Here is a 114,390-nt window from a genome sequence, read left to right as displayed (position 1 = left end):
TGTGCCCGCCGCTGCGGGCTTCGGAGAACGTGAAGAGATCATCGAAGAAGGGCAGAAGATCAGGAGGCACGTTGCCTTCGTCCAGCGTCCCCCTCCAGGCAACGTAGCCGGCATACCTCGCACCGATATCGGGCAGCATCTTGCGCCGGATTGCGGAGCCAGAACCGTCGGCGGCCACGAACAGATCGCTTTCCACCGTGGAGCCGTCACCAAGTGTTGCCGAGACCTTGGAGCCCGTCTGCGACACAGTTACGACCTCAGAGCCCGCCCGATAACATTCATCCGGAATGGTGGCCCGAAGTGCCGCGTGGATAGCTTCCCAGGAGGTGAATTCCTGCGGCATCTGCTGCAGAACGCCGTCTCCGCCCTCGGGATCGAGATAGCGCCGACCGCGGCAGGTCGTGAAGGGGAGAGGGCCTGCGCCGTTCTCGTTGAGCAGCTGAATTAGCTCGTTTTGAACGACGATCCCCGCTCCCCGGGCGATCATTGGACCCGGCATCCGTTCGTGAACGCTTACGGTCGCGCCGAGCTTGCGAAGTGTAATCGCATTGCAAAGTCCGGCCACCGATCCGCCAGCGATCGTAACCGTGAAGTTATGCTCGGCATGCCAACTCATTCGCTTCTCCTAAATCTCGCAGTTTCGACAGCCGACTGACGGGCTCGCGTGCAGGTCGGCTCCGCGACCCTCTAGACCATGGCCCGATCGCTCGGAGACGGTGACCCGCAAGAGAGCCTCCGACCACCGCGATGCGCATGCCTGGCAACCTCCAAATGGCCGTTCTCAAAATCCAGGAGCGCACGTCATCGATGCGATCCCTTCTCGCCGGTTTGAGGCAAAATCGTCGGTAACTGCAGGAGCAGGCCTGCCGCCGCTAGCAGTGCCCCGTAAGCGCAAACGCCGGGCCATGACAGGTGCGTGTAGGTCCAACTTGCGCCAAAGGATCCGAGCGATCCGCCGATGAACATTGCGGTCATGAATACGGTGTTCAGCCTGCTTCGCGCCTCCGGGCGGAGGGCGAAAATCAGGTGTTGATTTGAAACGAGGGCTGCATTCACTCCAACATCGAGCAGCACCACGCCCACGACCAGTCCCGCGACGCCGTTCCAGCCGACGAAAACCAGCCAGGACGACAGCGAGATGGCGGCCGCGACCGCAATCACGAGATGCGGTCCGCGCTTGTCCGCCACGCGACCCGCGATGGGCGCCGCGAACATTCCCGACGCACCGATGACGCCGAACAGGCCGGCAATCTCAGGACCTAACCGAAACGCCGGCTCCTGCAGATGGAGAGACAACACGGTCCAGAAAGCGATGAAGGAGGCGAACAGCATCGCCTGTGTTGCGGCGGCCAGTCGAAGCGCCGGCTCCTCGACGAGCAGGTGAACGAGCGAACGCAGCGCGACAGTGTATCCGATGCTTTGCGTCGCGCGGTGGCGCGGCAGAATCAAACGGACCAGCACGGCGGCGCCGAGTGCCAGGGGGACGCCGAGCCAAAACATCTCGCGCCATCCGAAGTGCGATCCGACGAAACCGGCGATCGTGCGGCTGAGCAGAATGCCGCCCAGGATTCCGCTCACAACCGTGCCGACCGCGGCGCCGCGTGTCCGGTCATCGGCGAGCGTCGCAGCGAACGGGACGATCTGCTGGGCCACGGTGGCCGCCACGCCCAGCATCAGCGATGCTGCGATCAACGCCAACGTGGTTGGCGCAACGGCAGCGAAAGCGAGCGCGGCCGCCAATACGAGGAATTGCACAGCGATGATGCGACGCCGTTCCACGAGATCGCCCAATGGGACCAATCCGAGGAGACCGACCGCGTAGCCGAATTGTGTCGCTGTAGGGATCAGGCCGATCGCCGACGAGTTCGGGTAGTCGGCTTCGATCAGGCCCAGCAGAGGCTGATTATAGTAGATATTTGCGACCGCGATACCTGCAAAAACCGCCATGGCAAATGTACGTGCGCGTGTGAGTCCCGTGCCTGATTGGTCCGTCGTGAGAGTCGACGTTGACATGGCTGCAATCCTCGTTCGCCGGCGTCGCCTCGGTTCGGCGCGTCCGGGACTTGACCTCTGACAGGGTCCGTAGTTAATTATCAAATGATAAATAGCAAGGGGTGATCAGAATGGCTCTCATGCGCAGCGGCGGACGTCGCGGCCGCGCTTCTTTCGAACTGCAACGGTCAGCTGTCTTGGCAGCACACCAATTAGTTAGTTGAGACTGAGACCCTACGCCCCAGCCCTGCGCGCGTATTGGACTTCCTGCGCGTGCTTTGGATGGTCTTCTGATTTCGACGCAGCGGGCAGCAATGCAACGCATTGCGGCAACGGCGCCATCGATCGCGCGATCGTTCAAGTGCCGCATGAAATTGAAAAGATGGCGCCTGCGGCCGCCTGATATGCCGTATTCATTCAGAAGGGGAAGGCGATGAAGCTCAGGTTCGTTCTGCTCGCATTGCTTGCCATCGGGGCGATCGGCGGGACCGCGGCACTTCTCTATGCCTGGGAAGCACCGATTCCTCCGGTCGATTCTCGATCAGCCAGAACTCCGGATCCTGCCGAGGCGCGCCGTGGCGCGAGCCTTGCGCTGCTCGGAGATTGCGCCACCTGCCACACCGCGCCGGGCGGAGTGCCATACGCGGGAGGGCTTGCGATGCCAACGCCCTTCGGAACCATCTATTCCACCAATATCACGCCTGACCCGGATACGGGGATCGGGCGATGGTCGGAGCAGGCGTTCGTTCGCGCCCTGCGAGCCGGCGTGGACCGTGAAGGCCGTCACCTTTACCCGGCGTTTCCATACGATCATTTCACGCACGTGTCGGATGATGATGCGAAGGCGTTGTATGCCTTCTTCATGTCGATTGATCCGGTCAGGGCGTCGGCGCCGCCGAACGAGCTTCCGTTTCCTCTCGATGTTCGCCTGACGCTGGCCGGCTGGAAATTGCTCTTTCTGCATCGGGCACGCTTCGTCGCCGATCCCTCGAAGGATCAGAAATGGAATAGGGGAAAATATCTGGTCGACGGGCTCGGGCACTGCGGCGCCTGTCATTCCCCTCGAAATCTGCTCGGGGCGGAAGAGACATCTGCCAGCTTCGAGGGAGGCGAAGCCGAGGGGTGGCGCGCCTATGCGCTCGGTCGAAGCTCGCAATCGCCCGTTCCATGGGACGAGGCGGCCCTGACGGAATATCTCGCGCGTGGTTCGCACCCTCAGCACGGAACGGCCCAGGGACCCATGGCGAACGTGGTCGACAATCTGTCCCTGGTCGATCCTGCCGACGTAAGCGCCATGGCCTATTATCTTGCGTCGCTCGGAAAGAGTGAAGGGCGGAGCGACGTGAAAGTGCCGGCTCCTTCGGGGCCCGGGCGACTGCCGCAGGCCGCCGGCGCGCAAGCGGCGACGCCAACGCTTCCGTCGGACCCGGGCGGCGCGATCTACGCCGCCATGTGCGCGTCGTGCCACGAAGGCGACAGACCCGTGCCCTTCGGCGGCTTGAGATTCGGCTTCTCCACCGCCGTTGCGGATGAGACGCCGGCCAACCTGGTCAATCTGGTGATGCGGGGGATACCGGCATCCAGCAGCGGCTCTGCGCGGCCCATCATGCCCGGCTTCGGCGAAGTCCTTGACGACCGGCAGATCTCGGATCTCGCCAACTATTTGCGGACCCAGGCTGCCGGAAAACAGCGGTGGAATGGAGTAGCCAAGGCGATCGCGGAAGCAAGAGGCAGTCGGTAAGTCGCGCTACCCGCAAAGAGCAGAAAGTTTGGTGAAGCATATGACAACCCTGACCGTTAACGGCGAGAGCCGGTCCATCAAGGCGAGCCCGGACACGCCGTTGCTTTACGTCCTGAGGGATGAACTTGGGCTCAACGCGGCAAAATACGGTTGTGGCCTCGGTCAATGCGGAGCTTGTACCGTCATCGTCGACGGTAAGGCGGTCTTCTCCTGTGTAACGCCCATCATGGTGTTGGAAGGACGAAAGATCACCACGCTCGAGGGGCTGGGGAGTGTGGATGCCCCAGGTCCGATGCAGCGCGCTTTCATCGCGGAACAAGCCGCTCAATGCGGCTACTGCATTCCCGGCATGATGATGCGCGCGCAAGCGCTGTTGGAACGCGATCCGCACGCCACCGACGCGACGATCAGGACCGAACTCCAGCCTCATCTCTGTCGATGTGGAACGCACATGCGGATCCTGCGTGCGATCAGCCGTGCTGCGGAGGAAATGAAGTCGAAGGCGGCCGACGCGAGGACCGAACGATGAAGCGTGTCTCAAGGCGGGGCGTACTGGCGGGCGCCGGCGCGCTGATCGTCGCCTTCCAATTCTCCAGGACGTACGCGCAAACCGAAACCGGAACGGGCGGAGGACCTTCGAAGCTCGGTCTTCCGGGAAGCCTCGACGACACGCCGGAAATCGATTCCTGGATCCGCGTTGACGCGTCGGGTGCCGTTACGATTCTCACTGGAAAGGCCGAGCTTGGCCAGGGCCTCAAGACCGCACTCCTCCAGGTCGCGGCCGAGGAGCTCAAGGTGCCGTTCGATCGGTCGTCGCTGGTTACGGCAGACACCGCGCGGACGCCGAATGAAGGCTATACGGCTGCAAGCCACTCGATGCAGGACTCCGGCACGGCAATTCGGCATGCGGCGGCGCAGGCGCGCGAGATACTCATCGGTGAGGCCGCCTGGAGGCTCGGCGTGCCAGCAGCATCGCTGCAGGCCCGCAACGGCGAGGTAGTCGGCCCCAACGGCGTGCGGCTGCGCTATGGCGAATTGGTTCGTGACCAACTGCTGTCAGTTCAGGCCAAGCCGACCTCGCGCTTGACCGCGCCGGCGGACTTCACCGTGATGACTCAACCGGTGCCGCGGATCGATATTCCGGCCAAGGTGACGGGTGGCACCGCCTACGTTCAGGATCTGCACCCCGAGGAGATGCTACATGGTCGTGTTGTCCGCCCTCCGAGCTACGAGGCCACGTTGCGAGACTGTGATATCGCTCGGGTCGAGCGGATAAGCGGGATCGTCAAGGTCGTGCGAGACGGGAACTTCCTCGGCGTGCTCGCAGATCGGGAGTGGACCGCTGTTCAAGGAATGCGGATTCTCGCGGCCACCACGACGTGGATCGAACGGCAAGTCCTGCCTGACAGCGCGGACTTGCCAGCCGCTTTGATGAAGCTGCCTTCGCACGACACGACGATTCACGATACGGGAACTCCGGGCCAGCCGGGAATCTCGGTCGAGGGCACCTTCAGCAGGCCTTATCTCACGCACGGTTCGATCGGGCCGTCCTGCGCGCTTGCCCTGTTTCAGGACGGCGAGCTCACGGTTTGGACTCATACCCAGGGCGTGTTCTTTCTCCGCGATGCGATCGCCGGGATGCTGCGGATGCCTGTTGAGAAAGTCCGGTGCATCCACGCAGAAGGCGCCGGCTGTTACGGCCACAACGGAGCCGATGACGCGGCGGCCGATGCAGCGATGCTCGCCATGGCAATGCCCGGTCGGCCGGTCAGGGTCCAGCTGATGCGTGAGCAAGAGAATGCGTGGGATCCGTTCGGACCCGGCATGGTGGTCAAGCTCCGGGCGGCGGTTGGAGCGGATGGGACGATTGCCGATTGGCATCATGAGGTCTGGAGTCAATCGCACATGATGCGACCCGGTCCTCCCGGCACGCTGACAGCTGCGCGACTGAAATCCGACCCTTTTCCGTCTCCACCGCCCGTTGCCCTCGCACAGCCTGAGGGCGGCGGCGATCGAAACGCGATCCCGCTTTATGCTCTGCCGAACGCCAGGGTGATCAGCCACTTCCTGCCGGACATGCCGTTGCGGGGTTCTTCGATGCGCTCATTGGGAGGCTATCTAAACGTCCTCTCGATCGAAAGCGTCATGGACGAACTGGCGATTCGCTCGAGCCAGGATCCGGTCAGCTTTCGGCTCCGGCACACCGAAGACCCTCGTGCTCGCGAAGTGATCGAAACGGCCGCGTCCCGTTTCGGCTGGGCTATGCGGGTGAAGTCCTCCGACGGCACTGGCTTCGGGTTCGGCTTTGCGCGCTACAAGAATCTCGAAGCCTGGTGCGCGGTGGCCGTCGAGATCGAGGTGCAGCGCCAAACCGGAGTTGTTCGGGTTGTTCGCGTTGTGGCGGCTGTGGACACGGGGCAGATCGTGAATCCGGATGGCATCCGCAATCAGATCGAAGGCGGCATTTTGCAGTCGCTAAGCTGGACGCTGTTCGAGCAAGTCACATTCGATCGTACCCGCGTCACATCCGTGGACTGGTCAGCGTATCCGATCATGCGGTTTGACAGCGTTCCGGGCTCGGTCGAAGTCCATCTGATAGATCGGCCTGGCGACGCCTTCTATGGCGTCGCTGAGGCCGCGCAGGCGCCGACTGGAGCCGCGGCTGCCAACGCGATCAGGGACGCAGTCGGTGTTCGGTTGCACGATCTTCCGTTCAGGTCGGCTCGCATCAGGAAAGCGATAGGGGCCTGATTGGAACGGAACATTCTCTCGATGTCGCTTGAGACGGCGGACTCCATTCATGCAGGCGTCGCGAAGGACGTCGATCCTGGCTCCCATACGCGCAGCATGTCGAATTGGGCTCGCCGACAGCCGATCTTCCATGCCTTGACCGCGGTCATCATTGTCGCGGTTGCATGGATTGTGGCTGTGCATTGGGAGCGATGGACCGGCGCATACCGCTATCAGCGGACAGATGATGCCTATATGGCCGGCGACGTAACGCCGCTTGCCACCAAGGTGTCCGGATATATCAAGAGCGTTGCGGTCAACGACTATCAGAAAGTGCGTCGCGGCGACCTCATCGTTGAGATTGATCCTTCGGACTATCAGGCCCAACTCGACCTCGCCGAGGCGAATCTGGCGGCGGCGCAAGCCGCGCAAGCCCAGATCGGATCTCGGCGCACAATTCAAATGACCCTGATTCAACAGGCCGAGGCCACGGTCCATGCGGGCCAGGCCGAGCTTGCCCGGGCATCGGCCGAAGACAAGCGTCAGCGTAATTTGTTGCAGACACAAATTGCCGGCACGGAGCAGCACGTCGAGCAAGCGGATGCAGACGCGCTCAAGGCAGAGGCGACTGTACTGCTGAACCTTGCCCAGCTCGCGCAGCAGAAGGCCGCGTTGGCGCAGCTCGATATCGAGGAGAAGCAGCTTGCCGCTCAGACGAGCGCTGCCGAGGCCCAGGTCGATCTTGCGCGCAACAATCTTGGTTACACCCGCATCACATCGCCCGCGGACGGAATGGTCGCGGCCAGGCAGGTGCGCCCCGGCCAGTTCGTCGGCGTGGGCAGTCAGGTCATTACCATGGTTCCGCTCAACAATCTGTGGGTCGTTGCCAACATGAAGGAGACGCAGATGACCAGGGTGCGTGCGGGGAACGCCTCACGCGTTACCGTCGATGCTTTCCCTTCTCTGGTGTTGACCGGGCGTGTGGAGAGCTGGTCGCCCGGTACGGGCTCGATCTTCGCGTTGCTGCCGCCCGACAACGCGACAGGCAACTTTACCAAGGTCGTGCAACGCGTTCCTGTCAAAATAACTCTCGATCCAAATCCGGCTCTTGGCGCGCTGGTTCGGCCCGGCATGTCTGTCGTCGCGACAATCGACACCGATCAGGAAACGGCAACGGCCGTTTCAAATAATCAAGCGCGGACACCGTGACAGCCGCTGCCTCATTGAGCGCCACCCCGGCGGCCGGCCGCGGCGATACCTTCAAGCCATATGTCGGGCTTTTCGGCGTGATGCTGGGCTCCATGGCATCCACCCTCAGCACCCGGGTTGCCGTGTTCGGACTTGCCGATCTTCGTGGTGCTCTTGGGGCCGGCTTCGACGAAGGCGCCTGGATCACGACGGCGATTGGAATCGGCCAGTTGATCGGCGGGATATCATGCCCCTATCTGGCAAGCGTGATCGGTCCACGTCGCATGCTTCTGGCCGGCATCGCGGTGTTCTTCACCGCGAGCCTGCTGGCGCCGTTCTCGCCGAACCTGCCGGCGTATCTCGTCGCGCAGGCTTTGGGGAGCCTTGGGGCCGGCACCTTCATTCCGCTGACGATCATCTTCATCATCCGTCACGTGCCCAGCCGTCTGAAGATCTATGGCCTTGCGATCTATGCGATGAATGCGGAGTTCTCGCAAAATGTCGCTGCGTCGCTGGAGGGCTTTTATACGGACCATTGGTCGTGGCAATGGATCAATTGGCAATACTGCCTGGTGTTGCCCATCATGTTCGCATGTATTCGCTACGGCACGCCCGAAGACGATCCAGCCGAAGGCGCGAAGTTTGAGAATCTGGATTGGCCTGCGCTCCTGTACGGCTGGCTTGGGTTTGGCCTGCTGTATGCCGGGATTGACCAGGGCAATCGGCTCGATTGGATGGGTAGCGGTCTTGTAGCCGGATTGCTCCTGGGAGGATGTCTTGGCGTGGCTGCGTTCGTGGCCCGCGAGCTTACGGCGCTTCGTCCGGCCATCGATATTCGAATTCTCGCTCGCGGCTACCTGTTGTTGTTCTTCATAATTCTGGCCGGCTTCCGTTTCATCATTCTATCGACGGGTTACATCATCCCTAGCTATCTGCAGCTCATTCAGAATTATCGCGGTCTTCAGATTGGAGCCGTTCTCATCTGGATCGCGCTGCCTCAGCTTTTGCTCGTCCTGCCGCTCGCGAGACTTCTCCAGCAACTCGATCCGCGGTGGACGCTGGGTCTGGGAGCCGCGCTGATCGGGATCGCGTGCCTCTTCGCTACCGGGTTGACGGATCAATGGGCAACCCACGACTTTCTGGCGTCACAGGCAATCCAGGGCGTAGGGCAATCATTGGCACTCACAAGTCTGGTCGTGCTGATCGCGCGATCGATCACGCCTACGGAAGCGGTTGCTATCGGCACGTTCATGCAGACGAGCCGAATGCTTGGCGGAGAGATCGGCTCCGGCTTCATGCAGACATTCGTACGCGTGCGCGAGCAGGTCCATTCCAACCTGCTTGGCTTGCATGTGCAGCCGCAAGATGACCTCACAGTCGATCGGTTGCTGGTCTATGGCCGCGCATTCGGTTCACGCGTATCGGATGCCTCGGACGGCGCTGCGCAGGCCGTGAAGCTGCTGGCCAATGCGGTCGCAAGACAGGCTTCCGTGCTTGGCTATATCGATGGATTCCTGGCTGCCGCCGCAGTGGCGGCGGTATGTTGGATCCTCGCCGCATTCGTTCCGCGAACGACCGGGAACTAGAGGCATTCGAGGTCCTTGTCAGAATTGCCGGCCGATGCTGCTCGTGCTCCGATCGGAGATGTCGCTGGCGCCGCCACACGCCATGTGTCCAATATTCGACGATGGAACACAAGAATTTGGCGGTGCCTTGATGAAGGCTGCGCAAGCGCGACGCCATTAGGGCGTCGACATTCGCGACCCCGTAGCGCTTCATCAAACGAGACCGACATGGACGTAACGCCGCTGCTGCTGTCACGAATACAGTTCGCATTCACGATCTCCGTGCATATCATCTTTCCCGCATTCACGATCGGCCTCGCTGCGTGGCTGACCTTTCTGGAGGCTTGCGGTCTGATCACCGGCCGCAAGATCTACCGCCGGCTCTCCGACTTCTGGCTGAAGATATTCGGCGTGGCGTTCGGCCTCGGTGTCGTCTCGGGCATCGTGATGGCCTTCCAATTCGGAACGAACTGGAGCGAACTCTCGCGCCGCACCGGACCTATCCAGGGTCCCTTGCTCGGCTACGAGAGCTTCACTGCTTTTGCACTCGAGGCGGCTTTCTTCGGCGTTTTGATGTTTGGCCGGGACCGCGTTCCGAGATGGCTCTACTTCGTTGCGTGTCTGATGGTCGCGCTGGGGACGAGCCTCTCGTCGTTCTGGATCATGGTCAACAACACCTGGATGCAGTGGCCGACCGGCTACGAGATCAGTCCGGGTGGCGTGTTTTCTCCCACTGACTGGTCGGCCATCATCTTCAACAAGGTGGTCTGGGTGAGGTTTCCCCACATGATGCTGGCCGCCTTTGTGACCTCGGCGTTCTGCGTCGCGGCGACCGGCGCTTGGTACATGCTGCAGGAACGGAGCGTGCAGGAGGGCAGGGCCATGCTTACGATGGCGTTACGGCTCGCGGCCATCCTGGTGCCGGCCCAGTTGTTCTTCGGTCATCTGACCGGCGACTATGTGCACGACAAGCAACCTGCGAAGTTCGCTGCGATCGAGGGCCGATGGAACGACCAGCAACCCGCGCGGGAGATCATCCTTGCCTGGCCGGACGAAAGCACCGAATCGAACCACTTCGAACTGGCAATCCCGTATCTGGGAAGCCTTATCGGTTCGATGAGCCTGACTTCCAAGGAGATCGGCCTCAAGAGTTTCGCCAGGGATGCCCGTCCTCCAGTACTGATCCCGTTCTTCGCCTTTCGCATCATGGTGGGCTGCGGCCTCCTCATGCTTGCGGTCGCATGGCTGGGGTCGTGGCTCAGCATCGGTGAGCGGATCGTAAAGGCAAGGCTGTTCCTGTGGGGCACCTTCCTTTCGTTTCCGCTCGGCTTCATTGCCACGCTCACCGGGTGGTTCACCGCCGAGGTCGGGCGACAGCCGTGGGCCGTTTACAATCAGTTGCGTACGTCCGAGGCGGCAACACCGTTTCTGACGAATTCGCAGGTGGCAACCAGCCTCATCATGTTCGCCGCGATTTACACGCTGATCTTCTGCTTCGGCACCTATTACATCTACCGGCAGCTCAAGGTCGGGCCCACACCGGCGCCCATGCTCGCTCCGGGCAGCACCAATCCGAAACGGCCGCTCTCTCTGGCGGGCGCCAGTCCGGGCGTGCTGCAGAGGTCGAGAGCGGGAGAGTGACGATGGTCGAGTTCTGGGCGGGCGCCCTGTCAATTTCCATTCTGCTCTACGTCCTGCTCGACGGGTTCGATCTGGGGATCGGCTTGCTGTTTCCGTTTGCGGCGGGGGAATCCGGCCGGCGGCAGATGTTGGCGGCGATCTCACCGGTATGGGACGGCAACGAAACCTGGCTGGTGATCGCGGGAGCGATTCTGTTCGGAGCGTTTCCGATCGTCTATGCCACTTTGCTGTCCGCGTTCTATCTGCCCTTGTTTCTCATGCTGGGCGGTTTGATCCTGCGCGGCGTCGCGTTCGAGTTTCGTTACAAGACCGTGCGATTTCGCTGGGTGTGGGATGCCGGATTTGTCGTCGGTTCTTATCTGGCGACATTCGTGCAGGGAACCACCGTGGGGGCACTCGTGAGAGGCCTTCCGATCGTGAACGGCGTCTACGTCGGGGGCTCCTTTGGCTGGGCATCGCCGTTTGCGTTCCTCTGTGGCCTGGGACTGTGCGTGGGATATGCGCTCATCGGAGCGTGCTGGATTGTCGCAAAGTGCGCCGGCGACGTCCGTATGTTCGCACAGAGATCGTTGCCCTCGCTCATGGTCGCGCTGGTCAGCTTCCTGATCGCCGCGTTCGTCTACGCGCTCGTCATCGAGCTTCCCGTGCTGCATCGCTGGATCGAGCGCCCTGTTCTGTTGGCGTTTCCGGTCATCGGTGCGGCGGCGTTCGGCATGCTCGCCGTTGCCTTGAGGAGAGGCCATGATGGCCTGCCGTTCATCTGTGGCGCGACGATATTCGCGGCCGCGTTCGCCACCCTGGCGGTCTCCTTTCTCCCGTATATCGTGCCTTTCTCGATTACGATCCGGGAGGCCGCGGCTCCCGATGCCTCGCTTCGGTTTCTCTTCTGGGGAGCGGGACTGTTTGTGCTCCCGATTACGCTGATCTACACAGGGGTCGTGTACTTCCTCTTTCGCGGCAAGGCCCGAGGCGGCGAGTATTCATGAGCGGGCTGCCGACCGGCAAGGTCGTCCATCTTTTCGTCCTGACGGCTCTAGGCCGTTGCCTTCGCAGGTAGAATGGAGCGAAGGCCACTGAGGAACGTCGCCACCTTTGCATCAATAATCGAATTGACGTCGGTTTCGAGAGGCATCGAGTAGATGAATTGACGCACGCCGAGATAGAAGATTGCCGCGTGAAGTCCCCAGACCATCTCGATCTCGAGCACGGTAATCGGGAGTTCCTCGGTCGAAGGGCGTCCGTATTCGATCCTGATCTCCTCGATGACCTTCTCGAACGCGCGCTCGCGCAACATTTTCAGATAGCGGGCGTTCAATCCGAGGTTCTTCAGTCCTGCGAACATAAACAGGCGGATCCACTCGTAGGTGAGAATGGCCTCGGCGTATTCGCGATAGAAATGGATCAGTCTTGCCTTCAAAGGGACCGAGCGATCGGTGATGATCTTCTCCCAGGATGGCTTCCAGCGGCCGACAAAAACATCCTGATAGACCCGCTCGATGAGGGCTTCCTTGCTTGGGAAGTAGCGATAGAGCAGGGGCTGGGTAATGTGCAGCCGCTTCGCGAGCTCGCGGGTCTGCCCCTCGAACCCGTACTCGGCGAAGAACGAGACGGCTTCTCGCGCAATAATGGCTTCCCGCTCGGACGGGTCCAGCCTCTGCTGTTCTCGGATCGGCGTTCGGAGACGCGGTCTGCTCGGCTGCTTCACACTTGATTCGTCGGTTTGGGTGCACGGGACTTCATACACCGATTTGCTGGCCCAGCCGACCGAGCGTGAGGTCATCACGTTTTGTTTATCATGTGATAAATAGCTGTTGACTCGTGTCAATGACGTCACGATAATTGATCAAACGATAAACAGCGGCACTCGCAACGCTGCGCCACCGACGACGGGAGGGAGGCTGGATATGAGTGAGCATCGCTGGACGCGGAAGGCACGGCCTAAAGCCCTCGTGGTTGGAGGGTCCATGGCCGGACTGTTCGCTGCACTGCTGCTGCGGCGGGAAGGCTGGGATGTCGATGTGTACGAACGTATCGGCGCCGAGCTGGCAGGCCGTGGCGCCGGGATCGTCACCCATCGCGAGTTGTTCGACGTGCTGGGCAGGGCCGGCATCGATACCGAAGCCGCCGCCGTCGGAGTGGTTGTCCCGGGGCGGCGCGTGCTGGACCGAAGCGGCCATATCGCGGGCGAGCTCGGGTTGCGCCAGGTTCTTACGTCGTGGGGGTACCTCTACGGACTTCTGAAGGCCGCGCTACCGGCGGAACATTATCATCACGGGAAGAACCTCGTGCGGATCACAGAGCGTGGCGATCGCGTGGTCGCGCGCTTCGCCGACGGTTTGGAGGTCTCGGCGGATCTGCTGATCGGCGCGGATGGCCTGTTTTCCTGCGTCAGGGCGCAGCTTGCCGCCGACGTCCGTCCTGCGTACGCCGGCTACGTCGCATGGCGGGGCCTCGTCAATGAGCGGGACCTGTCGCCTCGGACTCGCGCAGAATTATGCGATTGGTTCGCCTTCAGCCTGCCGCCCGGTGAGCAGATGCTCGGCTATCCCGTCGCCGGAGCCAGCGAGGAGATGAGCGTCGGCGACCGCCGCTTCAACTTTGTTTGGTACCGCCCCGCCGATGCTGATCTTGGGTTGGCGGATCTCCTGACAGACGTCGACGGGATCAGGCATGAATTGTCCATTCCGCCGACCAGGATTCGATCCGACGTGATCACCGCAATGCGGCGGGACGCGGAGAGATTGCTTGCGCCGCAATTTGCCGAGGTCGTTCGCCTGACCTCGCAGCCGTTCATACAGGCCATTCTGGATCTCGAGACGCCGCGTATGGCGCTCGGATCCCGAACGGTGATCCTCGGCGATGCAGCGTTTGTTGCCAGACCCCACGTCGGAATGGGAGTGACCAAGGCCGCGGCCGACGCGGCGGCTCTGGTCGATGCATTGCGAGCTCATCCAGCCGACCTGCCCGCGGCGTTCGCGCATTTCGAGTCCACCCGGCTTCCCTTCGGTGCCGCCGTGGTCCGTCGGGCCCGCCATCTCGGCGCGTACATGCAGGCGCAGATCGCCACTTCCGAGGAACGGGCAATGGCTGAGCTGCATCGCAGCCCCGAGGCAGTGATGGCGGAAACTGCCGTAGCGACGGGCATTGCCGCCTAATCAGATTTCAAAGAGGGAGGACTGCAAACCATGGACCTGCAAGCCATTCAGGATCATCCAACATTCAGACAGCTCGCGAGTGAGCGCACACGCCTCGGCGTCAGCATGTCGATCGTCATGGCCGCCGCGTATTTCGCCTACATCCTGACCATCGCGTTCTGGCCCCGGCTGCTGGGGCACCCGCTCTGGGACGGTACCGTGATTACCTGGGGCGTCTTGATCGGCGTCGGTCTGATCGCGCTCGGCTTCCTTCTTACGGCCGTCTATGTCCGGCGCGCCAACTCCCGTTTTGACAGCCTCAGCCAGCTTCTTCTGGAGGACCTCCGATGATGTCGTGCTCGGCTCGTGGAGTCCTGTTCGCAACCGCCTTTGCCCTGCTGTCCGATCCAGCGGCGGCCGACGCGCTGACGTCTGCAGTCGGCACGCGGCAATCGCTGAATGCGACGGCGATCGCCATGTTTCTCGGTTTCGTCGCGGTCAGTCTTGCCATCACATGGTGGGCGGCGAGACGGGGCACGAGCACAGCCAAGGACTTCTATGCCGCCGGTGGCGGCCTCAAGGGGGTCCAGAACGGACTCGCCATCGCCGGCGATTACACGTCGGCTGCGACATTCCTGGGTGTCACCGCGCTTGTCTACACTTCGGGTTACGACGGCATGATCTATGCGATCGGCTTTCTTGTCGGTTTCCCGATGATCCTGTTTCTGATTGCCGAGCCGCTGCGCAATCTCGGCCGCTACACCTTCGCCGACGTGGCGGCGTATCGGCTCTCCGAGGTCCCGGTCAGGGCGATCGCGGGCGTGAACACGCTCGTGATTGTGATCTTCTATCTGATCGCCCAGTTGGTGGGCGCCGGCAAGCTGATCCAGCTCCTGTTCGGGCTTCCCTACATCTACGCTGTCGGCATCGTCGGCATGCTGATGATGATCTATGTGACGGTCGGAGGCATGCTCGCGACGACCTGGGTGCAGATCATCAAAGCCATACTGCTGATGTCGGGCTCGGTCCTGATGTCGATCCTGATTCTCGGGCGCTTCGGCTTCAGCCTGGAGGTTCTCTTCCGGGAGGCGGTCACCTTGCACCCGAAGGCTGCTGCGATCATGGCACCCGGCGGACTTGTCAAGGATCCGGTGTCGGCGATCTCCCTCGGATTGGCCCTGATCTTCGGCACGGCCGGCTTGCCGCACATCCTCATGCGCTTTTTCACTGTCAGCGATGCCCGTCAGGCGCGCACGTCGGTGCTGGTTGCGACGGGGTTCATCTCCATCTTCTATAGCCTGTTGTTCGTGCTCGGCTTCGGTGCCATCGCGATCATTTCGGCCAATCCGCAGTTTCGGGATGCGTCGGGTGGGCTCATTGGGGGCGTCAACATGGTGGCTCTGCATCTGGCCGATGCCGTCGGCGGATCGCTGCTACTCGGGTTCATCTCAGCGGTGGCATTCGCGACGATCCTCGCTGTCGTGTCGGGGCTGACACTCGCGGGAGCTTCGGCGGCAAGCCACGATCTCTATGCCCGCGTGATCCGCAAGGGCCGTGCGAGCGAGCAGGAAGAAGTACTTGTCTCGAAGGCTGCCGCGGTCGCAATCAGCCTGCTTTCGATGGGCTTGAGCCTGGTGTTCGAAAACCAGAATATCGCGTTCATGGTCGGACTGGTCTTCGCGATCGCTGCGAGCGCGAACTTCCCGGTGATCCTTCTGTCGATCGTTTGGCCTGATCTCACGACACGAGGCGCCGTAAGCGGATCGCTCGCCGGCCTCGTGGCTTCGGTGGGACTGGTCGCCCTCGGCCCAGGCGTATGGACCGCGACGTTGAAGCTCGGGCCGGCGCCATTCCCCTACGACAATCCGGCGCTGGTCTCGGTTCCTCTTGCCTTCGCCGTATCGTGGGCGGTGTCGGTGCTGGACCGCAGTGCGGCGGCAACTTCTGTCCGCGCATCGTTCGGCGCGCAGCACGTTCGTGGCCAGACCGGGCTCGGCGTCAAGTAACGCAGCATGGATCACTCATCGCAAGGAGGCACTACAGTGAGCACTGGTGTGACCGAAGAGGTTAGGGCTGACTGGCCCGATGCTATTCGCAAAGAGCTCGAAGCCAATCAGTTCAATGGGCGCGTCGGCACGCGGCTCTTGTCCGAAACCGACCGCGTGCGTGTCTGGGAAATCCGGCTTGCTCCGGGCCAGCGCATCGGATTCCATCGTCATGTGCTAGACTACTTTTGGACCGCAGTGACGCCGGGGCGGGCGCAGTCGCACGCGGAGGACGGAACGATCGTCGAAGCCGTCTACTCGGCCGGCGAGACGCGTCACTTCGCTTATGGAAAGGGCGCATACAAAATCCACGATCTTGAAAACGTCGGCGACGCTGACTTGTGGTTCACCACGGTTGAGTTCCTCGACAGCGCCAATGCGCCCTTGGAACTTGGCTTGTGAACGCCTTGGCAAAGCCTCTTTCGAACGGGGCGACTTTCGATCGATGCATGAACTGCAGCCGGGTTTGACCTGGCTCCATAAGACTCAAAGCCATCACGATTCGAAGTCGTCGTTGGATTGCGCACAAATGCGGCTCCTGGCGGACTATCAAAGCTCCGCCAGGCCAGTTACGCTGCTCGCCAATTAAGAAAACAGGACTTCCGAAATAGTGGGTTTTGCGATGTAGCGCTCCCCCGCTACCAAGCGTGACCCACTATCCCCAAAAGTGGGTTTTGGGCTGTAGCGGTCTCCCGCTACCAATCCTGCGATTTTGCACGCCAAACTACGATTTCGTGCGATTTTGTACCCCTAGCGCTGGCGAGCGACCAGCGCGACCATTGCGCTCCCTGCCGTGAAGCAACGCTCGATGGTCGCCGATGCCAGACGATGGCCTGGCGCATCTCGCGCGCCTGCTCCATGTTAGAGCAGGACGCAAATAGTGATGGCGGGCGCTTGGAGTTCAGCATCACGATCGTGAATCGTGAGTTCGACTCCCACTCTCTCCGCCATTTGCCGTCGTTTCCACGCTATGGTTCGATGGCTTGGATCGCACCTTCCGCATCATGACGCGATCGTCGCAATGCGGCAGAATTGCCATTCGAAGATTGCGGAGCCGCTCGCGCTGACCCTGCGCAGGGGTCAAGCTCGGTGGCCCCGTCCATGTCGGCCATTGAGCATTGTCCCCGTCGAGGCACCCGCAGCGCATGAGATCCAACCATCCGCCGGCGGTGGTTTTAGCGCCCCACGATAGACCTTGATCCAGAGACTGGTCCGGCCTCGCCTGGTCTTATCGCGGCTAGATCGTCCGTCCGGGACAAAAATCTCTTCAGGAGAGGTGAGGCGTTGGCCTTGTGGTAACCGACCGCTAGATCGATGGTTGGTACCTCGCCCTTGAGAGGTCGGCTGATGACTGACCATGGCAGGAAGTTTCTTGCTGACGCCGGCAATAGCGCCACGCCCCGCGTGGAAGCGACGAGCGAAATCGCCATGGCTAGTTGTCGACCTCGAGCGACGGCGTGATTTCGATTTTGCATTGTTTGAAATATTCGGCGACGATGCCGCGAAGCACCCGCGGTACTCTGGAAATGCCGATATAGGTCTCGCCGACGAGATCATGGGGATCAATGGCCCTGCGCTGCGCCAACCGGTGATCGCTTGGCAGGATCGCGACAAGCGGCTCCTTCGCCACGACCTTGAACTCGAGGTCGGCTAGTTTTTCGACGCGAAGAAACCCAATGTCGAGCTTGCCGTGCACCAGCTCGTCCGCGAGCGTCGAGGAGTGCGCCTGAGGCCCCCAGCAGGAACGCTCCGGTGCAGGCCGACGCAACGCGACGCGCCTTCTTCGTACGCTGCCGCGCCCAATCAACCAGCACCGTGTCGGTGGCAGCCGCGTCGACCGCCAGGACCGCCGGGGACCATCAGGTGTCTGGAGGCGCTCCGGCGCGCAGCAGCGACCTGGTTGCAATCCCAAGTCCGGCGGAGGTCGTTACGCCCGGTCCGTCTTTCGCCACCACGCGCAGGACGTAAGCGGTGTTCCTCCGGATTGAGACGCGTGATCGTTGGCGCAGACGAACACCTGGAGCGGCCCCGTGACATCGAGCAAGTGCACCAAAGGATAGGTCAACGATTCGACGATTCGGGCCGAATTGCCTCGGACATGGGTTGGCTGGGAACGTGGGGAATTTGGCATTTCCGCCAGAGCGTGCCCGTTTAGGCTGGCTTGTCCATCCCGACTTGAAGGAGTTCTCCATGATCCGGCATGACATCCATTTGCAAATCGGTTCCCTGCTATTTGAGGGCCTCGACCAGATCGACCTGACGGGACCCTTCGAGGTGCTGTCGCGCATACCGAACTCGACGTATCGGCTCTACGGCAAGATCGCCGAGCCCATCCGCGACCTCAAGGGGTTGCGGCTGACGCCGGATGCAGCGTTGTCGGATGCACCGCCGCTCGACGTGCTTCATGTGCCCGGCGGATTCGGCCAGGAAGCCCTCATGGAGGACGCCGAGGTGCTGGCCTGGATCAGGCAGCAGGCGGCCACCGCACGTAGCGTTTTCTCAGTATGCACCGGCGCGTTGCTCTGCGGCGCGGCGGGGTTGCTCAAGGGACGGCGGGCGACGACGCATTGGGCGTCGTTTCACCTGCTGCCATACTTCGGTGCGATCCCCGTCAACGAGCGGGTGGTTGTGGACGGCAACTGGGTTTTCGCCGCCGGCGTCACGGCCGGCATCGACGGCGCCTTGCGGCTCGCCGCCGAGTTGCGCGGTGACGACGCCGCGCGGACCATCCAACTCGATATGGTGTACGCTCCGGAGCCGCCTTTCGACAGCGGCACGCCGGAATCGGCGCCTGCATCGATCCTTGCGCATGCGCGCCAATCGGTCTTTGGCATCACTGCACAACGCGAAGCGACTGCACGGCGCGTCGCCAGCCGCCTCGGCATCAAGGTTTCCGGGTCAGTGCAATGAGATCGCACAGCACTTGGCGGAAAGCGAGGGGAATTTGGCAAATTCGCCAAGGCATCCTTCCCTAGATGGATTGCAGGTGAAAGATCGTTTCCGCCCTTTGCGTTCACGGGCCAGCAGCGGTTCCAGACAGCCAAACGGCGCGGCTATCACGCCAAAACCCAATAGGAGAAACAGAATGCAAAGCTTTCCTGTTCTTGCGATCGACACGGCGCCTGAGAAATCCAAGCCTGCGCTGCAGGCACTCCAGGGCGAATTCGGCATGATCCCGAACGTTGCCGGCACCATGGCGACATCTCCTGTGCTCATCGACAGCCTGGTCGCTCTGTTCGGCAAGGTGCACGGCGGCAACTTTAGCGAGGCGCAGATCCAGGTGCTTCTCTTGACCAACGCGGTGACTAACGGCTGTGCCTGGGCGGTCGCGTTCCACACCGGTCTGGCGCTCAAGGAGGGGCTGGACAAAGCGGATGTGGAGGCCATTCGTGCACGTCGCGTTCCGAGGGAGGCTAAGTCCGCAGCGCTGTCGACATTCGCGAGAACCTTGATCGAGAAGCGCGGGCACGTTGACGATCGCGATGTCGATGCATTCGTGGCGACCGGCTTCCGCAAGGAGCACGCGTTGGAGGTCATCGCGGTCGTGGCGGCATCCATTGTCACAAACTATACGGCCAGCGTGACGAAGCCGCCGCTGGAAGAGCCCTTCAAGGCGCATTCGTGGAGCGCTTGATTATCGCGCGGCGTTCGTTGCGCGGTTTCTCGCGAGCCTCTCGCTGCGCGCATTGCGGCCCGCCGCCGTGTTACGGAGGTAACGTGATATCCAGTTCCTGCAATTCTTCCGTAGCAGGGCTCGCTTACGGTGCGGACGTTCGCTCTGCTTCGCCGCTGGCGTGCCGACCGACATCGCGTCTATTTGAGACGACAACAGTCGAATACTGAAGGAGACGTGTAGATGATCAAAGTCAGTATTTTTCTAACGCGTCGCCCTGACCTCACCCGAGAGCAGTTCACCCAGTATTGGCATGACAAGCACGCATCACTTGTCATGAGTCTGGATTCATTCACGTCGAGTATACGCCGCTACGCCCAGCAGCACTGCTTGAACGACGTGCCGGCAGGCTTTCCAATTCTGCCCTATGACGGGGTCGCCGAGGTCTGGTTCGATAACTTGTCATCAGCCATAACTGCGTTCGCCCATCAAGACTATGCCTCCGTTGTCGTAAGAGACGAAGAGAACTTTCTTGACCGAACGAAAACGGTGATGTTCCTGTCGTCCGAAGAGCGAATGGTCTAGCGAGACCGGTGCATCAGCGCTCGGCTACTCGCGGCTGACGATGATCAACGTCGAACCAGGCTGTGTACCACAGACTTGTTGGCGTGACACGACGATGCGATGTCCACTTTGCTCTCAAAGCGACCGAAGCCGTGCGACGACGCAGCATGGCGCAAGGCACGGGAGCGGACACGAACATCCCTAGTTTGCGTCGATGGCGGCTGCCGAGCCGAGTCTTACGACGGTAACTGCTTTGCCCGTTATTGAAACGACGCCGTAGCGAGACTCTGCAACCATCCTGGCGTACCAGGTGACGGCCAATACACGGCCAATACGAGGACCAACTCATGAGCGCAGCAACAGCAGCAACACCAGAACACATCATGCAAGTCGGCTTTGGCTTTTGGGCATCCAAGACACTCCTGAGTGCCGTCGAACTGGGTGTGTTCAGCACTCTGGCCAAAGCACCGGCCGACCTGCCGACGCTTCAAAGAAAACTTGCGCTGCATCAGCGGTCAGCCCGAGACTTTCTCGATGCGCTGGTGGCGCTCAAATTGCTGGAGCGCGACAACGGCATCTACAGCAACACCAAAGAGGCGGACCTCTTTCTCGATCGAGCCAAGCCATCCTATATCGGCGGTATCCTGGAGATGGCAAATGCCCGGCTCTATGGCTTCTGGGGATCGCTCACGGAGGCGCTGCGCACCGGCGAAGTGCAGAACGAGAGCAAGGGTGGAGAAGACCCTTTTGCAGCAATTTATGCCGATCCGAAAAAATTGCGAGGATTCGTGAGCGCGATGAGTGGAGTAAGCGCGGGGGCTGCCCAGGCCATCGCTGCCAATTTCCCATGGAGAGACTACAAGACCTTCATGGATCTTGGTTCAGCTCAGGGCATGGTACCCGCCACTCTTGCCCGCGCCCATCCTCACCTCACCGGTATCGGTTTCGACCTTCCTCCGGTCAAACCGGTCTTCGACGAATTTATCGCTCACCGTGAGGTGGAGGACCGGGTGCGTTTTCACGGTGGAAGTTTCTTCGAGGACCCTCTGCCGAAAGTTGATGTCATCGTCATGGGGCATATCCTCCATGATTGGGACCTCACGCAGAAGAAGATGCTTCTAGGCAGGGTATATGATGCTCTTCCAAAAGGCGGCGCAGTCGTTGTTTATGATGCCATCATCGATGATGATCGCCGCGAGAACGCTTTCGGTCTCATGATGAGCTTAAATATGCTGATCGAAACACCTGGCGGGTTCGACTATACAGGAGAGGATTGTCGGGCTTGGATGCGTGAAGCCGGGTTCTCAAAAACGTGGGTCGAACCGCTTGTCGGTCCGGATTCGATGGTGATCGGACTAAAATAGCTTGTGCAAGTGCGGTTTCGCGCAGGCACGCGGAAAACAGCCCTCTGAAGAAAGGGTCGCTCGGAATATATCCAGCGGCCCACCGGCCTCAAAGCGCGGCGGCAACAGAACGATCAGTACAAACGAATTTGCCATAGTTCAGGCACTATCGGTTTTCATTGGGGACCACTCCATGCAATGACACGCGACCAGGCCGGGTTTACCCCTCCGGCAGCGGGATGGCGGATGCGAAGACGCCATCTGGGTCGAAGCGGCGCTTGAGGACCGCGAGCCGGGCGGCGTTTCCGCCATAAGCCCCTGCCGCCTGTTCGCGGTCATTCGGTCCGAGCAGGTTGGCGTAGCCACCCGGCAGGGCGAACGGGGCCAGGCTCTGCCACAGATCTTGTGCCCAGCGCCGGTGCGCCGCGCTATCTCCGTCGGGCTTCCAACCCGCGACGATTTCAATCATCAAGTGCTCGTGGCGCAAGCCGAACGCGGCCCCAGCCGGCGCTATCCGCGTCGCAGCGCCGTGGAAATGGTGCCAAAAGATCGAGCAATGCGGTGACGGCGCCTGGGCCTTCGCCGCGATGATCGTGTCGGCTGCTTCCGCGGCGAGGGCAGGCAGCCAGCGCGTCCGAGTCTCCCAGTGGTAGCCGTCCAAGGCTTCCACCCACGCGTCGAACTGGGCGAGCAGGTCGGAATAGGTCGCGGGTCCGACCTGGGCGGATAGCGGCACGCCGAAAGCTCGCACGGCTTCCATGGCACGCTCGCCCTGGCGCCGCTCGCCGTTCCACAGCGGCACGACCATGATGACGGGTTCGCCGTCCGGGCCGGACATCACGCCGACGGCCATGCCGAGTTCGTCGGGCGCCGTGGCCGCGAATGCCGCATAGCGGCGCAGGACCGCGGTCGCCTCGTTCCAGTTGTAGATAATCGATCCCGCCAGCGTGTCGTGCGCCCGATGCAGGCGGACTCGGAGCGAAGTTACGACGCCGAAGTTGCCGCCGCCGCCGCGCAGTGCCCAGAACAGCTCGGGCTCCGCGTCCGGACCGGTTGTCACGCACCGCCCGTCTGCCAGCACGATTTCGGCGCCGAGCAGATTGTCTGCCGCGAGACCGCAGGTCCCACTGAGGGGGCCGTAGCCGCCCCCGAGCGTCAGGCCGGCCATGCCGACTGCGCCGCAATTGCCCATCGCCGCAACCAGACCGTGGGCACCAGCCGCGGCGGCCACGTCCTTGGCTGTTGCCCCACCGGCGACGGTTGCGATTCGTGATTGCGGATCCACGATGACTTGCCTCATCCTGCTCAGGTCAACGACGAGCCCTTCAGGGCATAAAGCGCGTCCCGCCCAGTCATGTCCGCCGCCGCGCACGGACAAGGGGAGCCCGTGTTGACGTGCGCTCCGCACAGCGGCCTGCACGTCCGCGGACGTCTCGCACACGGCAAACAGCGCTGGCTGATTCTCCACGGCTCCGTTCCATATCCGCCGCGTGCGGGAATAGGCATCGTCGCCACGCGACACGACTCTATCCTGCATCGTTGCACGCAGTTCACGCGTCGCGGCTGCCACCGAAGTGTGTATGTTCATTTGCACTCTCCCCTCATGATCTCGACAGATTGAGCCAGCTCCCTAACGTCGTAGCTCTGCGCACAACTGCGCGTACCACGCACATCAGATACGCAACTGTGCGAGGTGCTGCTCGGAGTCCTCACGGTGAGCGAGACCAGTTACGTGGGAATTTCGGGGACTGGATATTGCGTTACATCCGTAACGCCGCGGCAGGCTGCGACGCGGACCGGCAAGCTTGCGGCTCGTCGCCGGCATTTGATCGAGCGTTCTCTTTCGCGTCGCGTGACGGCGATTACTCGGCAGGGAGGCGGAAGAAGGAATCGCTCGATGAAAGGCAAGACTATCGTCGCCACAGGTGCGACCTCGGGTATTGGCGAAGCCGCAGTCCTCGCACTGGCCGGAGCGTCTTGCTAATCCATTAAGTGCCGTTTTGCGGCCAGGTGAGGTGGTTGAACGGGGTTGGCTCTCCGAGAGGCATGGTGGTCCGGTCGTAATATTCGGTGCACGCCGATATTTCGGCCCGATCGTTGACCTCCAGAACTGCGATGGCGCGAGCGCGAAACGATTTGTGTGTGGCCCTGATTTTGCTACCACCAAGGTCGCTACCGGAAAATTTGCCGTAACATATCGTTTGCACAGCGACGACTCGTCCGGAGACGTGCGTGTGCTCCGGCATCATGGAAAATTCGGGAACGGCCATTCGCCAAATTTTGTGATGTTCGCGGACGTTGTCCCGTCCCCGCCGAGTAACTCCGAAGGCTATGTCGGTGTAGCAACCGTCAGGCGCAAATAGTGAGCTGAAGGCGTCGGCGTCCAGCGAACTCCACGCAGCGCAGAACTTTTCCGCGACTTCGACAATGTTCATTGTGGCTCTGTCCCGGCGATCGAGGATTTCATTACGACGGAAGTGTCATGACGCGCTTCCTGTTCTATTTGTTCCGCACTCTCATGGCGCCGCATCTACGGCGCGACGGCGGCGCGAACGGCGAATGAGCCGCATTCAATGCCCGCGAGTTTCTCGCGGCATCAATTCCGCAGGGTGATTGGTATCCGCCGCGGCCCCCGCACGGTTCCTGCCGACCATTTGACGACCGCGCCAGGGCTCAGAATGAAATCGGGAAATTTGGCAAGCCACTCCTCGAGCGCGAGTTTCCATGCGCGCCAAGTTCGAGCCGACGCAGCGATGAATACCAAGACCAAACGCCGCATGCCGATTCTCAGTGCGATCAATGACGATCCGATCCGCATCGGGAAACATCGCCGGGTCGCGATTGGCCGCACCGAACGCCAGCATGACCATCTCCCCGTCTTTCAGGCGACAACCGCCGATCTCGGTCTCCTTGATGATTTCACGGCCAACCACAACGGGAGCATAGGCCCGCAGGAATTCCTCGATCGCGGTTGGAATCAGGTCAGGCCGTTCAGCCAGGCGCTTTCGGTCATTCTCATGCGTGGCGAGATGCCACAGGCTGGCGCCGATCATGCTCCAGGTCGTATCGATGCCGGCGAGAAGCAGCAAACGCAACGTGCCACAGATATGCTCCTCACTCAGCGGCTCTCCGTTGAGCCCGGTGTCGAGCAAGTAGCTGACGAGATCATCGCCCGGCGCCTTCCGACGTTTGGCGATTTCCTGCGCAAAGAATGCATCCAACTCGGCAAATACACGGCGGACAATTCCGGGATCCGTAGCCCCCAGTTCGAGCAAATCGCGTACCCATTTTCGGAATCTCGCGCCCTCGAGTTCTGAGATGCCGAGCATATAGGCTGTCAGGCGCGTCGGTATTTCTTGCGCATATTCCACGGCGGCGTCGCATTCGCCGTCAGAAGGAAGCCGTCCCAGGAGTTCACGGCAAATGGCTCGCACTCTCGGTTCGAGCTTCGCGACGGCCTGCGGGGCGAATGGCGGCAGAAGTATCCTCCGGTCATCTCGATGCGCGGGCGGATCGGAGGTGATCGGTGGCGATGGTGGCAGCTGCGGCTTACCCTCGCGGATCGCCACACGGCGAGAAGAAAAATGCTCGGTGTCATAGGCGACGGCGCGGATGTCCTGATAGCGCGACGGAAGATAGACGCCCTCGAAGCGATCCGTGTGCGCGACCGGGCATGTTTGGCGCAACTCGCGCCAGATCGAATGCGGATCCTCAACCCAGCGCGGGTCGAGGTGGTCGAAATCGGTTGCCCAGTCGGCAACAGGTGCGCGGTTACTCATGCCGATCACCTTTCCTCGATATCAATTGCGGATTCAGGACAGTTGGCCTGGGCCAGATAGGCCTTGTCGTGCAGGTGTGCCGAAACCAAGCCGTCGCCGAGGCCTCGCCAAGTTTGTCGAGTTCGAACAGTTCGGGCGCCAGGGCGGCGCAGCGCGCCGCCCCTGACAGCGCTGCCGGCGCACGCGCACTTTCAACTCGACGGTGGAAACAGGGAGGTTGCTGGGACTGCTCATTTTCAAACCTCCTCTCGGCGACATCGATCGCTTCGGAGGTTGATCCGGCCACGTTACGGCCTGATTTCAGCATCGGGAAAACGGACTACAGCCGAAACAAGCCGTCGACCTCAGAATCGCTCCACCGGCAGCGCAAAGGCATAACCGATGCCACGTTCGGTCCGGATCATGCGCGGTCCATCCGGACCGATCTCCAGCTTGCGCCGCAGCCGCAAGACCTGGACGTCGACGCTCCGATCGAAGATATCTTCATGAACTCGCGTGGCACGCAGCAGATGCTCGCGCGTAAGAGACCGCCCGGATGCTTCCAGAAGCACCAGCAGCAAGGCATACTCGCTCTTGCTCAGCGAGACCGGTGCGTCATTGGGGTCCACGAGCCTGCGGCGATAAGGCTCGAGCCGCCAGCCATTGAACCTGTAGCCACCTCTTTTTGCGTCGGGGATTTGCACGGTACGCGACACCTGCCGTCGTCGCAAAATGGCGCGGGTACGAGCAAGCAATTCCCTGGGACTAGGCCTTACGATGTAATCGTCGGCGCCAAGTTCGAGGTTGACGATCGGATCAATTTCATCGGCGCGGTGGCTGGTGATGATGATTGGAACATCCGATCTCGACCGGATTGATCGCAACCGATCCAGCCCGTCATTCAGCCCGCGTGGCTGGTCCATGATGATCAGGCTGGGAGGCGCGCCGGTGCATTTCAGCTCGTTCCAGCTGGAAACGCAGCTGGTACGGAAATTGTGGTCGGAAAAGTATCTGCTCACCTTTTGCCGCATCACCAGGTCATCATTAACGATGAGGATGTAACCGCTGCTCCCGATGTTCTGGTTCATGTCTTTTCCTATTGCTCGTGAGGCGTGTTCCCGATCTCATCAAATCGGCCGATCGACGGACCGGAATCCTCCGATCCGAGTAACGCGGAGGACGATGCGCGACCGTGAACTGGTTCACATTTCACGAAAGCGTTGATAGCCGTGAAGGCGCAATCGATCAGGTACCGCGCTTGTGGCATCGTTCCTTCGCCACGCGACGTAGGCTCGCGACATCAATGCTGGTCGGGCCGTGGAATGGCGGGCCTCGTCGCGGGCTGAGAAGCGATCGAGGCGATCGATCAGAGAGGCAAGAGCTCGCATCGACTGATCGGTTTTGCGGGCAAGCTGCGGTCAGGGGAAATTCACGCCGTATCGAGCGGCGATCGATCAACGGACCATCGATCCGAGCCGGTTCGTGATTAGCGCTTCGGCACCGCCTATCATCTCATCGATAATATCGGCAGTGCTCATCAGTCGCTTGGTCTGACCGACCGATTCGCCGGCCAGCAGGCTCATCTCTTCGAGATCGCCTGTGAACTCCGGCGTCGGCGGAAATCCGCAAAACCGGTTCATGGGAAACGCCTGTCCGTAGAGACGGGCCTGACCAATCACCGGAAGCTCCGAATCCGAAACGATTTTGTATGGCGGAGGATCGTCGCGCCGTTCCCATTCCCGCACGATGCGGTTGCGCACCCCGCGGGTCGAGGCATCAGGGAACTCCGGACCGAAGATCAAATGGCGGGCAGTTTCCTCGACGCCAGCGGCAACGACCCGGTCCTTGTACTGGGGATGGGCATAGGCCTCGAAGCTCGCGAGCAGGCGAGTCCCGACCCAGACCGCGTCGGCGCCGAGTGCCAGCGCAGCGGCAACCGCTCGACCATCGGCAATGCCACCCGCGGCCACGACGGGCACGGAAGGCACTGCATCGATGACAGCGGGGAGCAATGAGAATGTTGCTGCGGCAGCTCGGTTGTGTCCGCCGGCCTCGCTGCCTTGCACGACGAGCGCCTGGGCCTCGCGTTTCAGGGCAGCTTTGGCTTCCTCGACACTGCCAACTTGAAACCAGATGTGACTGCCGGCCGCCCGCAGACGTGACAACCACTCCTCGGGCGCATCGTCCCAGAAGAACACGACGACCGGAACCTTCTCGGCGACGCACACCTCGATGTGCTCGATCCCGCAAAACCGCGCAATGATATCGACCCCGAAGCACGCCGGGTTGACCGCCTTGATATCGCGGATCGCCGCTTGCAGCACGTCGGGGGGCATCGCGGCACTGCCCAACATTCCCATTCCGCCGGCCTGACACACCGCCCGTACCAGGGGCGCAGTCGCAATGAACGCCATGCCGGCGTTGATGAACGGAACCCTCAGCCCGTACTGCTCGGTGATGGGCGTTTTCAACATGAAGCCCTCCGTGCTGCTGCGCTCGCTTGGCCCGTTACCATTTGCCAACGTGCGCACCGCCGTCGACGTGCAACACCTCTCCCGTCACATGCGGTGCCTCGGTCAGATAGATCACGGCCTCCACGATCTCCTGCACGCTCGAAATGATCCCCATCGGGGATAGCGTCTTCAGAAAATCTTTCGGATAATTCCGGTTCAGCGGCGTATCGACCACGCCAGGTGCAACCGCATTCACACGGATGCCGTCCTTGGCATATTCGATGGCGAGGCTGCGTGTAATCGCATTGATGCCGCCCTTGGTCAGCCATGAGATCGAGGCATTTAGGCCAGCGATTGGATTGTCCGCCAGCGCGGCCGTGATGCTGACGATGCTCCCGCCCGATTCTTGCCGCAGCATCTGTTTGACCGCAAGCTGGGTGATGTAAATGAACCCGTCAACGTTGGTGGAAGCGAGCCGTTTGAGATCCTCGGCCGTGTAATCGGTAAAGGACCTGGTGAAGAATATTCCCGCATTGTTCACCAGTGCATCAATCGAGCCGAATGTGCTGATGGCTGTTTCGGTCACTCTTGCGGCAGCAGTGGCTTCCCCGATGTCGCCGTCCACCAAAGCCAGTTTCGGCGACGAAGGCAGGTCATTTGACTTGGTGACATTGCGCGAGGTGGCAACCACATTGTAATCTCGGTCCAGAAAGGCCCGCACGGCACCGGCACCTATGCCTTGCGAGCCGCCGGTTACGATCACGGTCTTTGCTGTGTTGGCCATATCCCGGTTCCGTCGTTAGCGACACTGTTGTGTCTGGCACATTATTGGCCTGCGGAGACATTCGCGCTCGTCTCTCGCTCCATGACGTCCAAGATAGTGGACCTGCCGGCAGCAGGCTTTGCCCCGCGTGCCGTCGTTTTGTCATTTGTTGCTGGTGATGCCAGCCCGACGCTTCTTCAGCGTGAAGAGTTGGGAAGTCGCAACTTGCGGGTTCGGAGCAACAAGAGAAGTCACCAGGCCTCTGGGCCGGTGGTCGTTGTCGTCATCGCGGCCCGAGCGTCTGACGATAATGACCGGGTGTCTGGCCCGTCACCTGCCTGAATGCGCGTGTGAAATTGGCTTGGCAGGAAAAGCTGAGACTCAGTGCAATATCCACCAGCGACCGATCGCTCTGGATCAACAAAGCTTTCGCGCGCTCAAGGCGCTTGGCGCTGACGTAGCGATGAGGAGAGTGCCCAACGGCTTGCTTGAAGGACCGCGCAAAATGATGCCTGCTCAGGCACGCAATCGACGCCATCCGATCAATGGTGAGGTCGCTCTCCAGGTTTGCTTCTATGTAATCCAGCACGCGGAACAGTCTGCGTCGATCGAGCCCCTCCCGACGCATAAGAGGTTGAGCAACTGATGCGCTGATATGCCTCTGAACCAATCTTGCCGCCAGACTGCCAGCCAGAGCGTCAACCAGTAGATTGCCGGCGGAGGTCTGAACCTTCAGTTCCGACGCAATGGCATATGCGATCTCGGCCAGCAGCGGATCTTCGAAAGCGCTTTCGTAGCTAAGTGCGCTGATCGTTGCCTGATCGAGGGTGGAGCCCAGGCTGCTTGGGGAGAACTGGCTGACTGAAAGATAAATATGCAAAATTCCAGATTGTTCTTCGGCGATCTCGACCGAACCTTCCTGCAAACCGGGAGGAGATAGCCAGATTGTACCTCGGCTTGCTATTTTTCGGTCTTCAATGCCTGCGGCGCGCCGCGTGACGAGCGATCCATTGCCGCAGACATCGACGCATATTTCGATATCGGATGGCGGGGCGGTCCAAGCGAACACACCCTTGCCGTGGTTCCGCAATTCGGCCGACAAGCCGGACCAGCCTCGATCTGCCGAAGATTGCAGTAGCCCTGCCGGGCCATACTTGTCCCATTCGCGCTCGAGCAGACCGACCGACGCACCTGGTCGCCTTGGTCGGGCGAAGCCTGAGCCAACAGGTGCTTGAGTTGGCGGCATGGCTGTCTCCTTGGGAACCTGGAAGATCGGGTGCGATCCGTGCAACCAGTGTTCGCCAGATGTAGGCGGTCGATCCGAAACGCAAGGCGTCGCGCCACGCGATCGATTCCGGGCGCGCGATCAGTGATCGCACCTCACGCCGTCTTGACCGGTAATCGCACTGATTTCCGCGACGGGACAGACAGGGGTTATCGCGGCGTCGAACTGATGCACCTCGTCGGCTATTCGTCGGTTGCGGTTATTGAGAAAGAGCAGGCGGAATCGCCCGCCTCGCAGATACGAAACAATGAACGTGATTATCCCTGAATCGATCGGCCTTGTTCGCTAGAGCATGATGCACGCAGGGTCGACTTGGCGCCCGGGCGACGGTCGGGCGATCATCGGATGATCGCCGATGGCGATGTGATCATGCCGATGCGCCCGGGCCTCCTTTGCGGCCTTATTGTCCTGAAAGCGGACTGACCGGCGGGAAGCCGAGCGCGAGCGCTCCGGCGCGCGCGTAGAACCGTTCCTGGCCGAAGACATGTTGCCTGGCGGCGTGAATATCGCGCAAGCGCCGCTGCAGTGGCGACGCATTGAACACGACGCTGGATCCGCCCAGCGTATAGCAGCCGCTGACGATGTCGCTGCAGGTCGCATGGATCCAGGCTGAGGCCTGCAGGCTTTGCACGAAGTCAGCCTTGTCGTCCAGCACGCCCGCAATCGCGCGATGCCAATGGCCCTCGGCTTGAACCTCCAAGAGCGCACGCGCCGCACGCAGCGCTGCGCCGAGGCGGCCGAATTCATGCTGGAAGACGGGCGAGTCCCTCAGATCGGCGCCAGCGAAGAGCTGGCGGCGGCCGCTGCCGGCCATGGCGGCGAGGTCGATGGTCGCCCCGGTGGCAATGCCAATGGCGACGGCCGCATGTAAGCTTCCGATGAATGGCACGATAGCAGCCGCGAAAGGTCCCGGCACGCATGACGGCCCTTGAAACAGATCAAAACCCTCGGCCTCGGGGACGGCGACATTGTCGAGCACCACGTGATGGCTGCCGCTGCCTGCCAAACCAGAGGCACGCCACGTGTCCTCGATACGCCAGCGTTCCGCCGGAAGCACGACGAATCGCGTCAATGGCCCAGCGCCCGACATAACCGGCGCACCGTCCTTGTAGACGACGCAACAACCCGCGATCCATTGCGCATCCTGGCAGCCGCTGGCGAACGGCCAGCGCCCGGAGACCCGATAGCCGCCATCGACCAGTTCCGCCCGTCCGGCCGGCGTGCCCGCGCCGGCCACGCGAACATCGACGCCCTTCACGAACATCTTATCGAATGTTGGGCGTTGCGCCCGCGTACAGAACATCAGCGCGGCCGTGCCGATCATGGCCACCCAGCCGACCGAGCCGTCGGCTGCGGACAGGGCCTGAATCAGAGGCAAGACCTCAGGCACGCTCAGTTCCAGCCCGCCATGGCTGCGCGGCAGCAGGGTTCGGAAAAAGCCCATCCGTAGCAGCCTGTCGGTGATGTCGACAGGAACTCGACGCGCGCGCTCGATTTCCGCGCTACGAGCGGCAAGCTCCGGCGCCAGATCATCGATGGCGGCAAGCAGCCGTGCGGCTCCATGCTCGGCGGGATGTTGTTTGACAGGCGCGTCTGCGCTTTGACGCGCAATCTGGACATTGGTCGTCATGCTGATCTCCCGAATGTTAGTTCCGCAGAACATGGCCGGAACCCGAGGTTCGCCTTTTGGCGTCATGCCAATGGCCACTCGGCAGGTTGGGCGCGCCGTGTTAGCGAAGAATTTCCGATACGGGATATCGCGTTACGTCAGTAACACTCGCGATCCGAACGGCAACTCGTTGCGGATATCTGCCTAGGCGGCGCCGGCATCGTCGCCGGCGCGGCCAAGGCAAGATCGTTACGCATTTGGCAAATGCGTCAGATATTGATGGCGGGCAATTCCTCGTCGCTCATTCTTCCGATCGCCTTCCAGGGCATCTGCTTGGCCATTTCATGCCCATTCGGATCGACGCCGGTACGCATGGCGGCGACAAATTCTTCGAATTTCCATTCCTTCACCAGATTGAGATCCGGGCCGAGCGGCGCGAGTTGGCCGGGGACGCCGCCGGTCAAATGCTTGCCGTGGCACTCGCGGCAATCCTGATAGCGATGACGGCCTTTGCGTCGTCGTCGCTCAGCTTCCCGGCATTGGTATAGGACATGATGATCAGCCAGCGGCCATCGCGATCGACACCGTTGCGAATGGCTCGGAAAATCTCGCCATCCGACCAGCGACCGAGCGGCCCCGCTGGCGTGAGATTGGAGGACACGAAGGCACCGACCGGGACAGGCACGAAGGCACCGACCGGGACAGGTAAGTCATCGGCGATGTTGATGCCGCCGGTGAGCGTCCCTGTCCTGGAATGACAGCCGCTGCAGAAGCCGTTGGAGATTTCCTCACCGCGCCGAACTTGTGCCGGCTAGCCCGAAACCTCCGTTACCGCCGGCGCAGTGCGGGCATGCACTTTGAACAATCCGACGATAAGGAGCACGCTGATCGCCGTAACAACCGTCGAAAGCAGACGGGCCAGGACCCGCGCCGCGCGCGAGATGCGAAAGCCCGACTAGATCGACAGCGCGTTTGCGGCGACGGAAATAGCGGGGGCGGGCCATTCAAGTATGGCGATCTAACCTAGATCATTTGGCCGCTGGTTCCGGCGCGGGAACATCCTGATCCTCGTTGGTCCGTCAGGTCCGGCCGAGGCGCATCGGCGATCCCGACGAGAGCTATTGGCCAGGTAATGCGAGATGATTTCGCGCGAGGTCTTTTTGCGTTACGGCTGTAACCCGCCGTCTGCGGCTTCGCCGCATATGCCTTCCATCAGGCATTGCAATCCCATTGGTCGCTCGCATTGCTCTCCAAAATGTGTTCTGCAGCGCAAGATGGCAGGCCATATATGGCTGCGGGGGCGGAGAGATTTGATGACGGCAAGCAGCGAAAGTGGGCCGCCCCGCCCAAGCGCATTGACGCGCGATCAGGAGGGCGGCTTCGATAACCAGACTGTCGTATCGTTTGAACCATCGGCCATAAGCGCCAGCGTAGACCGCGGGTCCCCGACATGCCTCGTGGTCGAGGACGACAACACGCTGCGGCATCTGGTGATGAATTATCTCGAGGATCACGACATCCGAGCGGTGTCCACCAGTCGGCGTGACGAGGTGAGTGGACTGCTGGCCCGGAGCCAGCCAGATCTGGTCGTTCTCGACCTGCGCCTTGGCGAGGAAGACGGACTCGATCTGCTTCGTGAGATACGCGCACAGTCGGACGTCCCCATCATCATCACCACGGGTCAGCGTCGCGACGAGATCGACCGCGTGGTCGGGCTCGAACTGGGCGCCGATGACTACATCACTAAGCCGTTCGGCCTCAGAGAACTGCTGGCACGCATCCGCGCGGTGCTGAGACGTCGGGAAACCGGGCAGGCCAATATCCAGCGGGAGATGGAGAAAGGCAGTTGTCGATTCGGCGGCTGGCAGCTCGATCGTCGCAATCGGCGCCTGACCAATTCCGCGGACGAACCGGTTGCACTGAGCAAGGGCGAGTACGGGCTCCTGATCGCATTTCTCGATGCGCCGCAGCGGCCACTGTCGCGCGAGCATCTGCTGCAGGCCACCCGCATTCACGAAGATGTCTTCGATCGCAGCATCGATGTGCAGGTGTTGCGGCTGCGGCGCAAGCTCGAGGCCGATCCCAGCACGCCGTCCATCATCCGGACCGAGCGGGGCATCGGCTACGTCTTCTCGCTGCCCGTCGAACCGCTGTGACGACAGAGCTCAGAACCCAAAAGAAAGCCAACCTGTATCCACGGCGGCAACGTGGACCGATGTCTGCTGCCGCGGCGAAGGCCGCGCCGCACATGACAACCGTAGTCTTAATTCCCGGCGCTGGAATAATCCCGAAACATGCGCGCGACAGAATCTCCCCGGCCACCACGCTCAGGGAGAAATCCATGTCAGTTGCAAAGCACTTGTCCTGCGCTAGATTGCGGTCGCGAACGGAGCGGCAGCGCCGGATCGATGGACCTTCACTCATCATCCACCCGCGCGCGCTGCCACAGGAAGCGGCGCCGTCGCCGGGCTCCGCCATTGCGTCGGTCTCGGTTGCGCCCCGATCGATCTTCCGGATCGCTGCGCGATACACCGAATCTGCCGGCGACATCCTTTTGACCGTCGCGTCGTGGATGTTCCTGCAGATACTAGAGGGGTGCGTCGCCTACGCCGTCACGATGCATCCTGAGGCCGCGGTTCGCGCGGAGTCTGGCGAACCAAAGCCATCCGCGCCGCCTGCTCGCCGCCGGGATTCGTCGAGACACAGCCTGCACCTCTCGGTGCACAAGAAGGGGGACATCAGAGCCGTCCAAATCCTTCCGCCATCGGGTGCAGCACGGCCCTGTGCCAGTGCCAACTCCACGAATCGATTCGAGCAGGCGCCCGGCGCGCGTTCAGGCTGGCGCACCGCGATCATGACGCCCGCGGCTCTGCTGTTGTCGAAAATCCGCCAGCGACAGGCGCGCCGGCGCGCCATCGCCGAACTGCAAAACCTCGACGATCGATCGCTAAGCGACATCGGCATTACGCGGTGCGATATCGGATATATCGCAAGGTGTGGAGTTCGGCTCGAATGATACATCATGGGCCGCCGGCATGTGCGTTCCTTTTCCGTGGGTGCCATTGGCTCGGCTGGATTGGCCTGTGCGCCATACTCGCGGGCGCGGCGGTCGCGCAGGTGCCGCCACGCCCCTCCGAATTGTCGTCGGCGAGACCGGTGACCGACGAAGAGCCAATCACCCCTATTCCACAGCCCCCCGCTGCCGACCCGCTCAAGCTCGCAATCGGTGAGCGCCTGTTCAGCGATCCGCGTTTGTCTGCGGATGGAAAGCTCTCCTGCTCGTCCTGCCACGACCTCCGCATCAATGGCGCCCGCGGCAGCGCGGCGCACAGGGGTTCGAGCCCGTTAGACACCCCGACGATCTTCAACGCCTCCCTCAATTTCAGGCTGAACTGGGAAGGCAATTTCCGCTCCTTGTCAGCACATGCCGAATCGTCGCTCGAAAATCCCGTCAATCTGCGCACGACCGTCGACGAGGTCGTCCGGAAACTGAACGCCGATGCCGTCGTCGTCAGGGATTTTCGTACCGCCTATGGACGTCCGCCCGACCGCGACAGCTTCCTCGACGCGCTCGTGACCTTCGAGCGCTCCCTCCTGACCCCGGGAAGCCGGTTCGACCGCTGGCTTGGCGGCGACGGATCGGCGCTGTCGGCCACTGAACTCGAAGGCTATCGCTTGTTCAAGTCGTTCGGATGCAGCTCCTGTCACCAGGGCGTCAATGTCGGCGGCAATCTGTTCGAACGGCAGGGCGTGTTTCGTCAGCTGGTCGCGGGGCCGCCCGAGACGGTGCGCGTGCCGAGCCTGCGCAATGTCGCGACGACCGCGCCCTATTTTCATGATGGCAGTGCCGCAACGCTCCAGGACGCTGTGAAACGGATGGCGGCGGCGCAGCTCGACCGGACCCTGACCGACCAGCAGATGGCCTCGCTGGTCGCCTTTCTGCAGACCCTGACCGGGAACTATCGCGGTTCTCCCGTTGGCGGAATCGCGCCATGAGAGCGGCTCAAGCCATCGCGATCGTCGTCGCGCTGATCCTGCTCTTGACGTGGCTGTCGCTGCGCGCGTTCGATCCCCAGGCCGAGCTTTTCGATCGCGCGCTCGTCGAGCTTGATTACTTTGCCACGATCGAGAACGCGCTATATCGCGATGTCTTCACGGCGCGCGCCGGCACACTGCGCAACTATGATCCGCTGGTGAATGAGGTCGACGCGCTGCACGATTCTCTCGACCGCCTGCGCGCCACATCCGCGATCGATATGGACACGAATGCCGCAGTCGATCGTCTGGCCGCATTGGTCGATCGCCAGCAAGAGCTGGTTGAGCACTTCAAGAGCGGCAATGCCTTGCTTCAGAATTCGCTGGCCTTCTTCGGACGCTTTCGCGTCGGGGCGGATTCGTCGGACCTCGATCTAGCGATCACTGCGGCCGCGGCCGCAATCCTGCATCTGACGCTCGACACGTCGTCAGGCTCCGTGCGCGAGGTGCAAGACCGCCTCGATGAGCTCGACCGTCAGGCGAGTCGGATGGGGGTGGGAAGCTCCGTCGAGACAATGCTGGCGCACGGGCGATTGCTTCACGGGCTGCTGCCCTCGGGCGACGACACATTGAAGGCACTGCGTGCTCTGCCTCAGAAGCAGGAACAGGAAGCGCTCCGCGGCATGATCGTGAAGCACCAGATTGCATCGCGCAGGGAGGCCCGGCGGTATCGCGGGCTGCTCTACGCGACCTCGCTGATCCTGGTTGCGTTCCTGGTTCATCTTGGCATTCGCCTCAAGTCGGGCGCCAACGCGCTACAACGTCGTGCGGCGTTCGAGCATGTGATCGCGGGCATCTCCATGCGTTTCATTAACGCGCGGCCGCACAGCATCGACGGCGAAATCGACCGGGCCGTCACGGAGCTGGCCGCCTGCACCGGCTCAGACCGCGCCTATTTCGTCATGGCCGGTCCGACACCGCGTCTCCACCTCTGGCACAAGCCCGGTTCGCCGCCTCCTCCCGGCTGGCCGGCAGGGGCCATTGAGCTTGCGATGCAACTCGTGACCTGCGCCGACGGCGTGGTTCATATTCCCCGTGTCAGTCGGATGCCCATCGGCGATAGCAAGGCGCGATGCCTCGAACTCGGTCTCGGCGGTTGGGCCTGCGCGACGAATGTCCAGAAGGACGGCGCGCGCGTTGCGCTCGGCTTCGATGCAATCGGACGAGCTTGCCCTATCAAGACGCGTGGAGAGCTTGCGCTCGTTCGCATGGCGCTCGATACCATCCTCCAGGCCGTCGAGCGGCGCACGATGGAGAAGGAACGCGCGCGGCTCGAGACGCGTCTGCGGCAAGCCCGGCGCATGGAGAAGATCGGCACCTTCACCAGCGGCATCGCGCACAACTTCAACAACATATTGGGCGGCATCCTGGGCCATTCGGAGGTGATGCAGGAGCAGGGTTGCTCGGATTCACGATTTGCGCACAATCTGGCTGGTCGGGGTGCGGAACGGGCGCGGGATCTTGTCGACCAGATGCTGGCCTTCGGGCGCCGGCGTGATGCCCGCCGCAACCCTTTGAGCGTCAGCGCGCTGATCGCCGAGACAACATCGCTACTCGGTGTCTCACTGCCCAAGGGTATCGACCTCGTCATCCGCCAGCCTCCGGTCGCGACCATCGTATCCGGCGACGACGCTCCGTTGCAGCAGGTGATCCTCAATCTCTGCAACAATGCCGCGCATGCGATGCCGGACGGCGGCCGCATCGACGTCTCGACCGAGCTGCGCGAGGTTTCCGAACCCCTTGCGCTCAGCCACGACGATATCGGGCCCGGCCACTATGTCTGCATCGCGGTGACCGATACCGGTCATGGCATGGACGAGGCGATACTGGGGCGCATTTTTGAACCCTTCTTCACCACGCGGTTGTCCGGCAACGGCCTTGGACTTGCGACCGTGCGCGAGATCGCCCACGAGCACGGCGGAGCGGTGAGTGTGCAGAGCAAGGTCAACGAGGGAAGCCGTTTCGAGGTCTGGTTGCCAAGAGCGACCGCTGAACCGGCGTCGGAGGCTGGCGGCGCTGCCTTTCCGGGCGGAAGGGGCGCGACCGTCATGCTGGTGGCCCACGATGCCGAAGGCGTATTGCGCGACGAGGAAATGCTCGCGGCACTCGGCTACGAGCCGGTGGGGTTCACCAATGCGGATGCCGCGCTGGCGGCCTGCCGGGCGGACGCGGATCGCTTCGACATGGCGGTGGTCGGCCACTTCGGCCCGGCCGCGCGGTCGCTCGAATTGGCGGCTGCCCTGCACGCGGCCGCCCCGCGCCTTCCGATCGTGCTTGCCTCTAAGGCTGTGATCGAAATCGGCGCCGATGCGGTGCTGACGGCCGGCATTGCCGACGTCGTGCGCTGGCCGATCATTGCCGAAGAACTCGCGATGGCGCTTGCCGATAGTGCGGCGTTGACGCGGCCCGATGGTCGGCTGCAACGCCAACCGGCGCGCGCTTTCTCGACGTGCTGACCCTTCACGCTTTGGCTGTCGGGAGCGCATTCATCGAAGCGCGCAATCATGCTGGCAGCTCAGGCGCGGCGAGTTGTTGGGCTTCGCCGCGATCGCGATCGGATAGCGGCTTGGCGCAGACGAAACGCCTGTTTTCGGCCGTAGCTCAAATGGTGGGTTTTGGCCTAAGAAGGTCGAAAATGCTTTATCTTTCAATGGGGATTGACTGACACTCTCTCCGTCGCACTGCTTCTCCACTGTATCCAGCTGTGCGAAACGACAGCAAAGCATGAACATAGCGCGTCAACGGTTGTCGCGGTTAGTTCCGCGATGTCACCCGTAGTTCCTGGCGCTGATGGCGAGCGTAGAGGAGGGAGCAGAGGTCATCATTCCGGCGCCCTATTGGGTCTCCTATCCCGACATGGTCATCGCCAATGACGGCAAGCCGGTGATCGTCCGCTGCTCCGAGAACCAGGGCTTCAAGCTGACGGCAGACGCGCTCGAAGCGACTATTACGCCGCGGACACGCTGGCTGATCCTCAATGCACCCTCGAACCCGACCGGTGCAGCCTACTCCCGCGAAGACCTCAGGGCGATCGGCGAGGTGCTGCTGCGCCATCCCAATGTCCTCGTGCTGTCGGACGATATCTACGACCAGATCTGGTACCGCGACGAGCCCGCGACGACGCTGGCCGCCGCGGTGCCCGCCTTGAAAGATCGCATCCTGCTCACTAACGGCGTGTCCAAGACCTACGCCATGACCGGATGGCGGATCGGTTATGCAGCTGGTCCCGCGCCGCTGGTCGCCGCCATCAACAAGCTGCAGTCGCAGATGTCGTCCTGTCCGTCGTCGATCAGCCAGGCGGCCGCCGCCCATGCCCTGACCAGCGACCAGTCGTTCGTTCGCGACAGCGTCAAGCTCTACAAGGAGCGTCGCGATTTTGCCTGCGCGCGGCTGAACGCGATCCCCGGATTGTCGTGCCTTGTGCCGGACGGTGCCTTCTACCTCTATCCCGGCTGTGCCGGTGTGATCGGCAAGACCACGCCGGAAGGGAAGGCAATCGAGAATGACCTCGATTTCGTGCTGTACCTGCTCGACGGCGTTGGCGTCGCTGCCGTCCAGGGCGCAGCCTACGGGCTCTCCCCATATTTCCGCCTGTCGATCGCAACCAATGCGCACGACGTCGCACGCGCGGTGCTGCTCTGCGCCAGTCTGCAAAAGGGCGCGATGATCCCCGAACTGCACATCTGCCCGACCTTCATGCGCGACACATCCGCCGACATCGAAGCGGCACGCTGGGTCGGCGCTCCCGCCGACCTTGCCGACAAGCCGAAGAGCTAAAGAAGAGGATCTCCCATGAACGGAGCCAAATTGCGCGAGCGCCTTGCCAGGGGCGAGGCGGTCACCATGTTCACGCCGCATCATGCGTCATCGGGCCTCGCCGTCCGTTTGGTCGAGCTCGGTGCGGACGCGATCTTCGTCGATTGCGAGCACGGCACCTGGAGCTTCGACGACGTACGCGTGACCGCGCAGGCCATCCGCGGTGCGGGCGGAGCGGCGATCGTCCGTCCGCACTCCCATGAGCGGCCACTCCTGATCCGCTATCTCAATGCTGGCGCCGACGGCCTGATGGTGCCGATGGTGGATACCGCGGATCAGGCGCGCGCCATCGTCGACGCGGTGCGCTATGCCTGCCCTGCCGATTACGAGAAGCGGCTGATCATCGCCATGATTGAGACGCCGAAGGCGATCGACAACATCGAAGAGTTGCTCGCGGTAGAAGGGATCGATGTCTTCTTCATCGGGCCCGGCGACCTGTCGCAGAACATGGGCTATCCGCCGGCTCCGCCGTTGGGTCAGCCGCGGCCGCAGGCCGTGATGGAGCGGGTTGCCTATGCGGTGAAGAAGATCCGCGCGGCCGGCAAGGTGGCCGGAACGCTCGTGACGTCGGACGAACTGCCGTCATGGCTCGAACAGGGCGTGCGGTATTTCTACATCCACTCCGATCCGTTCCTGCGTGTCGGTTTGGCCGGCGTCAAGAAGCTGCTCGCGCGTTGAGCGGCTGACGCCGCGGCCCGTGCTGTGAGAGGGGCACCATGGCATTCGAACTGTTCAATCTCGCCGGCCGACGCGCGCTGGTTACGCGGTCGTCGCAAGGGATCGGGCTTGCGATCGCGCGAGGGCTCGCCGAGCATGGCGCCTCCGTGGTGCTGAATGGACGCGATCGCAACAAATTGGATGCGGCCGCGGGAAGCGTCAGAGCCTGTGGTCACGATGTCGCAGTGACGAGCTTCGATGTAACCCGCGCCGCGGCTGTTCGGGGTGGAATCTTACGCATTGAGCAAGCGATCGGGCCAATCGATATTCTCGTCAACAATGCCGGCATGCAGTTCCGCGCCCCGTTGGAGGAATTTCCGGCAGAGAAATGGGATGAATTGCTGACGACCAACGTGTCCAGCGCCTTCTATGTCGGCCATCTGACCCGCGGCATGTGCGCCGATTGGGCAAAGTATGGTCTCCAGGCCAATGCGATTGCGCCTGGCTATTTCAAGACTCCCTTGAACCAAGCGCTGATAGACAATCCCGAGTTCTCGGCTTGGCTCGAGAAGCGGACACCTGCGTCGCGCTGGGGCAATGTCGACGAGCTGATTGGCGCCGCCGTGTTCCTGTCGGGCGAGGCGTCGTCCTTCGTTAACGGGCATACGCTCTACGTCGACGGCGGGATCACGACCTGCCTGTGATCCGACGCTCCGTCGGCCCACTTCCCCTCCCGCACGAACCGGTCGGCCTGCGGTATCTTCCCTGCGGCTGCCAGCAAAAGACCAACGGCCATGTCGGCGACATCAGCGGTTAGCACGTCCGGCGTATTGGTCTCCCTGGTCATTGGTTTCACCCGTACCGTTACAATCGCGTGAGCGCTCCAGCCTCGCTTATGCTCCGGGCTTGACACGCTGCCAATAAGGCTGCACATAAATAAACTATACGGTATAGTCTAATTGAACAGGAGATCCTCTTGATGTACTCAGCCGCTGGTGCGCTCGCGCTGGATGAGCGCCCCACTTGTGACGAACTGCAGCGTCGGATCAAGAACGATCCCGCATCAGTCGCCGACCTCGCCTCTTTCCCGGGTGCGTGAGATGACAATGAAAGGTTTGATCGGCGCGGCGATGATATCGATGATATCGATGATATCGGTGATGTCGATTGTCCCAGCTACAGCTCAAGTGCCGCCGGACTTGCCGCCGGACGGACCCATGCTGGAGATGGTGGCAGGCATGGTCATTCAAAAATACAAATCGTCAAGTTGCGAGGATCTGAAGGCAAAAAAGGGCGAGCCCCCGGCGGAGATCGTCGCCGCAGCGGTCGGCTTCCTGAGGAGCAATCCTTCCCTGCGCGTCAAGTTCATCAACAAGGTTGCGGCCCCGGTCGCCAACAAAATGTTCGACTGCGGGATGATCCCCTGAAGGGTCTCACTGCCGGCCGGGGTTGGCTGTGCAACCCCGGCGCGGCGGCGGGCAGGAAGCCATACGGCTTACGGGACGAAAACCAGGAACAGAAACACGGCAAAGACCATGATGTGAACCAGTCCGAACAGGATGTTGGTTCGCCCGGTGCCGAAGGTCAGTGCGCTCAGCGCAAAAGTCAGCACCAGCTCTACGATGTTCTGCTGCGGCAGTCCGAGGACAAGCTGCTTGTCGAGCACGCAGGCCGCGATCGCCACCGCAGGAACGGTCAGTCCGATGGTTGCGAGTGACGAGCCGAGCGCCAGATTGACGCTCTTCTGCAGATTGTCCCTGCGGGCTGCCGAAATCGCCGAGACGCTTTCCGGAAGCAGAATCAGCATTGCGACGACCACGCCGGCGAAGGCGGGCGGGGCGCCGATTGCGGCGCCGGTGGCCTCGACTACAAGAGAGAATTTTTTTGACAGCAGCACGACGGCAAGGAGTGACACCAGCAGAAGCGCGCCGCTCAACGCCAGCATCCCGCTCGAAACCGACGCCCCGTTACCGCCCCGGTCGGCCCTGTTCACAAAATAGTCCCGATGCCGGACGGTCTGGATATAGACGAAGACGCCGTAAAGCAGCAGGGTGACCACGCTTGCGAATTCCAGCTGAGCCTCTGAAAAGACTGGACCCGGCGCGGTCAGGGTGTAATTCGGCAGAATGAGCGTGATCGTCGCGATCGTGAACAGCACGCTGAGATAGAGACTGGCGCCGGAGACCTGGACGTCCTGTTCCTTATAATGCAGGCCGCCAATGAAGATGCAGAGGCCGACCAGACCGTTGCAAACGATCATTACCACGGCGAATACAGTATCGCGCGCGAGCGTCGGCACTTCACGGTGCCCCAGCATCATGGTTGCGATCAGCGCCACCTCGATGATGGTCACCGCCAGCGTGAGCAGGAGCGTGCCGTAGGGTTCGCCAATCCGGTGTGCGATCACTTCCGCGTGGTGCACGGCAGCGAAAACGGTGCCGAACAGGACGACCAGGAGCACCAGCGCGAACAGAACGGCGATCCAGGATGCCGCATATTCATAGTGCGTGGCAACGATGCTTGCGTAGAGCAGGGCAGCGAGCGCCGGAAATATCCATGTCGATTTCGGAATCGATTCGTGCACGCTCATGAGCTGGCAAACCCGCTGAAAAATGCTGCGTCCGCCTGAGCAAACATCCAGGCCCCCTCAAATCATTCAGCGCGAGAATCCATTGAGCGAGCGTACGAAGCAATAGCTGCAGGGGAGAGCGTTCTAAGCGTTGGCTTAGTGCGGCGCGCCGGCGGTAGAATTGCTTCGGAGCCAGCTCCGCTACAGTCTCGCAAGCGCTGATGCGCGCAACCAGCAGCACTTGAGACCGCAGGAGCAGTCAGGATGCATTCAAGCGAGGATCACGAGCGCGATGTGAGTGCGGCCATGTCGCGTCGTCAGGCACTCAGGCTGTTGACCGGCCTGGCGCTGTGTCCGCTGTGTGCCACCACCGGCTTCGCGGCGGAAAGTAGTTGGAGCTACGAAGAAGCAGCAGGCCCCGAGAAATGGGGCGGCCTCGACCCGGCGTCTGCGGTGTGCTCGGCTGGCGACCAGCAGTCTCCCATTGATATTATCGCTCCGGTCATGAGCCGAAAGGAATCATTGAAGATCAGCTGGAGCAAGCGGCCCGTCGCGATCGTCAATAACGGCCACACCGTTCAGCTCAACTACACGGCAGGCGACACGCTTCACCTGGGCGACGACGAATACGCGCTGAAGCAGCTCCACTTTCATCATCCAAGCGAGCATCTTGTCGACGGCAAGCGGTTTGCCATGGAAGCGCATTTCGTTCATGCCGGTAGCGACGGGCTCGCCGTGATCGGGGTGCTCCTAGTTCCCGGTAAGGCAAACGATACTTTCACGAAAATCGTCTCGACGATGCCGCCGGAAAAAGGTTCCCCAATCGCAATTGATCCTGCGATTGATCCCCTACGCCTAATGCCGGCCAGGCGTGCGTTTTATCATTACAAGGGATCGCTAACGACGCCGCCGTGCAGTGAGACTGTGGACTGGATCGTACTTAGGGATCCGGTCGAGGTGGACCAGCGCGATATTGCACGCTTCGCGAAGCTGTACCCGATGAACGCACGTCCAGTACAGAGCCGGGATCGGCGATTCATTCTCTTGTTCAACTCTCGCTAAAGAGCTCGCGCGTGGACTGCGATCGCGCAGGGCAGAAGCGGTGAAAGAAAGAGCTGTCACCGCCTTCTAGCAGCGTCTGAGGCAGCCTATGGCGGGGTAGACGGACGGCATTTCCAACTGACCCTTTGGAGAGAATATGGGTGAAGTTATTCGATTCGTATCAAACTCCGAGCGCGAGCGAGTGCGCCTTGTTCGAGCAGCCCGCGCCATTTATGACAGCATCTTTCCGCCGGTGGTGATCATCCCAGGGGACGGCAGCGGGCATAAGGTGCAGGCAGCTCAGACGGTCAGCGGCGCCGAGGCGTATCGGAGTGGTAAGGGCCCGTGGTCATGATCAAGATCATTGCCGTGCTGTGCAATCTCGCCGCTCCAGCGAACTGCCACGAGCAACTCGTCACCACCTCCGGCTTCGCCGATATCTCGATGCAGTCCTGTCTGATGGGAGCACCCCAGCTCGCCGAATGGATGAAACAACATCCGGCCGAGCGCCTCGCGGCATGGCGCTGCGTGCTCGGCACCCAAGACAAAAGGGGAGCTTAGAGCGCAGAGGAGGAGCCTTTATCAAGCCTCCGCGGTGGCCGGCCCATCAAGCAGCGGCATGCGCATGGGACGTTGGCGCCGTGCGGGGAGCGTTTGCTTTAACCTCGCCTGCTTTTGGTTGCGCGGCAGGCAACCCATGTCGACCGCGGCGTAGAACTCGCGCGGCTCACGCAGCCGGGCGTCAAGAGGCAACACATCCTCATTGAACGCGTCCTCGCACCGGCGCAGAGCGTTGGCCAGGTTCTCATCTCGGGCGAGATCGAGCGGCTTTGCCACAGAATCGCGCGGCGAGCGAGTGCGCCCGTCGAAGCCGGCGATACGCCGGCGGCTGCACTGGTCGAGGTGGTTGCTGGATTGGTCAGAAGACGTTTCGTCAGAAGACATTTCGTAAGACATGGCTTGCAGTCCGTGTTGTGAGCCGCGGCGGTGAGGAGGGCTGAGATCGACCGCGGCCTAGGCCGCCGTCCAGCCGCCGTCGATCGGGAGATTGGCACCGGTGATCTGCGCGGCGTCGTCGCTGCACAGGAACAGTGCGAGCGCGGCCACCTGCTCCGAGGTGACGAACTCCTTGGTGGGCTGGGCCGCGAGCAGGACCTCGCTGATGACCTGATCACGCCTCATGTGTCGCGCAGCCATCGTATTCGGGATCTGCTTCTCCACCAGCGGCGTCCAAACGTAGCCCGGGCTGATGCAGTTGCAGGTGATCTTCGATCTGGCGAATTCCAGCGCCACGGTTTTGGTGAGACCGGCGATGCCGTGCTTGGCCGCGACATAAGCCGACTTGAACGGGGAGGCGACCAGCGAATGCGCCGAGGCCGTCGTGATGATGCGTCCCCAGCCGCGTCGCTTCATGCCGGGCGCGGCCGCACGAATGGCATGGAAGGCGGAGGAGAGGTTGATCGCGATGATCGCATCCCATTTCTCGATCGGGAATTCCTCGATTGGCGACACGTGCTGGATGCCGGCGTTGTTGACGAGGACGTCGACGCTGCCGAAGGTCTTCTCCCCGAGCGCGATGAGCTCGGCAATTTCCTTGGGCTTTGCCATATCGGCGGGCGAGTAGACGGCCTTCACCCCGAAATGGCTCTCGATCGCGGCGCGCTCGCTTTCGACTTCCACCGGCGCACCCATTCCGTTGAGCACGATGTTGGCGCCTGCACCCGCAAACGCACGCGCACACGCGAGGCCTATACCGCTGGTCGAGCCGGTCACGACGGCCGTCTTACCGTTCAAAATACCCATCATGTTCACCTGTTTGGTTTCTGACGCACGAGATCGATCACGTCACCAGGGTTCTCTCGGTGGCCCGGAGCGAACGTCGGAGCGGCTGTTGCAGATAGTCGTGGATCACCCGGCCGAGACCGAGCGTCAGGTCTGTCCGGATATGGATCGCGGAGACGATCTCCAGAACCGGCAGCTCGGCGACGGGCGCTAAGGCGTGGGGCGTCAAGGACAGTGCCGCAGGCCCGCTCCAGGCGCCCTTCAGCACGATGTCCTCGAGGCGGTATTCGACCAGCTCGCAGATCCGCGGACTGCCATCGACGTGCGGAATGATCTTGAGCAGGAAGTTCGGTTCCTTGAGAGCGGCCTCGACCTCTCCGAGGTCGGCCTCGCGATGCTTGTAGCCCATCGTGCCCGTTGCTACCCGCAGCGGGCCGTAGTCGAGGGTGCCGATGAGCGTGTCGATCTCGGTCCGCAATGCCGGCTGACCGAACTTTTTCGGGAAGCCCCAGAGCTCGCGTCCCCCTGCAATGGGCCCGTCGTCGTTGAGGAACATGCAGTGATTGTAGCCGCCCTTGCGCCCGTGGAAGGTCACCGGGATGACCTGGCCGCTCTCGGTGTAGTCGCCAAAGCCACTGGAGTCCGGCATGCGAATGAATTCATACTTCACGAATGCCTCGCGTTCGTCGATCTCCAGCGGTTCAGGCACCACGGCGCGCAGCCTTGCCGGATCGGTGCGATACGTGATGATCAGGTATTCGCGGTTCACGAACCGATACGGTCCCGGCGGATAGGCCGGGCTGGTCAGCGGCATTGCAAACGCCTGCTTGACGACCTCACTCTCACGCATTCGCCTTCTCCATGCGGTCCACAATCATGTGCCTGGTCACTCGCGGCCATCCTGTTCAAGATCGAACGTGAAGACGCCGTCCGGCGTGGTGGGGCGAGCGAGCACCTCGGGATGGCGCAGCGTGCGTAGCGCATCGTGATAGCCGGCCCGCCAATGGTCCTGCATCGACGGACGGGAAAATTCGTAGTCCTTTGAGGGACCTTCGTGGCTGCTCGCGCGATAAATCAGCTGAACGATATTATAGACGCTGTGAGAGGCGGCCGTGCTGAGGAGGTTCACATCTTCATGCTGGCTGAGGTCTTCGGGGAGACGGTTGAGCAAAGCGGCGAGCGCATGACGCAGACGCTGGACGTGCTTGAACTGATCGGTATTTGCGCGCGTGCGGCTCGAGAATTGAATCTCCTTGTGGCGCGTGGCGACCTCGGCGATGTTGCGCGGAGGCTGACCGCGCGCGTTCCAGAGATCGACCTGAAACGCAAGCATGTCCTGGGGAGTGCTCCCCTCGAGCACCCACTGGAGCGGCGTATTTGACACCAGGCCGCCGTCCCAATAGTGCTCGCCGTCGATCTCCACGGCGGCAAAGCCCGGCGGCAGCGCGCCGCTCGCCATGACATGCTCCGGCTGGATCCTGTGCGTGGTATTGTCGAAGTAGACGAAATTGCCGGTTCTCACGTTGACCGCACCCGCGCTGAAGCGCGTCATGCCGGCGTTAAGGCGATCGAAATCGACCAGACGCTCCAGGGTGCTCTTCAGCGCGCGGGTGTCGTAGAAGCTGGTGGCCTCGATCTTCCCGCCGGCTTGCAGCCAGGGCAGCGTCGGGCGTGCCGAAAAAAATCCGGTTGCGCCGCAGGCCAGCGCAAAGCCCGCGCTGATCTGGTTGAGCAGATTGCGAGTCTCATCGCCTTGAAATGAATCCAGCAGGGATGCGCCGGGCCAATGCCAGGGCCCGTGCGAGGTTACCTCGTTCCAAAAATCACGCAGCCGGTCGACGCGCGCCTCGGGCGGATTGCCTGCGATGATGGCCGCGTTGATCGCGCCGATCGAGATGCCGGCGACCCAATCCGGATGAATGTCGGCCTCGGCGAGAGCCTGGTAGACGCCGGCCTGGTAAGCGCCCAGGGCGCCGCCGCCCTGCAGGAGCAAGGCGATGCAATCAAATGGTAGCCGGCGTTGCGCGGTAGTGAGGTCTGCTCTGGGCTGGAAGTTCATGAGTTGGCCTGCTGTTGGATTTTGCGGTGAGGCTGGTGTTCTAGGCTGATCGGCGCTTCGAGAGTGGATGGCCCGACGAGCCGAGCGAGAGCGATCGCGGGCGGTGTCCGTCGGCCAGATTGGTGCGAGTCACTGCATGCGGTACCGCGCTCCGGGGCTGCCTTTTGCCGGCTGCGGCCTCCGCTGCCCTGCTGTGGCTGCCGAACGACTGAACTGCAACCAAGATTGCCATGATGCGTGTGGCAAGGGGTGAGGCCGTGCAACGCATGGCCGTGGCTCGTGCCCGGAAGCAAGCTCGCGCCCGCGAGCGCAGCCGCCAGCAGGAAGGTGATGCAAGCGATGCGTGGCTCAGGTCTAAGTTTACGTCGACGGGTGAGCATCGTTTCGACCTTAAAGAAACTATACGGTGTATTTTTGATCTAGTGAAGTCGACCGCATCAGGCAATTCACAAGATCGTGCCTGAGCCCCCGACCATGAGGCCGCTACTGATGGATCGCCCCCTCAGTGGCGAGTTTGGGCGGCTCGAGCATGACCTCTTTCAAGCGGTCGCCGTTGGCGATGACGACCACGAAATTGAGTTTGCCATCCTGCTTCATCAGACCGCCGGCAAGCGCGCTTCCGGCCGCGGCCTTCTCGGCAACGCGCACCGCATCAGACAACCGTTGCTTGATCCATTTCAGGGCGATGATATTGGCCAGATCGCCTCGATCGAGCTCCTTCAGCGACGATGTCGTTTCCTTCTGAAGCACGCGCCCGGTGTTCGCATCGATGACGTTTTCCCAAATTCGTTCATTCTTCACCGTCCGCGCGCGATAGGCGGGCGGACCCGATATCTCGAAGCTGATGTCTGCTGTCCGCGAGCCGTCGTGCAAACGCTCCGCGGTAGCCATCGCCTCGGTCAGTGATATCTGTATGGCGCGGAATTGCTCGAGCATGCGGCGAAGCGCTGCATCCTCGGCATCGCGCTGATCAGCTGCACCTAGACTTGCGGCGTCCAAAGGCGGCGGCGTGGCGGCAGCGACGTCGGCGGCAGCAAGCGTGGCGGAGCAAAGCATGATGGCAAATAGCCGCTTGTTCGTCATCGGGCTAATCCTGCGCTTCTCTGAATGTGGGCTTGGTTCGCCGGGACTGCATAAATGCGTATCGACAAGAGCCGTGCTGACGGTCCGGGGAATCGCACCACCCAACATCAGTATCGAAAGCCGGGTGCCGAGCAGGTTGCCGGCTCCATCTCCGGGCCTGAGCAAACCTGCGCTGCGGTTCCGATTTGACAGCGCGGTGCCTTTTGCCCGGACCAGCCTGATCGCGAACGGCCGGTTCAAGCTGCGCCAAGCTCTCGCGAGCAGGGGAGTGGGTTTGGCGCAATGTTATGGGGCTACCCTCACCCTCGTCGAGTTGCTCAGAGACTGACGGAGGCGGCTGCTGTGCTGCGTTTGCCAACTCGGAGCTCGGCAGCTGCGAGCTACTCGAGGCGATCTCGTCTGGGGGCACCGGGGTCGGGGCGGCCCTGTTGGTATCGATGACAACCATTTCCGGCCGCTTCATCTCGGAGAGGATCCGGATCGGCGGGCGCACAGAATGCGATTCATCAGATCGGATCGGCGCGGGCGCGGGCAACACCCAGTCGGCGGCGAACAGCAGCAACAGCAACGCTCCTCCAACCGACAGGAAATAGCCGCGCAGGGGAATTGCAGATTCGGCCGAGCTGCTCGCGCGCATTGATAGAGCAAATTTCCTGCTCACGGCACTCGGCTCCTGAGGATAAAATCAGTTCGTCTCATGGTCAGATGCCCCAAGGGGCGCGGATGCGCGCGAGTTCGCTGTCGAGATAGCCGCGCTCGTCGAGCCATTCGCTTGGGCAATACGCCGTCCGCTCCGGATCGATCTCGAACCCGTCACGCTTGAGGGCCGTTCGCGTGCCCGTGAGACCGGTCCACACAACGTGTCCGGTGGGCGGATCCAGACGCATCACGTCGAATACTTCGACAAGGGGCAGAACCTCAGGAGATCTGGTCATGATGCGATGCTGTCCCGAGCATAGGGACGGGGTGCGGTCATCGGGCGGCGCTCCGCCGGGCTCGAGCTGCGATCGGTACGATCTGCCTATCGAGACGAGCATGGATCCAGGCCACCAGCGAAACGGTAATGCCGAGCGCCAATCCGATGCCCATCAGAGACAACGCGACGACGAGATTGAGTGAGGCGAGCGCAAGCGTCGGCCAGGGGTTTTCCTTTGCGAGCGTCAGCAAGAACGTCGACATTTGTCAGTCTCCGAAATATACTAAACCGTATAGTTCATATACAGCGCACGCCGGCGCCCTTGTCAAGCAGGGACATCATGCTTGTAGTTGCGCTCCGGATATGGAGCTCAGAGGGCTAGGACCGGGACATGTCCGCCATGCATCACCGCAATCGGTCGCAGCCAAGTGTGCTTTTCACCTGGCCCGACCCCTCCGGAATCTTCGGGGCTGACAGTTCTTGCAAAAAGGGGGAGCGACTGCTTCCCCAAGAAACGCCTCGTTGACTGATGTCACTTCGGCGTAGTGCCGTTCACCACGGCAACACCCTAGCTGAAGGGCCGAGCAGAGAGAAGTAAGCGAAAGCTCATTCAGCGCAACCAGAGACGTAAGCCGCGACACGACGATACGGTGGGGCCCGGTTGAGATACCTTCTCGAACATCCGACTGGCGCAGCAGGGTGGCCATTACTGGCTTTCATTGGCTGGACCACCGTATCTGGCGATGCCCATCGCGCCATCACCATCGCGATTGCGGTGCTCATCGTCACCTCCCTGCGCTCGGCTCGCCAATGGTTCACGTCCTCGCCGCACGACGGCTGTTTGAGCTTGGCATCATGTAAGAGACGGCAGTGCACCAATATGACGACCTCGAAGGCGCGGCTCAGCGCATCCTGTTCGAAGGCGGTGAGGGTCCCGACCGCTAAGCGACCGGGTACGGGGTTCATGAGCGGTATCTAAATACAGTCTTCTACGGCCATGGAGCGGCCCCGCCTTCTCCGCTGTCCGAACTCCAGCGCCTTCAAGGATGCCGCCGGGCCGGTACTTTGGCTTAGGTTGCGCCACTTATCGCTGCACGGCATAATCTCACGTTGCCGCGATGGAGTCCGGCGTTTGAATCTGCGATTTCAACACGACGCTGGTGAGATAACTGATCTCCAGGTCTTGTGGGAGGACTCCGAGTATGCGCTCTACCGCGGGCGGCGCCTCACGCAAAACAGCAGCCGTTTCGAGTCGGTTCTGATTGCCATCCCTGCCGCGGCGCAGGCCTCGCCTGCTGTCCTCGACCGCCTCGCTTGCGAATATGATCTCAAGGATGAGCTTGATGAGACCTGGGCGGTCCGGCCGCTCGATCTCGTGCGCCAAGGCGCCCGGACCTCGCTTGTTTTGGATGATCCCGGCGGCGAGCCGCTCGAGCGGCTGATCGACGGGCCCATGGACATCGAAATCTTCCTGCGCCTTGCAATTGACATCGCCAGGGTCCTGTCAAAAGCCCATTCGCGCGATCTCATCCACAAAGACGTCAAGCCCGCCAACATCTTCGTGAATTGCGCAAACGGGCCGGTGCGGTTGGCAGGATTTGGCCTCGCGTCGAGGCTGCCGCGCGATCGGCGCGCGCAGGCGCCGCCAGAAATCATCGCGGGCACACTCGCCTATATGGCGCCCGAACAAACCGGCCGAATGAACCGGTCGATCGATTCCCGCGCCGATCTCTACGCGCTTGGCGTGTCGTTCTATCGAATGCTAACTGGCGTGTTGCCGTTCAACGCTGCCGACCCGATGGAATGGGTCCACTGTCATATCGCGCGAAAGCCGGTCGCGGCGAGCGAGCGATGCGCAAGCGTTCCCGGGCCGATCTCCGACATCGTGGCAAAACTCCTCGCCAAGACGGCGGAGCAGCGATACCAGACAGCTGCCGGTCTCGGTCACGATCTCAGGCATTGCCTCAACGAATGGATACGGCATAGCCACATCGCGCGTTTTTCGCTCGGTGAGCGCGACGCACCAGACCGGCTGCTGATCCCCGAGAAGCTGTATGGCCGAGAGCACGAGGTTAAAAGCCTGCTTGCCGCCTTCGATCGCGTTGTCGACGGTGGAGGGCCCGAACTGGTCGTGGTCGCCGGCCAGGGCGGCGTCGGCAAGTCGGTGCTGGTGGCCGAACTGCACCGTGCGCTGGTGCCCTCGCGCGGCCTGTTTGCATCCGGCAAGTTCGATCAGCTCAAGCGTGACATCCCCTATGCCAGCGTGGCGCAAGCGCTTCAGGGCCTGATCCGGTCTCTGTTGGGGAAGAGCGAAGACGATCTCGCCCCGTGGCGCGCCACGCTGATGGGAGCACTTGGCTCCAACGGCGCGCTGATGGCGACGCTCGTACCCGAACTCGAAATCCTCATCGGTCCGCAGCCGCCGACCCCGGAACTGCCGCCGCGAGACGCCCAGCGCCGTTTTCAGCTTGCGTTGCGTCGCCTGCTCGCTGCGTTGGCCCGGCCAGAGCACCCGCTGGTGCTCTTCCTCGACGACCTGCAATGGCTGGATGCAGCAACGCTCGATCTTATCGAGGATCTGCTAGCCCAGCCGGACATGTACCACCTGCTTGTTATCGGCGCGTATCGCGATGACGAGGTCACGTCCGCACATCCCCTGATGCCGCGACTGGCGGCGATCGTCGGAGCCGGTCGACGCGTGGAGGAGATCACCTTGAAGCCGCTCGGGCTCGAAGATGTGAGCCGGATGGTTGCCGAGGCGCTGCGTTCACGGCCCATCCAGGCCCTCGCCCGGCTGGTGCATGCGAAGACGGCCGGGAATCCGTTCTTCGCCATCCAATTTCTGACGGGCCTTGCCGAGGAGGGGCTGCTCGCCTTCGATCGTGACGCGGGGTCCTGGCGATGGGACCTTAAGCAGATACGCGCCAAGGACTATACCGACAACGTCGCGGACTTCATGTTGCGCAAGCTGCGCCGCCTCCCCGTAGCGACCCGTACGGCCCTCCAGCAACTCGCCTGTCTTGGCAGCGCCACGCCTGTTGCGACCTTCGTGCTGGTGCGCGGTGATACCGAGGATGTGGTCAACGCGACGATCGGGCCGGCAATCCGGGCGAGGATTCTGTTTCGGGAAGGCGGCGTCTATCGATTTCTGCATGATCGTGTTCGGGAAGCGGCCTATGCGTCGATCTCGGAAGGCGAGCGCCAGTCGGTGCACCTCGCTATTGGCCGCCGACTCTTCGCTGACAGGCTACCGACATCGGTTGAGGAGGGCGTTTTCGAGATCGTCGGACAGCTTAATCGCGGAAGCGCCTTGATCAGCGCGGACGACGGGCGCGAGCAGCTCGCCGAGCTCAATTTGATTGCGGCCCGGCGTGCAAAGTTTTCCACGGCCTATTCTTCCGCGTTGACTTACCTTGCCGCGGGCACGGCGTTGCTGCCGACGGATGCATGGCGGCGCCGGCATGATCTGGCCTTCGCCTTGGAGGTGCAACGAGCCGAATGCGAGTTTCTCACGGGTGCGCTGGCTGAAGCGGAAGCGCGTCTCGCCGAACTCGCGGACCGGGCCGCCAGTCCCGCTGAACTTGCGAACGTAACGCGTTTGCGCGTCGACCTGTTCATGACGCTTGACCAAAGCGATCGTGCCATTTCGGTCGGCCTCGAGTGCCTGCGACGTTTCGGCATCGGCTGGTCGGTGCATCCGACGACAAAGGACGTGGAAGATGAATATTCAGAGTTGAGCCGGCAGCTCGGGGACCGTCCGGTGGAAGCACTGCTCGATCTGCCCAGCATGGCGGATCCGATCGCATGCGCGGCCATCGATGTCCTCACCGCCCTCGTGACTCCGGCCCTTTTCACGGACGAGAAGCTGCGGTGCCGCATCATCTGTCGCATGGGGAATCTTTGCCTGGCACACGGCAATAGCGACGCCTCCTGCTATGTTTACACGGCCGTCGGCAACGTGGTGAGCCTGTACTTCGGCAATTACGAGTTGGGATTCCGCTTCGGTGAGCTCGGTGTGGAGCTGGCGGCCTCGCCTGGAATGGAGCGGTTGAGGGCCCGCGTCTACCTGGCCTTCAGCAATCTCGCCAAACCGTCCCCGCACCACTTTCGGAGCGGGCGCCCCGTTGCCCAGTATGTCTTCGAGGCCGCGCAGCAGACCGGCGACGTCACCTATGCTGTGATTAGCCGGAACAACCTCGTGACGCAGCTCCTTGCTGCCGGTACTCCTCTTTCTGACGTGGAGCGTGAGGCCGAGGCCGGGCTCAAATTTGCCCGTGGCGCCGGGTTCGGTCTTGTCGAGGCTCTTATTACCGCACAGATCCGGTTCGTCCGAACGCTCCGCGGTCTGTCATCCTCTTTCGGCTGCTTCAATGAGAATGGATTCGACGAGCGGCAATTTGAAGGTCAGTTGGAGGCCGAGCCAAGGCGCGGGATAGCAGCTTGCACGTACTGGATCCGCAAGTTGCAGGCACGTGTCCTTTCCAACGATTATTCGGCCGCACTTGCTGCCGCGACAAGCGCAGAGCGACTACTCTGGATGTCGCCGGTCATCTTCGAGCGGGCCGACTACCACTTATATGCCGCGCTGGCACTGATCGGGCTGTGGGACTTCGCATCTGCTGGCCAACGTAGCAATTATCGGAAGAAGCTGGCTGCTCACCGGCGCCAGCTCCGGGTCTGGGCCGAGCATTGCCCGGAAAATTTTGCAAGCCGCGCCGCACTGCTCGATGCAGAGATCGCGCGTTTGCAGGACCGGGAAATCGAAGTCGAACGCCTGTTCGAACAGGCCATACGTTCGGCTCGCACCAATGACCTCGTGCACGAAGAAGCGCTCGCGTACGAACGAGCCGCCCGCTTCTATGCGGCGCGCGGATTCGAGGACATCGCGCATCTGTATCTGCGCAAGGCCCGCTCCTGTTACTTGCGTTGGGGTGCCGACGGCAAGGTCAGGCAGCTCGACGAAATGCACGTGCAGTTGAGCGAGCCCGAAAGGGCGCCGGGCGCGACAAGCACGATCGGAACACGGGTCGAGCGGCTCGATCTCGCGACAATCACGAAGGTGTCGCAGGCTGTCACAGGTGAGATAAATCTGGAAAGACTCATCGATACGCTGCTGCAAACGGCCGTCGCGCAGGCCGGCGCAGAGCGCGGCCTGCTCATTCTTACTCAACGCGACGGACCGAGGATCAAAGCATCAGCTAGAACGATCGGCGATGCAATCGTTGTTGAACAATCGGAGGAGCCGGTAAGCGCAGCAATGCTGCCACTGACGGTGCTCCATCACGTGGTGCGGACTTCGGAGGTCATTGTTCTGGATGACGCCGAGCGACAGGTGCCATTTTCTGCCGATCCGTACGTCATGGAGCACCGGGCACGATCCGTCCTTTGCGTTCCCCTGCTCAACAGAGCCAGCTTCACGGGTGTGCTCTATCTCGAGAATAATCTCAGTCCGGGGGTCTTTTCGCCCCGACACACTGCCGTTCTGCAACTCCTGTCATCTCAAGCTGCGATCACATTGGAAAACGCGCGGCTGTACCGCGATCTGGAGGAGCGCGAGGCAAAGATCAGGCGGCTGGTCGACGCGAACATCATCGGTATCTTCACCTGGCGTCTTCCACAGCGGGATTCGAAGGACTTTCTTTTGGAGGTCAATGACGCATTCCTTCAGATGCTCGGATATGACCGGGAGGAGTTCGTGTCGGGCCGTATGCCGCGATTCGGGCTGACCCCGTCAGAGTGGCGCGAGCGAGACACGCAGACACTGGCAGAATTGCGCCAATTCGGGGTTTGCCGACCGTTTGAGAAAGAATACATCCGCAAGGACGGAACCCGCGTGCCCGTGCTGCTCGGCGCCGCATGTTTCGACGCCACGAGAACCGAGGGCGTCGCCTTTGTTCTCGATCTGACTGAGCGCAAGCGGAAGGAGCGCGAGCTGCGCGCCAGCGAGGAGCGTTTCCGCACCCTCGTTCAGTTCTCGTTTGACGTCTACTGGGAAAGCGACGCGCAGCATCGCTTTGTTCGCCAGGAGTTCGCCGAGGGGGTCGTTGACGCGCCCGCCCACGGCTCTGAGCTCGGCAAGACGCGCTGGGAAGTGCCTCATCTTGAGCCCGATGCGGAGGCATGGCGCAAGCACCGCGAGACCCTTGACGCCCACCTGCCTTTCCGGGATTTCGAACTCGCGCGTCCGGGCCCCGACGGCGGCAAGCGCTACGTCTCGGTCTCCGGGCTGCCGGTGTTCGACGAAGCTGGACGCTTTACCGGCTACCGCGGCGTCGGTCGGCACATCACCGAGCGCAAGAAGGCGGAAGAGGCGCTACGGCGAAGCGAAGCTTATCTCGCGGAAGCGCAGAGGCTGAGCAACAGTGGCGCGTATGCATTCAACGCCGCAGGGTCGAAGTATTGGTCCGAAGAGCTTTACCGGATCTGGGGATTTGATCCGCTGCAGGGCATTCCAAGCCGCGAAATCTGGCAGCAACGGCTTCATCCGGATGATCGCGACAGCTTCCTGGAAAAGTACCAGGCGGGACCACGCCAGAAGCGCGAATATGCAATCGACTACAGGATCGTTCTTCCGGATGGCACGATCAAGCATCTGCGGTCGATCGGCCGCCCCTCCTACTCCGCGACAGGCGAGTTCATCGAAGTTGTCGGCACCACAATCGACGTAACGGAACGCAAGCAGGCCGAAGCGGAGCGTGAGCGGGTGCGGCAGCTCGAAACGGATCTCGCTCATCTCAACCGCCTGGGCGTCATGGGAGAGCTGACCGCCTCGCTCGCCCATGAGATTCTACATCCGATTGCCACGGCGCGGAACAATGCTCGTGCCGGCATGCGCTTCCTGGAAATGAAGCGGCCAAACCTTGGCGAGGTCATGGAGGCGTTGGCATGCGTGGTGCGGGATGCCGACCGAGCCAAGGACATTGTCGGCCGCATCCGCGATCACATCAAGAAATCACCCCCGAGAGAGGAGACATTCGATATCAACGAAGCCATCGATGAGGTGATTGTGATGGTGCGTCATGCAATCGATAGACACCGGGTCACGGTCTACACCCGCCTGAAGCAAGGTCTGATGTCCGTTGATGGCGATCGTGTTCAATTGCAGCAGGTCGTGCTCAATCTGGTCCTGAACGCCGTGGAAGCCATGAGTGCCGCAAGGGAGGGGCCGCGCGAGCTCTCGATCAGCACCGGGCCAAACGACAACAGTGGCATTCTCGTCGCAGTTGCCGATTCCGGGCCAGGCATCGATCCGGAGCATCTCGACCTGGTTTTCAAGCCGTTCCACACCACCAAGCCGAGCGGAATGGGAATGGGGCTCTCGATCTGCCAGTCCATCATTGCGGCTCATGGAGGCCGCTTGTGGGCCGAGGCCAATCGACCCCGGGGTGCAATTTTTCAGTTCACTCTGCCCGCCGGGCCGGACGGCCCATGAGTAACCTTCACCCAGCGTGGTCCATGAGGGAGCCGTCGTGAGCATCGTGCAGGATCTTCTTCGCATGAATACAGCGCGAGACCGCAGGGGCCGGTTGCCCGCGGTTGCTGTCCAGTTTGCGCTTGGCATCGTCGGGCTGATATTGATCGCCCTGGTCTGTGTTCAGCTCGGCTTTGGGCTTGCGAGGACCGGCTTTGCCTATGTGATCTTGCTCGCTCTCGTATCGCTTTTGGGCAGTTTCAGCGCCTCTGTGGTTCTATCGGTCCTCGCCGCAGTCTGCCTCAATTACTTCTTCGCGCCTCCCCTGTTTCAGCTCAGTGTCGATATTCCGGGTGATCTCGAGAGAATTGCGGTGTTCTTGACGACGTCGCTGGTCGTAACCGCGCTGACGACCAGACTCGGGCGGGCGGCGGACGACCTCCGCGACGTGCACGCGAAATGGAAGAACGCGGAGCGTGTCGCGCATTTTGGATGGTGGGAGCGAGATTTCACCACCAACCACGTGACTCTTTCGGATGAGGTTTCGCGGATTTTCGGCGTGAAGCCGGTCGATTTGCCGGACTGGCATGGGCGATGGCTGGAATTGATCCATCCGGAAGACCGGGCGAAGGCAGCGGAAGCCGCCTCGGCTGCGCTACATTCCGGCGGGCCACGCTACGAATTGGAATATCGGGTCATACGTCCTGACGGTGCGGTGCGAGTCATCCGCAGCCACGGCGATGTCACTTGGGACGAGTCGGGGAGGCCGCTACGGCAGTTTGGCGTCCTGCACGACATCACGGAGCTGAGAAGCGCCGAGCAGGAGCTCCGCGCGAGCGAGCGGCGATTCCGCACCTTCGTGGACTATGCGGCTGACGCCTTCTTTCTGTTCGATGATCATGCCACCGTTCTCGACGTCAATCGCCAGGCTTGCGAGAGCCTGGGGTACAGCCGCGAAGAACTGATCGGTAAACGACCAAGCGACTTCGACATCGCCCTCGACGAGGTCGCGATCGGGCGCCTGAGGCAGCGCATGCTCTCTGGCGAGACGGTCACTTTCGAGACCCGCCACAAGCGCAAGGACGGCACGTCCTTCCCTGTGGAGGTTCGCGGCGGCCTGATCGAGCAAGGCGGGCGCCGGTATTTGAGCCTGGTACGCGACGTCACCGAGCGCAAGCGGGCGGAGGAGGCGCTCCAGCGCAGCGAAGCCTATCTGGCTGAAGCGCAGAGGCTTAGCCATACCGGCACGTCGGTCTATGGCGCCGGAGGGAATCTCTACTGGTCGGAAGAATGCTACCGCCTTTGGGACTTTGACCCTTTGCAAGGCTTGCCTGATGCGGAAAGTGTTTTGCAACGGATCCATTCGGATGATCGCGACAGAGTGCGCAAGGAGATTCGGAAAGCGCTACGCGAAAAGGGGGAGCGTTCGATCGAGTTCAGAATCGTGTGTTGTGGGACGGTCAAGCACATCGAAGCGACCTCCCATCCATTGCTTTCCGCGCATGGCGATATCGACCAGATCGTCACGACACATGTCGATGTCACCGAACGCAGGCGCGCGCAGGCGCAAGCCGAGCGACTGCTTCAGCTCGAGTCGGATCTCGCGCACATGAATCGCCTGAGCATCATGGGAGAGTTGACGGCGTCGCTGGCCCACGAGATCCTGCATCCGATCGGCACCGCGCGCAATAACGCGCGCGCGGGGATGCGCTTGCTGGAAATGAGCCCTCCAAATCTGAGCGAAGTCAAGGAGGCGCTCGGCTGCGTCGTCAGGGACGCCGACCGGGCCAAGGACGTCGTCGGTCGCGTTCGCGATCACATCAGGAAAGCGCCACCGCAAAGGGACGTATTTGACCTCAACGAGGCAATTCACGAGGTGATCGTGATGGTGCGAACGGCACTGCACAGGAATAAAGTATCGGTCCACACCGAACTTATGAAGCATATGGCGTGCGTCCGGGGCGACCGTGTTCAACTTCAACAGGTCATGCTGAACCTGATCCTGAACGCAGTGGAGGCAATGAGCTCGGACAAGGTAGGACTACGAGAACTATCGATCAGCACCGAGCCGGGGCAGACGGGCGGCATCCTTGTCGGCGTGCGCGATTCCGGACCTGGAGTTGAAGCGGCACATTTCGATCAGATTTTCGAGCCATTCTACACGACAAAGACAGGCGGAATCGGAATGGGGCTCTCGATCTGCCGATCCATTGTCGATGCCCATGGCGGACGTCTATGGACCGAGGCCAATCAACCTCAAGGCGCCGTGTTTCAGTTCAGCCTGCCGGCCGTCACTGAGAGCCCGGAAATTGCCAGCTTGACAACGGCCGCCGGAGCGGAAGGCTGCCTGCCGGATAACAACACACCTGACATCAAGTCGGGAGCACAGCAAGCGGTTGCGTTGGAGTGAGTGGGAGGGTGAGGTGAAAGGCATGAAGGCTCGACAAAATGGTCGAACAATCTCTGCTTCTGCCGCGGTTTTGCTTGCTACAGCGAGTGGCTTCGCGCTGATTTGGTCCGTGACGCAGGCACGCGCGGAGGTCCGCGACAAATGGTGCAAGGGTGTGCATCTTCGTTTCTTCGTCGGCGGTGCGGAAGGGGACTCGTTCGGCACTGTCGTCTACAACGGCGCCAAGCAAGCCGAACGTGACCTTGGGCCGACGGTCGACTACATTTTCTCCGGCTGGGACGTCGAGCGGATGATCCAGCAGCTGCGCGAGGCGGTCGCGGTCAAGCCTGACGGCATCGCCATGATGGGCCACCCGGGCGACGCCGCAGTCATGCCTCTCGCCGAGGAGGCCGCGGGCGCCGGCATCAAGATGATGTATCAGAACGTGCCGGTGCCGAAGGTCATCGCCAGGTTCGGCGGTGGATATATCGGTGCCCAGGTCGCGCAGCTCGGCCGCGCCCTCGGGGCGGAGGTGGTCAAGCGCGCGGGCCTTAAGGCCGGCGATGTTGCCTTCATGCAAGGGCCGTTCGAGAACGAGAACCGCGGCGCGCGCGAACGCGCGACCATTGCGGCGATGGAGGAGGCGGGCGTCAAGGTCGTCAAGATCAATTCGCAGCCGGGGTGGGCCGCCGATCCGAACCTTGCACTGCCGGTAATCACCGCTGCCCTCGCCAGGTATCCCGAGGTCAAGGCGGTGGGCTATGGGGGCGGCCAGATGCTCGGCAATGTGCCCGCCTTCATGCAGGCCGCGGGCAAGAAACCGGGCGAGGTGTTCAATTTCGGCGTCGATACAAGCCCGCAGGTGGTGGAGGGTTTCAAGGGCGGTTGGGTGCAGCTTGCCGCCGATCAGCAGCCGTTCCTGCAGGGCTATTTGCCGATCCTCAGCCTTTGCCAGCAGATTGTTCACCGTTTCACGCCGATCAGCGTGGACACTGGCGCTGGCTTCGTAACTCCCGACAATTACAAGGAGATAGCCAAGCTCGCCACCGAAGGTGTGAGGTGAGGAAGGCAATATGACCGAACGGATAGTCGAGCTTCGCAACGTCAGCAAGTTCTTCGGACGGATCTGCGCGTTGAGCGGCGTCAACATCGGCATCGGCAAGGGCGAGGTCGTTGGCCTCGTCGGGGACAACGGCGCAGGGAAGTCCACCTTGATCAAGATACTCGCCGGCGTCGTAGAGCCGACCTCGGGCGAAATCCTGCTTCGCGGACAATTGGCGACCGACTGGAGCGCGTCACGGTCACGTCAAGCGGGCATCGAGACCGTGTTCCAGGATCGTGCCCTCGCGATGCAGCAGTCGGTCGTCCGCAATATCTTCATGGGGCGCGAACTGACCGGTCCTTGCGGGTGGTTGAAACTCGGCAAGGAGATGCGCGAGGCCGAGCGGTTGATGCGAGAGATCGGATTCACCTCAAGTTTGCTCTCGCCGCGCTCGATCGTCGGGCAGCTGTCCGGCGGAGAGCGGCAGGGCGTTGCCATGGCCCGTGCCATCTACAATCAGGCCGAGTTGATCATCCTCGACGAGCCGACAGCCGCGCTCTCGCTCGTTGAGACGGCCAAGGTGCTTCGCTTCGTGCATCAGGTCAAAGCCTCAGGACGCTCGGTCCTGTTCATCGGACACAACATCCACCACGTCTACGATGTTGCGGACCGGTTCATTGTCCTCGATCGCGGCACGGTCGTGCTCGAGGTCGGCCGGGCCACGCTGCCCTCGGCCGACGCGCTCATCGCCTTCATGGAGGAGGTGGCACGGCCGCCGACGTGCTTGGCTCAGTCCGTCGCCGACGCAGGGGCGAACCGGTGACCGCGCTGCTCGGCCCCGAGGCAGCTGAGGCAAGCCCAGCCGCCGCCATCCTCAAGCATCCAGTACGGCGATTCATCGAAGTCAATCGCGCGCCACTCGGAACACTTGCAGTCTTCGTCGTGATGATGACTGTTTTCCTGACTGCGAACCCGCGCGTCTTTTCCGAGTGGAGCATCTACCGTTCGGTGCTGACGACGCTGCCGGTCGCGCTGTTTCTTGTCGTGCCGCTCGTATTCGTCGTGACAGCCGGAGAAATCGATCTCTCCTTTCCTGCGACGATGGGTTTTGCCGCCTGGATATTCGCGCTGGTCGTCCACGCAGGATTTACGCCCTATCTCGGCGTCGCCGCCGGGATCGTCGCCGGAATGATGGTTGGGCTCATCGTCGGGTCGATCGTCGTGTATTTCAACCTGTCCTCGCTTGTCGCCACGCTGGGCATGAATTTCGTGCTGCGGGGCCTGATCCAGATTGCCAACGAGGGCATGCCGATCGCGTTGACGTCATTGAGCGAGAGCTCGCTCAGGAGAGTGTTTTCCAGCATTGTCTTCGGCGTACCGGCGCAGGCGATCTGGGCGCTCGGCTTCGTTATCTTCGCCTCACTGCTCTTTAACCGGCACCGTTTCGGCGTCCAGGTGAAGATCGTCGGCGATAATCCGGACAGCGCCCGACAAATGGGGATCGACGTTGATTGGGTCAGGGTCAAGACCTTCATCTTCGTCGGACTGGGGGCCGCGCTTGCAGGAATTTTCTCAACCCTCATCAATTTCACCTGGTGGCCGACCGCAGGCGAAGGTTATTTTCTGCCGGTGCTCGCCTCGGTATTCGTCGGCGGCACCCCGACCTGGGGTGGGGTCGGTACGGTTGTCGGCGGGGCGATCGGTGCCCTGATCGTCTCTTTCATTCAAACCGGAGTGGTCGGTGCCGGGCTCTCAGGCTTCTACGTCCAGTTCTTCGATGGCGTCATCATCATCCTTGCCCTGATCGGTCATCGCTGGAATCAGCCGCGCTACCGCTAGGTCGCGGCAGACTTTAACGCGGGGTTGCGATGATGGGCGCGCGAGAGGGCCAGTGTGGCGGCCGCGGCACCCGCATCCCGGAAGCGGCTCGGGGGCTGGTTCGGTGCTTCCGGGCCGCGGTGAGCGCGGCCGCCACGCGGTTTCGGTCGACGAGTTGGCTGTCACCTCCTTCCAAGGTCATCAACGCGTGCGCCGACAGAAACGCCGGGGTGAGTGACTGCAACCGTAAAGCAGCCGTCGCGCGCGCCCATTGTCCGGACTTCGAGTTCGCAATGGCGCGCATAGCATTCGTAGTCGCAGTAGGGCAGACTCATCCTGAGCTCGCGCAGATAGCTGCCGCTGATCTTTTTACAGCATTGCAGGCAGAACATGGTGCGGAGCGGAGTTCTGCCATTGACCAGGACGAACTTCATGTCGTGCCTCCCAATGCGAAGCAATTGACGGTGTCGGCCGGAGAGAGAGCGGGCGACGGCGCGGAACGGTGATTTGATGCGGGACCCCTGCAAGCACGCTTCAAGGCGCAGCCTCTGGTATCAGGATTGTTGCAGGCCCATGCTGGTCGCGTCCAAGCTTGGCGAGGCGGGAACGCGAAACAACCAACGCAGATCGCGTTCGCGGCGCGCTCTCGAGCGAGCGAGGCATTGCTTGGAACAGAGAGCGGTCCGCCAGGAATAATACCGGATCAGGCCAAACTTTCCGCCGCATAGAGCGCAGGCCTTGCCTTGCTCGCGGTATTCAAGGCGTTCGTTGCCGTTGCACATTTTGCCTCTCCATTGGTCGCGATGAGAATATTGAGTTTTGCTGCCGTCTTACCGTCACAGCGAACGCACAGGTGAGAGCTGGAGCTTGCGTCGTAGTGGTCCGCCAAATCTTGCGGCGAATACGGGCAGCGGGCGCAGAGCTTGACTCTCATATGCAGCCTCATCCTACCGGAATATCGGTCCTCAACATGAACGGTGAACGCGCCAACCTCGGCGTGCCACGTTCCGTTCTCACGCGCGCAACTCCTCGCCGATTGCAAAGGCTTGCGCTCGGTTGACCATTGCAGTCGGTCAGTAGTCTCTGGCTCGTCTCGATCTCACTCTGGTTTCAGTCGCGCGGTCAGCCTGATCGAAGACCGCTCCGCAGGCTCCGCTCAACTCAGAGCGCCTTTGCCGCAGGCAGCTTGCAACGTCGGTCGGATCAGGAATGTAGTTGCTGCACAGTCGGAAGGCATCGGGTGCGCAGGCCGCCTGCTGCTCGGCCGTACCCCGGTTTTGCTGCGCGAAAACGCTTGTGCTGCAAACGAGGGCGACAGTCGCAAAGAACGAGCCAGAGCTGTATCTGAATGTCATGATCGGGCGGCTCCTCTAGGGTGAGTTGTTCGAGCTGCTCGCAGTCGAGCGCGAAGCAGTACACCCGGTCAGGATCGCGGCATTGGGCGTAGCGGTCCATTGGACCGAAGTGCCGCCTGGTTCGCTTGTGGGTTCGCCAAGCTAAGCCAACGCTTAGGAGGGTGGAGGTGGGGGGAGGCCTCCAGTCCACTGCATTTGCGGCCCAAACAAGCAAACAAGTTTTGGAGGTGCGGCGAGCCACGGCCTTGCATCGAGACTGCTCGATCGACTGAGTCAGGAGCGCGGCGGCTTCTCCGGTGCAAGCCCGAGCGCATCCGCCATTCGACTGAGTTCGGGAAGGGAGCGGGCTTTCATTTTCCGCATCAGATTGGTCCGATGAACCTTCACCGTCGATTCGGCGATGCCGACGTCATTGGCAATCTGCTTGTTGAGGCGCCCGGCCGTTGCCTGAATCATGATCTCGCGTTCGCGTGGACTGAGCGTGTCGAAACGTTCCTTAAGTCCTTCAAGAGCCTTCTCGCTCTCCCGGCGCGCACGATCGCGCGCGAGCCCCGCCGAAATAGCATCGAGAAGATCCTGGTCACGAAACGGTTTTGTCAGAAACTCAATGGCACCCCCCTTCATCGCGCGCACCGTCATCGGAATGTCGCCATGCGCCGTGATGAAGATAATCGGGAGGTTTCGGTGAGCTGCGGCAAGCTCATTTTGAAGGTCGAGGCCGCTTCGCCCCGGCATTCTCACGTCGACCACGAGGCAGGTCGGGACGTCCGAAATGTGATCGGCACTCAGAAAATCAGATACACATGAAAATTGCTGAGTCTTCAGTCCGACGGTTCGCAATAGCCGCCCAACCGAGTCGCGAAACTCGGCATCATCATCGATGATCAGGACATTGGGGGTCGTATCCAGCATCCCTGCACCCGAAGTTTTGAGGATAGCTCTTGTCCCTTGCGAATTGATCTTACTCACAGTTCGGCGCCAAGAACAGGCCTTCCTGCCTGAGCGAGTGGGGGGGAGCATAAGCCATGGCTTAGGGCCACCGGCATTGCATTCTCCCGGCTCCGGACAGAGACTGCAAGTTGCATGCAGGCGCGGAGTGTGCCGGCGGGGCAACTGCCTGGAAGCCGCAATGCCGAAACAGAAGCCGAAGTTGGTCGCGATCGTCGAGGACAATCAGCCTTTTCGCGAGTCCATGCAGAAGTTGATCGCGTTGCTCGGCTATACGGCCGAGTCGTTTCCATCGGCAGCGAGCTTTTTGGCATCACCCTTTGTCGCCAAGACGGCGTGCCTGGTCGCCGACGTCAACATGCCTGGAATGACCGGGCCTGAACTCCACAGGCATCTCCGGGATGCGGGCTACAAGATCCCGACAATTCTGGTGACGGCATACCCGGACGAGGTGGTCCGGGACCGCGCCTTGAAGGAAGGCGTCGTCTGCTATCTCAGCAAACCGGTGGACGACGATCATCTTGAACGATGTCTCGGTTCGGCCGTCCGTTCCGGCGAATCTCCGGGGCAGGCGTCATAGAGGCTCCTTCACCCGCCTGGTTCGAACATCAGTAATCCAACGCGCGAGCCGCTGCTGCTTTGGCTTACTTGTGCGCACCGCCTTCGAGAATATCATTGCGCTATTCAGGGTTGCGAAGCCGAACATGTCCGGGCTCGTGATTGAGCCTTGGGCTTCGCATCGAGCCGAACGACAGCCAGATCAGAAGGAAGCGTGTGATGATGCCGATTCTGGACGAGCGGGGCCGTGCGCAGAGCCTGGGCCGGTTTGCCATCAACCACCAGATGGTTCCACGGGACCTGCACGTCCGGAGCGCCGAAAGCGGCGCGACGGCGCCAACAGTCCACGCGCGCGGGGGCCTCGCGCCCAGCGTCGTGCGAAGGATACGCGACTATATCGAGGGGCACATCGGACAGCGGATCACCGTCAAGCTGCTGGCCAAGCTCGCCAACCTGTCGGTTTGCTACTTCGTGCGAGCATTCAAGCGTTCGCTGGGAGTGACGCCGCACGACTATCTGATTCGGCGACGCATCGAACTGACCATGGGACTGTTGTCAGGCACCGACATGGCGCTATCGGAGATCGCGCTTGCGGCGGGTTTTGCCGATCAGAGTCATTGCGCCCGGCGCTTTCGTCAGCATGTCGGAATGTCGCCATGCGACTATCGCCGCTCGCGCAAGGTTCCCGTTGAAATGAAAGGCTTCAGAGGCCGTCGCTTGCGAGCAAGTTGACGACAATTCCGGACAAGAGGCGAGATTCCAGCCCTGTTACGTTGACCCCGTCGAATTCACCCGCGCTGTTCCGCCGATCGGCGCCGGGTTCGACACAAGACCCGAAAAGCGCCTCTCCTCCCGAGACGCTCCGGCGTTCGTGCCGCGAATGGACGCAACACCGACGGGTCACTTGGGCCGACAGCATTTTGCTGTCGGCCCTCTTTTTGTCCGAGCTTGCGCAGTGATCGCTCGCGAAGACGACGGTGGCCCGCGTTAAGCCAACGCTTAGCAGTCCATACCGGCGTCCAGTAGAATTCCGGGTCGGGAAGACAGGAAAATCCCTCAGCCTGTCCGATCCCAATGAGTGCACCGGCGTTCGGGTTCATTCAAAGCCGCAGGAGGGTAGCGATGGTCATGTTCTGGGTTGTCACGCTTGCGATCCATCTCCTGTTTTATGTGCTCCTGGACGGCTCTGTTCTCGGCGTGGGGATATTACTTGGCTTGAGCCCGAATGAGAGATCGCGACAGCTCATGCTGGGCGCTGTTGCTCCGGTGCGGGCTGGTAGTGAACTCTGGCTGATCACTGCTGGCGTTGCGCTGTGGGCCGCATTTCCGATCGCTTATGCAGTGCTGTACTCGGTGTTCTATGTCCCCACTCTCCTGGTGTTGGCCGGCCTCGTCCTGCGCGCCATAGCGTTCGATCTCCGTCAAAGGGCCGCACGCGTTCGCAGGATCTGGGATATGTTGTTCTGCGGCGGATGCCTCGTGGCGGCTTTCATGCAAGGCATGATGGTCGGCGCTCTCGTCGAGGGCATCGCGGTGGACAGGGGCCACTACATAGGCGGCGCGCTCGGCTGGTTGAGCCCCTTTGCCTTGCTCTCCGGGGTCGGTCTCTGTTTCGGCTATGGCCTGCTTGGTGCGTGCTTCATCTTTCAAAGATGCGAAGGACCCGTCCGGGAGCAAGCGCGCCAAATGCTTCCCGGCCTCGCGGGAGGGCTGTTCGCCTTCTTTATCTTCCTGTTCTTCTACGCACTTGTGGACCTTGAGGTGATGAGCCGATGGTTGGAGCGGCCCTATCTGTTTGTGATCCCCGCAACAGGTGCCGTCACCGCCTTCCTGTTGGCGGTAACCGCTCGCCATGAGCGGCGCCGGCTGCCGTTGTGCATGGCGGTGACAATCTTTGTAGCCGGTTTCGGAACGCTTGCGGTTTCGTTCTGGCCGCACATGATCCCGTTCGCACTGAGCGTCGAAGACGCCGCTGCCCCGCCCACCAGGCTCGCCTTCGTCTTCTTGGCCGGCCTGAATGTGCTCCCGGCGCTTCTCGCTTATGCCGCGGCCGATCGTAACGTCCTGGATCTTTCCCGATGCAGGCTCCTCCCCAGCAAACGAACCTCGGCGTTACCTGCCCTCGTGGAGAAGAGAAATGAGCTGCCGCCAGAAGACACCTTCCGCGCCTCCGGCGGATGACGAAAAGGCTGAGCAGCCTCTTAGTGCAGTGCCGCTGTTCGACGAGATCTGGCGCAACGCGTTGCTCGCCGTCTTCAAGCAGAGCCTCGAGCGCATGGGCGGAATTCTCATTGAGCCGCCGGATCGCGGCGATGTCCTCCAGCCTGTTCGCGGCAGGATCGCTCGGGCGAAGTTCGTCTGCTCGATGGTGCCGGAGATCGCCGGCACTGGCGGCATTGCGGATGCTGGCTCGCTCGCAGCGCCTGCCGATGTTCATCTCGTGATCGCGCGCGCATTGCTCGGGGTTGCGGGAACGGGCTCGGTCCTTCTGAACGAGGGCAGTCAGCGCGTCAATGCGCTCGCCCGACTTGCGAAGCATGTGATTGTCTTGCTCGATCCTGAGGACATCGTTCTGAACCTCCAGCACGCTTTTGGTCTGGCCGAGCGTCGTCTCGCTCACCCCGCACATGTGCGGTCCAATCCATCCGGGAGCGCGCAAATCGCAGGCATGCTCATCCATCCCGCCCGCGACGTGCGGGGGCTATCTGTCTTGCCGCTTCCCAGACGCGCACACATCCGGGCGCGTTTTTCGAATGTGCGCCAACCGCGGCGCGAGAGTTAAGGACCGATGCAGTGGATAGAACGTATGTTCCGGCTTTGGCCGCTTTCGGAGGATCGGCTGTCGGAGCGGTGTCGACCATGCTGACTGGATGGCTTACCAAGCGGCGCAAGGCCCGCCGGCGCGGCCATGCCCGCGCATTTTCCCTGCGCGAAAAGCTCTATCGAAGTTTCATCGAGGAGGCATCACGGCTCTATGCGGATGCGCTCGTCAACGAAAAGTCCGAAATATCACAGCTCGTCAATCTGTATGCGCTGGTCGGCCGTATGAGAATAGTCTCGAGCGACGAGGTGGTTCACGCCGCAGAGAATGCGGGCCGCCTGATCCTCGAAACCTACCTGTCGCCTAACCGGTCGCTTGTCGATCTGCCGAAGCTGATCGACGAGATGGATCCGTTGCGACAGTTTGGTGAGGCCTGTCGTCGCGAATTGCAAGCCGTTCCGTCGCGTTAAGGATCGAATAGAAATGCCAGAACAAATCAGCAAGCGCGGCAGAGCGTCGTTCAGCCGTGCTCGGATCATAGAGGCAGCGATTCGGCTATACCGCGATATCGGTCACAAGAAGACCACGGTCGCCGATATCGCTCGCCGCGCCTCGATGTCTTCCGCAAACGTGTACCGCTTCTTTCCATCGAAGCAGGCGATCGAAGAAGCGGTTGTGACGAAACTGTTGGAAGAAGTGTCTGTGGCTGCCGCACACGCAGCTCGCGGCGGCGGCTCGGCACTGCAGTGTCTGAGTGCGGCATTGAAAGCAGTTTCCGATCTGCATGCAGACAGGGCGGCGAACGACAGCAAGCTGCACGAATTACTGGGCCTGGCGGCGCGCGAGATCTGGCCAATCACCTTGTCCCACGCGGACCGGATCCGGGGAATCGTGCGGCCGGTTATCGCGGCTGGACAGGACGCGAGTGAGGTTCGACAGGGCAGTCCGATGACGCTTGCCTGTTGCTTGCTTGAAGCCATGGACGCGTATCTCAGCCCATTGCGGATTACAGCATGCACTATTCGGCCAACGTTCGATGAGATGATGGACTACTCGGCCCGATCGTTGTGCTCCGCAGCTCCCGGAGAGGCGATTGATCTACAGCCGACGGAGGAGAGCTTGCAGATGCCGAACGGGCTCCAACAGGTGGCCCTCTCTACGGGCGTCAATCTGGTTCACAATTCCAAAGAGGGGAGGTGACTGGCTGCGCAGGACGCACAGCTCAAGTCACAAACCGCAAGGGATTGATAAAATACACCGTATAGTATATATTCTGGATGCTGCATGGTGCCGCCGAAAAGGATCCGTCACGTGTCTCGAGACGTTGTTTCTGTCGAGGTCGATAATCCTGTCGGCCCGATCACGCAATGGGAAGACGCACTGAGCAGATGCGTTGGCCGGGTCTCGCCGGATTTTCGCGATCAAGAGATCACGCGCTGCGTGCCGGGCGCGGGCCAGGCATTTCAGGCCAGGCTCGAATACGGTGGATTGGGCGATGCTGTTCTGTTCAAGACGTCTGCGACGCCACACTATTTTGCGCGCTCGTTGCGCTACGCGAACGCGAACCTGCCTTCGCCGATCGTGCTCGGTTTTCAATCGGCCGGGAGTGCTCGGGTCCGTCAGGACGGAATCTCGTATGTTCTTCATCCCGGAGATTGGAGCGTCTGGGATACGCTTGTTCCGGTCGAAACCTGGGCCATGACAGGCTCGATCGAGTTCCTCTCTGTTACCTTGTCCCGGCCGTCCGATCCTGAGCTGCAGCGCCTGCTCAGCGAGGGATCGACCACGCGTCTTGACGGAAAAATCGGGGTCTCGCGCGTCCTGCAAAGAACTCTGAGCGAAATCTTTGATCAAATGGGACGCATCTCGCCGGCAAGCGGCGAGGCGCTGCGGACAGCGGTCACGGCGATGGCCTGGGAGGCCCTGCGTGAGCAGGTGGGGGCGCCTGCTTCGGCGTCGACCTGCCGCGACGTCCTGATCTCCCGGGCCAAGGCCTATATCGAGGCCCATCTCGCCGATCCCGGCCTTGCCGTCGCCGAGATTGCCGATGGCTGTGGGATCTCGGTACGCGGTATTCACCGTGCATTCGCGCGCGATCCCGCGGGCTCGGTGTCACGCTATATTTGGGGTCGGCGCCTGAGCCGCTGCGCAGATGCGCTTCGCAACGGCGGGGAGGCGAGCCACCGGATTACCGAGATTTGCCTGTCGTGGGGCTTCAACAGCAGCTCTCATTTCAGCCGGCTGTTCAAGGAGCAGTTCGGAATGTCGCCGCGGCTCTATCGCGCGCGCCTCGGGCTCGATCCAGCGCACCAGCGCTGACCGGCTGCCTGCTCGCGAACGCCGATCGCTTCAGCATCAGCTTGGAGGTCACCCCGGTTCTGTGCGAACCGGGGTGATCTGTCGTCGTGTCACTGACAGTCGTTCGAATAGTACGAGCGTCGGCTGCCGCGCCCATAATATGAGCGCGAATTGCCGCTCGAGTCGTAGGAGCGCTGATCATATCCGGAGCCATAGCCATAGCCAGAGCTGGAGCCATAGCCAGAGCCATTGTCATAACCAGAGCCGTAGCCCGAATTCGAGTAACTCGATGCGGCCGCGGCACCGGTCGCGGCACCCGCCGCATAGGCGCCCCAGCCCCGGTTGTAATAGCCAGAGCCGTAACCGCCGTCACCGGAACCGCCGCCATAATACGCGCCGGCATAAACGTTACCGCCGCGGTTGGCGGCGATGTTGCCGGAGCCGACGACATTGCCGTTGCCATTGCCCATGGGACCACGGGCAGCGATGTTGCCATTCCCGATGGGACCACCGGCCCTGATGTTCGCCGGTCCTGGACCGCGCGGTCCACCGGCTGCCAGGCCGGGCGGGCGACCGCCCGCCATGGGTCCACGTGGCGGTCCGCCCATGGGCGGGCGCGGCGCTCCGCCCATCGGTGGCCGCGGGGGACCGCCGCCGCCCATCGGTGGCCGCGGGGGACCGCCGCCGCCCATCGGCGGCCCGCCCGGAAATTGCGCAAAGGCCAGATCCGGACCCGCTGCAACAGCAACGAGAAGACCCGCAAGGCTCAGTGCCAATCGCCTCATCACGGCCTCCCCTGCTGGGTCGACGCATTGACCGGCGTGAGGTCGATCTGTTTCGCTCCGGCGGGAGCCTGGAAGGCGAATGCCGAGTCGGCCGCACGGAGCCGGGTGTCCCAGTTGGTGAACTCCGCCGTGAAGCTCGGCTGACCGGGAAGCAGGCGGTACGTGAGAATGAGACGATGCGGCACGGCCGAAGCGTTGTTCTCGATCCACAATTCCAGATCGGTCCCGCCTCTCTTGTAGAAGAACAGGTGCCGGCATTCGACGCCGTCGACCTTGTCCATTCCGACCTGCCAGCCGCCGACAACCCCATTCAAGAGAGACTGCTCGGTTCCGGCCGCAAAGAAGTTGACCAGCGGGAAATCGATCTTGAGCTTGTCGAGGACTTCGTTCGCGGCTGCTGCGATGCCACCGGGTGCGGAGAGCATCGCGTAAGTATTGGCCTCGGGGGTGGAGATGGCGACAGACCTGCCGTCATAGAACAAGTCTTGCGCACCGTCGTCGCCGCTGACCTGAATCTTGATCCGATCGGGACGCCGCATCGTGACTTTCATTGTATGAAAGATGTGAAGCGGTTGCCCGAACTCGTCGAGGTAAACCCTGATGGTTTTTGCCGTGAACGACAGTTCCGGAGTCGCAAGGGTATCGTCGAGCTGTGCGATGGCGGCGTCTGCTTCCTGGCTCATCGGCGGCCTGACCGGCGGTGGTGCCTCCTGGGCCCGCGCCGTCGATGCTGCGGCCAAGCCTGCGAACGCGCCGACTGAACCCAGCAGAACGGCATGTCTCGCCCGCACGGTCAGGGAGACTCCCTGGCTTGCGACGACGGGCTCGTCGGGTGTTCGATGGCGGGGCCCGGATGAAGCGAGTTGACCCTCAGGTCGGCCGCGGCGTGTGACATTCTTCACGAAGTGTCTCCTGTTGTTGATCAGGTTTCGAGCTGCTCAACCTCTGTGGAGCAGTTCAGCCGCATGAGGAGGAGTGGGCTCTGATTGAGAGCGCCTGTGCGCCTCGCTCTGGCGGCGGCGCTCACGGGTACGTCGTTGGACGATCAGCGGCGTGTCTGAGCGCGACAGTTGCGCTTGTGCGCGACACGCCGGTCTTGACAAGCCCGTGATCTCGGGTGCCGGCATGACCTGCTCTGCAGCGACGCACCACGGCCACGGATCGTCACGCGGAAAGACAACTGCGTTGACACGTTTCATTCCTTCATATATACACTATACTGTATAGTTTATATCAGGTCCGTCAAAGCAATGAGTGGGGTCATCACTTGAGCACAATGTACGTTCCCGCCCTGGCGGCGTTCGGAGGTTCGGCCTTTGGAGCGGTCTCCAGCATCGTGAGCGGATGGGCCGCCCAGCGCCGCAAGATGCGCGAGCGCCATCACCTCCGCTCGTTCTCCAGCCGCGAAAGCCTCTACCGAAGCTTCGTCGAGGAAGCATCCCGGCTCTACGCCGACGCGCTGGTCAGGAATGAATCCGAGATTTCCGAACTGGTCAGGTTGCATGCGCTCATTGGGCGAATGAGGATCGTTTCGAGCAATGACGTGGTCTCGGCCGCGGAGAGGACCGGGCGCCTGATCATCGAGACCTACTTGGCGCCCAACCCGACATTTGCCGAACTGGCCGCGTCCCTGGACAAGGAAATCGACCCTTTGCGCGACTTCGGTGAGGCCTGCCGTCGGGAATTGCTGAGCCTTCCGTCGCGCTGACGAGCTCTCGAGTTCGGCAACACTTGCATTGGAAGCCGCCGGGTGGCCCTTTTAAGCGCCACCGCGAAAGAACAGCAAGGGCGCTAGTGCGGCCAGTCCGCCTCGCAGGCCGCCAGGAAGAAGCCGACCCGTTCCCGCATGAACGTTGGCAACTCCTTTCTCAGCTCTTTCGGTGTCTCCCCAAGCAGGGAACGAAACAGCATCGGCAGCAGGATCATATCCAAGAAGATCTGAGCGGTTGCGAGGCTGCGCTTATCGCCAAAAGGTCCCTTGGGTGTACGCGCGAGCTTCTGAGTCGCCTCACTCAAAAGCCGCGAGACGGCTTTCACCGAACGATCCCGCCCGGCATCGCCGACATTTCGGCTCAACTCCGGAAATCGCTCCGCCTCGGCAATTGTCGCGCGCACCATACCGAGGGACTCCTCGATGAAGTTCTCGACGATCGTCGCCCCGAGGCTCATCAGCTTGTCCTGGATCGTGCGGCCCTCGGGCGTGAACCCTTCGAACCGCGTCAATCCGTTGATCTTGCGCGACACCACGGCCGCGAACAACGCCTCCTTGCCGGGGAAGTGGGCATAAATGGTGGGCTTGCTTGCCGGCGCCATCTCGGAGATTTCGTCGATGCTTGCGCTCCGGTAGCCCTTTTGAAGAAACAGGTGCTCGGCCGCGTCGAGGATCCGCGTCTGGACATCTCCGGCCAGATCCTTGGGCGGTCTGCCCCGTTTCGGACTCTTCTTCTTCATCATCGTCGATCTCCGATCACGAGTCTGTGCGTGTTCAATTCCTGCTTGACACGGCTCTCCAGGAAAGGCAAGAAAAAGAAAATATACGTTATAGTGTAATTTATCGAACGATGATGGACAAAGCTGTACTCGACCGTCGCCCGCCCGACGTCTACCCGCAGGGCCAGAGGCGTGAGGAGGCCGCAATCGGCGGCCGAAACCGCGCGCAGCCGGCCCCGCTACCCGCACCAGTTCAGGAGGTTGTCGTGACTATGTCCAGCCAGGATTCGCCGCCGATCGAGGAAGGCGTGCTGCTGCGCGAACTGCACCACAGGGTCAATAACGGCGTCGCGGTGGCGATCAACCTGGTCTCGGCTGCCGCCGTCCGGGCGGAGGGGGCGGAAGCCAAGGTGGCCCTGAGCGACGTGGTCGAGCTGCTGCATGGACACGCCGAGTTACATCGGGCGCTGGCGATGCCGGAGGGCAAGACCCTCATCGACGCCGCGACCTACCTCCGCAAATTGGGCTCCGCGATGCGCCGTTCATGGCTGGATCGAATGAACATCCGGCTGGCATTCGCCACGGAATCGATCCCGCTTCAGTCGCAGCGCTGCTGGCGGCTCGGTTTGATCGCCCACGAACTCGTCACCAACGCTGCCAAGCACGCCTGCTTCGATACGCGGGCCGGCGCGATCAGGATCAAGCTGTCGCGCATCGGCGCGCTTGTGAACTGCGTCGTGTTGGACAACGGTTCGCGCGCGGCACGGGACGTCTCGGCGCGCGAGCTGCGCATCAGCGCTGATCTTGCCAAGGCGCTCGGCGGCCGCGTCGAGCACGGTTATGGCGCGGAGTTTACATCCGTCGTGCTGTCGTTTCCGCTGACCGAGCGCGAGAGGCAGGCGAACTGGGCGATGGCGACACGCCGGCTGCGGTCGCCGCGCCGGCCAACAGTCCCGGCCGTGCACGAAGCCGAATTGCCCTCCCGCTACCAGGGCGGCGCGGATGCGTTGGGCGAGCTGTTGTCCCCCTCTCACCGCATGGACGCGCAATGAAGCCTTCTTTGAACCCGGTTCGAACCAAGCGCCCGCGCAGTGCTCTCGGCAGCATCGCGGCTTTGCTTGCCGCGGCCGCGCTCGGCGGCTGCAACGATCACACCGCCGCGCCGGCCGCGCGGGCCGCGTTCGTGCGTACCGAGATCGTGCAGCCGCGGGATCGGCAGGCCTCCGTGACGTTGACCGGAGAGGTCCAGGCCCGCTTCAGCGCCAGTCTCTCGTTTCGTGTCGCCGGTCGCGTAATCGCGCGCAAGGTGGAGGTCGGCGATCACGTCAATGCCGGCGACGTCTTGGCGCTGCTCGATCCTGCTGAGCAACTGGCCGACGTCGATGCTGGAACCGCAGCCGTGGCGTCCGCGGAAGCTCAGCTGCGCGTGGCACAGGCAACCTATGATCGGCAGAAGTCGCTGATGACAAGCGGCTTCACCACCCGGACGGTCTATGACCAGGCCCAGGAAGGGTTGCGAACCGCCGAAGGGGTGCTTGAAGCCGCAAGGGCCCAGCTCGGAACCGCAAAGGATGCCCTTGGCTACACCAAGCTACGTGCCGAGGCAGCCGGCGTCATCACCGCGCGCAACGTCGAGGCCGGACAGGTCGTGCAGGCCGCTCAGTCCGTGTTCACGCTGGCCCAGGACGGCGAGCGCGACGCGGTCTTCTATGTTTACGAGTCCATCTTCTTTGGCAATACAGATCCTGATCGCGTCTCGCTGACGCTGGTCTCTGACCCCCGCGTGACGGCGATCGGTCGTGTCAGGGAAGTGTCGCCGGTGGTCGACCCGAAGAGCTCGACCATCCGCGTGAAAGTGGCAATCGAGAATCCGCCGCCTGCAATGACGCTTGGCAGCGCCGTCTCGGGAACGGTGAAAGCGAAGCACCAGGAGCAGATCGCCTTGCCATGGGGCGCCTTGATGGCGGCTGGCAACAAGCCCGCGGTCTGGACTGTTGATCCGGCGACAAGGACCGTATCGCTGAAACCGGTCACGGTCTCCGCCTACGAGGCCCGTGAGGTGCTGCTCAAGGCAGGCCTTCAGCCCGGCGAACGCGTCGTGATCGACGGGGGCAAGCTCCTCAGCATCGGGCAGCCCGTCACGTATGAGGGAGACCGGTCATGACCAAACGCGCTTTGCTCGCAGCTGGCACGCTCGCCGCGGCGCTTATTCTCGCTGGCTGTGAGAAGGAGGCGAAGGCGCCGGAACCTGTCAGGCCCGTGCTGTCGATGGTGCTCGCACCGAACCAATCGAACGGTGGCCTCATGGTCGGCGTTGTCGAGCCCCGTTACAAGACCGATCTTTCCTTCCGCGTCCTCGGACGCCTGACCTCGCGTCCATTCTATGTCGGCGACCTCGTCAGTGCAGGGCAGACCGTCGCCACGATCGATGCCACAGCGCTCGAACTGGCCGTGCGTGCCTCCAAGGCGAGCCTCGCGCAGGCCGAGGCGCAACTTGCAACGACGCAATCGACCGAGGAGCGGCAGCGAAAGCTCATTGTCACCGATGCCACCACAAAGCAGACCGTGGACAATGCCGAGCGGGCGCGCGCCGGAGCGGAGGCCTCGGTCGCGAGCGCGCAGGCGAACCTGACCAAAGCCAAGGAGCAACTGAGCTACGCCCAGCTCAAGACCGATTTCGCCGGCGTGGTCACGGCGGTGAGCGCCGACGTCGGACAGGTGGTCTCGCCTGGCCAGAACGTCCTGACGGTCGCAAGGCCGGACATCAGGGAAGCGGTCGTCGATATCGGCGAGGATTTTCCGGCTCCGCTGCAGGTCGGCATGCCATTCACGGTCGCTTTGCAACTGCTCCCTTCGGTTCAAATCGAAGGCAAGATACGCGAGATCGCACCTCAAGCCGACGCGGTCACCCGCTTGCGGCGAGTCCGCATCGCGCTGACGAACCCGCCTGAAAGCTTTCGCCTTGGCTCGACCGTCACGGTGAAACCCGGCAGCGCGCTCGCCTCCAATTTGCGCGTGCCCACCTCGGCGGTGCTCGCCCAGGATGGCGCGAACTTCGTGTGGGTCGTCGATCAGCCTGCCGACATCGTCTCTCTGCACAAGGTCGATCTCGCGGTCGATCCGGCTGGCGCACGGATTATAGGCGGGCTTGATCCCGGCGCGCGCATCGTCACCGCCGGCGTCCACAGCCTCAAGCAGGGCCAAAAGGTCCGCATCGAACAGGATCAGCAGCCATGAAGTCGTTCAACCTTTCCGACTGGGCGCTCCACCATCGCTCCCTCGTCTGGTATTTCATGATCGCCTTCATGGCGGCGGGCCTTTTTTCCTACCTTCAGCTCGGCCGCCAGGAAGATCCCGACTTCACCATCAAGACCATGGTGATTGCGGCGCAATGGCCGGGCGCCTCGCCCGAGGAGATGACGCGCCAGGTCACTGACCGGATCGAGAAGAAGCTCGAGGAGCTGGAATCGCTCGACTACACCAAGAGCGTGACGGTCGCGGGCCAGACCACCGTCTATGTCTATCTGCGCGACAGCACGAAGGCCGCTGACGTGAAGCCGACCTGGATTCGCGTCCGCAACATGATCGCGGATATCAAGGGCGATTTCCCGCAAGGCGTGCTCGGGCCTGTCTTCAACGATCGCTTTGGCGACGTCTTCGGCAACATCTATGCCTTCACCAGCGACGGCTTGAGCCAGCGGCAGTTGCGCGATGAGGTCGAGGACATCCGCGCCAGGGTGTTGACCGTACCGGGTGCGGGCAAGGTCGACATTCTCGGCGCGCAGGACGAGGTGATCTATCTCGAATTCTCCACCCGCAAGGTCGCTGCCCTTGGCCTCGACGTTCACGCGATCATGTCTTCGCTGCAAGGGCAGAACGCGGTCGCGGCTTCCGGCGTGTTCCAGGAGGGTCCCGAGCGGATCAGCGTGCGCGTCGGTGGCCAGTTCACGTCGGAGGCGAGTCTGAAGGCGGTCAATCTTCGCATCAACGACCGCTTCTTCCCGCTGACCGACGTCGCAACCATCACGCGCGGTTACGTCGACCCGCCCCAATCGCTGTTCAGGTATAACGGCCAGCCCGCGATCGCGCTCGCCATCGGCATGAAGTCGGGCGCAAACCTGCTGCATTTCGGTCAGGGACTTGAGGAGGAAATGAGAAAGATCACGGCCGATCTGCCGATCGGCGTGGGGGTCCACAAGGTCGCCGACCAGCCGGTCGTCGTCGAGGAAGCGGTCCATGGCTTCACCAAGGCGTTGTTCGAAGCTGTCGTGATCGTTCTCGCCATCAGCTTTATCAGCCTGGGTGTGCGCGCGGGGCTCGTGGTGGCGATCGCCATCCCGCTGGTGCTGGCCATCACCTTCGTCGTGATGGAGTATGCCGGGATTTCGCTGCAACGCATCTCGCTCGGCGCCTTGATCATCGCGCTCGGTCTTTTGGTCGACGACGCCATGATCGCCGTCGAAATGATGGTGGCGCGGCTCGAGGTCGGCGATCCCCTGGAGAAGGCGGCAACCTACGTCTATACGTCGACCGCGTTCCCCATGCTGACGGGCACGCTGGTCACGGTTGCCGGCTTCATCCCGATCGGGCTCAACAGCAGCAATGCCGGCGAGTTCACCTTCACTCTCTTCGTGGTGATCGCGGTCTCCCTGATCGTGTCGTGGGTCGTTGCGGTGGTGTTCACGCCGCTGCTCGGCGTCACCATGCTGCCCGCAAAGATGAAGGGGCATCACGAGCAGAAGGGTCGCGTCGGGCAGATGTTCGAACGCCTGCTCCTGTTCTGCATGCATCACCGCTGGAGCACGATTGCGGTCACGGTTGCGGCGTTCCTGCTGGCCTTGTTCGGCCTGCAGTTCGTGCAGCAGCAGTTTTTCCCGTCATCTGATCGCGCCGAGCTGGTAATCGACTGGAGCCTGCCGCAGAACGCCTCCATTGCCGACACCAACGCGCAGATGGCGCGCTTCGAGCGCGAACAACTCCAGGGCAATGATTCAGTCGAGCACTGGTCGAGCTATGTCGGCACCGGCGCGCCGCGCTTCGTGCTGTCCTTTGACGTGCAGACGGCCAACAGCTGGTTCGGCGAGCAGGTGATCGTGACCAAGGGCGGCATTGCGGCGCGCGACAAGGTCAAGGCGCAATTCGAGGACTATCTGAAGAAGACGTTCCCCGGAACGGACACCTACGTCAAGCTGCTCGAGGTCGGCCCGCCGGTCGGACGTCCTGTGCAATACCGTTTGAGCGGTCCCGACCTCGCCAAGGTCAGGGAACTCTCCCAGAAGCTCGCCGGCGTTGTCCGAAGCAGCCCCGATCTCGGCAATGTGGTGTTCGACTGGATGGAGCCTGCGCGCGTCGTCAAGGTCGACGTGCTCCAGGACAAGGCGCGCCAGCTCGGCGTGACCTCGGAAGACATCGCCACCGCCTTGAATTCGGTGCTCGCCGGCTCGTCGATCACTCAGGTCCGTGACAGCATCTATCTCGTCAACGTCACGGCACGCGCCACCGCCGCCGAGCGCGCCTCGATCGATACGCTGCGCGATCTCCAATTGCCAGCGGCCAGCGGCCAGTCGGTGCCGCTCGGGGCCGTAGCCGATCTCCGCTACGAGCTCGAGCAGCCGACGATCTGGCGGCGTGCACGGATTCCCACCGTCACGCTCAAGGCCGCCGTCGTCACCGACGCCCAGCCGAAGACGATCGTCGACCACATCGCGCCGAAGGTGGCCGAGTTCACCAAGGAGCTCCCTGCGGGATACACGCTGAAGATCGGCGGCTCCGTCGAGGAGAGCGCCAAGAGCCAGGCGCCGATCGTGGCCGTCGTTCCGCTGATGCTGTTCGTGATGGCGACGGTGCTGATGCTTCAGCTGCAGAGCTTCTCCAAGCTGTTCCTGGTGTTTGCGGTCGCTCCGCTCGCCGTGATCGGCGTGGTCATGGCGATGCTGCCGAGCGGCGCACCGATGGGCTTCGTCGCCATCCTCGGTGTGCTGGCCCTGATCGGCATCCTGGTCCGCAACTCCGTGATCCTCATTGTCCAGATCGAAGAATTGGAGCAGGAGGGACGGCCGCCCTGGGAAGCTGTGTTGGAGGCGACCGAACACCGCATGCGGCCGATCCTGTTGACCGCAGCCGCCGCGAGTCTGGCGCTGATCCCGATCGCGCGCGAGATCTTCTGGGGTCCGATGGCCTACGCGATGATGGGCGGTATCATCGTCGGCACGCTGCTGACGCTGCTGTTCCTGCCGGCGCTCTATGTGGCGTGGTTCCGGATTTATCCGAGTCAGGGCGATCAGCAACCGACGCCTGGGACTGTGGTCCCTGCGTACGACGCGCCTGCGCCGGAGCGCAGCTCCGCGAAAGCCGCACCGGTGCCGGTCCTGCAAACGCATTCTTAAGCAACAAAGGAAGATATGATGTCTCGGAAGATGGCTTTGGCGCTCTCCGCGAGCGTGATCCTCGCAACGATTTCTCTGCTGCCAGGTGCGGCGTTTGCGCAGTTTCCTCCGCCTCCGATGGGCGGGCCCCCGCCAATGGCCGGCGGCCCTCCGCCAATGGCCGGCGGAGGTCCTCCGGCGTTCGCAGGTCGTCCTCCGATGGGACCTGGTGGTGCGCCTCGTGCCGGCCTCGGCGGTCCGGGTCCTCGCTTTGGTGCGGGCGCTGGCCCGCGCGGCAATCCCAGGGCGTTTGCCGGTGCGCGTGGCGGTGGTCGCGGCCCGGCAGTTGCAAGCTCAGCTCGCTCGGCGTCGGTCAGCTACAGCCGCTCCGGAAGCTATGGCTACGGCGGCTCGCGATACGGCCGTGCGGCCTATGCTGCTGGTGCCTATGCTGCCGGAGCCTATACCGGCTACGCGTATGGCAGCTCGCGCTATGGATCCTACTCCGATAGCGACTGCTACTATGTCTATAGGCGCAACAGGCGCGTTCTGGTGTGCAATTAGCCATCATCACCCCGCGTCTGGCTGACTTTCTGCGTGCGCTACCAGCTCCCAGTCCATCTCATCGCCGAACACAAGCAGGAAAGCATTTGTGAACAAAATCACCGTCCTCACCACCATTGCCACTGCCGCATTGGTCGGTGCAGCCTTCCTGTGTGATGCCGGTCCGGCCGCGGCCAAGGACTACGAATTCTGTCAGCAGGATTATTCGTCGGCCATGCGGTCATGCGGCTTCGAAACGATGGAGCAGTGCGTCGCCATGATCTCCGGCCGTGGCGGAAGCTGCATGCGCAATCCGCTCCTGGCAGAGACGAGCAGATCCTATGCTTCCGCTCCGAAACGCCGTGCTCGCCCTCATCGATAATGAATGGAGTTGTGGTGATGAGGGCAGTTTCTGGTGCGGATAGGGTGGCTCGCTCACGAATTCAGCGCCCGCTGAACAGATCACGCCGTTCTTAAATTTCGGCAGAAATAGGCCGCGCTTTGCTCAACGATCAACTGAACGCCTCAAATCATGAGCCTCAGGCTTGGCTACCAACTGCTACCTTTGGCCACGAAATCTGTTGGAGAGAGACCTTGATAAAATACCTGATCGCGAGCGCCATCTGTTGTGGTTGCCTCGCATTGGCGACGGCAGCCGAAGCCAGAACCTCTTACGACGGCCCCTGGAACCTTGTGTTTGTCACGCAGCGCGGAAACTGCGACCCGACTTACACTTTTTCAGTCAACGTAGCCAACGGAGTTGTCAGCCATCCCAACCTGGTGAAATTCAGGGGTTATGTTGCGAGATCGGGCGCGGTTCGAGCGTCGGTGACCGTGCACGAAAAATATGCGTCAGGTACGGGAAGGCTTAGCAAAGATACAGGCCGAGGAACGTGGACCGGCCACGCAGGAGCTGAGCGGTGTTCCGGATATTGGACGGCACAGCGAAGCCAATGACACGCTTGCAGCAACACGCACTGCTAGGGAGTCGACGAAAGGTCGAGTCGCGATCGACCTCGGCCCGGTAAGCGCGATAGCAGTTTGCATGACAAGCATGCGCGACTTTCCCCGCGTCAAACGCAGGAGACTGTGGGCCGATAGCATCGGGTCACTCGCTCAGAATTGCAAAAGGGCTAGAGACATTTAGCTCCGCTGTCCAGCAGCCGCGGCACGCGGCCTGATGGCCGCATCTCAGCTTCAGCGCAATCTGGACCTCGGTCCATAAAGGCAAGCCCCCGGAGCCAGTAGCTCTCCGGGGGCTTTTGGTTCGTTGAGATCAGGTACATCCGCCGATCGCTCAACGATCCGAGGCTCGCAATCAAGCCAGATCGACCGAGGAATCGTGGTTCAAGCGCTCGCTTGCAACTCTTCTTCTTCCTCTTTCGCCAAGACCCGAAGCATTTCGATGCCTATCTCGCCTTCCTGGGGCGAGGTTATGTACCTGAGCTCTGCGCCTCTCCCTTGGAGAGCGCCAATCGTCGCGAGGGCCTCGAGAGCTGTCTTGGCATAGGTTCCTGAAATGTCGTCCGCGTTGCTCGCGCTGAAAACAATTGTGTATGGCATGATCGTTTCCCTGCTTTCTAGGCATCATGTTATCAGCTTAAGGCAGGAATAGGACAGGTTTAGCCGATGGCTTCGATATCGACGTTCTGGAACGACTTCGGCACGTCTTCACGCCCTGGGCTGCGAGCCCGAATTCCTCGGCCTGCTTGATCGCGGTGGCGTTGTCGCCTGTGACATTGATGGCGAGGATTTTTGCGCCGACGGCTGCGCGTGGAGCAGGAGCGAGCTGTAATCGGGGATGCCGACCTGTACCTTGATACTGCCGGCGACCTTTCCACCAAGGAGCTGAGGCGAGCGTGCTTTGTCATCTCGCGCCGGCACAAGATGAAACCCGCAGCAGTTCCGCCAACGATTTCGGGACTTGGGCAGACCCGCTCCAGGTGCCTTCGGGCATTTCCCTCCAGCACGCCCGAGGCTCGAACGCACGACGTTTATCGCCTGAATTCGACGATACAACCGCGACGTCGCGCACCTGGCTACCCGGCAGTGCAGCGACGGATTATGGTCGTGCGACGGATGCCCATGTTCAGCCGGATAAGCCCTCGGATGCGACTGGAAAGTCATTGATTATCCTGAAGCCGCAGCTGACTCTTAATCAGCGGGTCCCAGGTTCGAGCCCTGGTGCGCCCACCATTGCAAGATCAAGCACTCATAGAAGGTTGTTGGAGGCTCATTCCGACAACCCGAGTCAGCGGCCGTTTTGACCTACTTTCGTTCCCTCGGATCGATGCATGCCGCTGATCGATGTCGTCTCGCCGCCGGGTCGGCCGAAGTCCGGCACGTGGTGCTTCGGCAAGAGCGCGTCGTGAGGAATTCGGCGCAAATTCTGCCGGCTCACGGCTGTCGCGTCAGACAAGTAGCGGGCCCCGTCCGAAGGCGCGTTTGTTGATCAGGCCTCAGGCTAAGCACCAATTTAGCTTCCTCCGGCGACCTCGCGCGCAACGCCCTCAAGGCTCGGATAGTCGAGATATCCAGTATCTACAGGCCGGATGTCCGATCAAACGCGTTTGACATCGGTCCAACGTTGATGCCCTCGCTTATGATCAGACCGGCTTCCGCGCGCGCTGCGTAGTATTCGGCAGCGGAAGGATTGATGACACGGCGTTCGTCCGCGCGCGAGCGCGTCATCGGCGCCATGACGATCCTGTTAGTGAGGTTGAGATCGCCCAGAGCGGCCTGACGAAAGAGAGCAGTCATGTTTCTCACCCGTTCAATGGTCGCGCATTGTTGCGTACCGGACCTTCAGAGAAGCATTTCCGGAGTCCCTCCGGATTGCACCAGGAGTCTCCCGTTTGCCGAGCGCGGCGCAGCTATGGCTGCACGACCGTGGTGTAATTTGCGGGAATCCACTCGAATCTCTGGTCCGTGGCGCGGATGTGTCCCAGTCCCGGAAAGGCGATGTGGGCGGCCGCGATCCAGGTGTCGGTTCGCGCGGCTTCCGAGAAGGCGGACATGCGCCTGGCCTCGGCCGAAAGAGGATCGCTATCATAGGTCACGGTAACGGCGGGATCGGGAAACTGAATCGGGGCGACGTGGACAATGTCTCCCCACACCAGGAGCCGAAGGAGTCCGCTCGTGACCTCGTAGGAGGTATGGCCCGGCGTATGGCCGGCAGTCGGGATCGCGCGAATCTCGGGCGAGAGCTGTTCGCCATCCCTGAACGGCCGCACGCGCCCTGAGTCCAAATAAGGCTTCAGCGATGCACGATCGCCTTCAAACATCGGTTTGAGGAAGGCCGGCGCTTGTTGCTCATTCTTCGAATCCAGCCAGTAGTCGACGTCTTTCTGATTGACCCTCACCATGGCGTTCGGGAACGCTGCCTTGCCGTGCGGAGCGATGCCGCCGACGTGATCTGCGTGGAGGTGCGTGAGATAGATCTCGTCGATCTGCTCGGGCCGGTAGCCCGCGGCGATGAGGTTTTCGATCAGATGCCCGCAGCAGTCGCCATAAAGGCTGCCGGCGCCGCTGTCGATGAGCACGAGTTTGGACCCGGTATTCACCAGGAACGCGTTGATCGAGCCTTCGACCGGGGCGGCCAGCCGGTCCCCGGCGAGAAGGGACTCGGCTTCTCCAGGATGTGCATCGGAGAGCTTGACCGCCTTGCGACTCCCGTCGGCCGCCGTCTCGTTCCGCGTCATCACCTCGTGCACGGGAAAGGGATGGGTGCCGTCGAGGAGGGCCGTGATTTCAATGCTGCCGAGCATGATCCGGTAGAAGCCGGGTGCCTGTGTATGCTGCATTGGCGCGGCCGCATCGGCGGTCCCAGCATGCAGGAAGCAGGCGAGCGCACCCAACATGACTGTCCGGGCTAGGTTCATGATCGTCTCCTTGGTTATGCGCAAGACGCCCTGTCCTCGTCCCTTGTGACCTGCAGGGAGGCGTCGATTGGCGAATTCGGTGTGGTCTTCGTACTCAGGCGGAGGTGGACCAACCATCGAGAAAGTCGAGCAGCAGCCTCGTCACTGTCTCGGGCTGTTCCTCATGCGGAAGATGGCCGCAGCGCTCGATCGGCGCGACCCGCAGGTCATCGGCCATCTCGCTCCAGACCGCCTTCATGTCGAACAGTTTTCCGACCGCGCCGAAATCCTCTCCCCAGATGGAGAGCACGGGACAGGTGATCTTGGTATCGGCATCCGCAATGTCCTGCGCGATGTCTTCTGGGCCGGCGCGATAGTCCGACAAGGCGCCGCGGACGCCTCCTTCGGCGGCATACGCCTTCGCGTATGTTGCGATCGCTTCGTCTGAAATGCTTTGCGGGTCATGGCACCAATCGGAAAAGAAATGACGAAGCCAAATCTCTTCCCGGCCTGCCAGTAGGGCTTCGGGCAGATCGGGCACCTGGTGAAACAGGAAGAACCAATACTCGCGTGCGATGCGCGCATTCATCTGGCGCGCGACAATACGCGTCGGCACGTTGTCCATCACGACGAGCCTGTCAACCAGTTCGGGATGGTCCTTCACCAGTCGTGCAGCGACCCGTGCGCCTCGGTCGTGTCCGACCAACGCGAACCGGTCGATTCCAAGGGCCTCTGCCAATTTGACGATGTCATTGGCCATCGTCCTCTTGTCGTAGCCCGCCGATGGCTTGTCGGTATCGCCGTAGCCGCGCAGGTCGGGCGCGATCACACGATATCGCCGGGCAAGCTCGGGAATCTGGAAGCGCCAAGCATAGCTCGTCTCCGGAAAGCCGTGGAGCAGGATGACTGGAGGGCCGGAGCCCGCATGACGAAAGTGCTGGCGGATGCCGTTGGCCCTGATCGTGTCGTGTCCTGCATCGTCCATTGGTGCCATCGTCCTTGATCAGAGCTGGCGGCGAGCCGTGTCGACGTCGAGGCGAACGGATCCAAAACGATGCATCTCGCCGGCGAAAGCAGCTCGAACTCGCTCGGCGGGTACCAGCTTTCTCCGATGGTGGTGCAAAACGAGCCCTGCTGATTGCACATTCTGGCGCGGGGTTGTACGATTCCGTCCCAGATTGAAGGAGATGCCGCCAGTTGTGGCTCCCAAATCCATTTGGCCCTACGTGATCGGGCGAAAATCCAAGACATTTCGGCCGGTGTGGGCCTCAATGAGCAATCAAACGGTCGCGGCGGCTGCCGATTGGCGGGAGCAGAGAAGAGAGCTTTGCTGCGTGCGCCATCCAGATCGCCACATCGAGGACTGCGTATCGGCTATGGACGGTTTCCTTAATCACCATCGAGCAAGGCAGCGGTGAGCGCGTATGGTGGCCAAACCAGATAAATCGCGCCTGCCATCGCGTGGCGTTCACCACGTGACGACGATCATTGGCGACGTGCAGCGTGCCGCTTATTTCTATGCAGACCTCCTGGGTCTGAAGCGGGTCAAGAAGACGGTCTGCTATGACGATCCAGGAAGCTACCACCTCTATTATGGCGATGGCGTGGGGAGCCCGGGTACGGTGATCAGTACCCTGGCTTGGCAGTGCGTCGCAAAGGGAATGGTCGGCGTCGGCGAAGTCGTGCAAACGGCGTTCCGTGTGCCGACAGATTCCTTTGAGTTGTGGTCGGAGCGGCTCAAAGCCGCGGACATCGCCTGTAGCCTTGACCATTCGCCGTTTGGAGAGCCGATGCTGTGCTTCGCCGACCCCGACGGAACTAAGCTTGCCTTGGTGGAGTCGAACCATGTTGATCGCGAAGGCTGGCGCAGCGCTGAGCGTCCAGCGGTCGTGGGTTTGGACGAGGTCACCTTGAATGTTCGCGCAGAGGACGCCACTGTCGATATTCTCCAGGACGTGCTGGGTTTCAAACGTGCTTCGGAAGCCGGGGATTCGGTCCGCTTCGTCGCCCATGACGGTCCCGGCGGCACGCTGACGCTGCGGACGATCGGAACTTCGTCGCGGGGCCGGCTTGGGGGCGGCACGATCAGACATGTTGCGTTCCGTGCGGCCGATCTCGAAGACCAATCGAGAATGATCCAGAAGCTTCAAAGGATGCACGACGTTGTCGTAACGGAGCCGATCGAGCGAACATACCTGACAGCGATTGGCTTCCGGGCGCCATGCGGGGTGCTGTTCGAGATCGCGACCGACGGACCCGGTTTTGCGGTTGACGAGGCACACAGCCGCCTTGGAGAGAGTCTCAAGCTGCCGGGCTTTCTCGAAGAGCGTCGGCCCGAATTGCAAAGCATCCTGCCGCCGCTGAACTAGTTGGCGCCAAGCCGGCTCACGAATGCCGCGCGCCCTCCGAAGAGGCCGTTTGCCGCAGTTCGTCGAGCATCGTCTTGGCCCGCCGGAAGGGTATGGCTTCGAACCCCTCGACGAACTTTCCGAGCGTGCGGTCCAACGCCGCTGAAGCCTCTTCATGTCGGCGCTGTTGACGCAACAAATTTGCAAGACTTTCGGCCGATCCAAGCTCCCATCCAAGAGCCTCCTGCCGTTCGGAAACGTCGATCGACTGGCGCAAATAGGCTTCGGCCGATTTCGAGTCAGGTCCCTCCAAGGAAACCAGGACATTGCCGTGAACCCTCAGAACATGCGGCAGCAACCAGAGCGCCTCTGTGGCCCTTGTTCGCTCGAGACCTTCCGCTGACGCCAACAGGGCCTCCTCCGGCCGACCGTCCGCGATGAGGAGCTCGGCCAAGCGCCCGAGGACCGGGATGTACGCGTTCTCGAATTGGGCGCCGTTCAGCTTCGAGAGCGCCTCTCGCAGCAATCTTTCGGCTGGCTCGATGTCGCCTCTCATGAAAAGCAGCCTGCCTTCGAAACCGATCGACCAGAACAAATAGCTTTGAATGTTGTTGTCCTGGGCCACTTGCCTGCATCTCTGGATCGCGACGGCAGCGCGGTCCAGCTCTTCCAGATTCGGGAATAAAGAGCAGCCGCACCAGCTAAGTGCCTGACAGATCCAGGTCGGATTGCCCGTCTCTTCCGCCTCGGCATGCGTCGAAATGCAGGCCTCAAGCGTTCGATCGAAGCGCCCTTGATGCCAGTAGGTCCGCGCCATGACGCATTGCGCATAGATCGCGTGGTTCAGCCCCCACCGCCCTATCTGCGAGACGTCGCTATGCGTTCGAAAATATTCGCGCGCCTCGCGCGCGAGCCTCAAGCCCGTCGCGTATTCGGCATTGAAGAAGAGCGACGCGCTTTTGACGCTCTTCATCATCGCCTGGGCCGCGGGTTCCTCAGCATCCGTTACAAGAGTTCTCAATCCGTTCCGTTCCCGCCAACGCGCCCTTCACATCGCCACGTCGATGCAGGAATACGACGAGCCCGAGCCGCGCTCTGAGCTCCCATTGCGTGTCTCCCAGACGCGTTGCCAGCTCGATTGATCTATTCAGGGCCTCTCGTGACCTGCTCGTCATGCCTTCGGTAAACATCGCCGCGAGTCCGAGGGCCGCCTTCAGGACCATCTCGCTTCGATCGCTTTCGATGGTCGGATCCAGTACGTCGACCGCCTTTGTCGTCCAGGCGATGCACTCCGTCAGGAGCGAGTTCTCCAGCCAAACGGGCGCGGCGGCGGCGGCGAGCGCAACGCCCGCCTGCGCCTGACCGCTCGGCGAGAACGCCCAGTTCAGCACGCCGCGCACATTGTCGAGTTCCTGCACCGCGTCTCTGAGTGTTTGCACGCGCTTCGGCCCATCGGCGTATCTGCCGAGCATTTCGGTGAGGCAGGACGCAAGGCGGACGGCAAGTCCGCTTCGCTCCGCTTCCTCGATCAGCTTGCCAAGCGCGAACGCTTTCGTGATCTCCAGCAGGCGAAATCTGGTGCCGTCCGAGCCGATGTCGACGGAGACCAGCGATTTGCAGACCAGATCCGCGAGCATCGATGCGGTATCCGTTCCCTCTGCCGCCGGAATCACCGAGAGGGCCGCCTCGAGCGTGAAGCTGCCCGCGAAGATTCCGAGGCAGCGCAGAACGAATCGCTCGCGTTCGCTGAGCAACTGGTAGCTCCACTCGAGCGCTGCAGCGATGGTGCGATGTCGGGCCGGCGTGCCGCGGTGCGCATCCGCGAGCAGGTGCATGCGGTCCTCGATCCTGGTCGCCAGTCCCTTGACGCCGAAGGCGTCGATGCGCGCGGCCGCGACCTCGATCGCGAGCGGATTGCCGTCCAGTCCGCGGCAGATCTGCGCCGCGAAGGCGGCATTGGCATCGGTCAGTTCGAAGTCGTTGACAATGGCGGCCGCCCGCTCGACGAACAACTGAACCGCCGGATAGGCCAAGGTATCCTTCGACCCGAGTACCGTAGCCGTCGGAGGCACCTCGAGGGGAGGGAGCCGGAAGACCTGCTCGCCCTCGATGCGCAGCGGCTCCCTGGTCGTGGTCAGCACCTTGAGGCCGCCGGCAACGCGCAGCAACTCGCCGACGGCAGCCGCCGCCCCTTCGATCAGATGCTCGCAGTTGTCGAACACCAGAAGCAGGTTCTTGTAGCGCAGCGCAGCCGCGATGCCGGACAGGATATCGCTCGAACGGACGTCGATCGGGAGCGCTGAAGCGATCACGCTCGGAATCAACGATGGGTCAGTGATGGAGCTGAGATCGACCAGCCACACGCCGTGCTGGAGCTGCGGCAGCATCGTTTCCGCCAGCCGAAGCGCGGTCGAGGTCTTGCCAATGCCTGGCGGTCCGACGATGCTCAGAAGCCGACCGTCGGTGAGTTTTTGCTGCATCGACTGAAGCGCTTCTGTCCGCCCGACCAGCCGGGTCAATTGTGCCGGGAGGTTGTGAGCCTCGTGAAAGGCCGGCTGGGCGAGGGGCGGACGCTCCTCTTCCAGCACCTTGAGCGGTGCGACGAAACGATATCCGCGTCCCGGACTGTTCACGATGAACTGGTTGGCAGCGTCGTCCTCGCCAAGGGCTCGGCGAAGTGCCGCCACCTGGACAGTCAGGTTCGCTTCGACGACGAAGGTGTCGGGCCAGGCCATCTCGACGAGCTCGCGCTTGCTCACCAGCTCCCCCGCACGCTCGATGAGCGCGATCAGGATCTCGATGGCCTTGCTGCCGAGCCGAACCACCCGGTCGCCTTCGAACAAGACCCGCTTGGAGGTGGAAAGGCGAAACGGTCCGAACAGAAACGTTCGCTCTGGTCTGTTGTCGGGCCTGGACATCCTTGGCTGTCGCTGATTTCGCAAGTACCTCCATTACGCTGTCGATCGGAGGGTGTCCACCTGTGAAAGATCGCGCCCGGGCGAGCACATCAGGGCTGGCCGGCGCGCTGCACCTGCACCGTAACCGCCTGCCGGCGCGCGACGATCGCCGTCATCGTGATACGCTCGGCTTGAAGCGTGTAGAGTGCCGCCAATTCCACCGCCGTGATGGCCAATTGCTCGATCAGATCGGCGCGGGCATGAAGCTGCGCCGTCTGCCGCGTGCCGACCCATCGGGCCACCGTTTCGGGCGCGCGTGCGGCATCGCGCGCAAGGCCATCTTGCAGTGCGTCATCAAGCTCCGCGGCGCGCTCGGAATCGCCCGTCACGGTCGCTTGCAATTCTTGCAATCGACTGGCGAATTCGGCGTCGTCTGCAATCACTCCATGCGCGAACAATCCATCGATGTTGTTCAGGCTCGCCTGCAAACGTGACAAATCGAGGCGCAAATCCGCACCGAATTGGGCCAAATTGCCGTTCATAAAATCCTCACCGCTTCGACATGTGCAAGTCTTTCGCGACGGAAGGTCGCAGCCAACTAAAATCTTGCAAATTCTCGACGAATGCGTCACGACGGCACCGTTCCAGCCCGACACCGAGGCGCGTACTTTTTGGAACGATTTACTGGCCATGCGATGGGGCAGCGAATAACGATCCCCTGGACGTGCTGAAGTTCGGGGATCGACGATGCCAACCAAGTCCATGGATCAAGTCGACAGCCGGTTGAAGCTGAATCAGGCTCCGACGATTGAAGATGCCGATGCCGACTGCAACGGCTTTTTTGGCCGCCGCCTCGTGAATCATCTCGGCATGCAAGGCGATTGTGTTCACAAGCTCAATCGTCATGGCAAGCTCGCGCTTGCGGTCACGCGGCTGACATGCGACCGCTTCGTACGCGAGCGGACCGCCGCGATTCCCTCCGAGCCGGCCTTCAGCATTCTTCATCAACTGGGTGATCTGGAGAGGCATTCATGCTGGCTCGCCGGTCGCCAGAGATACTCCGGATCGTTCAGTGCTGGAACGGTGAGCGTCATTGATCTGCGCGACAATCCGCAGTGCGAATTCAAAGGTCCGTTTGACGCAATCCAATACTATGTCCCCCGCCGCGCGCTCGACGATTTCGCCTATGAGAACGACGCAAAGCCGATCTCCACGCTCAAGTGGACACGCGAGCGTCGCGATCCGTATTTGTCCACGCTCTCGAGCGTTCTCTTGAACGCTCTGGAAGACGAGGGAGCGAACAATCAGCTCTTTGTGGATCAACTCGGATTGAGCCTGCTCGCGCATTTTGCCCAGACCTATGGGGATCTTCGCTCCGGCGGGGGCGTTCAGGAGGGCGGACTGGCGCCATGGCAGGAGCGCCGTGCCAAGGAAATCATGCGCGTCCGGCTCGCCAGTAGCCTGACGATCGCCGATGTGGCGGCCGAATGCAGGCTGACGCCGAGTCATTTCGCCCGCTCTTTCCGGCGTAGCACGGGGATCGCCCCTCACGAGTACCTGTCGCGCCTGCGAATCGATGAGGCCAAGCGCCTGATGACGACCACCAAGCTCCCCTTGGCAGACATCGCGCTGATCTGCGGGTTCGGAGACCAGAGCTACTTCACCAGGGTCTTCTCCCGCAGCGTGGGAACGAGCCCTGGCGCGTGGCGTCGGGCTCGCTCTGAGGGCTAGAACGGGCTTTCCTGCGAGGGACGAACCCGCAATGGCTGCGGTTGAAGCGCGTCTCCGTATCGGTGTCTATTGACGGCACGAGCGCTAAGTCCGATTCGTTCTGCCAGGACGTGATGAGGACGCGATCCCCATGTCCGTTCGGGCCGCACCTCTTCCTATATGAAACCTGCCGATCGGATCCAACAGAAGCGAGAAGGTCCAAGTCATCTTCTGATGTCACAAGAACTGCGCGGGGCGTCGCCTTAAAGGCGACCTCGATGAATTGGCATCAATTCGCTAGGAGCTTACGATCATGAGTAATTCGACCCCTGCAACCGTCGTTCTGGTCCATGGCGCGTGGGCAGACGGATCGAGCTGGCGGCTCGTCATCCCGTACCTCTTGAGGAGGGGCATTCCGGTTGTCGCGGTTCAGAACCCTACGACGTCACTTGCCGAGGATGTTGCGGCGACGGAGCGGGCCCTGAAGGCCATCGAGAGGCCAGTGGTCCTTGTTGGTCATAGTTGGGGCGGCGCCGTGATCACCCAGGCTGGAAATGATCCGAAGGTGAAGGCACTGGTCTACGTCGCAGCCTTCGCGCCGAACGTGGGTGAATCGGTCGGCGACCTCGTCGGGGCCCATGCGTCCCCGCCTGGACTTGCCCAGATCGTTAGCCATGGCAGCGGCTTCCTCAAACTGAGCGTGGATGGCTGGGTGAACGACGTCGGGCAGGACCTGCCGGCGGATGACGCCCGCGTGTTGGCCGTCGTTCAGCCTCCGCTGTCCACGACCACGTTCGGCGACAAGATCACCGAGGCGGCGTGGACCACGCGTCCGAACTGGTACATCGTTTCCGCTGAGGATCGCGTTGTCAGCATCGAGCTCGAACGGAAGCTCGCTGTCATGATGAAGGCGAAGACTACCGAGCTGAAGGCGAGCCATCTCTCTTTGTTGTCGATGCCGGAAGCGGTCGCCGATGTCATCATCGATGCGGTCAATGCGACGGCCGCCCGGGGCTGAGCTCTTGGCCGGCTGCGGAGCAAGTTACGGCGCCCCGATTCGTTCGCAGCACCGCGGCTGACTCGCCGCGACTTCGCGGACGATCAGCCTTGCCGAAGACTTACGCGCGGCGGTGGCGCGCTTGGTTCACCGTAACGGTGCACTCCTCAGAGTGTCGGGTGATCGTAACCTGCCAGATGGGCAAAGGCCTCGATCACCCGACAGCTCGATCATTCAGCCTCTGATGAAGGCCAGAAGGTCGTTATTGATGGTTTCGGCCTGCGTCGTCGGCATGCCATGCGGAAATCCCTTGTAGGTCTTCAGCGTACCATTCTTCAAAAGCTTGGCGCTGAGCGGACCGGAATCCGCATAAGGAACGATCTGGTCGTCGTCGCCGTGCATCACGAGCACGGGTAACTGAAGCTTCTTGAGATCCTCGGTGAAGTCGGTCTGAGAGAAGGCCACGATGCCGTCGTAGTGGGCCTTCGCGCTGCCCATCATTCCCTGGCGCCACCAATTCTGAATGATCCCTTCGATCGGCTGCGCGCCGGGCCGGTTGAAGCCATAGAACGGACCCGCGGGGAGATCCCGATAGAATTGGGCGCGATTGGTCGCGACCTGCTGCTGCAATCCGTCGAACACGTCCTTGGGCAATCCTTCGGGATTGCTGGGTGTCCTTACCATGATTGGCGGCACCGCGGCGATCAGCACCGCCTTGGAGGCGCGGCTTTCGCCGTGACGGGCGAGGTAGTGCACGACCTCGCCACCGCCGGTTGAATGTCCGACATGGATCGCGTTCTTGAGATCAAGGTGCGTGGTCAGCGCCGCAAGATCGTCCGCGTAGTGATCCATGTCGTGACCGTCTGCGACCTGCGCCGACCGTCCGTGGCCGCGGCGGTCGTGCGCGATGACGCGGAATCCCTTTGAAAGGAAGAACAACATCTGCGCGTCCCAGTCATCGGACGACAGCGGCCAGCCGTGGCTGAAGACGATGGGCTGGCCCACGCCCCAGTCCTTGTAGAAGATGTCCACGCCATCCTTCGTCGTTATCGTTGGCATCGCCGTTCTCCTCGCTTCTGAGGCGGAGTGTATCCAGCCTCGCTAATCTGCGCGCTTCTTCGCGCGCCGGATCGTTGCGAACGAAGATAGAAGCTGGCTTGCACGATCTCTGCATGATTTAGACAGGCTGGCTGTCATGAACAAATCGCTTGACGACCGCTGGGCAATTGGTCGCATTAAGATGCATCATCGGGCCGGAGTCCAAGCCGCGATGAAATCGTCCAAGCGACCGGCAGCCCTCTGGGTCATATGCTTCAGCACGCGGACGCACAAGGTCATTCGCTCCGGCCGGCGATCGTCTATATCAAGGAGAAATCTCGATGTCCAAACTCGATATGCTGACCCCCGACAACAGCGCCATTGCGCTCATCGACTATCAGCCGGCGATGTTTCAAGGCGTTCAATCGCACGACCGCTTGGTCACGATCAACAACGTCCAGATTCTCGCAAAGGCTGCCAAGCTTTTCAAAATCCCGACAGTGCTGACCACGGTTGCGCGGGATTCGTTTTCCGGTCCGTTCATTCCGGAAGTCACCTCGCTGTTTCCGAAGCATGACGTCATCGACCGCACGTCCATGAATTCCTGGCTCGATGCGAACTTCCGAAAGGCGGTAGCTGCCACGGGTCGCAAGAAGTTCGTGCTGGCCGGGCTTTGGACCGAGGCGTGCGTGATCTTTCCGACGTTGGATATGCTCAAGGAAGGCTACGAGATCTACATTGCTGCCGATGCTTGCGGGGACCTTTCACTCGAAGCTCATAACCGCGCGATGGAGCGCGCGATCCAGGCAGGCGCCGTCCCCATTACGTCTTCCCAATACGCTTATGAGCTTCAGCAGGACTGGGCGCGCACCGAGACCTATGAAGGCATGATGGACATTCAGCGAGCCCATTCGCCTTACGGAATCCAGATCCGCTTCTCGAAGTGGGCTCTCGGCGAGCATGCCTCCGAGGCCGGCACCAAGTGATCTGATTGCTCTCGGTCGGGATGGGTGCGATGAAAATCTATGTTCTGTCTCTCTGCGCCGGCCTTTTGGTCGGCGTCATGTACAGCCTGCTTAACGTCCGATCGCCGGCGCCGCCGCTGGTGGCGCTGGTTGGGCTGTTGGGCATTCTGGCTGGCGAGCAGATCGTCCCGATCGCGAAGCAAATCGTTGCGGGGCACGGGCTTGTCGCCGCCTGGCGACAAGCCAAGTGCGCGCCTCACATGTTCGGCATGCTGCCGGGCCACCATAGTCTGAAATCCAACGCCGCTGCGGCGGAGAAGACCACGGGGAGTGAATCATGAGCAATGCACCGGATGTCATCCTTCACCGTGGTCTGTTTACGACATTGGATCGCTCAAATCCGACCGCCAGCGCCGTCGCCATCAAGGATGGCGTTTTTACCGCAGTCGGCCACGACGGCGAAGTGATGAGGCTCGCGGGGCCCTCGACAAAGATTGTCGACCTCAAAGGCCATCGCGTGCTGCCGGGTTTGATCGACAACCACCTCCACATTATTCGCGGAGGGCTCAATTTCAACATGGAGCTGCGCTGGGATGGCGTCTGGTCGCTCGCCGACGCTATGGCGATGTTGAAGAAACAGGTCGCGATTACGCCGCCGCCGCAATGGGTCCGCGTCGTCGGCGGATTCACAGAACACCAGTTTGCCGAGAAACGGTTGCCGACAATCGATGAACTCAACGCCGTCGCGCCGGATACGCCTGTCTTCATTCTGCACCTCTACGACCGTGCCCTGCTCAATGGCGCCGCATTGCGCGCCGTGGGCTACACCAAGGATACGCCGGAGCCGCCGGGCGGCGAGATCATGCGCGATGCGAAGGGCAATCCGACCGGGCTGCTGCTCGCCAAGCCGAATGCCAACATTCTCTATGCGACGCTGGCCAAGGGGCCGAAGCTGCCGTTCGAATATCAGGTCAATTCGACCCGCCACTTCATGCGCGATCTCAACCGTCTCGGCGTGACTGGCGCGATCGACGCCGGCGGTGGCTTCCAGAACTACCCTGAGGACTATGCCGTCATTCAAAAGCTGTCCGATGAGGGGCTGCTGACGATCCGGCTCGCCTACAATCTCTTCACCCAGAAGCCCAAGGGCGAAAAGGACGATTTCCTGAACTGGACCAGGACGTCGAAGTACAAGCAGGGCACCGACTACTTCCGCCATAACGGCGCCGGCGAGATGCTGGTGTTCTCGGCTGCCGATTTCGAGGATTTCCGCGTCGCACGTCCCGACATGCCGCCCGAGATGGAAGGCGAACTGGAGGAGGTCGTCCGCGTTCTGGTTCAGAACAAATGGCCGTGGCGGCTGCACGCCACCTATGACGAGACGATCTCGCGTGCGCTCGACGTGTTCGAGAAGGTCAACCAGGACATGCCGCTCGAAGGTCTGCACTGGTTTTTCGATCATGCCGAGACGATCTCCGACCAGTCGATCGACCGCATCGCGGCGCTGGGTGGCGGCATCGCCGTGCAACACCGGATGGCCTATCAGGGCGAATATTTCGTCGAGCGCTATGGGTATGGCGCCGCTGAAGCAACGCCGCCGGTGAAGAAGATGCTGGACAAGGGGGTCAAGGTCTCCGCCGGCACGGATGCCACGAGGGTCGCTTCCTACAATCCCTGGGTCTCCTTGGCTTGGCTCGTCACGGGCATGACGGTCGGCGGGCTTCGTCTCTATCCCCAGCGCAATTGTCTTGATCGCGAGACAGCGCTCCGAATGTGGACGGAGAACGTCACCTGGTTCTCGAACGAGGAGGGCAAGAAGGGGCGCATCCAGGCCGGGCAATTCGCTGACCTGATCGTGCCCGACCGGGATTATTTCTCGTGCAGCGACGCCGAGATCGCCGATACAAGCTCCGTGCTGACGATGGTCGGCGGAAGGATTGTGTACGGGACTGGCGATTTTGCAAAATTGGAGAGCGTTACGCCGCCGCCCGCGATGCCGGACTGGTCTCCTGTGCGGCGCTTCGGAGGCTATGGCGCCTGGGCCGAAGACAAGCAGCGCAATGGGCCAAACCTCGCAATGAAGGCCATGCAGATGTGCGGATGCGCCAATAGCTGTGGGGTGCATGGTCATGACCATGCCACCGCCTGGTCGAGCAAACTGCCGGTCGCGGACCTCAAGAGCTTCTGGGGCGCCCTGGGTTGTGCCTGCTGGGCCGTTTGACGTGCGAAAGGAAGATACGCCCGGGTGGATTGCGGCGATCTTGGCCTCGCCGCTGCTGTGGCACGCCGCAAGGCTTGCGCTGACATCCGCCTACATCATCGGCGGCTTCGCCAAGCTGCTCGACTTTGCGGGTGCGGCCGCCGAGCAGGCGAGGTTCGGTCTCAATCCCGGCTGGTTGTGGGCGACGCTTGCGATCGTCGTCGAGCTTGGCGGCTCGCTTCTTGTCGTTGCCAATCGGTTTGTGTGGCTCGGAGCCGGCGGGCTTGGCGTGCTGACTTTCGTGGCGATGTTGACCGCGAACGCGTTCTGGCTATCGACCGGCCATGAACGGTTTATGGTCATGAATGCATTCTTCGAGCATCTCGGCCTCATCGCCGGTCTCGTCATTGTGTCGATCTACGCCGTAGAGACGCCACCTCATCCAACCCGCATTTCGTAGTCTAATCTTGCCTAAGGAGTTGTCCATGAAACGGCTATCGGCATCGATCCTGCTCGTCTCCGTCGCGGCTTTCGCTGCGATGGTGCCGGCGACCGCCAAGGATGCGGGGAGGGCCGGCAAGGAGACCGTCGCCGTAGCACCGCAGTACGACACGACGCATGTCTATGTCGCGCCGGAGGACGTGGACAAGTTCGCATCGAGCTTTCTCGCGACTTTCGGCGGTCAAAGCACCAAGCAGGTGGTCGCTACCGTCACGCCCACACCGAGCAGCACGACGTCGCAGCTACTTCAGACGCCGGTCGGCACGGTCTCCCTGTTTGGGTTCAAGACGCCCGTGCCGTATCCATTCGGCGCCGAGCGGAACGGATATTTGGTCAGCGACATCGACCTTGCGATCAAGGCTGCACGCACGGCTGGTGCTGACGTGATCGTCGCGAACTTTCCGGATCCGATCGGGCGGGACGCGGTGATCCAGTGGCCGGGTGGCGTCAACATGCAGATCTACTGGCACACCACCAAGCCGAACTATACCCCCTTCGAGAAGGTCCCCGAGAATCGGGTGTACATTTCGACCGGCCGGGCAGACGCCTTCGTGCGAAGCTTCATCGCCTTCTCGCGCGGCAAGGTCGTCTCCCAGACCGCGAAGGCTCCCGGGATCGAGATTGGCAGGGCAGGGGAAACCTACACGAGGATTCGTATCGAATCGGCGTTCGGCAAGATGGTCGTCCTTGTGACCAACGGTCATTTGCCTTATCCCTACGGCCGCGAAACGACGGGCTATGAGGTGGCGGATCTCGATGCGACGCTTGCAAAAGCGAGGGCTGCCGGAGCGTCCGTTCTCGTCGAACCCTACACATCAGATGGCAGGTCCGCAGCGGTCGTGCAGTTTCCGGGCGGCTACGTCGCTGAGATACATTCCACGGGAGCCAAGCAAGCCGGGCGTGTTAGCCAGTAGCCTTCTGAAATATCTCGGAGCGATAAGACCTCATGCCAGGATGGATCGGCGCGCGAACCGTCAGGATGCTTTTGCCGCTGCTCGTGGTGACGGCGTACGTCGGTCCGGCCAAGGCACTGGACGCGGATGCCACGACAGCGAAGCGACCTGCAATCCAGGCCAATCGTTGGGCCGAAGATTGGTCAGTGCTCGCCGATCCGAAGCTGCGGACCGAAGCTTTTGATGGGCTCAAATACATACCGCTTTGGGCCACCGATCCGAAGAGCTACGTCTCATTCGGACTGACATTGCGCGAGCGCTTCGAGTCCAACGACGCTGCGGCGTTTGGAACCAGCAAGACTCCAGGGGACAGCTATCTCCTGCAACGGCTTCAGGTCCACGCCGACGTGCACTTCGACGAAAACTGGCGCGCGTTCGTTCAGATCGAGGACGATCGTGCATTCGACAAGCTGAACATCTCCTCAGTCGATCAGGATCGCCTCGATCTTCGGCTGGCGTTCGTCGAATACACCAATACCTTTGCAGCGGGCACCCTCAAGGCGCGCGTCGGACGCCAGGATTTCGCGTTCGACCTGCAGCGCTTCGTCTCGTCGCGGGATGGACCGAATGTGCGCCAGTCCTTCGATGCCATCTGGGCCGACTGGGAGAGCGGCGTTTGGCGTTTCATCGGATTTGTCAGCAGGCCCGTTCAGTATTTCGACGTGCACCCATTTGACGACACATCGAACGACCGGTTCCGGTTCAGCACGTTGCGGGTAGAACGGAAGGTGCTCGGAGACAACGAGCTGTCCGGCTATTATTCCCTGTACGAGCGTAGCGATGCCAAATATCTCGACGCACACGGCGATGAACGACGTCATATCCTTGACGTGAGATTCGCAGGCAAGTCGGGAGGGTTGGATTGGGACCTCGAGGCCATGGTGCAGGCAGGCCAGGTCGGCGCCACAGACATACGCGCGTGGGCCGTCGGTGCGCGGACGGGGTACACCTTTTCCGAGGCGGTGTGGCAGCCTCGCGTCGGCCTGCAATTCGACGCGGCGTCCGGCGATCATCACCCAGGTGATGGGGTACTCGGCACCTTCAATCCGCTGTTTCCGAACGGCTACTACTTCACCCTGGGCGGCTACACCGGGTACGCAAATCTCGTTCATCTGAAGCCGTCGATCCAGATCAGCCCGGCAACCGGGCTGAAAGTGATGGCGGCGGTCGGCCTGCAATGGCGTGAGACCACTGCCGATGCGATCTACGTCCAGCCGAACGTGCCGATTGCCGGCACGGCCGGAACCGGAAGCGCCTGGACGGGTGCCTATGGCCAGCTGCGCGTAGACTATGCTTTCAACGAACATCTCACTGGCGCAATCGAGGCCGTACACTTCGCCGTCGGCGATACGATCCTCGGCGTCGGCGGACACACGAGCAACTATCTCGGTGTCCAACTCCAATATGGCTGGTAACATGTCGAAGTCCGTTTCCTTCCTTGCTCTGCTGATGAGCCTCAATGCCGGCTTCGTTGATACCGCGGGCTTCCTCGCGCTTCAGGGGCTGTTCACGGCGCACGTGACCGGCAACTTCGTCACGTTCGGTGCTGCCGTTGTGCTGGGAACGTCGGGCGCTTTGGCCAAGCTTCTTGCGCTCCCCGTTTTCTGCGCTGTCGTGGTCATCACACGGATATTCAGTTTCTATCTGCCGGCCATGGGACTGCCGATCTTCCGCTCGATGCTGGCCATCAAGACGCTGCTGCTCGCCGTGGGTGGCGCAGCCGCCGCCTATTTCGGGCCGTTCGTGCAAGGGGACAGCTGGCAGGCGATTCTCACCGGGATGATTCTTGTCGCGGCAATGGCCATTCAAAATGCGGCCCACCGCATTCACATGGGTACGGAGCCGCCCAGCACCTTGATGACGGGAACGACGACCCAGATCATGATCGATGTCGCGGATGTCATGAGATCCGCACCCGCCTCTGTTCTGACCGTTGCCAAGCCCCGCTTGGGCAAGATGTCGGCGAGTGTGGCCGCGTTTGCGTTCGGGTGCGCGGCGGGGGCCTGCCTCTATGCCAAGTTCGGCACCTGGTGCTTCGTCCTCCCCCCGCTTATCGCGCTGCCGGCGGTGGTGTTGGCTCGGACCGAGCCCGCCCCGCAAAAGACGGCCTAGCGTTCGCGATGAGCCCAGCCGAGACATTCCAGATCATCCTGCTGCTCCTGATGATGGCTGTCGTGCTCGACACGGTAGCCCGTCGCTTGCGTCTGCCGTCGGCATCGGTGCTGGTGCTGGCTGGCATCGCTCTCGCTCTCGTTCCAGGGCTCCCCGAAGTGGAGTTCGATCCGGACTTCGTCATGGTCCTGTTTCTGCCACCGCTTCTGCTTTCGGGTGCCTACTTCACCGTGTGGCCGGATTTTCGAGCCAATCTCAGGATCATTCTGCAGTTGGCCGTCGGGGCCGTCGTGGTCACGACACTTCTGGTTGGCGTCGTCACGCACTTCTTCTTCCCGGCACTGCCTTGGGCCGCGTGTTTTGCGCTTGGTGCGATCGTTTCGCCGCCCGACGCCGTTGCCGCGCGCGCCGTGCTGGACCATCTTGATGTCCCGCCGCGCATCGCGGTTCTGCTGGAAGGCGAAAGCCTGATCAATGACGCCTCCGGTCTCGTCCTCTTTCGTTTCGCCGTCGCTGCGGCACTGACTGGGACCTTCAGTGCGGGGGCGGCCGCGGGAAGCTTCGTCTACGTCTCCGCCGTGGGGGTCGGCATTGGTCTCGCGCTCGGCTGGATCTGCGCTTTCGTCGCCGGAAAGTTGACGGATGCGCGGCTCACCGTGGTCTGGACGTTTTTGTCCGCCTGGGCCGCCTATCTGCTCGCGGATAGCCTGCATGTATCAGGCGTGCTTTCGACGGTCGCATGTGGGCTGGTCCTTGGACGCCTGCAACACAAGGCCTTGAGCGCCGCGTCGCGCGTCCAGGCTCTGGCGGTCTGGTCCGTCGTGACGTTCGTGATGGAGGCGTTGGTCTTCGTGCTGGTGGGGCTGGCTCTTCGCGGCGTTCTGCACCGGTTCGGTGCGGATTGGGGGACGGTGCGTGCGCTTGTGCCCGCAGCCGCGACGATCTTTGCCGTGCTCGTGCTCGCGCGCTTCGCTTGGATATTCCCCACGGCATACATTCCGAGGGCACTGATCCCCTCCCTTCGTGCGCGGGATCCATTTCCACCGCTTGCCGTTCCGCTGGTGATCAGCTGGGCCGGAATGCGCGGCGTCGTCAGTCTCGCGGCCGCACTGTCATTGCCCGAGAATTTTCCGGGCCGGGATATCATTCTGTTCGTGACCTTCTGCGTGGTTGCCGCGACTATCGTCGCGCTCGGGCTCACGCTCGGTCCGATCGCGAAAACGCTGGCAGGGCAGGAGTTCTTGCTGCGCGGAGAGGAGACGCTGTCCGAGGAGGCCGTCCGAGCCGAAATCGCGCGAGCCGAGTTCGATGCCATCCGCGCACATTCTCTCGGAGCGGAGGGGAAGCATCTCCATCCGCGGCTGGTCGAACAGTACGGGCATCGCCTCGCGATAGCCGAAGACCATGTCCTCGCCAAGAGACCCCATGAGGAGCGAAGACTTCAGCACTACCGTGCCATATTGATCGCGGTGGGAGCCGGCCGCAACAGGCTCCTTGAGCTCTTCAATTCCGGGCGCATCCACGACAGCGTCATGCACAGGCTCGAAGGTGAACTGGACCAGGAGGAGCTTTTTGCGACTCGGGTGGTCGAGGTGATGGACGTCGATTGAGCTGTTGGAGGATCTCAGCGCGATCGACGCTGCGGTTCGGCTCTTCGTCGGTTTTCTCGTCGATCGGTTCGGGCGCGAAGTCGCTACCTGAAGCCCGAATGGATTTCACATGAATAAGAAAATTCCAGATCCCTCACCTTGGTCATATCCGCACTCGGTTTCTCTTGTCCGCCGGACAGGCCCTATCGAGTAACCGCAAAGGTCAATGACACGTTCTCAGAGATCGAGCACTGGTTGCTGGAAGATGCGTCTGCGGAACGGGAGATGATCGAGCTGCTGGTCAAGCTGATTGCGAGGATGAAGGCGGCCGGCTCTTCCATCGACCGTTTGACGTTGCACATCGGCACGCTTCACCCGCAGCTCGTCGGATTCGCCTGGATCTGGAATGCGGATGACGGTTTTTGCGACGAGCTGCGCGTCGCCGATGCGGCAATCGTCTCCGACGCCTACACGCTCAATCCACTTCAGATATCGCCGCATTGCCTCGTTCATTTCTCGCGCTATGGGTTCTGAGAGCTAGGCGTTTGGCGATTTCTGCGGCCAACAGATAGATGGCCGTAATGACGATGATGATGGCCATGATACCGACGGGGGGTGTCTCGAAATGGAAAAATCTGCCCCATGGGCTGATCGCGAGGCCAATACCAACAGAGAGTGCTCCCAGCGATGTGGTTATGAGCATGACATGTGGTCGGTTTGCCCGCCACGGCATATGGCGGGAGCGAATCAAGAAGATGACGAGGATTTGGGTGGCGATCGATTCAATGAACCAACCAGTTTGGAATGCTGATGCGTCGGAATGGAAGAGTTTGAGGAGAGCCAGAAAGGTAATCGCATCGAATAGCGAAGACGTCGCACCCATGATGATCGTGAAGCGGAGAATGCTCCGCATGTCCCAGCTTTGTGGGCGTTCGACATCCTCTTGATCGACCTCGTCGAACGGGATGCCCACCTCGGATAGGTCATAGAGCAGGTTGTTCAATAGTATCTGGAGCGGCAAAAGCGGAAGGAATGGAAGGAAGATCGAGGCTAGGGCCATCGACAGCATGTTGCCGAAATTCGAACTCGTTCCCATTCGGACATACTTCAAGATGTTGGCAAATGTCCGTCGGCCCTCGCGCACGCCAGCCGCAAGCACCGAGAGATCGGGCGCCAACAGGATCATGTCGGCGGCCGCGCGGGCGACTTCAGTTGCGCCCGAGACCGATATGCCGACATGGGCCGCGTGAATGGCCGGGGGCGTCGTTGACGCCGTCGCCCATGAATCCGACGACGTGATTGCGCCGCCGGAGGGCTGCAATGATTCGCCGCTTCTGATCCGGGTCTATGCGGGCGAAAAGATTGATGTCATCGACCCTTGCTGCGAGCGCGACATCGGTCAGTTCGGAGATTTCCGCGCCTGTTAGGATGCGGTTCGACGGAAGTCCGACTGATTGCGCCACGCGGGAGACGACGGCACCGTGATCGCCCGAAAGGATCTTGATCGTCACGCCAAGTGAGGTGAGGGCGTTGATCGCCGAGGCGGCATCCTGCTTTGGCGGATCGGCGAACACACAGAATCCAATCATGGTCAAATTCGCTTCGTCGCCGACGGCAATCGTCTGCTGGTCAGGCGGAATGGACCGGATGGCGACGGCAAGAAGCCGGAAGCCATCGCGGGCATAGCGATCCTGCACATCCGCCATCATCTGTCGCCACGCGGTGTCGAGCGGATGGGCCAGACCGTCGATTTCCACGGTAACGCTGCGAGCCAGGATGGATTCTGGCGCCCCTTTTGCGATCAGCAGATGCTCTCCGTTTCGGCCGACCAGCACGGATAGGCACCGCCGCTCGAAGTCAAACGGAACCTCCGAGAGACGAGCCCAGTCGTTCGCCTTCGCACCAGCCGCCGACAGGATCGCGTCATCAAGCGGACTTCTCACGCCTGCCTGGAATGTACTGTTGAGGCATGCCAAGCTCAAGGTGCGGTCGCTGGGGCGCCCCTGCGGATCGACATGGGCCGCCAGCGTGATTCTCGCTTCCGTCAGCGTGCCCGTCTTGTCGACGCAGAGCGTGTCCATCGCACCCAGATCGTGAATCGCGGAAAGCCGTTTGACGATGACCTTTCGATCAGCCATGCGCTGAGCCCCGCGGGCGAGCGTCACCGTCATTACCATGGGGAGCAGTTCGGGGGTCAGACCGACGGCGAGGGCGATCGCGAACAGGAACGACTCCATTGCGGGACGATGCGCGACCAGGTGCGCCATTAGGACGAAGAGCGTGAGGAACAGCGTGAGCCGAAGGATCAGCATGCCAAGCCTTCGTACGCCTTGTTCGAGAGCCGTCGGCGGCGCATTCGCTGCCAGCGCAGCAGCGATCGCGCCAAAGCGCGTCCGGCTTCCTGTTTTTACGACCAGCATCTTGCCGCTGCCGCCCACCGTGCTCGTTCCGGCGAACAGGGCATTCGTCGCGTCTGCCGGCGACTTCGTTGAGCAGGGTTCAGTCGTCTTAAAGGCCGGAAACGGTTCGCCGGTCATCAAGGCTTCGTTGATCTGAAGCTCCTGGGCTTCGAGGACGATACCGTCGGCCGGTATGAGGTCGCCGGTACGGAGCTTCACGACGTCTCCGGGGACAAGCAACGCCACGGGTACGGAGAGGTCTTTGCCTTCGCGAACGACGTCGGCTTGAATGGCCACCGACTCCCGTAGCGCTTCGGCCGTCAGCTCGGCGCGATGCTCCTGAACGATATCCAGCGTCAGGGACAGCAACAACACGGACGCGATGATCGCAAAGCTGCCAACATCGCCGCTCGCTCCTGACACAAGCGCCGCGGCCAGCAGCATCGCAATCAATGGGTTCCAAAGACGCCGGCCGAGCTTGCGCAGGACAGACCGGCTTTGAGAGGCGTCAGCGCGGTTTGCACCGAACATCGCCAGGCGCCGCTCGGCTTCGACCTGCGCCAGCCCGTCGGGACCTGAGCCTAGCGCGCGGTAAAGGGCATCCTTTGGCGCTTGCCAGAACTCGTCAGGAGCCGAAGCAGCGCCAATCTGTTCGATTATCAAGGGGCTCTCCGGTCCTGGTTCGCTTGGGGCAACCGAAATTAGGAGCCAGCTCGAATTTGGACTTGACGCAGCTCAAGTCGGCCTAGGGCCACGTTGTTAAGTTGGGGAAGCCAAAGGAGTTCACCATGTCCCCTCCAGCATCCGTCAGCCGCGTCCCCGCGGTTCCGAATTCCGAGCGGGTCTCCCCGCAGCCACTGATCAATGAGGGAATGGCGCCGGCGCAGTCGATCGCCCCTGATATTGCCGCTGATGCAATCGACCGGTCCTTTCACGCGGCGCTGGCGCGCTTTACCGGCGGTGTTTCACCGGCAGCGCTGGCACTGGCCTTTGCAGACTGGCAACTGCATCTGCTGGCCTCGCCCGGTAAGCAGGCGGGCCTTGCCGGTCAAGCAATCCAGAACGCCTTTCAGTTTTTCGACTCCATGGTGCCCAGGCATGCGACGTTCCAGCCTTGGTCCGCCATCAGGCCGCCGGAGAATGACCGCCGTTTCTCGAGCTCTGACTGGGAGCTGCCCTCCTACAATCTCATGGCTCAGGCCTTCCTGCTGACCGAACAATGGTGGCACTCGGCAACGACCGGAATTCACGGACTGTCGCATTCGAACGCGACAATTGCAGACTTCACCTTGCGTCAATGCTTGGATACGGTAGCTCCGACGAATTTCGCCGTCAGCAATCCCGAGGTGTTGCGCAAGGTCATGGAGACCGGCGGTGGCAATTTCCTCTACGGCGTTCACAACTGGATTGAGGATTTCAAGACACTGCTTACCGGGGCGGGCTTGAGAAGCGATCGGACATTCGAAGTCGGCAAGGATGTCGCCGCAACGCCCGGTAAGGTCGTCTATCGCAACGAGCTGATCGAACTCATCCGGTATTCACCGATGACACCGACGGTGCGCCCCGAACCGGTTCTGATCGTGCCTGCCTGGATCATGAAGTACTATATTCTCGATTTGTCGGCGCGCAATTCGCTCGTGCGCTTTCTCATCGAAAGCGGATTTACCGTCTTCATGATCTCGTGGAAGAACCCGACACCCGAATATCGCAATTTCAGCCTGGAAGATTACCGCGAACTCGGGGTGGATGCCGCGATCGCGACCATCAACGCGCTTCGTCCCGGCCAGGCCATCCACGCCGCGGGCTATTGCCTTGGCGGAACCTTGCTCTCCATTGCGGCTGCGCGACTCGCTCGCGAGCGACCCGACTGTCTGCGAACGATGACGTTGCTTGCGGCGCAGACCGATTTTACGGAGGCCGGCGACCTGACCTTGTTCATCAACGAAAGCCAGGTTTCGTTTCTCGAGGATATGATGTGGCGGCAAGGGCTGCTCGGAACAGCGCAAATGGCCGGCGCGTTTCAGATGTTACGGAGCAACGACTTGCTGTGGTCGCGGATCGTTCGCGACTATCTGATCGGAGAACGAGCCGCGCCAAGCGAGTTGATGTCTTGGAATGCCGATGCCACGCGCATGCCCTATCAGATGCACTCCGACTATCTGCGGCGGCTGTTCCTGAACAATGATCTCGCCGAGGGACGCTATAAGGTCAATGGCCAGCCGGTCTCGCTCTCGGATCTGCACATGCCGATGTTCGTCGTCGGCACGCTGCGCGACCACGTCGCGCCGTGGAAGTCGACCTACAAGATCAATTTCCTTGCCAATGCAGATACCACCTACGTACTGACCAGTGGCGGGCACAACGCAGGCATCGTCGCCCCGCCCGGTGAGGAGGGGCACAGCTATCAGGTGCTTACCAAGAAGACCAGCGATCCCTATCTCGGCCCGGACGAGTGGGTCAAACGTGCGCCATCATACGAAGGATCATGGTGGAGCGAGTGGGCGCGATTCCTCGTAGCTCATTCCGATCAGCCTGTTCCCGCGTCTGGGGCAACGGTGGAGCAGAAAGTCGCACCTTTGGGCGACGCGCCCGGCACCTATGTCCTTGAACAGTAGAGGCGGTCGTTAGGAACGCAGCACGGCGGCACCCACGAGCTTGCCGTCCCTCAATTGGGCGAGGGCTTCATTCGCTTCCGCGAGCGGGAACACCGTGGTGTGTGTCCGAATGTTAGCCTTGGCCGCGATCGCGAGGAAATCAATGCCGTCCTTTCGCGTGAGGTTCGCAACCGACATGATCTGCCGTTCTCCCCAAAGATTGTCGTAGGGAAACGTCGGAATGTCGGACATATGAATGCCGGCGCAGACAACGCGTCCGCCCTTTCGCACCGCGCGCAAGGCAAGCGGCACCAATGCACCGACCGGTGCATATATAATCGCGGCGTCCAGATCGGTCGGCGGCCTATCCTCGGAAGCGCCGGCCCAGTCCGCGCCGAGCGAGAGCGCCAGCTGTTGCGCTTCCTGATCGCCTCTGCGCGTAAAAGCATAGACGGTCCGCCCTTGGGACCGGGCCACCTGCGCCACGATATGCCCGGCTGCGCCGAAGCCATAGATGCCTAACGTTTTGCTTTCGCCGGCCATCACCAGAGATCTCCAGCCGATCAGACCGGCGCAGAGCAGCGGCGCGATGGCTACGTCATCGCCGTGCTCACCGAGCGGAAAGCAATATCTGGCATCGGCGATCAGGTGGCTCGCAAAGCCGCCGTCGCGCGTGTAGCCGGTGAATTTGGGACGATCGCAGAGATTTTCCTTGTCCATGCGACAATAGAAGCACTCTCCGCAGGTGTAACCGAGCCAGGGCACGCCCACGCGCATGCCGGGCTTCAGGTCGTCGACACCCGCGCCGAGCGCGTCAACCCGGCCGACGACTTCGTGGCCCGGGATGATTGGGTAAGGAATGGCGGGCAGGTCGCCGTCGAGCACATGAAGATCGGTTCGGCACACGCCGCAGGCGCTGATCTTGACGCGAACCTCACCGGGCCCCGGGATTGGATCGGGAAGCTCCTGAAAGGTCAGGCGCGCGCCGCGCGCAGAAAGGACCATCGCATACACAGCCAATATCAGCCTGTCAGGTTGGCGCCAGTTCGCAACGGATGATACTCCATGTTCCTCGCTGGAAAGCAATGCGATCGGCGAACGCTTGGTCAATGCTGCGCGGCTGGGCGAGTTCAACGGTGCGGAACAGGGGATCGGTGCTGGCCGGTGTTGCGCTATCCACGTTGATCTGGCGATTGCAGGCCGACCTGCTGCGCTGGCAGCAGCGCAGTCTGGTAGCCCGAACGACGGCGCGCTGTTCGTTCGGCTCGGATCAGATGCGTGCCTTCAGCTCGAAGCTCGACGAGCGGCAATTGCAGTCATCTCGAGCTTGACGCCGGGACCGAGGTCGGTCACTCCGATGACCGCGCGCGCCGGTAGGGAGGTCTCCGCGAAGCATGCTTTCCAGGCCGTATTGAATGCGGCTTTTTCGCTGAGCTTCGTGACGAAGATTGTCACTTGCAGGACATGGGACCGATCAGATCCCAGGGTTTCCAGCAAACGCGACAACTGGCCAAGTACATCATTGGCCTGGCCAGCCATATCAAGGCTCGTGTCCTCAGGGACGATCCCGCCGATGTAGAGCACGCCGTTATGCTCGACAACTTCGTGGAGCAACCCCTCATACGGCAGGACGCGCTTGATCATTGTGCCACCTTTGACGTTGCCGGGACGACGAGACGTTTTGTCGGTATTGCTGCTGAGTCCGCTGACAAGTCAACACGCCTCATCATCAACGCGTCCATCCTCAAAGCATCACACCCAGCCGCCATCGACGACGTAGTGCTGAGCGGTGCAGGCGGAGGCCTCGTCGGAGGCGAGGAAGACGGTGAATTTCGCGACCTCGTCTGGCACCAGCCTGCGCTTCAGGCACTGTCGCTGCTGAAGTTCGATCTCGCCCGCCGGCGTCATCCATTTCTCGAGCTGGCGTTCGGTCATGATCCAGCCCGGCGCGATCGCGTTCACGCGGACATTGTAGGGACCGTAGTCGCGCGCCAGCGAGCGCGTCAGGCCAATGACGCCTGATTTGCTGGCGGTATAGGCGGCCATGCCGCCCTGTCCGGCGATCCACGACACCGAGCCGAAATTGATGATGGCCCCGGCATTCGCAGCCTTCATGTCCGGCAGCACGGCTTGCGACGCAAAGAACTGGTGCTTCAGATTCACCGCGATGCGGTCGTCCCAATATTCCGGCGTCATCTCCTCGGTCTTGTGCCGCTCGTCATGTGCGGCGTTGTTGACCAGGATGTTGATCGCGCCGTGCGCCTTGCGTGCTTCCTCCACGCCCGCGCGCAACGCGGGGATGTCGGTCAGGTCGACGTGCTGGAAATGCGCAGCCAGTCCCCGATCGGATAGCTCGCGCGCCAGGCGTTGGCCTTCGTCGACCTTGATGTCGAAGCACACGACCTTGGATTTCTGCTCCGCGAACCGCCGCACGATCGCAGCGCCAATTCCCGCTGCCCCTCCGGTGACGAGCACGACCTTGCCGGCGAGGTCGGAATAGATGGCAGCCATGGGCACCTCTCAGTGTGTTGCGGGCGACGCGACGGGCCGCCCGACTCTTTTCCAGACCATAGCCATTCCTTCCGTGAGGTGCATAGGTCAGAATTTGTGTTGCGTACCTCAAATATTGAAGGCAGGATTGCAGCCAAAGAATAAGAGCCCATTGGGAGGATGTGATGAGACTGCTCGGGAAGCTGGGACTCGCCGCGGCCGCATGCCTGCTTGGCGCCAATGTCGCCGCAGCCGACACAACCGTGAAATGGCTGCACATCGAGGTCAATCCGGCTCAGGTGAAGATCTGGGAGGAGGTCGCGCGTGCCTATGAGGCGTCGCATCCGGGCGTCAAGGTCGAGATGCAGTTCCTCGAGAACGAGGCCTACAAGGCCAAGCTGCCGACCATCCTGCAATCCAAGGATCGGCCGAACATCATCTACAGCTGGGCCGGCGGCGTCCTGAAGACGCAGATCGAGGCCGGTGTTCTCGACGACATTACCGACCAGGTGAAGGGCTACAGCGACAGCATCACGCCGGCGGCACTCGCTGCCTTCACCAGCAATGGCCACGTCTATGGCCTTCCCGTCGCGTTGTCGCAGGTGGGGTTCCTCTGCAACAAAGAGCTGATGGCCAAGGCGAAGGTCGATCCCGCCGCCATCAAAACCTGGGACGATCTGCTCGCCGCGGTGAAGACGCTGAAAGCGGCCGGCGTCACGCCGATCGTGGTCGGTGGCGCCGACAAATGGCCACTGCATTTCTACTGGACGCATCTTGCGGTGCGCGTCGGCGGCAAGGCGGCCTTCGACGCTGCATTGCGCGGCGAGAACGGCGGCTTTGCTGGCGAGACCTTCCAGAAGTCCGGCGAGCTGTTCAAGCAGCTCGTCGACCTGCAGCCATTCCAGAACGGCTTCCTCGGCTTCAAGAACCCGCAGGCCGTCGGCTATTTCGGCGACGGCAAGGCGGCGATGACACTGGCGATCTCCACCGTCTATAATTTGCAGCGCGCACTCGCCGCCGACAAGGTCGGATTGAGCGAGGACAAGATCTGCTGGTTCGATTTCCCCGTGGTGGCGGGCGGCAACGGCGCGCCGACGGATACGCTGGGCGGCATTACCGGCTGGCTGATCACGAAGGGCTCGCCGAAGGAGGCGGTCGATTTCCTGAAGTACTTCGTCTCGAAGGACGTGCAGACGCGGCTTGCCGCCGGCAACTACATCATCCCCGTGGTGCAGGGTGCGGACGTCGGCCTCAACAATTCCTTCATGAAGCTGATCGCAGCCAATCTGGCGAAGTCGAACTATCACCAGAATTTCTATGACCAGAGCCTTGGCCCCTCGGTCGGTCGCGTCGTCAACGACGTCACCGCGGAGATCGCCGGTGGCAGCATGAGCCCGCAGGACGCAGCGAAAGCGATCGAAGCGGCGCGGAAGCAGGGCAACTGACGGTGGCGCGGCGGATCGCGATCGTGTCGGCGATGGGCGTTGCTGACGAGACGATCCCGCAGGCCGCGATCCGCGGCCCGAGCTGGGACGGCCGCTTCACCGTCCTGATCCTGTTCCTGCCGCCGGCACTGCTGCTGTTCACATTGTTCGTGGTGCTGCCGATCGGCGAGGCCGCCTGGTATTCCGGCTTCAACTGGAACGGGTTCGGCAAGCCGACCAACTGGATCGGCTTCGACAATTACCGCTTCGTGCTGGAGACCCGCGCCTTCTGGCTCGCGCTGCGCAACAACGGGCTGATCATCGCGGTCTCGCTCGCGGTCCAGCTGCCGCTTGCGCTCACGCTGGCCTTGATGCTCGCCGAGCGCTTTCGTGGAGCGGTGGCGCTGCGCATGCTGTTCTTCATGCCCTACATCCTGGCCGAGATCGCGACCGGCCTGATCTTCTCTTTCGTCTATGACGGCGATTACGGCCTCGTCGCCTCGATCTGGCGCACCTTCGGCGCCGAGCCGCCGCATCTGCTGGCCTCGACCGACACCGCGATGCTGGCGGTGCTGATCGTGATCGTCTGGAAGTACTTTGGCTTCCACATGATGCTGTTCATCGCGGCGCTCCAGAGCCTCGACAAGAGCCTGATCGAGGCGGCGCGGATCGACGGCGCAACGCGCTCGCAAGCCCTGCGCCATGTCGTGATCCCCTTGCTCTATCCGACGATCCGGCTCTCTGTCTTCTTCGCCATCGTCGGGTCGCTGCAGCTGTTTGACCTCGTCATGCCGCTGACGCGCGGGGGGCCTGCGGATTCCTCCAACACCATGGTGAGCTTCCTCTACAACAACGGTATCTCGCGCATGCGGGTCGGCTATGGCAGCGCCATCGGCGTCATCCTGTTCATGATCTGCGTGACCTTTGCCTTCACCTACAAGCGATGGTTCATGCGCGATGAGTAATGCCGAGACCGCCCGCGCGCCGTACGATCACGCCGCGCTGTTCAAGGCGGCGTTCCTCGCTGCCGTTGCCATCTTCGTGCTGGTGCCGCTGCTCGCGACCTTGCTCGGCGGCTTCAAATCGCTCGGCGAATTGCGCGTGAATCCGTTCGGCCTGCCGCGTCACTGGGAATGGCAGAATTATGCCGACATCCTGTTCTCCGCGCGTTACTGGCAGCTCTTGCGCAACTCGCTGATCATCTCGACGCTCACGGTGACATTGACCCTGATCACAGCATCGATGGCGGCGTTCACCTTCGCCCATATCAAGTTCTACGGCTCATCGATGCTGCTGAGCTACTTGACGCTAGGCTTGCTGTTTCCGGCGGCGACCGCCGTGCTGCCGTTGTTCATCAAGGTGCGCGATCTCGGACTGCTCGATACTTATTTCGGCGTCGCGCTGCCGCAGGTCGCCTTCAGCCTCGCCATGAGCGTGCTGCTGCTGCGGCGCTTCTTCAGGGATATTCCCCATGAGCTGCTCGAAGCGGCGCTGGTCGATGGCTGCAGCTATATCAAATTCTTCCGCTACGTGACGCTGCCTTTGTCGCGGCCGATCCTGGCGACCGTCGGTACCATCACCTTCGTCAACAGCTGGAATGCCTATCTTCTGCCGCTGGTGATGCTCAACACCGATGCGCTCTATCCATGGCCGCTTGGCATCATGGTTTACCAGGGCGAATATTCGTCCGAGTGGCACCTGATCCTGGCGTTCATCACGCTCACCATCCTGCCGACGATCATTCTGTTCCTTCTGGCACAGAAGCACATCGTCGCCGGCCTCACTGCAGGCGCGGTCAAGGGATGAACGGTACCTCACGGAGATCACAATGAGAAAAGTCGGCGTCGGAATCATCGGCTGCGGCAATATCAGCACCGCTTATCTGAAAGCGGCCCAGCGCTTCCCGGTTATGGAGATCAAGGCGCTCGCCGACATGCGCAGCGATGCGGCGGAGCGTCAGGGTGCCGCCTTCGGGCTGCCGGCGATGCGGGTCGACCAGCTGCTCAAGCGCGACGACGTCGAGATCGTCATCAATCTCACCGTGCCGCTCGCCCACACCGACGTCAGCCTCGCGGTGCTGAATGCGGGCAAGCACGTTCACTCCGAGAAGCCGCTCGGTATCAACGTCGCGGAGGCCCGCAAGGTGATGGATCTCGCCGTGCAGAAGGGCCTTCGCGTCGGCTGCGCGCCCGACACGTTTCTCGGCGGTGGGCACCAGACCGCGCGCAAGCTGATCGACGACGGCGCGATCGGCACGCCGGTGGCGGGCAGCGCCTTCTTCGGCTGCCCCGGCCACGAGCGCTGGCATCCGGCGCCGGGATTCTACTACTTGCGCGGCGGCGGGCCGATGCTTGACATGGGCCCGTATTACATCACCGATCTCGTGCAGCTGCTTGGCCCGGTGGCGAGCGTGGTGGGCTCGACCGCGCGCCCGAAATCCGAGCGTCTGGTCACCAGCCAGCCGATGAACGGCACCTTGATCCCGGTCGAGGTCTCGACCCATGTCGCGGGCACGCTCGAATTCGAGAGCGGGGCGGTCGTCTCGATCGCGATGAGCTTCGATGTGCCGAAGCACCGGCATGCTCCGATCGAGATCTATGGCGACAGGGGCAGCATGCTGGTGCCGGACCCGAACCGCTTCGGCGGCGAAGTGCAGGTCGCGAAGACCGGCGGCGAATGGGAGACGGTGCCGTTGACACACGGTCATGTCGAAGGCGAATTCCGTTCCATCGGGGTCGCCGACATGGCCTCCGCGATCCTGAACAACCGGCCGCATCGTGCCAGCGGCGCGCTCGCCTTCCATGTGCTGGAGGTGATGGAGGCGTTCCAGACCTCCGCCGACGAAGGGCGGCGCGTCAAGATCGAGAACCGCATCGAGCGGCCGGCGATGTTGCCGGCCGGACGTGAAACCGGACAGATCGACTGAGGGAATGACCATGCGCAAGGCATTGATTGTATGGGGCGGCTGGCCGGGACACGATCCAGATCTCTGCGCCTCGATGATCCGCGGCTGGCTGAAGGCGGAAGGTTTCGAGGTGCGGATCGAAACGACGACAGAGGCATTCGGCGAGCCGGCGATCCATGATCTCTCGTTGATCATCCCGATCTACACCATGTCGAAGATCGAGAAGTCGGATGCGCTCAATCTCTGCGCGGCGGTGCGTGGCGGCGTCGGGCTTGCCGGCCATCATGGCGGCATGTGCGATGCGTTCCGCGAGTCCGTCGACTACCAGTTCCTGTGCGGCGGGCAATGGGTCGCCCATCCCGGCAACATCATCGACTACAAGGTCGACTTGACGAAGCCGGATGATCCTATCATGAAGGGTCTGAAGAGTTTCGAGCACCGTTCCGAGCAGTATTACATGCATGTCGACCCCGCCAACGAGGTGTTGGCGACGACGACCTTCACCGGCGAGCACGCATCCTGGATCGACGGCGTGGTGATGCCGGTGGTCTGGAAGAAGCGATACGGCGCGGGCAGGGTGTTCTATTCCTCGCTCGGCCACCGCGCTTACGAGCTCGACGTCCCGGAGATCCGAACCTTGATGACCCGCGGCTTGCTGTGGGCGGCGCGCGAATGACAGCTGGCGCGACGCAGCCGGCCGTTCGCGCCACGCTGGAGGACGTCGCGCGCGCGGCAGGCGTTTCGCTCGCCACTGTCGATCGCGTCGTCAACCGGCGCGAGGGCGTGCGCGCCAAGACCGTCGCGCGTGTCGAGGCCGCGGTCGCCAAGCTCGGCTACCGGGCGGACGTGGCGGCCGCACGGCTCGCCCGCGGCCAGAGTTTCCGCTTCGCCTTCGTGTTGCCATCCGGCAGCAACAGCTTCATGACCAACCTGACCGAGCAGGTCCAGCGCACCGCGGACTGGCTCGCCGGCCAACGCGGCTTCATCGATATCCTCCATGTCGACGTGTTCGATCCGGATGTGCTGGCCGGCGCGCTGGAAAACCTGTCGCCGGCCTATCAGGGCGTGGCCGTCATCGCACTCGACCATCCCAGGGTGCGCGCCGCGATCGACGAGCTCGCCGCGCGCGGGGTCGTCGTGGTGACCCTCGTGTCGGACGCGCCGAGCTCGCGCCGCCTGCATTATGTCGGTATCGACAACCCGGCCGCGGGGCGGACTGCATCGACGCTGATGGGGCGCTTCCTTGCCGGGCGTGACGGGACGGTCGCCGTGATCGCGGGATCGTTGTCGCTGCGCGATCACACCGAGCGGCAGTTCGGCTTC

104 protein-coding genes and 6 pseudogenes (2 of these 110 running past the window's edge) are annotated in these 114,390 nt (G+C 61.8%); 66 read left to right on the top strand and 44 right to left on the bottom strand.

What is annotated here, in order from left to right; all coding sequences use genetic code 11:
* Together ACP2YP_RS29380 and ACP2YP_RS29375 are read right to left on the bottom strand one after the other, a co-directional pair.
* Positions 1–616 carry the 5' portion of a hypothetical protein gene (locus ACP2YP_RS29380; RefSeq protein ID WP_426419726.1) on the bottom strand. It extends 533 nt beyond the left edge of the window, so the window shows 616 of its 1,149 coding nt (coding positions 1–616); its start codon is at positions 614–616; its stop codon lies off the left edge, out of view.
* A gap of 185 nt (positions 617–801) precedes the next feature.
* Complete coding sequence (locus ACP2YP_RS29375) at positions 802–1,947, bottom strand: MFS transporter (RefSeq protein ID WP_426419725.1); 1,146 nt, start codon at positions 1,945–1,947, stop codon at positions 802–804.
* 478 nt (positions 1,948–2,425) lie between these two features.
* On the opposite strand from ACP2YP_RS29375, the gene ACP2YP_RS29370 reads away from it, so the two are divergent.
* The 7 genes from ACP2YP_RS29370 (at position 2,426) to cydB (ending at position 11,843) form a co-directional block, all read left to right on the top strand.
* Positions 2,426–3,733 (top strand): c-type cytochrome, encoded by a 1,308-nt coding sequence (locus tag ACP2YP_RS29370; RefSeq protein ID WP_426419724.1) that lies wholly within the window; start codon positions 2,426–2,428, stop codon positions 3,731–3,733.
* 40 nt (positions 3,734–3,773) lie between these two features.
* The gene (locus ACP2YP_RS29365; RefSeq protein WP_426426306.1) at positions 3,774–4,262 is read left to right on the top strand and encodes a (2Fe-2S)-binding protein; all 489 of its coding nucleotides are present in this window, start codon (positions 3,774–3,776) and stop codon (positions 4,260–4,262) included.
* Positions 4,259–6,484, top strand: a complete 2,226-nt coding sequence (locus ACP2YP_RS29360; RefSeq protein ID WP_426426305.1) for a molybdopterin cofactor-binding domain-containing protein — start codon at positions 4,259–4,261, stop codon at positions 6,482–6,484. The genes ACP2YP_RS29365 and ACP2YP_RS29360 overlap by 4 nt, the downstream gene beginning before the upstream one ends.
* Positions 6,485–7,672, top strand: a complete 1,188-nt coding sequence (locus ACP2YP_RS29355) for an HlyD family secretion protein (RefSeq protein ID WP_426419723.1) — start codon at positions 6,485–6,487, stop codon at positions 7,670–7,672.
* On the top strand, positions 7,669–9,237 hold the full coding sequence (locus ACP2YP_RS29350) for an MFS transporter (protein ID WP_426419722.1): 1,569 nt from the start codon (positions 7,669–7,671) through the stop codon (positions 9,235–9,237). The genes ACP2YP_RS29355 and ACP2YP_RS29350 overlap by 4 nt, the downstream gene beginning before the upstream one ends.
* A 207-nt stretch (positions 9,238–9,444) precedes the next feature.
* Positions 9,445–10,857: a cytochrome ubiquinol oxidase subunit I gene (locus ACP2YP_RS29345; RefSeq protein ID WP_426426304.1), complete on the top strand. Its 1,413-nt coding sequence runs from the start codon at positions 9,445–9,447 to the stop codon at positions 10,855–10,857.
* 2 nt (positions 10,858–10,859) lie between these two features.
* The gene (cydB, locus tag ACP2YP_RS29340) at positions 10,860–11,843 is read left to right on the top strand and encodes a cytochrome d ubiquinol oxidase subunit II (RefSeq protein WP_426419721.1); all 984 of its coding nucleotides are present in this window, start codon (positions 10,860–10,862) and stop codon (positions 11,841–11,843) included.
* Positions 11,844–11,890: 47 nt separating this feature from the next.
* Here the strand turns inward: cydB and ACP2YP_RS29335 are convergent, their stop codons facing one another.
* The gene (locus ACP2YP_RS29335; protein WP_426426302.1) at positions 11,891–12,562 is read right to left on the bottom strand and encodes a TetR/AcrR family transcriptional regulator; all 672 of its coding nucleotides are present in this window, start codon (positions 12,560–12,562) and stop codon (positions 11,891–11,893) included.
* 259 nt (positions 12,563–12,821) lie between these two features.
* Between ACP2YP_RS29335 and ACP2YP_RS29330 the strand changes: the two genes are divergently transcribed.
* Genes ACP2YP_RS29330 through ACP2YP_RS29315 form a run of 4 tightly spaced genes read left to right on the top strand, consistent with a single transcriptional unit; the run spans position 12,822 to position 16,438 of the window.
* Entirely contained in the window at positions 12,822–14,012 is a 1,191-nt protein-coding gene (locus tag ACP2YP_RS29330; RefSeq protein WP_426419720.1) for an FAD binding domain-containing protein, read from the top strand.
* Between the two features lie 30 nt (positions 14,013–14,042).
* Positions 14,043–14,342, top strand: coding sequence for a DUF485 domain-containing protein (locus ACP2YP_RS29325; RefSeq protein ID WP_426419719.1), 300 nt, complete (start codon positions 14,043–14,045; stop codon positions 14,340–14,342).
* Positions 14,342–15,997, top strand: coding sequence for a cation/acetate symporter ActP (gene actP / locus ACP2YP_RS29320; RefSeq protein ID WP_426426301.1), 1,656 nt, complete (start codon positions 14,342–14,344; stop codon positions 15,995–15,997). The genes ACP2YP_RS29325 and actP overlap by 1 nt, the downstream gene beginning before the upstream one ends.
* A gap of 36 nt (positions 15,998–16,033) precedes the next feature.
* On the top strand, positions 16,034–16,438 hold the full coding sequence (locus ACP2YP_RS29315; protein ID WP_426419718.1) for a hypothetical protein: 405 nt from the start codon (positions 16,034–16,036) through the stop codon (positions 16,436–16,438).
* Between the two features lie 773 nt (positions 16,439–17,211).
* On the opposite strand, the pseudogene ACP2YP_RS29310 reads toward ACP2YP_RS29315, so the two are convergent.
* Positions 17,212–17,732: pseudogene (locus tag ACP2YP_RS29310) on the bottom strand (LysR substrate-binding domain-containing protein).
* A 494-nt stretch (positions 17,733–18,226) separates the two neighbouring features.
* Between ACP2YP_RS29310 and ACP2YP_RS29305 the strand changes: the two are divergent.
* The 4 genes from ACP2YP_RS29305 to ACP2YP_RS29290 all read left to right on the top strand — a co-directional run bounded on the left by ACP2YP_RS29305 (position 18,227) and on the right by ACP2YP_RS29290 (position 21,577).
* Complete coding sequence (locus ACP2YP_RS29305) at positions 18,227–18,946, top strand: DJ-1/PfpI family protein (RefSeq protein WP_426419717.1); 720 nt, start codon at positions 18,227–18,229, stop codon at positions 18,944–18,946.
* A 76-nt stretch (positions 18,947–19,022) separates the two neighbouring features.
* Positions 19,023–19,670: a carboxymuconolactone decarboxylase family protein gene (locus ACP2YP_RS29300; protein WP_426419716.1), complete on the top strand. Its 648-nt coding sequence runs from the start codon at positions 19,023–19,025 to the stop codon at positions 19,668–19,670.
* 222 nt (positions 19,671–19,892) lie between these two features.
* A complete protein-coding gene (locus ACP2YP_RS29295; RefSeq protein ID WP_426419715.1) occupies positions 19,893–20,234 on the top strand; it encodes an EthD domain-containing protein in 342 nt (113 codons plus the stop codon).
* A gap of 326 nt (positions 20,235–20,560) precedes the next feature.
* Complete coding sequence (locus tag ACP2YP_RS29290; protein ID WP_426419714.1) at positions 20,561–21,577, top strand: methyltransferase; 1,017 nt, start codon at positions 20,561–20,563, stop codon at positions 21,575–21,577.
* A gap of 199 nt (positions 21,578–21,776) precedes the next feature.
* Here the strand turns inward: ACP2YP_RS29290 and ACP2YP_RS29285 are convergent, their stop codons facing one another.
* The 8 genes and pseudogenes from ACP2YP_RS29285 to ACP2YP_RS29250 form a co-directional block, all read right to left on the bottom strand.
* The gene (locus ACP2YP_RS29285; RefSeq protein ID WP_426419713.1) at positions 21,777–23,144 is read right to left on the bottom strand and encodes an FAD-binding oxidoreductase; all 1,368 of its coding nucleotides are present in this window, start codon (positions 23,142–23,144) and stop codon (positions 21,777–21,779) included.
* Between the two features lie 400 nt (positions 23,145–23,544).
* Positions 23,545–23,991: a nuclear transport factor 2 family protein gene (locus ACP2YP_RS29280; RefSeq protein WP_426419712.1), complete on the bottom strand. Its 447-nt coding sequence runs from the start codon at positions 23,989–23,991 to the stop codon at positions 23,545–23,547.
* Positions 23,992–24,152: 161 nt separating this feature from the next.
* Positions 24,153–25,335: pseudogene (locus ACP2YP_RS29275) on the bottom strand (cytochrome P450).
* 5 nt (positions 25,336–25,340) lie between these two features.
* Positions 25,341–25,569 (bottom strand): annotated as a pseudogene (locus ACP2YP_RS29270) (ferredoxin).
* Between the two features lie 110 nt (positions 25,570–25,679).
* Positions 25,680–26,402, bottom strand: coding sequence for a winged helix-turn-helix domain-containing protein (locus tag ACP2YP_RS29265; RefSeq protein ID WP_426419711.1), 723 nt, complete (start codon positions 26,400–26,402; stop codon positions 25,680–25,682).
* A 366-nt stretch (positions 26,403–26,768) separates the two neighbouring features.
* Positions 26,769–27,788 (bottom strand): NAD(P)H-dependent flavin oxidoreductase, encoded by a 1,020-nt coding sequence (locus tag ACP2YP_RS29260; protein WP_426419710.1) that lies wholly within the window; start codon positions 27,786–27,788, stop codon positions 26,769–26,771.
* Positions 27,789–27,822: 34 nt separating this feature from the next.
* A complete protein-coding gene (locus ACP2YP_RS29255; protein WP_426419709.1) occupies positions 27,823–28,551 on the bottom strand; it encodes an SDR family NAD(P)-dependent oxidoreductase in 729 nt (242 codons plus the stop codon).
* Between the two features lie 262 nt (positions 28,552–28,813).
* Positions 28,814–29,776, bottom strand: coding sequence for a helix-turn-helix domain-containing protein (locus ACP2YP_RS29250; protein WP_426419708.1), 963 nt, complete (start codon positions 29,774–29,776; stop codon positions 28,814–28,816).
* Between the two features lie 123 nt (positions 29,777–29,899).
* On the opposite strand from ACP2YP_RS29250, the gene ACP2YP_RS29245 reads away from it, so the two are divergent.
* Entirely contained in the window at positions 29,900–30,082 is a 183-nt protein-coding gene (locus ACP2YP_RS29245) for a hypothetical protein (RefSeq protein WP_426419707.1), read from the top strand.
* Positions 30,083–30,215: 133 nt separating this feature from the next.
* Here ACP2YP_RS29245 and ACP2YP_RS29240 read toward each other — a convergent pair whose 3' ends face one another.
* The 3 genes from ACP2YP_RS29240 to ACP2YP_RS29230 form a co-directional block, all read right to left on the bottom strand.
* A complete protein-coding gene (locus tag ACP2YP_RS29240; RefSeq protein ID WP_426419706.1) occupies positions 30,216–31,445 on the bottom strand; it encodes an acyl-CoA dehydrogenase family protein in 1,230 nt (409 codons plus the stop codon).
* 248 nt (positions 31,446–31,693) lie between these two features.
* Positions 31,694–31,888 (bottom strand): hypothetical protein, encoded by a 195-nt coding sequence (locus ACP2YP_RS29235; RefSeq protein WP_426419705.1) that lies wholly within the window; start codon positions 31,886–31,888, stop codon positions 31,694–31,696.
* Positions 31,885–32,109 carry a hypothetical protein gene (locus tag ACP2YP_RS29230; protein ID WP_426419704.1) on the bottom strand — a complete coding sequence of 75 codons (225 nt, stop codon included), beginning with the start codon at positions 32,107–32,109 and terminating at the stop codon, positions 31,885–31,887. The genes ACP2YP_RS29235 and ACP2YP_RS29230 overlap by 4 nt, the downstream gene beginning before the upstream one ends.
* Positions 32,110–32,842: 733 nt before the next feature.
* On the opposite strand from ACP2YP_RS29230, the gene ACP2YP_RS29225 reads away from it, so the two are divergent.
* The 7 genes and pseudogenes from ACP2YP_RS29225 (at position 32,843) to ACP2YP_RS29195 (ending at position 40,636) form a co-directional block, all read left to right on the top strand.
* Positions 32,843–33,580 carry a response regulator gene (locus ACP2YP_RS29225; RefSeq protein WP_426426299.1) on the top strand — a complete coding sequence of 246 codons (738 nt, stop codon included), beginning with the start codon at positions 32,843–32,845 and terminating at the stop codon, positions 33,578–33,580.
* Between the two features lie 59 nt (positions 33,581–33,639).
* The gene (locus ACP2YP_RS29220) at positions 33,640–34,440 is read left to right on the top strand and encodes a DUF1127 domain-containing protein (RefSeq protein ID WP_426419703.1); all 801 of its coding nucleotides are present in this window, start codon (positions 33,640–33,642) and stop codon (positions 34,438–34,440) included.
* Positions 34,441–34,580: 140 nt separating this feature from the next.
* Entirely contained in the window at positions 34,581–35,420 is an 840-nt protein-coding gene (locus tag ACP2YP_RS29215; protein ID WP_426419702.1) for a cytochrome-c peroxidase, read from the top strand.
* Positions 35,417–37,915, top strand: coding sequence for a two-component system VirA-like sensor kinase (locus ACP2YP_RS29210; RefSeq protein ID WP_426419701.1), 2,499 nt, complete (start codon positions 35,417–35,419; stop codon positions 37,913–37,915). The genes ACP2YP_RS29215 and ACP2YP_RS29210 overlap by 4 nt, the downstream gene beginning before the upstream one ends.
* Before the next feature lie 322 nt (positions 37,916–38,237).
* A pseudogene (locus ACP2YP_RS29205) lies at positions 38,238–39,089 on the top strand (aminotransferase class I/II-fold pyridoxal phosphate-dependent enzyme); the annotation flags it as partial.
* Between the two features lie 162 nt (positions 39,090–39,251).
* Positions 39,252–39,953, top strand: a complete 702-nt coding sequence (locus tag ACP2YP_RS29200) for an HpcH/HpaI aldolase family protein (RefSeq protein WP_426419700.1) — start codon at positions 39,252–39,254, stop codon at positions 39,951–39,953.
* A 38-nt stretch (positions 39,954–39,991) separates the two neighbouring features.
* Positions 39,992–40,636, top strand: a complete 645-nt coding sequence (locus ACP2YP_RS29195) for an SDR family oxidoreductase (protein ID WP_426419699.1) — start codon at positions 39,992–39,994, stop codon at positions 40,634–40,636.
* A gap of 11 nt (positions 40,637–40,647) precedes the next feature.
* On the opposite strand, the pseudogene ACP2YP_RS29190 reads toward ACP2YP_RS29195, so the two are convergent.
* Positions 40,648–40,773: pseudogene (locus ACP2YP_RS29190) on the bottom strand (2-hydroxyacid dehydrogenase); the annotation flags it as partial.
* A gap of 265 nt (positions 40,774–41,038) precedes the next feature.
* Between ACP2YP_RS29190 and ACP2YP_RS29185 the strand changes: the two are divergent.
* Complete coding sequence (locus ACP2YP_RS29185; protein ID WP_426419698.1) at positions 41,039–41,359, top strand: hypothetical protein; 321 nt, start codon at positions 41,039–41,041, stop codon at positions 41,357–41,359.
* Positions 41,360–41,427: 68 nt separating this feature from the next.
* Here ACP2YP_RS29185 and ACP2YP_RS29180 read toward each other — a convergent pair whose 3' ends face one another.
* Positions 41,428–42,522 carry a calcium:proton antiporter gene (locus tag ACP2YP_RS29180; protein ID WP_426419697.1) on the bottom strand — a complete coding sequence of 365 codons (1,095 nt, stop codon included), beginning with the start codon at positions 42,520–42,522 and terminating at the stop codon, positions 41,428–41,430.
* A gap of 285 nt (positions 42,523–42,807) precedes the next feature.
* Between ACP2YP_RS29180 and ACP2YP_RS29175 the strand changes: the two genes are divergently transcribed.
* The 3 genes from ACP2YP_RS29175 (at position 42,808) to ACP2YP_RS29165 (ending at position 44,103) form a co-directional block, all read left to right on the top strand.
* Positions 42,808–43,563, top strand: a complete 756-nt coding sequence (locus ACP2YP_RS29175) for a carbonic anhydrase (RefSeq protein ID WP_426419696.1) — start codon at positions 42,808–42,810, stop codon at positions 43,561–43,563.
* Positions 43,564–43,699: 136 nt separating this feature from the next.
* Positions 43,700–43,897: a hypothetical protein gene (locus ACP2YP_RS29170; RefSeq protein WP_426419695.1), complete on the top strand. Its 198-nt coding sequence runs from the start codon at positions 43,700–43,702 to the stop codon at positions 43,895–43,897.
* Positions 43,894–44,103 (top strand): hypothetical protein, encoded by a 210-nt coding sequence (locus ACP2YP_RS29165; protein WP_426419694.1) that lies wholly within the window; start codon positions 43,894–43,896, stop codon positions 44,101–44,103. The genes ACP2YP_RS29170 and ACP2YP_RS29165 overlap by 4 nt, the downstream gene beginning before the upstream one ends.
* A gap of 21 nt (positions 44,104–44,124) precedes the next feature.
* Here the strand turns inward: ACP2YP_RS29165 and ACP2YP_RS29160 are convergent, their stop codons facing one another.
* The 7 genes from ACP2YP_RS29160 to ACP2YP_RS29130 form a co-directional block, all read right to left on the bottom strand.
* Entirely contained in the window at positions 44,125–44,499 is a 375-nt protein-coding gene (locus tag ACP2YP_RS29160) for a hypothetical protein (protein ID WP_426419693.1), read from the bottom strand.
* A 57-nt stretch (positions 44,500–44,556) separates the two neighbouring features.
* Entirely contained in the window at positions 44,557–45,345 is a 789-nt protein-coding gene (locus ACP2YP_RS29155; protein ID WP_426419692.1) for a 3-hydroxybutyrate dehydrogenase, read from the bottom strand.
* A 37-nt stretch (positions 45,346–45,382) separates the two neighbouring features.
* Entirely contained in the window at positions 45,383–46,174 is a 792-nt protein-coding gene (locus tag ACP2YP_RS29150) for an acetoacetate decarboxylase (protein WP_426419691.1), read from the bottom strand.
* A gap of 36 nt (positions 46,175–46,210) precedes the next feature.
* The gene (locus ACP2YP_RS29145) at positions 46,211–47,383 is read right to left on the bottom strand and encodes a DUF3734 domain-containing protein (RefSeq protein ID WP_426419690.1); all 1,173 of its coding nucleotides are present in this window, start codon (positions 47,381–47,383) and stop codon (positions 46,211–46,213) included.
* A gap of 483 nt (positions 47,384–47,866) precedes the next feature.
* Positions 47,867–48,466 carry a PepSY domain-containing protein gene (locus ACP2YP_RS29140; protein WP_426419689.1) on the bottom strand — a complete coding sequence of 200 codons (600 nt, stop codon included), beginning with the start codon at positions 48,464–48,466 and terminating at the stop codon, positions 47,867–47,869.
* 701 nt (positions 48,467–49,167) lie between these two features.
* Positions 49,168–49,401 (bottom strand): hypothetical protein, encoded by a 234-nt coding sequence (locus ACP2YP_RS29135; RefSeq protein ID WP_426419688.1) that lies wholly within the window; start codon positions 49,399–49,401, stop codon positions 49,168–49,170.
* A gap of 37 nt (positions 49,402–49,438) precedes the next feature.
* Complete coding sequence (locus ACP2YP_RS29130; RefSeq protein ID WP_426419687.1) at positions 49,439–49,645, bottom strand: hypothetical protein; 207 nt, start codon at positions 49,643–49,645, stop codon at positions 49,439–49,441.
* A 607-nt stretch (positions 49,646–50,252) separates the two neighbouring features.
* Here ACP2YP_RS29130 and ccoS point away from each other — a divergent pair.
* The 6 genes from ccoS (at position 50,253) to ACP2YP_RS29100 (ending at position 62,063) form a co-directional block, all read left to right on the top strand.
* Positions 50,253–50,327: a cbb3-type cytochrome oxidase assembly protein CcoS gene (gene ccoS, locus ACP2YP_RS29125; RefSeq protein WP_426426298.1), complete on the top strand. Its 75-nt coding sequence runs from the start codon at positions 50,253–50,255 to the stop codon at positions 50,325–50,327.
* A gap of 187 nt (positions 50,328–50,514) precedes the next feature.
* A complete protein-coding gene (locus ACP2YP_RS29120) occupies positions 50,515–56,814 on the top strand; it encodes an ATP-binding sensor histidine kinase (protein ID WP_426419686.1) in 6,300 nt (2,099 codons plus the stop codon).
* Between the two features lie 37 nt (positions 56,815–56,851).
* Entirely contained in the window at positions 56,852–59,203 is a 2,352-nt protein-coding gene (locus tag ACP2YP_RS29115) for a PAS domain S-box protein (RefSeq protein WP_426419685.1), read from the top strand.
* A gap of 22 nt (positions 59,204–59,225) precedes the next feature.
* Complete coding sequence (locus ACP2YP_RS29110; RefSeq protein ID WP_426419684.1) at positions 59,226–60,245, top strand: substrate-binding domain-containing protein; 1,020 nt, start codon at positions 59,226–59,228, stop codon at positions 60,243–60,245.
* Positions 60,246–60,255: 10 nt separating this feature from the next.
* Positions 60,256–61,047 carry an ATP-binding cassette domain-containing protein gene (locus tag ACP2YP_RS29105; RefSeq protein ID WP_426419683.1) on the top strand — a complete coding sequence of 264 codons (792 nt, stop codon included), beginning with the start codon at positions 60,256–60,258 and terminating at the stop codon, positions 61,045–61,047.
* The gene (locus tag ACP2YP_RS29100) at positions 61,044–62,063 is read left to right on the top strand and encodes an ABC transporter permease (RefSeq protein ID WP_426419682.1); all 1,020 of its coding nucleotides are present in this window, start codon (positions 61,044–61,046) and stop codon (positions 62,061–62,063) included. Before ACP2YP_RS29105 ends, ACP2YP_RS29100 begins: the two co-directional genes overlap by 4 nt.
* Before the next feature lie 161 nt (positions 62,064–62,224).
* Here the strand turns inward: ACP2YP_RS29100 and ACP2YP_RS29095 are convergent, their stop codons facing one another.
* From ACP2YP_RS29095 to ACP2YP_RS29085, 3 genes are all read right to left on the bottom strand, one after another.
* On the bottom strand, positions 62,225–62,476 hold the full coding sequence (locus ACP2YP_RS29095; RefSeq protein WP_426419681.1) for a hypothetical protein: 252 nt from the start codon (positions 62,474–62,476) through the stop codon (positions 62,225–62,227).
* 269 nt (positions 62,477–62,745) lie between these two features.
* On the bottom strand, positions 62,746–62,976 hold the full coding sequence (locus ACP2YP_RS29090) for a hypothetical protein (protein WP_426419680.1): 231 nt from the start codon (positions 62,974–62,976) through the stop codon (positions 62,746–62,748).
* A gap of 694 nt (positions 62,977–63,670) precedes the next feature.
* Positions 63,671–64,309, bottom strand: a complete 639-nt coding sequence (locus tag ACP2YP_RS29085) for a response regulator transcription factor (RefSeq protein WP_426419679.1) — start codon at positions 64,307–64,309, stop codon at positions 63,671–63,673.
* Between the two features lie 217 nt (positions 64,310–64,526).
* Between ACP2YP_RS29085 and ACP2YP_RS29080 the strand changes: the two genes are divergently transcribed.
* The 7 genes from ACP2YP_RS29080 to ACP2YP_RS29050 all read left to right on the top strand — a co-directional run bounded on the left by ACP2YP_RS29080 (position 64,527) and on the right by ACP2YP_RS29050 (position 69,983).
* Entirely contained in the window at positions 64,527–64,925 is a 399-nt protein-coding gene (locus tag ACP2YP_RS29080; protein ID WP_426419678.1) for a response regulator transcription factor, read from the top strand.
* Between the two features lie 197 nt (positions 64,926–65,122).
* On the top strand, positions 65,123–65,635 hold the full coding sequence (locus ACP2YP_RS29075; RefSeq protein WP_426419677.1) for a helix-turn-helix domain-containing protein: 513 nt from the start codon (positions 65,123–65,125) through the stop codon (positions 65,633–65,635).
* Positions 65,636–66,025: 390 nt separating this feature from the next.
* Complete coding sequence (locus tag ACP2YP_RS29070; RefSeq protein WP_426419676.1) at positions 66,026–67,084, top strand: cytochrome d ubiquinol oxidase subunit II; 1,059 nt, start codon at positions 66,026–66,028, stop codon at positions 67,082–67,084.
* A complete protein-coding gene (locus tag ACP2YP_RS29065) occupies positions 67,041–67,685 on the top strand; it encodes a hypothetical protein (protein ID WP_426419675.1) in 645 nt (214 codons plus the stop codon). The genes ACP2YP_RS29070 and ACP2YP_RS29065 overlap by 44 nt, the downstream gene beginning before the upstream one ends.
* Positions 67,686–67,762: 77 nt before the next feature.
* On the top strand, positions 67,763–68,134 hold the full coding sequence (locus ACP2YP_RS29060) for a hypothetical protein (RefSeq protein WP_426426297.1): 372 nt from the start codon (positions 67,763–67,765) through the stop codon (positions 68,132–68,134).
* Positions 68,135–68,147: 13 nt separating this feature from the next.
* On the top strand, positions 68,148–68,864 hold the full coding sequence (locus ACP2YP_RS29055) for a TetR/AcrR family transcriptional regulator (RefSeq protein ID WP_426419674.1): 717 nt from the start codon (positions 68,148–68,150) through the stop codon (positions 68,862–68,864).
* A gap of 111 nt (positions 68,865–68,975) precedes the next feature.
* On the top strand, positions 68,976–69,983 hold the full coding sequence (locus ACP2YP_RS29050; protein WP_426419673.1) for a helix-turn-helix domain-containing protein: 1,008 nt from the start codon (positions 68,976–68,978) through the stop codon (positions 69,981–69,983).
* Between the two features lie 89 nt (positions 69,984–70,072).
* Here ACP2YP_RS29050 and ACP2YP_RS29045 read toward each other — a convergent pair whose 3' ends face one another.
* Positions 70,073–70,747 carry a hypothetical protein gene (locus ACP2YP_RS29045; protein WP_426419672.1) on the bottom strand — a complete coding sequence of 225 codons (675 nt, stop codon included), beginning with the start codon at positions 70,745–70,747 and terminating at the stop codon, positions 70,073–70,075.
* The gene (locus ACP2YP_RS29040; RefSeq protein ID WP_426419671.1) at positions 70,747–71,430 is read right to left on the bottom strand and encodes a DUF2092 domain-containing protein; all 684 of its coding nucleotides are present in this window, start codon (positions 71,428–71,430) and stop codon (positions 70,747–70,749) included. The genes ACP2YP_RS29045 and ACP2YP_RS29040 overlap by 1 nt, the downstream gene beginning before the upstream one ends.
* Positions 71,431–72,083: 653 nt before the next feature.
* Here ACP2YP_RS29040 and ACP2YP_RS29035 point away from each other — a divergent pair.
* A complete protein-coding gene (locus ACP2YP_RS29035; RefSeq protein ID WP_426419670.1) occupies positions 72,084–72,455 on the top strand; it encodes a hypothetical protein in 372 nt (123 codons plus the stop codon).
* Positions 72,456–72,538: 83 nt separating this feature from the next.
* Here ACP2YP_RS29035 and ACP2YP_RS29030 read toward each other — a convergent pair whose 3' ends face one another.
* Positions 72,539–73,201, bottom strand: a complete 663-nt coding sequence (locus ACP2YP_RS29030) for a TetR/AcrR family transcriptional regulator (protein ID WP_426419669.1) — start codon at positions 73,199–73,201, stop codon at positions 72,539–72,541.
* A gap of 107 nt (positions 73,202–73,308) precedes the next feature.
* On the opposite strand from ACP2YP_RS29030, the gene ACP2YP_RS29025 reads away from it, so the two are divergent.
* The 6 genes from ACP2YP_RS29025 (at position 73,309) to ACP2YP_RS29000 (ending at position 80,467) form a co-directional block, all read left to right on the top strand.
* Positions 73,309–74,229 (top strand): sensor histidine kinase, encoded by a 921-nt coding sequence (locus tag ACP2YP_RS29025; RefSeq protein ID WP_426419668.1) that lies wholly within the window; start codon positions 73,309–73,311, stop codon positions 74,227–74,229.
* Positions 74,226–75,341: an efflux RND transporter periplasmic adaptor subunit gene (locus tag ACP2YP_RS29020; RefSeq protein ID WP_426419667.1), complete on the top strand. Its 1,116-nt coding sequence runs from the start codon at positions 74,226–74,228 to the stop codon at positions 75,339–75,341. The genes ACP2YP_RS29025 and ACP2YP_RS29020 overlap by 4 nt, the downstream gene beginning before the upstream one ends.
* Positions 75,338–76,414, top strand: a complete 1,077-nt coding sequence (locus ACP2YP_RS29015; RefSeq protein ID WP_426419666.1) for an efflux RND transporter periplasmic adaptor subunit — start codon at positions 75,338–75,340, stop codon at positions 76,412–76,414. The genes ACP2YP_RS29020 and ACP2YP_RS29015 overlap by 4 nt, the downstream gene beginning before the upstream one ends.
* Positions 76,411–79,563 (top strand): efflux RND transporter permease subunit, encoded by a 3,153-nt coding sequence (locus tag ACP2YP_RS29010; RefSeq protein WP_426419665.1) that lies wholly within the window; start codon positions 76,411–76,413, stop codon positions 79,561–79,563. Before ACP2YP_RS29015 ends, ACP2YP_RS29010 begins: the two co-directional genes overlap by 4 nt.
* A 198-nt stretch (positions 79,564–79,761) precedes the next feature.
* Positions 79,762–80,106: a hypothetical protein gene (locus ACP2YP_RS29005; protein WP_426419664.1), complete on the top strand. Its 345-nt coding sequence runs from the start codon at positions 79,762–79,764 to the stop codon at positions 80,104–80,106.
* Between the two features lie 88 nt (positions 80,107–80,194).
* Positions 80,195–80,467, top strand: coding sequence for a DUF3551 domain-containing protein (locus ACP2YP_RS29000; RefSeq protein ID WP_426419663.1), 273 nt, complete (start codon positions 80,195–80,197; stop codon positions 80,465–80,467).
* 965 nt (positions 80,468–81,432) lie between these two features.
* On the opposite strand, the gene ACP2YP_RS28995 is transcribed toward ACP2YP_RS29000, so the two are convergent.
* The 5 genes and pseudogenes from ACP2YP_RS28995 to ACP2YP_RS28975 form a co-directional block, all read right to left on the bottom strand.
* A complete protein-coding gene (locus ACP2YP_RS28995; protein ID WP_426419662.1) occupies positions 81,433–81,648 on the bottom strand; it encodes a hypothetical protein in 216 nt (71 codons plus the stop codon).
* 62 nt (positions 81,649–81,710) lie between these two features.
* A pseudogene (locus tag ACP2YP_RS28990) lies at positions 81,711–81,930 on the bottom strand (ABC transporter substrate-binding protein); the annotation flags it as partial.
* Positions 81,931–82,626: 696 nt separating this feature from the next.
* Positions 82,627–82,845: a hypothetical protein gene (locus ACP2YP_RS28985; RefSeq protein ID WP_426419661.1), complete on the bottom strand. Its 219-nt coding sequence runs from the start codon at positions 82,843–82,845 to the stop codon at positions 82,627–82,629.
* A 113-nt stretch (positions 82,846–82,958) separates the two neighbouring features.
* Entirely contained in the window at positions 82,959–83,966 is a 1,008-nt protein-coding gene (locus ACP2YP_RS28980; RefSeq protein WP_426419660.1) for an MBL fold metallo-hydrolase, read from the bottom strand.
* 94 nt (positions 83,967–84,060) lie between these two features.
* On the bottom strand, positions 84,061–84,930 hold the full coding sequence (locus ACP2YP_RS28975) for an alpha/beta fold hydrolase (protein WP_426419659.1): 870 nt from the start codon (positions 84,928–84,930) through the stop codon (positions 84,061–84,063).
* A 439-nt stretch (positions 84,931–85,369) separates the two neighbouring features.
* Between ACP2YP_RS28975 and ACP2YP_RS28970 the strand changes: the two genes are divergently transcribed.
* The gene (locus ACP2YP_RS28970; protein ID WP_426419658.1) at positions 85,370–86,314 is read left to right on the top strand and encodes a ring-cleaving dioxygenase; all 945 of its coding nucleotides are present in this window, start codon (positions 85,370–85,372) and stop codon (positions 86,312–86,314) included.
* 16 nt (positions 86,315–86,330) lie between these two features.
* Here ACP2YP_RS28970 and ACP2YP_RS28965 read toward each other — a convergent pair whose 3' ends face one another.
* The 3 genes from ACP2YP_RS28965 to ACP2YP_RS28955 form a co-directional block, all read right to left on the bottom strand.
* Complete coding sequence (locus tag ACP2YP_RS28965) at positions 86,331–87,269, bottom strand: hypothetical protein (RefSeq protein ID WP_426419657.1); 939 nt, start codon at positions 87,267–87,269, stop codon at positions 86,331–86,333.
* Positions 87,270–87,288: 19 nt separating this feature from the next.
* A complete protein-coding gene (locus ACP2YP_RS28960; RefSeq protein WP_426419656.1) occupies positions 87,289–89,211 on the bottom strand; it encodes an ATP-binding protein in 1,923 nt (640 codons plus the stop codon).
* 89 nt (positions 89,212–89,300) lie between these two features.
* On the bottom strand, positions 89,301–89,954 hold the full coding sequence (locus ACP2YP_RS28955; protein WP_426419655.1) for a hypothetical protein: 654 nt from the start codon (positions 89,952–89,954) through the stop codon (positions 89,301–89,303).
* On the opposite strand from ACP2YP_RS28955, the gene ACP2YP_RS28950 reads away from it, so the two are divergent.
* Positions 89,938–90,921 (top strand): helix-turn-helix domain-containing protein, encoded by a 984-nt coding sequence (locus ACP2YP_RS28950; protein ID WP_426419654.1) that lies wholly within the window; start codon positions 89,938–89,940, stop codon positions 90,919–90,921. The genes ACP2YP_RS28955 and ACP2YP_RS28950 overlap by 17 nt on opposite strands.
* Before the next feature lie 292 nt (positions 90,922–91,213).
* Positions 91,214–91,918 carry an alpha/beta hydrolase gene (locus ACP2YP_RS28945; RefSeq protein WP_426419653.1) on the top strand — a complete coding sequence of 235 codons (705 nt, stop codon included), beginning with the start codon at positions 91,214–91,216 and terminating at the stop codon, positions 91,916–91,918.
* A 213-nt stretch (positions 91,919–92,131) separates the two neighbouring features.
* Here the strand turns inward: ACP2YP_RS28945 and ACP2YP_RS28940 are convergent, their stop codons facing one another.
* Entirely contained in the window at positions 92,132–92,956 is an 825-nt protein-coding gene (locus ACP2YP_RS28940; protein WP_426419652.1) for an alpha/beta fold hydrolase, read from the bottom strand.
* Positions 92,957–93,276: 320 nt separating this feature from the next.
* Between ACP2YP_RS28940 and ACP2YP_RS28935 the strand changes: the two genes are divergently transcribed.
* The 9 genes from ACP2YP_RS28935 to ACP2YP_RS28895 all read left to right on the top strand — a co-directional run bounded on the left by ACP2YP_RS28935 (position 93,277) and on the right by ACP2YP_RS28895 (position 101,789).
* On the top strand, positions 93,277–93,921 hold the full coding sequence (locus tag ACP2YP_RS28935; RefSeq protein ID WP_426419651.1) for a hydrolase: 645 nt from the start codon (positions 93,277–93,279) through the stop codon (positions 93,919–93,921).
* A 29-nt stretch (positions 93,922–93,950) separates the two neighbouring features.
* On the top strand, positions 93,951–94,241 hold the full coding sequence (locus ACP2YP_RS28930; RefSeq protein WP_426419650.1) for a XapX domain-containing protein: 291 nt from the start codon (positions 93,951–93,953) through the stop codon (positions 94,239–94,241).
* The gene (locus tag ACP2YP_RS28925; protein WP_426419649.1) at positions 94,238–96,121 is read left to right on the top strand and encodes an amidohydrolase; all 1,884 of its coding nucleotides are present in this window, start codon (positions 94,238–94,240) and stop codon (positions 96,119–96,121) included. The genes ACP2YP_RS28930 and ACP2YP_RS28925 overlap by 4 nt, the downstream gene beginning before the upstream one ends.
* A gap of 1 nt (position 96,122) precedes the next feature.
* Positions 96,123–96,560, top strand: coding sequence for a DoxX family protein (locus tag ACP2YP_RS28920; protein ID WP_426419648.1), 438 nt, complete (start codon positions 96,123–96,125; stop codon positions 96,558–96,560).
* Between the two features lie 25 nt (positions 96,561–96,585).
* Complete coding sequence (locus ACP2YP_RS28915; protein WP_426419647.1) at positions 96,586–97,515, top strand: glyoxalase; 930 nt, start codon at positions 96,586–96,588, stop codon at positions 97,513–97,515.
* Positions 97,516–97,580: 65 nt separating this feature from the next.
* Complete coding sequence (locus tag ACP2YP_RS28910; protein ID WP_426426296.1) at positions 97,581–98,969, top strand: alginate export family protein; 1,389 nt, start codon at positions 97,581–97,583, stop codon at positions 98,967–98,969.
* A 1-nt stretch (position 98,970) separates the two neighbouring features.
* Positions 98,971–99,666, top strand: coding sequence for a YoaK family protein (locus ACP2YP_RS28905; RefSeq protein ID WP_426419646.1), 696 nt, complete (start codon positions 98,971–98,973; stop codon positions 99,664–99,666).
* A gap of 50 nt (positions 99,667–99,716) precedes the next feature.
* Entirely contained in the window at positions 99,717–101,276 is a 1,560-nt protein-coding gene (locus ACP2YP_RS28900; RefSeq protein WP_426419645.1) for a Na+/H+ antiporter, read from the top strand.
* A 264-nt stretch (positions 101,277–101,540) separates the two neighbouring features.
* On the top strand, positions 101,541–101,789 hold the full coding sequence (locus ACP2YP_RS28895; RefSeq protein WP_426419644.1) for a hypothetical protein: 249 nt from the start codon (positions 101,541–101,543) through the stop codon (positions 101,787–101,789).
* Here the strand turns inward: ACP2YP_RS28895 and ACP2YP_RS28890 are convergent.
* A complete protein-coding gene (locus ACP2YP_RS28890; RefSeq protein WP_426419643.1) occupies positions 101,731–102,441 on the bottom strand; it encodes a cation transporting ATPase C-terminal domain-containing protein in 711 nt (236 codons plus the stop codon). The two genes, ACP2YP_RS28895 and ACP2YP_RS28890, sit on opposite strands and share 59 nt — an antisense overlap.
* A 22-nt stretch (positions 102,442–102,463) precedes the next feature.
* On the bottom strand, positions 102,464–104,317 hold the full coding sequence (locus tag ACP2YP_RS28885) for a cation-translocating P-type ATPase (protein ID WP_426419642.1): 1,854 nt from the start codon (positions 104,315–104,317) through the stop codon (positions 102,464–102,466).
* A 209-nt stretch (positions 104,318–104,526) separates the two neighbouring features.
* On the opposite strand from ACP2YP_RS28885, the gene ACP2YP_RS28880 reads away from it, so the two are divergent.
* A complete protein-coding gene (locus tag ACP2YP_RS28880; RefSeq protein WP_426419641.1) occupies positions 104,527–106,269 on the top strand; it encodes a PHA/PHB synthase family protein in 1,743 nt (580 codons plus the stop codon).
* A gap of 9 nt (positions 106,270–106,278) precedes the next feature.
* Here the strand turns inward: ACP2YP_RS28880 and ACP2YP_RS28875 are convergent, their stop codons facing one another.
* From ACP2YP_RS28875 to ACP2YP_RS28865, 3 genes are all read right to left on the bottom strand, one after another.
* The gene (locus ACP2YP_RS28875) at positions 106,279–107,262 is read right to left on the bottom strand and encodes a zinc-dependent alcohol dehydrogenase family protein (RefSeq protein ID WP_426426295.1); all 984 of its coding nucleotides are present in this window, start codon (positions 107,260–107,262) and stop codon (positions 106,279–106,281) included.
* Between the two features lie 270 nt (positions 107,263–107,532).
* Positions 107,533–107,892, bottom strand: a complete 360-nt coding sequence (locus ACP2YP_RS28870; protein WP_426419640.1) for a RidA family protein — start codon at positions 107,890–107,892, stop codon at positions 107,533–107,535.
* Positions 107,893–108,000: 108 nt separating this feature from the next.
* A complete protein-coding gene (locus ACP2YP_RS28865) occupies positions 108,001–108,759 on the bottom strand; it encodes an SDR family NAD(P)-dependent oxidoreductase (RefSeq protein ID WP_426419639.1) in 759 nt (252 codons plus the stop codon).
* Between the two features lie 164 nt (positions 108,760–108,923).
* On the opposite strand from ACP2YP_RS28865, the gene ACP2YP_RS28860 reads away from it, so the two are divergent.
* The 6 genes in view from ACP2YP_RS28860 to ACP2YP_RS28835 are tightly spaced (at most 22 nt apart) and all read left to right on the top strand, a layout consistent with a single transcriptional unit that may run on beyond the window.
* Entirely contained in the window at positions 108,924–110,183 is a 1,260-nt protein-coding gene (locus ACP2YP_RS28860) for an extracellular solute-binding protein (protein WP_426419638.1), read from the top strand.
* Positions 110,184–110,185: 2 nt separating this feature from the next.
* Positions 110,186–111,127: a carbohydrate ABC transporter permease gene (locus tag ACP2YP_RS28855; protein ID WP_426419637.1), complete on the top strand. Its 942-nt coding sequence runs from the start codon at positions 110,186–110,188 to the stop codon at positions 111,125–111,127.
* The gene (locus ACP2YP_RS28850) at positions 111,120–111,968 is read left to right on the top strand and encodes a carbohydrate ABC transporter permease (protein ID WP_426419636.1); all 849 of its coding nucleotides are present in this window, start codon (positions 111,120–111,122) and stop codon (positions 111,966–111,968) included. The genes ACP2YP_RS28855 and ACP2YP_RS28850 overlap by 8 nt, the downstream gene beginning before the upstream one ends.
* A 22-nt stretch (positions 111,969–111,990) precedes the next feature.
* The gene (locus ACP2YP_RS28845; RefSeq protein WP_426419635.1) at positions 111,991–113,088 is read left to right on the top strand and encodes a Gfo/Idh/MocA family protein; all 1,098 of its coding nucleotides are present in this window, start codon (positions 111,991–111,993) and stop codon (positions 113,086–113,088) included.
* Between the two features lie 10 nt (positions 113,089–113,098).
* Positions 113,099–113,743, top strand: a complete 645-nt coding sequence (locus ACP2YP_RS28840; RefSeq protein ID WP_426419634.1) for a ThuA domain-containing protein — start codon at positions 113,099–113,101, stop codon at positions 113,741–113,743.
* Positions 113,740–114,390 carry the 5' portion of a LacI family DNA-binding transcriptional regulator gene (locus ACP2YP_RS28835; RefSeq protein ID WP_426419633.1) on the top strand. The gene runs 399 nt beyond the window's last position, so 651 of the gene's 1,050 nt are visible here — the first part of the coding sequence; the start codon lies at positions 113,740–113,742; the stop codon falls past the right edge of the window. Before ACP2YP_RS28840 ends, ACP2YP_RS28835 begins: the two co-directional genes overlap by 4 nt.

It is taken from the genome of Bradyrhizobium genosp. A (assembly GCF_049949275.1).
GTDB lineage: Bacteria > Pseudomonadota > Alphaproteobacteria > Rhizobiales > Xanthobacteraceae > Bradyrhizobium.
This window is presented reverse-complemented; position numbering and strand designations above follow the sequence as displayed.

Excerpts from the sequence above, each read along its gene's own strand:
- ACP2YP_RS28995 (WP_426419662.1), bottom strand. The coding sequence starts at position 81,648 with ATGCCATACACAATTGTTTTCAGCGCGAGCAACGCGGACGACATTTCA.
- ACP2YP_RS29165 (WP_426419694.1), top strand. The coding sequence starts at position 43,894 with ATGATCAAGATCATTGCCGTGCTGTGCAATCTCGCCGCTCCAGCGAAC.
- ACP2YP_RS28915 (WP_426419647.1), top strand. The coding sequence starts at position 96,586 with ATGAAACGGCTATCGGCATCGATCCTGCTCGTCTCCGTCGCGGCTTTC.
- ACP2YP_RS28850 (WP_426419636.1), top strand. The coding sequence starts at position 111,120 with ATGAGTAATGCCGAGACCGCCCGCGCGCCGTACGATCACGCCGCGCTG.
- ACP2YP_RS29260 (WP_426419710.1), bottom strand. The coding sequence starts at position 27,788 with ATGTTGAAAACGCCCATCACCGAGCAGTACGGGCTGAGGGTTCCGTTC.
- ACP2YP_RS29075 (WP_426419677.1), top strand. The coding sequence starts at position 65,123 with ATGATGCCGATTCTGGACGAGCGGGGCCGTGCGCAGAGCCTGGGCCGG.
- ACP2YP_RS29170 (WP_426419695.1), top strand. The coding sequence starts at position 43,700 with ATGGGTGAAGTTATTCGATTCGTATCAAACTCCGAGCGCGAGCGAGTG.
- ACP2YP_RS29150 (WP_426419691.1), bottom strand. The coding sequence starts at position 46,174 with ATGCGTGAGAGTGAGGTCGTCAAGCAGGCGTTTGCAATGCCGCTGACC.
- ACP2YP_RS29005 (WP_426419664.1), top strand. The coding sequence starts at position 79,762 with ATGGGACCTGGTGGTGCGCCTCGTGCCGGCCTCGGCGGTCCGGGTCCT.
- ACP2YP_RS28865 (WP_426419639.1), bottom strand. The coding sequence starts at position 108,759 with ATGGCTGCCATCTATTCCGACCTCGCCGGCAAGGTCGTGCTCGTCACC.
- ACP2YP_RS29065 (WP_426419675.1), top strand. The coding sequence starts at position 67,041 with ATGAGCTGCCGCCAGAAGACACCTTCCGCGCCTCCGGCGGATGACGAA.
- ACP2YP_RS29135 (WP_426419688.1), bottom strand. The coding sequence starts at position 49,401 with ATGACCAGATCTCCTGAGGTTCTGCCCCTTGTCGAAGTATTCGACGTG.
- ACP2YP_RS28940 (WP_426419652.1), bottom strand. The coding sequence starts at position 92,956 with ATGCCAACGATAACGACGAAGGATGGCGTGGACATCTTCTACAAGGAC.
- ACP2YP_RS29160 (WP_426419693.1), bottom strand. The coding sequence starts at position 44,499 with ATGTCTTACGAAATGTCTTCTGACGAAACGTCTTCTGACCAATCCAGC.
- ACP2YP_RS29185 (WP_426419698.1), top strand. The coding sequence starts at position 41,039 with ATGAAAGGTTTGATCGGCGCGGCGATGATATCGATGATATCGATGATA.
- ACP2YP_RS28935 (WP_426419651.1), top strand. The coding sequence starts at position 93,277 with ATGTCCAAACTCGATATGCTGACCCCCGACAACAGCGCCATTGCGCTC.
- ACP2YP_RS29045 (WP_426419672.1), bottom strand. The coding sequence starts at position 70,747 with ATGAGGCGATTGGCACTGAGCCTTGCGGGTCTTCTCGTTGCTGTTGCA.
- ACP2YP_RS29345 (WP_426426304.1), top strand. The coding sequence starts at position 9,445 with ATGGACGTAACGCCGCTGCTGCTGTCACGAATACAGTTCGCATTCACG.
- ACP2YP_RS29370 (WP_426419724.1), top strand. The coding sequence starts at position 2,426 with ATGAAGCTCAGGTTCGTTCTGCTCGCATTGCTTGCCATCGGGGCGATC.
- ACP2YP_RS28955 (WP_426419655.1), bottom strand. The coding sequence starts at position 89,954 with ATGGACTTGGTTGGCATCGTCGATCCCCGAACTTCAGCACGTCCAGGG.
- ACP2YP_RS29375 (WP_426419725.1), bottom strand. The coding sequence starts at position 1,947 with ATGGCGGTTTTTGCAGGTATCGCGGTCGCAAATATCTACTATAATCAG.
- ACP2YP_RS29030 (WP_426419669.1), bottom strand. The coding sequence starts at position 73,201 with ATGATGAAGAAGAAGAGTCCGAAACGGGGCAGACCGCCCAAGGATCTG.
- ACP2YP_RS28975 (WP_426419659.1), bottom strand. The coding sequence starts at position 84,930 with ATGGACGATGCAGGACACGACACGATCAGGGCCAACGGCATCCGCCAG.
- ACP2YP_RS28910 (WP_426426296.1), top strand. The coding sequence starts at position 97,581 with ATGCTTTTGCCGCTGCTCGTGGTGACGGCGTACGTCGGTCCGGCCAAG.
- ACP2YP_RS29195 (WP_426419699.1), top strand. The coding sequence starts at position 39,992 with ATGGCATTCGAACTGTTCAATCTCGCCGGCCGACGCGCGCTGGTTACG.
- ACP2YP_RS28890 (WP_426419643.1), bottom strand. The coding sequence starts at position 102,441 with ATGATCCTGTTGGCGCCCGATCTCTCGGTGCTTGCGGCTGGCGTGCGC.
- ACP2YP_RS29365 (WP_426426306.1), top strand. The coding sequence starts at position 3,774 with ATGACAACCCTGACCGTTAACGGCGAGAGCCGGTCCATCAAGGCGAGC.
- ACP2YP_RS28930 (WP_426419650.1), top strand. The coding sequence starts at position 93,951 with ATGAAAATCTATGTTCTGTCTCTCTGCGCCGGCCTTTTGGTCGGCGTC.
- ACP2YP_RS28965 (WP_426419657.1), bottom strand. The coding sequence starts at position 87,269 with ATGATGAAGAGCGTCAAAAGCGCGTCGCTCTTCTTCAATGCCGAATAC.
- ACP2YP_RS29175 (WP_426419696.1), top strand. The coding sequence starts at position 42,808 with ATGTCGCGTCGTCAGGCACTCAGGCTGTTGACCGGCCTGGCGCTGTGT.
- ACP2YP_RS28870 (WP_426419640.1), bottom strand. The coding sequence starts at position 107,892 with ATGATCAAGCGCGTCCTGCCGTATGAGGGGTTGCTCCACGAAGTTGTC.
- ACP2YP_RS29210 (WP_426419701.1), top strand. The coding sequence starts at position 35,417 with ATGAGAGCGGCTCAAGCCATCGCGATCGTCGTCGCGCTGATCCTGCTC.
- ACP2YP_RS29130 (WP_426419687.1), bottom strand. The coding sequence starts at position 49,645 with ATGTCGACGTTCTTGCTGACGCTCGCAAAGGAAAACCCCTGGCCGACG.
- ACP2YP_RS28960 (WP_426419656.1), bottom strand. The coding sequence starts at position 89,211 with ATGTCCAGGCCCGACAACAGACCAGAGCGAACGTTTCTGTTCGGACCG.
- ACP2YP_RS28900 (WP_426419645.1), top strand. The coding sequence starts at position 99,717 with ATGATGGCTGTCGTGCTCGACACGGTAGCCCGTCGCTTGCGTCTGCCG.
- ACP2YP_RS29020 (WP_426419667.1), top strand. The coding sequence starts at position 74,226 with ATGAAGCCTTCTTTGAACCCGGTTCGAACCAAGCGCCCGCGCAGTGCT.
- ACP2YP_RS29285 (WP_426419713.1), bottom strand. The coding sequence starts at position 23,144 with ATGAACATACACACTTCGGTGGCAGCCGCGACGCGTGAACTGCGTGCA.
- ACP2YP_RS29145 (WP_426419690.1), bottom strand. The coding sequence starts at position 47,383 with ATGAACTTCCAGCCCAGAGCAGACCTCACTACCGCGCAACGCCGGCTA.
- ACP2YP_RS28945 (WP_426419653.1), top strand. The coding sequence starts at position 91,214 with ATGAGTAATTCGACCCCTGCAACCGTCGTTCTGGTCCATGGCGCGTGG.
- ACP2YP_RS29325 (WP_426419719.1), top strand. The coding sequence starts at position 14,043 with ATGGACCTGCAAGCCATTCAGGATCATCCAACATTCAGACAGCTCGCG.
- cydB (WP_426419721.1), top strand. The coding sequence starts at position 10,860 with ATGGTCGAGTTCTGGGCGGGCGCCCTGTCAATTTCCATTCTGCTCTAC.
- ACP2YP_RS29305 (WP_426419717.1), top strand. The coding sequence starts at position 18,227 with ATGATCCGGCATGACATCCATTTGCAAATCGGTTCCCTGCTATTTGAG.
- ACP2YP_RS29290 (WP_426419714.1), top strand. The coding sequence starts at position 20,561 with ATGAGCGCAGCAACAGCAGCAACACCAGAACACATCATGCAAGTCGGC.
- ACP2YP_RS29070 (WP_426419676.1), top strand. The coding sequence starts at position 66,026 with ATGGTCATGTTCTGGGTTGTCACGCTTGCGATCCATCTCCTGTTTTAT.
- ACP2YP_RS28895 (WP_426419644.1), top strand. The coding sequence starts at position 101,541 with ATGATCGAGCTGCTGGTCAAGCTGATTGCGAGGATGAAGGCGGCCGGC.
- ACP2YP_RS28985 (WP_426419661.1), bottom strand. The coding sequence starts at position 82,845 with ATGACTGCTCTCTTTCGTCAGGCCGCTCTGGGCGATCTCAACCTCACT.
- ACP2YP_RS29265 (WP_426419711.1), bottom strand. The coding sequence starts at position 26,402 with ATGAACCAGAACATCGGGAGCAGCGGTTACATCCTCATCGTTAATGAT.
- ACP2YP_RS29060 (WP_426426297.1), top strand. The coding sequence starts at position 67,763 with ATGCTGACTGGATGGCTTACCAAGCGGCGCAAGGCCCGCCGGCGCGGC.
- ACP2YP_RS29240 (WP_426419706.1), bottom strand. The coding sequence starts at position 31,445 with ATGACGACCAATGTCCAGATTGCGCGTCAAAGCGCAGACGCGCCTGTC.
- ACP2YP_RS29140 (WP_426419689.1), bottom strand. The coding sequence starts at position 48,466 with ATGACGAACAAGCGGCTATTTGCCATCATGCTTTGCTCCGCCACGCTT.
- ACP2YP_RS29015 (WP_426419666.1), top strand. The coding sequence starts at position 75,338 with ATGACCAAACGCGCTTTGCTCGCAGCTGGCACGCTCGCCGCGGCGCTT.
- ACP2YP_RS29040 (WP_426419671.1), bottom strand. The coding sequence starts at position 71,430 with ATGAGCCAGGAAGCAGACGCCGCCATCGCACAGCTCGACGATACCCTT.
- ACP2YP_RS29055 (WP_426419674.1), top strand. The coding sequence starts at position 68,148 with ATGCCAGAACAAATCAGCAAGCGCGGCAGAGCGTCGTTCAGCCGTGCT.
- ACP2YP_RS28970 (WP_426419658.1), top strand. The coding sequence starts at position 85,370 with ATGGTGGCCAAACCAGATAAATCGCGCCTGCCATCGCGTGGCGTTCAC.
- ACP2YP_RS28840 (WP_426419634.1), top strand. The coding sequence starts at position 113,099 with ATGCGCAAGGCATTGATTGTATGGGGCGGCTGGCCGGGACACGATCCA.
- ACP2YP_RS29110 (WP_426419684.1), top strand. The coding sequence starts at position 59,226 with ATGAAGGCTCGACAAAATGGTCGAACAATCTCTGCTTCTGCCGCGGTT.
- ACP2YP_RS29250 (WP_426419708.1), bottom strand. The coding sequence starts at position 29,776 with ATGCCGCCAACTCAAGCACCTGTTGGCTCAGGCTTCGCCCGACCAAGG.
- ACP2YP_RS29360 (WP_426426305.1), top strand. The coding sequence starts at position 4,259 with ATGAAGCGTGTCTCAAGGCGGGGCGTACTGGCGGGCGCCGGCGCGCTG.
- ACP2YP_RS29220 (WP_426419703.1), top strand. The coding sequence starts at position 33,640 with ATGTCTGCTGCCGCGGCGAAGGCCGCGCCGCACATGACAACCGTAGTC.
- ACP2YP_RS29155 (WP_426419692.1), bottom strand. The coding sequence starts at position 45,345 with ATGGGTATTTTGAACGGTAAGACGGCCGTCGTGACCGGCTCGACCAGC.
- ACP2YP_RS29105 (WP_426419683.1), top strand. The coding sequence starts at position 60,256 with ATGACCGAACGGATAGTCGAGCTTCGCAACGTCAGCAAGTTCTTCGGA.
- ACP2YP_RS28845 (WP_426419635.1), top strand. The coding sequence starts at position 111,991 with ATGAGAAAAGTCGGCGTCGGAATCATCGGCTGCGGCAATATCAGCACC.
- ACP2YP_RS28860 (WP_426419638.1), top strand. The coding sequence starts at position 108,924 with ATGAGACTGCTCGGGAAGCTGGGACTCGCCGCGGCCGCATGCCTGCTT.
- ACP2YP_RS29085 (WP_426419679.1), bottom strand. The coding sequence starts at position 64,309 with ATGCTGGATACGACCCCCAATGTCCTGATCATCGATGATGATGCCGAG.
- ACP2YP_RS28950 (WP_426419654.1), top strand. The coding sequence starts at position 89,938 with ATGCCAACCAAGTCCATGGATCAAGTCGACAGCCGGTTGAAGCTGAAT.
- ACP2YP_RS29010 (WP_426419665.1), top strand. The coding sequence starts at position 76,411 with ATGAAGTCGTTCAACCTTTCCGACTGGGCGCTCCACCATCGCTCCCTC.
- ACP2YP_RS29200 (WP_426419700.1), top strand. The coding sequence starts at position 39,252 with ATGAACGGAGCCAAATTGCGCGAGCGCCTTGCCAGGGGCGAGGCGGTC.
- ACP2YP_RS29090 (WP_426419680.1), bottom strand. The coding sequence starts at position 62,976 with ATGAGAGTCAAGCTCTGCGCCCGCTGCCCGTATTCGCCGCAAGATTTG.
- ACP2YP_RS29095 (WP_426419681.1), bottom strand. The coding sequence starts at position 62,476 with ATGAAGTTCGTCCTGGTCAATGGCAGAACTCCGCTCCGCACCATGTTC.
- ACP2YP_RS29295 (WP_426419715.1), top strand. The coding sequence starts at position 19,893 with ATGATCAAAGTCAGTATTTTTCTAACGCGTCGCCCTGACCTCACCCGA.
- ACP2YP_RS29025 (WP_426419668.1), top strand. The coding sequence starts at position 73,309 with ATGATGGACAAAGCTGTACTCGACCGTCGCCCGCCCGACGTCTACCCG.
- ACP2YP_RS29330 (WP_426419720.1), top strand. The coding sequence starts at position 12,822 with ATGGCCGGACTGTTCGCTGCACTGCTGCTGCGGCGGGAAGGCTGGGAT.
- actP (WP_426426301.1), top strand. The coding sequence starts at position 14,342 with ATGTCGTGCTCGGCTCGTGGAGTCCTGTTCGCAACCGCCTTTGCCCTG.
- ACP2YP_RS29080 (WP_426419678.1), top strand. The coding sequence starts at position 64,527 with ATGCCGAAACAGAAGCCGAAGTTGGTCGCGATCGTCGAGGACAATCAG.
- ACP2YP_RS28905 (WP_426419646.1), top strand. The coding sequence starts at position 98,971 with ATGTCGAAGTCCGTTTCCTTCCTTGCTCTGCTGATGAGCCTCAATGCC.
- ACP2YP_RS28925 (WP_426419649.1), top strand. The coding sequence starts at position 94,238 with ATGAGCAATGCACCGGATGTCATCCTTCACCGTGGTCTGTTTACGACA.
- ACP2YP_RS28980 (WP_426419660.1), bottom strand. The coding sequence starts at position 83,966 with ATGAACCTAGCCCGGACAGTCATGTTGGGTGCGCTCGCCTGCTTCCTG.
- ACP2YP_RS29255 (WP_426419709.1), bottom strand. The coding sequence starts at position 28,551 with ATGGCCAACACAGCAAAGACCGTGATCGTAACCGGCGGCTCGCAAGGC.
- ACP2YP_RS29180 (WP_426419697.1), bottom strand. The coding sequence starts at position 42,522 with ATGAGCGTGCACGAATCGATTCCGAAATCGACATGGATATTTCCGGCG.
- ACP2YP_RS29280 (WP_426419712.1), bottom strand. The coding sequence starts at position 23,991 with ATGAACATTGTCGAAGTCGCGGAAAAGTTCTGCGCTGCGTGGAGTTCG.
- ACP2YP_RS28880 (WP_426419641.1), top strand. The coding sequence starts at position 104,527 with ATGGCGCCGGCGCAGTCGATCGCCCCTGATATTGCCGCTGATGCAATC.